A 115,343-nucleotide genomic window follows, 5' to 3' on the forward strand; every position below is an offset into this window, starting at 1 on the left:
CCCCATGCCCTTGCCCTCGGGCCTGGGCCAGGAAGGCGCGGGCGTGGTCGAGGCGGTGGGCGAGGGCGTCACCCACGTGCGGCCGGGCGACCGCGTGGCCTATGCCGGGCGGCCGAACGGCGCCTACAGCGAGGTGCGCACCATGCCGGCCGACATCCTGGTGAAACTGCCGGACGCGATCGATTTCGAGACCGCCGCCGCCATGATGCTGCAGGGCCTGACGGTCCAGTATCTGTTCAACAGCACCTACAAATTGCAACCCGGCCAGACCATCCTTTTCCATGCCGCGGCCGGCGGCGTCGGCCTGATCGCCTGCCAATGGGCGCGCGCGCTCGGCGTGAACCTGATCGGCACGGTCGGATCGAAAGAGAAGGGCGAGCTGGCCCTGGCGCACGGCGCTGCCCATGTCATCAACTACAACGACGAGGACATCGTGGCGCGCGTGCTGGAGATCACCGGCGGCAAGAAGGTGCCGGTCGTCTACGACTCCGTCGGCAAGGACACCTTCATCCGCTCGCTCGACTGCCTGCAGCCGCGCGGCCTGATGGTCAGCTTCGGCAATTCCTCGGGCGCGGTACCGCCGTTCTCGCTGAACGAACTGGCCTCGCGCGGTTCGCTCTACATCACCCGGCCTTCGCTGGGCGCCTATGCCGCCACCCGTCCCGAGCTGGAGGCGATGGCCGCCGACCTGTTCGGGATGGTCGCCAACGGCAAGGTCAGGATCGGCATCAACCAGCGCTTCCCGCTGGCCGAGGCCGCCCAGGCGCACATCGCGCTCGAGGCGCGGCGCACGACCGGCTCGACCATCCTGCTGCCATGAGGGAGTTTTCCGACGACCGCGAACCGCAGGAGCCCGAAGCCGGGCCGCCGAAGTTCGGGCGCCTGCTGCTGGTGCTGGTGGCGGCGGTGCTGCTCATTATCGTCATCACCTTCGCCTCGGAAGCGTATTTCTCGTAGGGTGGGCACTCCGTGCCCACGCGGTACGTGCGTCAACCGTTGGCCACGTGCCGTGACATGTCGCTCGCATCGTAACCGCGAGCCACGCATTCATCGAGGCACGGAGATATCGTGCGAGCGACAAGTTGAGGTACGTGTCCGAAAGATGTGCCCGTAACGCGTGGGCACGGGGTGCCCACCCTACGGTCGAGTGTCGTGGCAAGATCAAGCGTAGCGGCCAATAAAAAAGGTTCTTCACGGATTAGCGGGAGCAATGCTAAAAACAAGAAAGCGGTGAAGAAGAGCTAGACTTGTTGTGCGACCAACAAAGCTGACTCAACTCACCGCTTTCATGACGAATCATAATCTTGACCTCCCGTTCTGGGAAGGGTTCATTGCATCTAAATTGGAACGCGGACCTGACGCAGTGTGGATCAACCTGCGACGCGATCCTGGGGCGCCGATGGTATGCGGCGGCTGCGGCCATCACTGTCATCAGATACACGAAACAGGCCTACGCACTATCCGCGAGCTGCCCATGTTCGGTTTGCCGGTGTGGCTGCGTGTGCCTCTCAGACGGCTTCGGTGTGGTCAATGCGGCACCCGTACTGAGCGCGTGAGCTGGCTCGACCGGCACGCCCGAGTGACCCGCGCCTTGGCTGAATTTGTAGGCTTGTGGTGCGAGAAGCTGCCGGTAGCCCATGTGTGCAAGCTGGCGCAGCTGCACTGGGAGACGGTGCGCAATATCGAGCGTGCCAAGCTGGAACGTGAATTGGCTACCTTGCCTGCAGCACAGCCAACCCGGCTTGTCATGGACGAGTTTGCGCTGTTCAAAGGCCATCGCTATGCCACGGTCGTGCTCGATGCCGACAGCCGGCAGGTGCTCTGGGTCGGCGAAGGCCGCAGCCGCGAGGCCATCCGGCCGTTCTTCGAATGGCTCGGCCCTGAACGCTGCGCCAGGATCGAAGCCGTAGCGATGGACATGAATACCGCGTTCGACCTGGAAGTGCGGCGGCAATGTCCGAAAGCGCGCGTGGTCTACGACCTGTTTCACGTCATCGCCAAGTATGGCCGTGAAGTCATCGACCGGGTACGCGTCGACGAGGCCAATCGTCTGCGAGACGATCGTCCACAGCGTAAAGTCGTCAAGCGCTCCCGCTGGCTGTTGCTGCGCAACCGGGAAAACGTCCCGCCGACGCAGCAGGCGAATCTGGATGAGCTGCTAGCCGCCAACCAGGCTTTGATGACGGTGTACGTGATGAAGACGACACTTAAGGAACTCTGGCAGACATCAGGCGGATGGCAATGGCTTCTCGCCTGGCGGAACTGGCTCAGGATGGCGCGCGACAGCGGAATCGAGCCGCTCAGGAGATTCGCTGCCAAGCTCAAGCCTTACTGGCGGGGCATTGCAGCACGGCTGCGCTGGCCGATGCATACCGGCCAGCTCGAAGGCATCAATAACCGCATCAAGGTCATGAAGCGGATGGCCTACGGCTACCGCGATAGCGACTTCTTCTTCCTGAAGATCAAAGCCGCATTTCCCGGAAATCCGTGATGAACCATAAAAAAGCCGGGGCACGCCCCGGCTTCTCATTTCCTGCCACCGGCTTTCATGCCGGCCCTGTCATCTCAACCATTCTTCTGCTGCAACTCGATGCGCCGCACGCCCCCGCTCGGTCCTGGGAAGCCTGCAAAGGCACTCTGCACCAGCGCCGGCATCACCGCCGGGGTCGACAGTTCACGGCTCATGTTGTGCACGGTGACGTCGAACAGGCGCTTGTCGCTGGCGTCCTTGATCGACACCTGCAGTTCGCGGCGGTACTGGTTCTGGATCGACACTTCGTACGCCGGGAAGGGGTTCCAGAACGGATCGTAGAACGGGTGGTGCCAGCCAGCCCAGCGGCCGCGCACGCCGAAGCGCGGACCGAAGCGCGGGCCATGGCGGTAGTAAGGATAGCCAGGGTAGAAGGGGTAGCCAGCGTACATCGAGATCGCCGGTTCGACCACGCGCACCGGCACCTCGGTCGTGGTGAAGCGCATCGCCACCTTCAGTGCGGCCGGAGCGGCTGGCGATTCATGAAAGCCCAGTTGCGCCAGTTGCCCGCGCACGAGGTTCTGGTAGCTCTGGTATTCCAGGGTATTGTCCATTGCCGGCGGCGCCTCGAAGACATAGCTCTTGTCCGCGATCTGCGCTGGCCATTGGTGGAAGGTGGTGACATCGCTGCGGATGGTGGTCGCGCACCCGCCCAGCAGCAGGGCCATGGCGGCCGCGGCCGTCATCATGATCAAGCGTTTCATTCTTTCTCTCCAGTTTTTAGACGGTCTTTGCCGATCCTTAGCTTGCGCCTATCACCGCATTTTCGCAGATAAATTTACAGACGGTTACCAGTGCCACAGTCCGACACACGGCGAGGGGGAGGAATTCAGGCGCGCCCCGGCAAACCTTGTTGGTAGAATAAGACCTTCTTCGACTGTATTTTTCGGAACCATCCCATGCGCACAGATACGCCCCAGACGATCTACCGGAAAGACTACACTCCGCCCAGCTACCTCGTCGACACCGTCGAACTCGGTTTCGACCTCGATCCCGCCCGCACCATCGTCGCCAACCGGATGACGATGCGCCGCAATCCCGACAGCGCCCAGCGCGAAATCGAGCTGTACGGGGAGAACCTGGAACTGGTGGCGCTGCGCATGAACGGCAACACCCTCGGCGAGAACGACTACCGCATCGAGGGCAGCCTGCTGACCATCCCGAACACGCCGGAAGAGGTGACGCTCGAGATCGAGACGATCTGCGCGCCGGAACTGAACACCACCCTGAACGGCCTGTACACTTCGAACGGCAGCTTCTACACCCAGTGCGAGGCCGAGGGCTTCCGCGCCATCACGTATTTCCCGGACCGTCCGGACGTGATGGCCAAGTACACGGTGATGCTGCGCGCCGACAAGGAAAAATACCCGGTGCTGCTGTCGAACGGTAACCTGGTGGAAGAAGGCGACCTGGGCGACGGCCGCCACTACGCCAAGTGGGAAGACCCGTTCAAGAAACCTTCCTACCTGTTCGCCCTGGTTGCCGCGCGCCTGGTGTGCCAGGAAGAGAAGTTCCGCCTGGCCGACGGCCGCGAGGTCCTGCTCCAGGTCTGGGTCGAAGAAGGTAACCTCGACAAGACCGACTACGCCATGCAGTCGCTCAAGAACAGCATCCGCTGGGACGAGGAACGCTGGGGCCTGGAACTGGACCTGGACCGCTTCATGATCGTCGCCGTGAGCGACTTCAACATGGGCGCGATGGAAAACAAGGGCCTGAACATCTTCAACACCAAGTTCGTGCTGGCCAACCCGCGCGTGGCGACCGACATCGACTTCCAGGGCATCGAAGCGGTGGTCGGCCACGAATACTTCCACAACTGGACCGGCAACCGCGTGACCTGCCGCGACTGGTTCCAGCTGTCGCTGAAGGAAGGCCTGACCGTGTTCCGCGACCAGGAATTCTCGGCCGACATGGTCGGCACCGAGACCGGGCGCGCCGTCGGCCGCATCGACCAGGTGCGCACCCTGCGCCAGGCCCAGTTCCCGGAAGATGCCGGTCCCATGGCCCACCCGGTGCGCCCCGACTCGTTTGTCGAGATTAATAACTTCTACACCGTGACCGTGTACGAGAAGGGCGCCGAAGTGGTGCGCATGTACCAGACCCTGCTGGGCCGCGAGGGCTTCCGCAAGGGCATGGACCTCTACTTCCAGCGCCACGACGAGCAGGCGGTCACCTGCGACGATTTCCGCCGCGCCATGGCTGACGCCAACGGCCGCGACCTGAGCCAGTTCGAATACTGGTACAGCCAGGCCGGCACTCCGGTGGTGCGCGCCGAGACCCGCTACGACGAGATTGCCAGGACCTACACTCTGACCCTGTTCCAGTCCTGCCCGCCCACGCCCGGACAGGCGAGCAAGTTCCCCTTCCACATTCCGGTGGCCGTGGGCCTGCTGGGCGCGGACGGGCGCGACATGCCGCTCACCATCGATGGCAAGGAGGTGGGCACCACCGCCATCCTGGAACTGACGCAGGCCGAGCAGAACTTCGTGTTCGAGAACGTGCAGGAGCAGCCGACGCCTTCGATCCTGCGCGACTTCTCGGCGCCGGTCATCCTCGACTACAACTACGGCGACGCCGACCTGCTGCACCTGTTCAGTCACGACAGCGATCCGGTGAACCGCTGGGAAGCCGGCCAGCGCCTGGCCATGGGCCGCCTGCTGAAACTCACCGGCGAAGTCGGCGTCGGCGCGCCCCTGAACCTGGACGACACCTTCCTGCTGGCGCTGGGCAGGATGCTGGGCGACGACAGCCTCGACCCCGCCTTCCGCGAGCAATGCCTGCTGCTGCCGTCGGAAACCATGGTGGCCGAGCAGATCGAGGTGGTCAATCCGCTGTCCATCCACCTGGCGCGCCAGTTCATGCGCGCCAACATCGGCACCCGCCTGCGCGAGGAGCTGCTGGCGCAATACCACGCCAATCAGACGCCGGGCGAATACAGCCCGGACGCGCTCTCGATCGGCAAGCGCGCCCTGAAGAACCTGTGCCTGGCGTATCTCACCGCGGCCCAGGACGAGGAGGGCCTGCGCCTGGCCCAGGAGCAGTTCGACAACGCCGGCAACATGACCGACCGCGTGGCCGCCCTGAGCGCACTGCTGCACGCCCGCTCGCCGAACGTCGACCAGGCCCTGCAGCGCTTCTACGACGAGTTCGAGGACGAAGCCCTGGTCATCGACAAGTGGTTCGCGATGCAGGCATCGAGCGCCACCACGGATGTGTCGGGCGTACGCGGGCTGATGCGCCATCCGGCCTTCAACCTGCGCAACCCGAACCGCGCGCGCAGCCTGGTCTCGAGCTTCTGCGCGAACAACCCGGTGCAGTTTCACGCCCCGGACGGCAGCGGCTACGCCTTCTGGGCCGAACAGGTGATCGCGCTCGACGCCCTGAACCCGCAGGTGGCCAGCCGCCTGGCGCGCGCCATGGACCGCTGGCGCCGCTACACCCCCGAGCTGCAGGAGCACATGAAGAAGGCGTTGCAGCAGGTGGCCGGCCAGCAGCGCCTGTCGAATGACGTGCGTGAGGTCGTCGGCAAGGCCCTGGCAAACTAAAAGCATTCAATACCAAGTAAAGGAAGTCCATGAAACGCGTCAGTCTCACGCAACACCTGGTGGAGGAGCAGCGCCTCCACAATACGATTCCGGCCGAGCTGCGCCTCCTGATCGAGGTCGTGGCCCGCGCCTGCAAGCGCATCAGCTACGAAGTCAGCAAGGGCGCGCTGGGCGACATCCTCGGCAGCGCCGACACCGAGAACATCCAGGGCGAAGTGCAGAAGAAGCTCGACGTGATCTCGAACGAGATCCTGCTCGAAGCGAACGAATGGGGTGGCCACCTGGCGGCCATGGCGTCGGAAGAGATGGAAAGCATCCACCCGATCCCGAACCGCTACCCGAAGGGCGAATACATGCTGCTCTTCGATCCGCTCGACGGCTCCTCGAACATCGACGTCAACGTCTCGATCGGCACCATCTTCTCGGTGCTGAAGGCGCCGGAAGGCATGGGCGAGCCGACCGAGGAAGCCTTCCTGCAGCCTGGCACGGCGCAGGTGGCCGCCGGCTACGCCGTGTATGGCCCGCAGACCATGCTGGTGCTGACCACCGGCGACGGCGTGGACTGCTTCACGCTCGACCGCGAAATGGGTTCCTGGGTCCGCACCCAGACCAATATGCAGATCCCGGCCTCGACCAAGGAGTTCGCAATCAACATGTCCAATAAACGCCACTGGCACCCGCCGGTGCAGCGCTATGTCGACGAGATGCTGGCCGGTAAGACCGGTGCGCGCGGCAAGGATTTCAACATGCGCTGGATCGCCTCGATGGTGGCCGACGTGCACCGCATCCTGAACCGCGGCGGCGTTTTCATGTACCCGGCCGACATGCGCGACCCCTCGCAGCCGGGCAAGCTGCGCCTGATGTACGAAGCGAACCCGATGGCGATGATCGTCGAGCAGGCCGGCGGCGCCGCCACCGATGGCCGCGGCCGCATCATGGAAATCCCGCCGACCAAACTGCACCAGCGCGTGCCGGTCTTCCTCGGCTCGAAGGAGGAGGTCGAGCTGGTGACCCGTTATCACAGCGAGCACGCCGGCGAGCAGTAATTTTTTGGCAAATCCCGCGCGAAATTGCCGAGTCGGACTAGCACGTTTGCCACGTTGTTGCTAGAATACGGCTCTTCGTCGGGATTGCCTGGCGTAGAGCCGCTGTAGCTCAGTCGGTAGAGCAGCGCATTCGTAATGCGAAGGTCACCAGTTCGATTCCGGTCAGCGGCACCAAGAATTCAGAAGTATCGACGTATTCGACAAAAAGCCCAGCTTTGTAGCTGGGCTTTTTGTTTTCCGCTTTCGGTTTTCGCAGGGTGGGCACCTGTGCCCACGCGGTGGTGCTCATGAATACCGCACATCCTCCGCGAGGCGTTTGGTCGCGCATCGACTCCAGCTCTCCTGCAAACCCAGACGCCGCAACCTCGTGGGTTCGAGAACCTACCCTACGCCCATCATTGCTTGTGCACAGGAAATCGATTTTTCCTGTACGCCGCTCTTTTCCCGCTTTCCCCCTCTCATCTTCACGCAAACTGCATTGATCCTACAGCTCTGTTAGCCAGCGCACTGTCCGGCCCTCCCATCCGTTATATTTTTTGTATCGCGACGCGGTTTTCCCGACGGCCGCAATCGTGCAGTACGCCAGATCGGCGTACGCTTGCAGACGGGATGCGAAATCGACGTGCTATGAACGGAACTTTTGAGTTCTCCTGAGGTCATCGATATGAATCCTTGACCGAAGGCAAAATCCGAATGATCCATTGATGTAGCGCAGTTCATTCTCGCGCCTCCGTTTTGTTTCGAGCGGAATCGAGGAAGAATGTGGTGATGGTCGAGTATCGGTCTACTCCGCGTTGGTCTAATTTTTAAGAGGACAAAGTCATGGATAATCAAAAGTCGAGCGAGGGAAAAGGCGTTGATGCCGGCCGTCAAGGTACCGGCAACAGCATGGGTAAAGACCAGCAATCGAGCCTGGGCAAGGACCAGCAATCCGGCGCCAGCAGCCAGAAGGGCGCTTCGGGTTCGTCGGGTAGCACCGGCACCTCGTCGGGCAGCCTGAGCGGCACCTCGTCGTCGAGCGCCAGCCCGGCAACGAGCACCAGCACCGGCGCCGTCGGCGGCACCAGCAACGCCGGCACCGCCAGCAGCGCAGCCGGCTCCTCGGGCGGCATGGGTTCGTCGTCGAGCGGCATGGGTTCGTCCACCGGCTCGGGCTCGTCCAGCAACATGGGTTCCTCCAGCGGCATGGGTTCGTCCACGTCGGGTTCGGGCACCTCGGGTGCGATGGGCAGCTCGTCCACGTCGGGTTCGGGCACCTCGGGCACCTCTGGCGCCATGGGCAGCTCGTCGACCTCGGGTTCGGGCAGCTCCTCGGGCGCCATGGGCGGCTCAAGCAGCATGAGCACCGGCAGCGATTCGTCGTCGAAGGATTCGAGCATGATGGCTTCGATGAAGCCGGAAGAAATGCACAAGTCGATCGACAAGGCTGCCCAGGCAGCCCAGCCAATGGTCGAGCGCGTCGTCAGCAGCGCCCACGCCGGCGTCGACAAGCTGAGCGGCATGCTGAGCAGCGCCTCCGAAACCCTCGGCAGCCGCAAGGTGCAGGTGAACGACACCTACCAGCAACTGGCTGACTCCGGCCGCGAATACATCCGCAACAAGCCGGGCACCGCCGTCGCCATCGCGCTGGGCGCAGGCTACATCCTGGCCAAGCTGCTGGGCAGCAACCGCCGCGACTACTGATCCGGCGTTCGCCTGACCGACATCCCGGCCGAGCCCAGTTCGGCCGGGATGCGGTGCTTCATCAAAAAAAGAATTCATCGGGGAGGCCATGCAAGCTCATTCAGCGAGCGGGGCAACGCACGCCCCTGCGAGTGTTCCCGCTGCGGGTAATTCCGCTGCAGGCGCTCCCGCTGCAGGTGCTCCCATCATCGCGGCCGAGAGCCTGCCCGACGCTGCCTCCGTGCTTGCCCCCGACGCTTTGCGATCCGGCGTCTCCTGGGACGCGGTCTTCGCCGGCGCAACAAGCGCCGCAGCATTCTCCCTCGTCTTCATCCTGCTTGGTTCCGGCCTGGGCTTTGCCGCCGTCTCGCCCTGGACAGACAACAAGGGCGTCGCCCTCGGCGTGTCCGCCATCCTCTGGCTCGTCTTCACCCAGCTTGCCGCCGCGGCGCTTGGTGGCTTCCTGGCAGGCCGCCTGCGCATGAAGTGGGCGCGCATCCATGACGGCGATGTCTATTTTCGCGATACCGCCCATGGCCTCCTGAGCTGGGCGGTGTCCACGCTCGTCATGGCCGTCTTCTCCGGCGGCGTCATCGGCACCATGGCCGGCGGCGCGGCCGATACCGGCGCCGTTACCGCCGCGGCGGCGCACAAGGCCGCAGCCACGGCGATGGCGCCGAATGGCGACGCCGCCCATTCGCCCGACTACCTGATCGACGTCATGCTGCGCAGCGAGCGGACAGGTCCCGCGGACGCCGCCCTGCGTCAGGAAGCCATGCGCGTCCTCGCCAGCGGCGTGGCCAGGGGCCGCCTGGCCGTCTCCGACCGCGCCTGGTTGACCCGGCGCATTGCCGACCGCACCGGCCTGGACCGGGAAGATGCAGGGAAGCGCGTGGACGACGCCTTTGCCGGCTTTGCCGCGGCCGCGGAGAAGGCCAAGGTGGCGACGCGCGAGGCGCTCGAGAATACGCGCAAGGCGGCCGCAAGCACGGCGCTGTGGCTGACTGCGGCGCTGCTGCTGGGGGCGTTTGTCGCCAGCTGGTGCGCGACGATCGGGGGCAGGCTGCGCGACGGGCTCGCTGCCACAGGCGGCCGTTAGCGCAAGGAGGGCATGCGCGTGCGTTCGATACTGCTGTGGCTGCTGGATGTGCCGATTCCGATCATCATCCTGATCGCGGTGCTGACCTGAGGCGCCGCTTGTGGGCTGACTTCAGGTCAAACTAGCGCAATTTGCATGCCTGGACCGGGTTCCGTTATCGACTCCGCGTACAACTACTGCCCCGTTCCTACGTATTTTTCCGGAGGCCAACTTTGTTATGGAAATTTTACATAATCGATATAATTCGTGCCCCCAATTTCATGAAGGACAGTTAAATGTCTTCGTCAGCAACACCCAGCCTGGCATATCGAAGCCAGCCTGGCCCTCTTCATACGATCCTGCTTGCCGGGACCGTTCCTCTGTTCCTGGGCGCACTACTGGCTGATATCGCCTACTTCAATTCTTACCAGATTCAGTGGAGTAACTTCGCGTCCTGGCTGAATGCCGGTGGCGAATTATTCTGCGGGCTCGCTCTCGTGTGTGCGCTGGTCAACCTGGTTCGGGCAAAACAGAAAGCAGGGCAGCCCCTGGTGTACTTCGTGTTGCTGCTGGCGACCTGGGTGCTTGGACTGGTGACTGCCTTCCAGCATGCAAAGGACGCCTTTGCCGTCATGCCGGCGGGTCTTGTCTTGTCGGCCATCGTTTTCGTTCTTGGTCTCGTCACCGTCCGGGTCGGACTGAACGCAGGTGCGGGAGGTGCAAAATGAAACGTTCGAGCGCACTGACATTGATGAGCGTGGCGCTGCTGTTGAGCGCATGCAGTAACGAGGGCGCGAGCACGCAGGCACACGGACCGGATCCCAAGCTGCCGGAGCCGCACCGTGGTTTGCTGCCCAACATGAAAATTGCCGAGCCGGTAGCATGGGGCAATAAAAAGCCGATCGTACCCGAGGGTTACACCATCGATGCGATCGCAACCGACCTGAAAATCCCGCGCCAGACCCTGGTTCTGCCGAATGGCGATATCCTGGTGGCCGAAGGTCGCGGCGGCAACGCGGCGAAACTCAAGCCGAAGGACGTCATCGCCGGCTACATCAAGGCCAAGGGCACCACCCCGGTCAAGGGTGGCAATCGCCTGACCCTGCTGCGCGACGCCGACGGCGACGGCCGCTACGAGGTGCAAACGGTCTTCGCGGAAAACCTGAATGCTCCGTATGGCCTGGCCTTTGCCAATAACAAGGTATACGTCGCCAACCAGGATGAGCTGGTCAGCTTCGACTACCAGGAAGGTCAGACCAAGGCCAGCGGCGCGCCGACCAGCATCGCGCGACTGCCTTCGGAGATCAACCACCACTGGACCAAGTCGATGGCCATCAGCTCCGATGGACGCTTCGCCTATGTCGGTATCGGCTCGAACAGCAATATCACCGAGCGCGGCATGGAAGCTGAACTCGACCGGGCCCAGGTGTGGCAGATCGACGTGAATACGGGGGCGCACAAGCCTTACGCGACCGGCGTGCGCAATCCGACGGCCTTGGCCATTCACCCGGAAACCAAGCAGCTGTGGGCAGTCTCCAACGAGCGCGATGAGCTGGGCCCGGATCTGGTACCGGACTACCTGACTTCGCTGCGCGAAGGCGGCTTCTACGGATGGCCATACAGCTACTGGGGCCAGAACGTCGATACGCGCGTGCAGCCGCAGAACCCGCAAAAGGTTGCTGCCGCCATCAAGCCCGACTACAGCCTGGGCTCGCACGTCGCCGCGCTGGGCGTGGACTTTTCCGTGCCGGCAATGGGCGACAAGTTTGGCCAGGGCGCTTTCGTCGGTGAGCATGGCAGCTGGAACCGTGCCAATCCTGTTGGCTACAAAGTGGTCTTTGTACCGTTCAGCAACGGGCGTCCCGCCGGCGAGCCGGTCGACTTCGTGACCGGCTTCCGTGATCCCGATGGCAAGACGCGTGGGCGCCCAGTGGGCGTCACCGTCGACCCGCGCGGCGCACTGATCGTTGCGGACGATCTGTCGAACACCGTCTGGAGAGTGGCCCCGAAGCGGTGAATCCAGGTTCACCGCGACATTCAACCAGGCTCATTGAGCAAGCCTGACTGAACCGGCGGCAAGCAATAGCGCTGCCGGATGCATCAAGCAAAAACGCCGGCCTGGGAGCCGGCGTTTTTGTTGGCCTGTCGCATAAGCTGCACAAGCTGGGGGCACACAAGCTGGGGTCACACAAGCTGGGGTCAGGTCTGACATTCAGACACGACCTCGACAAGAACCTGACTGACATGGCTGATGTCGTGTCCGAATGTCAGACCTGACCCCATGCCGGGTTTTGACCCCATGCCGGGTTTCTGTCGAGGTCGTGTCCAGATGTCAGACCTGACCCCATGCCGAGATGTCAGACCTGACCCCATGTCGCATGTCTGGCTGACATGCTGTGGCTGGCCGTGGTGCTGCTGCTTGGCGCTTTCGTCGCCAGCTGGTACGCGAGCATTGAGGCAGGATGCGCGACGGTCGCACAGGCGCCGAACGAAGCGCGTCTCGCCCGCCTGCGGCGACAATATCGGAAACGAAGACCTGAGCGATGAAAACATAGAATGTACGAAGCGTCCTACGCTAGCGCTAGCGCCCATCTTATGTTCGTCGCTTGACTACCCCATCATGATCATGATGGTTGCAGCGACCCACAAGGAGATGATCATGAAAAGATTTCACGGCATTCTCATCGGTAGCATGACAGCACTGTTCCTGTCGGCATGTAATACGACGGGCATGGGCAGCAGTGACATGGGCGGCAGCTCAGCGACGGGGGCGGGCGCCGGCGGTTCCAGCGTGAGCGGCACGACCAACGGCAGCTCGATGGGTACCAGCGGCAGCGGCCAGAGCGGTACCGGTAGCCCGGGTACGACAGGCGCATCGGGACAGGGCGCAGGAGCGACCTCGACGACTCCTCCGACGACCTCGGGCATGCCCCCGACAGGTCAGCGTTAATTTTTTTCGGGCTGAAGCCTGGCTGTTGTTGCCGGGCGGCGTAGCAGTGCCGTTCTTATTGCAAGAACGCAACAGGGCAGCACAACACTGCAGCGTCGACTGACAAGCGAACGCGACCTCAGCCTGCGTGCGACCCACGGCAGAAAGCCCGCATATCGAGGGGCAAGGACAGTTTCTGCATGTCAGCCTTACCCTCGCCGCCGGGCTCCGCACCGGCGTTTTGTCGTTTTCCCTGCCTGCGCTTCACTTCATCGCACTCGGCTCTTCCCGCTTCGCCGCCACCTCCTTCGGATGCCGCTGCATCCTGCGTACCCCGCGCCACATCAGGTTCTTGAAGTCGTCCACATAGGTAAACACCGCCGGCACCACCAGCAAGCTGAGCAGCGTCGAGGTGATCAGGCCGCCGATCACGGCAATCGCCATCGGCGAGCGGAAGCTCGGGTCGCCCGACAGGCCCAGGGCCAGCGGCAGCATGCCGGCGCCCATGGCGATGGTGGTCATGACGATCGGGCGCGAACGCTTGTGGCAAGCGTCGACCAGGGCGTCGAAGCGCGTCATGCCGGCCTTGCGCGCCAGGATGGCGTAGTCGACCAGCAGGATCGAGTTCTTGGTCACGATCCCCATCAGCATGATCAGGCCGATCATGGACGGCATCGACAGCCCGCTGCTGGTGACGAGCAGGGCGACGAAGGCGCCGCCGATCGACAGCGGCAGCGCGGCCAGGATGGTCAGCGGCTGCATGAAGTCGGCGAACAGCAGCACCAGCACGCCGTAGATGCAGAGCACGCCGATGGTCATCGCAATGCCGAAGCTCGCGAACAGCGCCTGCATCTCCTGGGCGTCGCCCAACTCGGCGATGGTGACCGAAGCCGGCAGGTTCCGGAAGGCAGGCAGGGCGCGCGCCTCGGCGTTCACTTCGCCCAGCGAGCGGCCCGACAACTCCACCGCCAGCGTCACGTTGCGGCTGCGGTTCAGGCGGTCGATCTGGGCCGGGCCGCTCTCCATCCTGATGTCGGCGACGCTGGCGAGCAGCACCGGCCCGTTCTTGCCCGGCACGGTCAGGCGGCCGATGGCGTCGAGGTCGGCGCGCACGGCGTCGGGCAGCTTGACGCGGATCGGGACCTGGCGCTCGGACAGGTTCATTTTCGGCAGCGCCTGGTCGTAGTCGCCGGCGGTGGCCACGCGCACCGTCTCGCCGATCGCCGCGGCGGTGACGCCCAGGTCCGCGGCGCGCGCAAAATCGGGCCGCACGATGATCTCGGGGCGCACCAGCGAGGCGCTCGAGCTCACATTCCCGATGCCCTGCAGCGTGCGCAAATCGCGCTCGGCGCGCTGGGCGGCGGCGGTAAGGGCGGCCGGGTCGTCGCTCCTGAGCACGAGCTGCAGCTTGCTGCCGGTGTCGGGCTGGCCGACGGTGAAGCGCGCACCGGGGATGTTCGCCAGTTGCGTGCGCATCTTGCGCTCCAGCCCGGCCAGGGTCTCGTCGCGGTCGCTGCGGTGCACGGTGGTGACGGTCAGCACGGCGCGGCGCGCCTCGGCCGCGGCGCCGGGAGCGAAGGCGTCGCCACTGGAGCCGCCGCCGATCGAGGAGAAGACGCCGGTGACGCCGGGAATGCGCATCGCCGCCTGGCGCGCCTGCTCGGCCACCGCATGGGTCTGCGCGAGCGTCGCGCCGGGCGGCAGTTCGACGTTGATCAGGGTCTGGCCGCGGTCGGCCGCCGGCACGAAGCCGGTCGGCAGCAGCGGCACCAGCGCGATCGAACCGGCGAAGAACACGCCCGCCGCGATCGCGGTGGGCAAACGGTGGCGCAGGCACCACTGCATCACGCCCATGTAGCGGCGCATGAGCGGACCGTCCTTTTGCTCGTGCGGCTTGGCCGGTTTCAGGAGGTAGGCGGCCATCATCGGCGTCAGCAGGCGCGCCACGATCAGCGAGGCGAGGATCGCCAGCACCGCCGTCCAGCCGAACTGCTTGAAGAAGCGTCCCGGAATGCCGCCCATGAAGGCGGTCGGCAGGAACACCGCCACCAGCGAGAAGGTGGTGGCGATCACCGCCATGCCGATCTCGTCGGCCGCTTCCAGTGCGGCCTGCATCGGCGTCTTCCCCATCTGCAGGTGGCGCGCGATGTTCTCGATCTCGACGATGGCGTCGTCCACCAGCACGCCGACCACCAGCGCCAGCGACAGCAGCGTGACCATGTTCAGCGTGTAGCCGAACAGGTACTGGCCGAGGAAGGCCGGGATCACCGACAGCGGCAGCGCCGCGGCGGCGACAAAGGTGGCGCGCCAGTCACGCAGGAAGAACCACACCACTACCACGGCCAGCACCGCGCCTTCGTACAGCATCTCCATCGAGGCATCGAAGTTTTCCTGCACCGGCGCGGCGTTGTCGACCACTTCGCGCAGCACCACGTTCGGGTGCTCCTTCTGCAGCTGGGCCACCGCGGCGCGGGCGCCTGCGGCGACTTCGGTTTCGCTGGCGCCGCGGGTGCGGAAGATCTCGAAGCCGACCACGCGGCGCCCGTCCTGCTCGGCCAGGGCGCGCGGCTCGGCCACGGTGTCGATCACTTTCGCCACTTCGTCCAGGCGCACGCGGCGCCCGTCCGGCAGGGGGATGTCCATGCGCGCCAGCTCCTGGGCGCTGGCGACGGTGGCGAGGGTACGCACCGACTGCTCGGCGCCGCTCACGTCTCCGCGTCCGCCCGGACTCTCCCGCTGCACGTTGCGCAGCTGGCGCGACACGTCCAGCGCCGACACGCGCAGCGCCGCCATGCGCGCATCGTCGAGTTCGACGCGGATCTCGCGGTTGACGCCGCCGACGCGCTTGACCGCGCCCATGCCGGGCACGCTCAGCAGGCGTTTCGACACGGCGTTGTCGACGAACCAGCTCAGTTCCTGGTCGTCCAGGCCGGCCGCGCCCGCTGCGTTGGGTTTGGCCGTGGCGGTGAAGGTCAGCACCGCGCGGCCGGCGGTGGCGGTCTTGGTCACGCTCGGCTCGCGCATCTCGGCCGGCATGTCGGAGCGCACCTGGGAGACGGCATCGCGCACGTCGTTCACCGCATCCGACAGGTTCTTGTCGAGGATGAATTCGACGGTGACGGTGGCCACGCCGTCGAGCACGCGCGTATAGATGTTCTTCACGCCCTGCAGGGTGGCGACCGAGTCCTCGATCTTGCGCGCGACCTCGGTCTCGAGCTGGGCCGGCGCCGCGCCCTCGAGCGTGGCGGTGACGGTCACGATCGGCAGTTCGATGTCGGGGAAGAACTGGACCTTGTTGGCCTTGAAGGCCAGGATGCCCGCGAAGGTGAGCAGGGCGAACAGCAGGATCGCCGGAATCGGGTTGCGGATCGAGAGGGCGGAGAAGTTCATCGATGGCCCCTCAGCGCGCCGCGGGACCGGCCGGCGCGGCAGCGGCGACGTCCGCCTTGCCGGCGGCAGGAACGTTCTTCACCAAGTCGCCATCGTTCAGGAAGCCGGCGCCGCTGACGACGACCTGCGCGTCCGGCGCCAGGCCTTTCACCACCTCGATGCGTTCGCCCAGGCGCCGTCCGGTATCGACCTTCAGCTGGCTGACGCGGTTGTCCGGGTTCAGCCGGAACACGTAATTGAAACCGTCGCGCACGGCGATCGCCTGCTGCGGCACGGTCAGCGCGCTCGATTCGCCGAGCTCGAACTGGCCGCCGGCGAACATGCCCGCCTTCAGGGGCGCGTCGGCGTGCATGGCGGGCGGCAGGTCGACGTAGACGAGGGCGGTACGGGTCTGGGCGTCGACGGTCGGCGCGACCATGCGCACCTTGCCGCTCACCTCGGCGCCGTTGGCCGCCTTCACGATCGCGCGCGTGCCCGGCCTGATGCGGCCGATGTCGGCCGCCGTGACCTCGGCGCGCCACTCCAGGCGGCCCTGGCGGATCAGGCGGAACAGTTCGGTGCCGACGCCGACCACGGCGCCGACGGTGGCGCTGCGCGCCGAGATCACGCCGCTGTCGGGCGCGACCACTTTGGTGTACTTCAGGCGCAGCTGCTGCTGGGTGAGCGTGGCGCGGGCCGCGGCCACGCGCGCCGCGGCGGTATTCGCGGCGGTAACGTACTGCGCCACCTGCTGCTCGCTCATCGCGCCGGACGCGCGCAGGGCTTCGCCGCGTTTCGCGTTGGCGGCGGCCTCCGCCGCGGTGGCCTGGGCTTCGTCCAGCGCCGCGCGCGCCTGGGCCACGTCGGCGTTGACGGTGTCGGCCGAGAACACGGCCAGCACGTCGCCCTTGCTGACCACGTCGCCGACGTTCACCCTGACCTCGAGCAGGCGCAGCCCGCCCGACTCGCTGCCGACGATCGCCTCCTGCCAGGCGGCGACATTGCCGTTGGCCCCCAGGCGCAGCGGCAGGGTGGCCGTGCTCGGCCGCGCCGTGGTGACGGTCAACGCGGGCGTGGCTGGCGCGTTCTTCTTCTCATCGGCGCCGCGGCCGCAGCCGCCCAGTGCAAACAGGATCAGGGCGGCCGCGCCGGCGCGCAGGAGAGGTCGGGTAGTCATCGAGGGCATGTTGGGTTCCGTGGTCTGACGATGCGGTCGCATTCGACGGCATCGGCCAGTTTACCAAAAGGCATAAAAAGTTGACGCGAATTCAAGTTCCTCCTGCATTGCCGGTCCCCGCTACAATGGTTTTTTCTACTGGAGATGAAGATGAAGCGAGCTTTGTTGACTGCCGCGCTGCTTGCCGCGCAGCCTTACTACGCGATGGCGCAGGAACCGTCCAGGGCCGATAAGCCGTGCCGGGCCGACGACAAGGCGGCCGAGCGTGCCTCGGCCGCGCTGCCGGCGCGCGCCGGTACCCATCCGATGCCCGAGCGCGGCACGATCGCGCCGGCCACGCGCGTGCCCTCGACCGTGGACAGCGCGTCGTCGCGCGCGATGGCGGCGGCGCGGGCCCGCGAGCAGCAGGCGGACAGCGAGAAAAAAGAGACGCAGGATGGATGCCAGCCGGCAGCCCGGCAGGCCGCCCCGGCCGAAGGCGCGAAGCAGGGTTGAGCGGTGATCTTGCACCGCAGGGGTGCAATCCTGGCTCCATACGCACCCGGATGATGCACTGCGACATAAAGTGGCGAGCGAGGATGAGGTAGACAGTGGCGCGGGACAGAGTACGTAGGAGAGGGCCGACATGTTTACGGTAGTTTTACCGTATTGCAGCGCACAAAAAAACGCGTTATATTGGAACCGTCTCCTCCAGTTTTTCTCCGAATTACTGGATTGCCGCCCGCTACCGCCAGGTACGCGGGCGTTTTTTTTGCCTGCGAAGGTAACCGTAGGGTGGGCACACCGTGCCCACGCGTTACGCACGGGGCCGCAAGTCGCTGACAGTGAGGTGTCGCCCGCACAGCATCTGGAGGACGGGATCCTTCGCATCGCGCAGGGCTGCGCTCAGCGCTGGCAGGCGATATGTTGTGGCCAACGGTGCAAGGATGCGCACGTAACGCGTGGGCACGGCGTGCCCACCCTACGGTCGCTGCCGATGACTTGCGGTGACGGATGGTTCGATCAGACGTCTTCGCCCTGGAAGGCGCCTGCCCTCCAGGTCAGCACCAGCGTATCGCGGTGCCCGTGCTCCCCGAGCGGCTGGATCGGCGTCGATTCGTGGATGACGGCGGCGTCGTCGAGCAGCAGCATGGTCCAGGGCTCGGTCATGGTGAAGCGCTGGCCGCGCGGGCCGTTCGCTTCGAAGACGCGGGTCTCGCCGCCCTTGATGCCGGCGCGGTCGATCAGGATCACGGCGACGAAGTCGACGCCATCGCGGTGCGCGCCCTCCGGCGTCGGGCGGCCGATGCCGTCGGCGGTGTCGATGCGGAACTGGTGGGCTTCCACGTACCAGGGCTGCGCGCCCTTCACATTCGAGCAGACCGTGCCGAGCGCGCGCAGCAGGCGCTGCCAGGCCGGCTGGGCGATGGTCGCGTCCTCGACCGGCTCGAACAGGCGGTGCATGCCGCCGTGCAGGGCGTTGTACTCGACCGGCTGCCAGTGCGCACGGTGCGGCGTTTGCGCGAGCGTCTCGCCGCTGTCGACGAAGCAGGAATGGCGGCGGCGCCGGTAGCGGCCGCCGTCCTTCAGGTAGTTGTCGAGTTCGAGACGGTCCCAGCTCGGCGCCAGCGCCTGCAGTTCATCCAGCGTGCAGCCGGACAGCGCGGCCACGTCGCTTGGGCGCAGCAGCGCATAACCCTCGCCGCGCAGGGCGTCGACAAGGCGGGAAGGATCGGTATAGGGTGGTTCAGAGGTAATCATCCCGGTAGCGTAGCACTTTTCCCCCGGGGCGGTGGAAGAGGCGGCCCGCCGCCTCTTGCGCTTAGTCAATTTTTACCAGGTCTTCGTGAAGGTCACGCGGAAGGAGCGCGGCTCGATCGGATGGAAGTGGATGTCCTCGCGCGGCGCGGTTTCGCCGGCCAGTTGCGAGGCATAGTAATAGTCGATGGCCGAATCGCGCCGGTTGCCGAGGTTGAAGCCTTCGAGCTCGACCTGCATGTCCTTGCCGATGCGGTAGCCGATCCGTCCGTTGAGGGTGGTGCTGGCCTGCGAGCGCACGCTGTTGTCCTCGATGAGCGGGCGCGGACCGAAGTAGCGCAGGCGCAGCGCCCCCGACCACGGTCCGACCTTGTCGACGGTGAGGGCCAGCTGGCCCACGCCTTCCACGGCTCCCGGAATGCGGTCTCCTTCCGGATTGCCGCCGCGCGAGCGGGCGCGCGCAAAGGCGGCGTCGAAGTCGACCGCCAGCCACTTCAGGGGCCGCCAGTAGTTCGAGAACTCGACACCAATACGGCGGCTGGCGTCGCCCGCTTCGGTCATGCCGGCGTCGCCGATATAGGTCAGTTCGGAGTCGAAGTCGAGCTTGTACAGCGACACGGCGGTCTGCATCTTGGGAATCGCTTCCGTGCGCAGGCCGAGCTCCATGCCGCGCGAACGCACCAGGCCCGGCGTGCGCTCGACGCTTTCCAAGGTCGCCGGGTCGATGCCGGCGACCGTGCCGCGCGCATCGTTGCTGTGGAAGCCGTGGCCGTAGTTCAGGTAGAACTCGGTCGAATCCAGCGGCGCCAGGATCAGGCTCAGCGAAGGGCTGAGCTGGGTGTCGCTGGCGCGCCCGCTGTTTTCCAGGCGGTCGCTGCGCACGTCGAAGCGGTAGCGGTCGGCGCGCACGCCGGCCACCGTGCGCACCACGGCGTTCCAGCGCGTGGCGCTCTCGACGAACAGGCCGCCGCTGGTCTCGACGATGTGGTCCGCGCGCGTGGTCGAGAGCACCTGGCGCGCCCGCGTGTTGTAGAGCCCATTGAAGATGTTGTCGTTCTGCAGGCGCGCGCCGACCGTCAGGTCCGAGGCCATGGTGTCGCTGCGGTGCACGTGCCAGGTCTGGGTGGCGTCCAGGCCGCTGGTCACGCGCCGGTCCGGCTGGGCGAACTGGTCGCCGTTGACCGGGTCGTTGAGAAAGTAGGTGAAGTTCGAGAACAAATCGAGCTGGTTGCGGATCACGTAGGCGCTCAGCCTGGAGGCCGAGTCGGCGTCGGTCTGGCGCCAGATGCCCGACAGGCTGTAGCGGCGTGCGTTGCCGCCGTCGGTCTCGTCGATGGCGTCGAAGCGGCCGATCGAACCGTCCTGCACCGCGCGCAGCGGGATCTGGTCGGTGGCATTCCAACGGCCGCGGTAGGCCATCGCCGTCACGCTCCAGCCGTTGTTGGCGAAGCCGCGGCTGTAGCGCAGCACGGCATTCGTCTTGCGGTAGTCGTCCGGGCGCGTCCACGGACCGTCGTTCTTCATCCCTTCCAAGGCATACAGCAGGACGCCACCGGCCACTTCCGGCGCGCCGGCAACCACGCCGCGCGCGAAGCCGTCCTGGCCCAGCGTGAGGCTGGCGATGTCTTTCACCAGGCGGTTGGCGTAGGTGACTTCGGCGCTGCCGGCCGAGGAAAAGTCGCCGCTGCGCGCCGAGTAGGGGCCCTTGCGGTAGTCGAGGCGGCCGACCAGTTCCGGGATCAGGAAGTTGACGTCGGTCCAGCCCTGGCCGTGGGCGTGGCTGCGCTGGTTGACCGGCATGCCGTCGACCCAGGTCGCCAGGTCCGTGCCGTGGTCGAGGTTGAAACCGCGCAGGTAGAACTGGTTGGCTTTTCCCTCGCCGCTGTGCTGGCTGGCGATCAGGCCCGGCATGGCTTCCAGCATTTCGCCGGGGCGGTAGGCGGTGCGCGCGGCCAGGTCCTTCTGGCCGACGGTGCCGGCGTTGGCGGAATCGGCGATGCCGAGCTGGCTCATGCGCGCGCCTTCGACCAGCACGCGCTGCAGCACGAGGTCGTCCGCCTGCGCGGCGCAGTGGAGGAATAAAGCAGGGAGGGCGCAGAACAGCGCGCAGGGCAGGGGGCGAAGCTGGATCATGGTGTGGGGCGCGTCGGCTGTTCGACGTTGTTGCGGTCAAAGGTGAGGGTGCGCACGGCATTGCCCTCGTTGAGGTTGACGGTGTTGACCTGGTCGGGCAGGAAGTCGGTCAGCACCTCCTGGTGGACGGCGCCGGCCTTCCACAGCGGGGTCTGCTCGACTTCCTGGTAGATCATCACGTAGTCGGCGTTGATCGACATGCCGACCCAGCGCACGTTCAGCCGGGTCCTGTCCTGGCCGTGCAGCCAGAAGCGCTTGTCGATGTACTTGCGCAGCACGTCCTGGTCTTCCGGATCGGACAGGTCGAACTGGCGCCCGTACATGTTGGCCAGCAGGCCCTCGATGTCGTGCGCCATGTAGGTGTGGACGATCTCGGTGCTGCCGGTGCGGGCATTGAAGGAGATGTCCGTGATCCCCGCATGGAAACGATGCGCCCATGCGGCCGTGCTCGCGCACAGCAGCAGGGTGGCAAACAACAGCTTCGCCCAGCGCATCATTGCGCCGCCTTCGGTGCCGCGGCCTCCACAGCCTTCGTTTCAGGCGTCTTCAGTGTCGTATTGAAGTCTTTCATCATGTCGTTCTGCTGCTGGGTCTTGAACAGCTCCAGGCGCGACGGCGTCACCTTCCTCGGCCAGGCATTGTTGCTGGTGTCGATGTCGGCGGTCTCCCAATAGGGGTCCTGGGTGAGCGCGACCATCGGCTCGTCGGTGACGATCAGCTTGGTGATCTTCTTCGGCGAGTAGCGCCACACCTCGGCGGGAATGCGCTCGACATACTTCCTGCCGCTCTTGAGTTCGATTTCCAGTACCAGCGGCGTCACCAGTCCGCCGATGTTCGAAAAATCGACCAGGTACAAATGCTTGCCTTCCTTGAGCAGCGCCTTTTCCCAGTCTTCCAGCTTGGACTGCGACTCCTTGAATTTGTTGCGGTCGGCATTCGTGACGGTGAAGTCGTCGTGCTCGTTGTAGAAGTCCTTCAGCTCGGGGTGCGCATCGACGCGGCGCGGCAGCCCCTTGTTGCGCTGGTCGGTCAGCGAGACCGGCTCGGCCTCCTTCGCCTTGCGGCGCCAGGCCTTCTCGACTTCCGGATCCTGGCTGCTGATGGTGTACTCGCTGATGCCGTCCACGCTCACGTCGACCGCGTCAGTGGTATAGAACCAGCCGCGCCAGAACCAGTCGAGGTCCGTGCCCGAGGCGTCTTCCATGGTGCGGAACAGGTCGGCCGGGGTCGGACGCTTGAACTTCCAGCGGCGGCCGTATTCGCGGAAGGCGAAGTCGAACAGCTCGCGGCCCAGCACCGTTTCGCGCAGCACGTTCAGAGCGGTCGCCGGCTTCGCATAGGCGTTGGCGCCGCGCTGGAGCGTCGACTCCGCATTGGTCATGATCGGCACCTGGTTCTTGCTGCGCATGTAATCGACGATGTTGCGCGGCTCGCCACGCTTGGCCGGGTAACCTTCTTCCCAGGCCTGCTCGGCCAGGAACTGGAGGAAGCTGTTCAGGCCTTCGTCCATCCAGGTCCACTGGCGCTCGTCGGAGTTGACGATCATCGGATAGTAGTTGTGGCCGACCTCGTGGATGATCACGCTGATCAGGCCATACTTGGTCGCCTTCGAATACGTGATCTCGCCGGTCTTCTTGTCCTTCGTCGGACGCGGGCCGTTGAACGAGATCATCGGGTATTCCATGCCGCCCACCGGGCCGTTCACGGAAATGGCGGTCGGGTAGGGGTAGTCGAAGGAGTATTTACTGTACTGCTCGATGGTGTGGATGATGGCCGGCGTGGAGTATTTCTCCCACAGCGGATTACCCTCCTTCGGGTAGTAGGACATTGCCATCACATCGGTAGCGCCGCTCTTGATCGCCTGCGCGTCCCAGATGAACTTGCGGCTCGAGGCAAAGGCGAAATCGCGCACGTTGTCGGCCTTGAAGCGCCAGGTTTTCATCGTCCTGGCGCGGCTCTTTTCCGCAGCCTCGGCCTCGGCCTGGGTGACGATGATGACCGGCTTCTTTGCCTTCTTCGCCTGCGCCAGGCGCTCGCGCTGGGCATCGGTGAGCACCGCGCCCGGGTTCTGCAGCACGCCGGTCGAGGCCACGATGTGATCCGACGGCACCGTGATCTCGACATCGTAGTCGCCGAATTCGAGCGTGAATTCGCCGTCGCCCAGGTACTGCTTGTTCTGCCAGCCGGCGGCATCGTAGTAGGCCGCCATGCGCGGGAACCACTGGGCGATCTCGAAGATGTCGTTGCCGTCTTCCTCGAAGCGCTCGAAGCCCATGCGGCGGCCCAGCACCTTCATCTCGGGGATGTTGAAGCGCCACTCCATCGCGAACGAGAAGCGCGAACCCGGCTTCATCGGCTGCGGCAGGTCGATGCGCATCATGGTCTTGTTGATGACGTGATGCAGCGGGCGGCCGTCCGCCGCCTTCACGCTTTTCACGTTGAAACCACCTTCGAACCGGCGGCTCTCGAAAGCGAAGCGCATGGCGTCGAACTTCACGCCTTCCGCGCCGCCTTTCTGCCAGGCGTCGCGCGACGGGATGGTCGAGATGTTGCGGTTGTCCGAGTCGCCGCGGAACATGTTCTGGTCCAGCTGCACCCACAGGTAGGACAGCGTGTCGGGCGAGTTGTTGGTGTAGGTGACGGTGCCGGAGCCTGTGATGGCGCGCTTGTCCTCGTCCAGCGTGGCGCGCAGCTTGTAGTCGGCGCGCTGCTGCCAGTAGGCGTGGCCCGGGGCGCCGGAAGCGGTGCGGGTGCTGGTCGGCGTGGGCAGCAGCTCGTCGAGCTGGCGGAACTTGTCGTCGAACCTGTCGGCGGCGTGGGCGCCGGCGGACAGGGCGAAGAGGAGGGCGGCGGCGCGCGCCAGGTGCTTCATGTTCATGGGTATGCGAATGGTTTTAAAGCAAAACAACCGGTGGCCGCGCGCGTGCACGGCCACCGGCCTGAACGTAGGGTGGGCACGCCGTGCCCACGCGCTACGTGCGTATGAATTCTTGTTGGCCGCGAGGTATCGCTCGTGACGCTGACCGGAGCCAGGCAGTGCCTAATTGTCGGCCATTACATGCTTCGCGAGCGACACCTCACCGCTGCTGACTGGGGACAGGTACGTAACGCGTGGGCACGGAGTGCCCACCCTACGGTCTCATGCGCCAACAGGCATCACTGCACGACCGGCACCGTCTCCTTCTTCGGCTCCTCCTGCGTCGCCGCCTTTTCTTCCGGCGTCTTCAGCTTGGTATTGAAGTCCTTCATCAGGTCATTGGCCGGCGCCTGCGACTTGAACAGCTCCAGGCGCGACGGCGTCAGCTTGCGCGGCCAGGCGTTGTTCGACTGGTCGATGTCGGCGGTTTCCCAGTACGGGTCCTGGGTCAGCGAGACCATCGGCTCGTCCGTGACGATCAGCTTGGTGATCTTCTTCGGCGAATAGCGCCACACTTCCGCCGGGATGCGCTCGACGTACTTCTTGCCGCTCTTGAGCTGGATCTCCAGCACCAACGGCGTCACCAGCCCGCCGATGTTCGAGAAGTCGACCAGGTAAAGGTGCTTGCCTTCCTTGAGCAGCGCCTTCTCCCAGTCTTCCAGCTTGCCTTGGGCTTCGTTGTACTTGTTGCGGTCGGCATTGGTGACGGTGAAGTCGTCGTGCTCGTTGTAGAAGTCCTTCAGCTCGGGATGCGCGTCGACGCGGCGCGGCATGCCCTTGTTGCGCTGGTCGGTCAGCGAGACCGGCTCGGCTTCCTTCATCTTGCGGCGCCAGGCTTTCTCGGTTTCCGGATTCTGCGAGCTGATCGTGTACTCGCTGATGCCGTCCACGCTCACGTCGACCGCGTCGGTGGTGTAGAACCAGCCGCGCCAGAACCAGTCCAGATCGGTGCCGGACGCGTCCTCCATGGTGCGGAAGAAGTCGGCCGGGGTCGGGCGCTTGAACTTCCAGCGCTGCGCATACTCGCGCAGGGCGAAGTCGAACAGTTCGCGGCCCAGCACCGTCTCGCGCAGCACGGTCAGCGCGGCGGCTGGCTTGGCGTAGGCGTTGTTCCCGAACTGCAGGAGCGACTCCGAGTTGGTCATGATCGGCACCTGGTTGCGGCTCTTCATGTAGTCGGTGATCAGGCGCGGTTCGCCGCGCATCTCCGGCCAGTTCTCTTCCCAGGCTTCCTGGGCCAGGGTCTGCACGAAGGAGTTCAGGCCCTCGTCCATCCAGGTCCACTGGCGCTCGTCGGAGTTGACGATCATCGGGAAGTAGTTGTGGCCCACTTCATGGATGATCACGCCGATCAGGCCATATTTCGTGCGCTTCGAATAGGTGATCTCGCCGGTCTTCTTGTCCCTGGTCGGACGCGGGCCGTTGAAGGTGATCATCGGGTATTCCATGCCGCCCACCGGGCCGTTCACGGAAATCGAGGTCGGGTACGGGTAGTCGAAGGCGTACTTGTTGTACTGCTCGATGGTATGGATGATCGCCTGGGTCGAGTACTTCTCCCACAGCGGATTGCCTTCCTTCGGATAGTAGGACATCGCCATCACGTCGGTATCGCCGCTCTTGATGCCCTGCGCGTCCCAGATGAACTTGCGGCTCGAGGCGAACGCGAAGTCGCGCACGTTCTTCGCCTTGAAATGCCAGGTCTTGGTGGTGGTTGCGCGGCCCTTTTCGGCGGCTTCCGCCTCGGCCTGGGTCACGATGACGACCGGCTTGGTCGCCTTCTTCGCCTGAGCCAGGCGGTCGCGCTGGGTGCTTGTCAGCACCGAGCCCGGGTTCTGTAGCACGCCGGTCGACGCGACGATGTGGTCCGACGGGACCGTGATCTCGACGTCGTAGTCGCCGAATTCGAGCGTGAACTCGCCGGCGCCCAGGAACTGCTTGTGCTGCCAGCCGTAGACGTCGTAGTAGGCCGCCATGCGCGGGAACCACTGGGCAATCTCGAACAGGTCGTTCTTGTCGTCGAATTTCTCGTAGCCCGAACGGCCGCCCAGGACCTTCTGCTCGTTGATTTTATAGTTCCATTCGATGCTGAACGAGAAGCGCTGGCCCGGCTTCAGGGGCTGGGGCAGGTCGATGCGCATCATCGTGCGGTTGATGACATGGGGGAGCTTGCGTCCGTTCGCGTTCACCGCGGTGATGTTGAAGCCGCCCTGGAAGCTCATGGCTTCGAGCGTGGTGCGCATGCTGTCGAACTTCATGCCTTCTTCGGGGCTGCGCGGCTTGGTCCAGGCCTCGCGCGAGACCGCCGTGGCCGACATGCGCGCGTCCGAGTTCGGCTTGTAGATGTTCTGGTCCAGCTGCAGCCACAGGTAATTGAGCGTATCGGGGGAATTGTTGTGGTACGTGATCGTCTCGGCGCCGCGGATCGCGCGGTTGGCTTCATCGAGTGTGGCGCGGATGGTGTAGTCCGCGCGCTGCTGCCAGTAGGCGTGGCCCGGCGCGCCCGACGCCGTGCGGATCGTCGTGGGCGTCGGCAGCAGCTCGTCGAGCTGGCGGAACTTGTCATCAAAAGGTTCGGCCGCAAAAGCAGATGCGCCGAGGCACAGCGCAGCCAGAGCCAATGGCAAACGGATCATGTTTCCCCTGTTTTTATGTTTAGTTTGGAGAAACTATTCTAATGGTATCTTTCGGGCAAGCCTCGGCTGGATTTGTAAAAAAGCTGATACATGAGGCTGGGCGGCCATACGGCAGGCTCCTCCGGAGGCGGCCAGCCCCCGGATGGGAGGCCGCGGGGCTATTGTGCGCGTTCGAGGGCCAGTATTTCGCGGATGGCGGCGCTGACGATCTCCGGGTGCGTCACCTGCATCTGGTGCGAGGCATCGGCCACCACGGTTTTCGCCTTCGGATACAGGCCACGCACGAAGGCGCGCGTGCCCTCGTCAAAATTGAAGGCGCCGAAGTCGACGGCGATCGCGGTCGAGGACAGCGGCCGGTTCACGAGCCGGATGATGGGCTTGTCGTCGATGGGCGGCAGCGCGGCGACCATTTCGCCGGTCTCGTGGATGCGGTCGATCTCGTCCCCCACGGTGCGCGAAAAGAACAGCCATTTGCCGGCGCGGGTGTAGAAGGGGAAGTCCGCGGACTTCTTGACCACGCGCGGATACAGCGCGTCGACCAGCACCAGGCCTTTCACTTCTTCCGGATAGCGCCGCGCGAACAGCTCCATGTACAGGCCGCCCAGCGAATGCCCGACCAGCACGTAGGGCGGCGCCAGTCCCTTGCGTTTCAGGGTAGTGCGCAGCTGCTCGACGATGGTGGCGCCGTCGCGCGGCGCATCGGTCGCCTCGCTGTTGGCGTAGCCGGGCCGGTTATAGGCGAACACGGTGGCATGCGGGCTGACGGCGTCGAGCACCTTGTCCCAGCCGTCCAGGGTGGCGCGCGAGCCGTTCTCGAAGAGGACGGTCGCCCTGGCGGCCGGGTTGCGGATGGTGAGCGATTCAACCTTGCGGCCGTCGATGATGTCGACCGTGGCCGCTTCGGCGGCGGCGTGGGCCGGGCCTGCGAATGCCAGGCAGGTGAGGAGCAGGAGGCGCAGGGCGGCTGCGTGCTTGCGGGTGGTCTCGTGTGGCATGGGAGCATGGATGTCGTTGAAAATGCCATGCTCCCATCCGCAAGCCGGCCTTGCCGGTGGATTGCGACGAAACGCCAGCCGGGGCGACGAATTGCAAGCGCGGGCAAGCGCGGGCAAGCGCAAGCCCATGCCAGGCCGCCCCGGCGCACATGCGCCCGCTTACTTCATCCAGACCGCGTAGTTGTTGCCCGAGGTCTGCAGCGTCCAGCCGGCGCCCGGGCTCCAGCTGTTCGGCCCGATCTTCATGGCCAGCTGGCGCGCACTGCCGGTGACGATCGCCGCGTACAGGCCTTGCGTGGCTTGCTGGATCGCGACCGGCGAAGTCGAATGCACGCCCGCCGCCTTGCGGGCCTTGATCAATGCCGCGATTTCCGTCTTCAGGTTCCAGTTGTAGATGTGCGGGTAGAAGACGGTCGGGATGCCCGGGTGGCTGAGGATGTAGGCGTAACCCTGCATCACCGCGCCGCAGGGCACGGGCCAGTGGTTCTGGCCGCTGCCGCAGGTTTCGGCCGGGCCGGTATCGTGGTTGTCGACGAAGGTGACGGCCATTGCCGGCCACCAGCCGACGGCACCCTGCGGCTTGCCGGACGAATCCTTCAGGCGCCAGTAATTCCCGTTCGCCAGCGCGTCGTTGAGCAGGCCCTTGGTCGTGAAGTCGAAGGCGCCGCAGCTGTTGCCGGTGCCGTTGATCCAGTCCATGATGCCCTGGCGATGGGCGTCGATGTTGTTCAGGTTCAGGTCGTTCCACAGCTCGCCGACGCAGAACTCGGCATTGAAGGCGTTCGCGTACTGGCCGACGTAGCTGGCGCCGAAGCCCTTCACGTAGTCGAAGCGCAGGCCGGAAAAGCCGACCGGCTTGATCGTGTAGTTGAGCCAGTTGATGATGCCGTTCTGGACCTCGCCCACGTTCTTGTGGTCGAGATCGCGGCCGCCGTTAAAGCCCGGGCCCGTGTCGGCATTGCCCAGCCCGCAGTTGCATTCGTCGTTGTTGACGATCGAGTAGGTGGTCCAGTTCGGATTGGTGAAGTCGGACCAGCCGGTGGTGCCAACCCGGTGGTTCACCACCACGTCGGCGATCGCCTTGATGCCGTTGTTGGTGAAGGCGCGCACCACGTTGGTCAGTTCGGCCGAGCTGCCGTAGCGCGAATTGAGGGAGTTGAGCTGGCGCGGCAGGTAGCCTTCGCTCGCCGCCGAATCCGACGGCGGCGGAAACCAGACGTGGGTTACACCCAGCGCTTTCAGGTCGGCGACGTTGTTGAGCACGGTGTTGTACCAGTTCGGGCTGGCGTAGCTGGATGACTTCCAGTGGAAGCCCTGCAACAGGATGGCCTGGCTGTTGCCGGACTGGGCTGCCGGGGTGGCGGCGTAGGCGCTGGACGTTGCGAGAAAGGCGCTTGCGAGCATGCTCGCCAGGATTGTTTTGTTTCTCATGTCTCCTCCTTGGGTGTTACGGGTTGGCTGTCGTTTGTTTCCTTCGGAAAATAGAAGTGCGGCGCCCGAGCGGCAGGCGTTCACGTAACCGTATTAAAACTACGGGTGTAGCCGCTGAGCCGTTCCGATTTTCGGAGCAGCTCAGGAGCATGTCAATCGAATTCGGGTGGTGCAATGTAGTTTTGCTACACGTCTCGATGGGAGATGAGATCAGTCGAACCCGCGCACCGGCAAGCTGGCATCGCGCTGGATCCAGTTACGTGACGAGTAGACGGTCCCCGCATCGGTCGCATGCAGCGTGAAGGCATGGCGCGACACCGGCGAACGGTTCGGCGCACTGAAGTGCGGGAGCAGGCCGGACGATCTTGACAATGTATTCTGCTTCTGCAGATACGCTGTCAGTCATTCAGCGCCAGTTGAGCCCGATACAAGGGTACTCGATGTCCTCATTGACAGACTGCCTTTGAAGGCGGAAGGGCACTCCCGGCGATGACATTACGTCTCGTAGGGAAGCTGAATGCACGCCTGTAGGAGAACTGGCGATTCTGTAATTCTGTCTCTAGCAGGTTGCACAGGACGCCACATAGGACGGCAAGACGCAAATGTTCATAGACGAACAACGAAGGGGCATCGAAAGACGCCTGATCGAACAGGTAGCGAGATTCAACGAAACCATTTCGATTGCGCTCCAGCAGCGCCACCAACGAGCGATCAATCTGTTTTGGCTCAGGTAGCTCTTCAATGGGTTGTCTGGGAGTGTGCGTAAGCTGGAAACGGAGGACGACAGTAGCAAACACAGCAGGATCGTCAGCCAAGCCCCGACGCTCCTCGTACCCGGCTTCAATATCCTTCCTAATGTCTTCTGGAAGAGCCCGGAATAACGCTAATAAGTCATGGTTGGCGGGGAATTGAACGCTAGCTCCTACAAGTAACGCCTTTAGATATAACTCAAGAGCAAGGATACGATTCGTTGCTGATGCCTGCCCCTCGGCCAATGGCGGGAACTGCGGATTCGGATCAGTCACATCCTCTGGCATCCGGTCGGTATAGAAGCAGGACAGCGCATAGAACGCGTTTGCAGATGTCAGCAGTTGCCATGGACTGAACTTTGCACCATCAAATGATCGCTTTGCCATATCGAAATCTCTATGATTGAGAAGCCCACATCATGCGTCACTCCCAAAGCGACGCTTGTACGTTCCGGTTAATTTCCCGATTTGTATAGGCTACTGCTTCAGTCTGATGAAAAGTCAAAGTGCCAGGAACATACGTCACAGGAAATTCGCGAGAATTTAGAAAAGGGTCCTTTCTAGCGAACAAAACAATATTTGTGCCCTTCTTGAATTGAGACGAACTAAATACGATACCGTCGAATCCTGGCTCATAAACATGTGCAAGGTATTCAGCCATAGTTTGTGTTATCAGGTAGTCCGCCTCTTTGCTCGGCATCACGGGCTGTGAAATAAGATAGTGGAGTTGACGTAGGAAATCTCGAGCATCGCACTTCTCTCTATACTTAGGATCGAAGTATGAACTCCATCCATCATCCAACGCACTTTCAAGGCGCTTGAAATCAAGAAGCCGAAGTTCTCTTGAAAAGCGCAAATCAATTACTGCGGAGGTTTGTCCAATGGCAGGGTGAAGTTCTGCAATTGCAGTTTCCTTCTCTGTTGCGCAATACAGTGCAACAACGCCTTCTGGACTCATCCGACCCGCTCTTGCTTTCTCTTTTGGAGTCGGACCAACTTCTTTAAATGGATTACTTTGTACTTTCTCAATCTCATTTGAATCTATGATGCGCCCTCTGTACACGGTAAAGCCTTCAGGTTCATTGCGCACAACTTTTCTGATGCTTACCGGCGACGTTTCAACAGCCATGATGTCATCAACACCATTGAAAATCCCATCGAAGAACTCCCGGACAGATTCACTGAAGAACCGTCTATTGTGCTTCAATTCCTCGACGATGTATTTCCAACGTGGGGTGAAGTAGTCAATGGGGTCGTCTTCAGGAATTTGAGCGTATGCGCCGCCGTGTTCAAAGAAGGGAATTTCCCCATTTCGTATGTCGCAGTCTTCGCCTTCGACAATTGCATCGACAAGCTCATCTCGGAAATCTATGTCGGCGTTCATCAGCCCCATGACTATTTCGCCAAGATCGAAGACCGTCGTAGGCTCCGCCTCCCTCTCGTCTCTGGTAGGTCTGTAAATGTCATCACTTGTCCAGAAATGCTGACTGATGATAGGAGCGATTAAGGCGGCCAATCGTTCAATCTCAAAACCTTTTGGTTTCTGACGATTGCAGTTAGAGCAGTGTCCCTCCGATCCTTCGATATAGACAACTCTGCTCAAATGCTTATTAGGGATGCAGGTACTACATATAAAAATCTTCTTTTTCGCCATGTGGGGCCTACTGAAATAAGTTGAACAGGCCCAGCCATACGGATAGGTTTGTAATCTCAACTGGAGCGCTAGCAAGTATCATCCCGATAACTAGCCAGATAACGCCAAAGTGCAGAGTTGCGAAATTGCCGACCAATGCATCTGTTAGCTTTGCTCCTAGTTGCTGGTTCTCACGACGTAAGTCCTTACCCAACTGTTTCAGATCGGCGGTTTGCTTTCGACCCTGCTCAGCAATGGCACCATGAATATTTCCAAGCTCCTTATCTAGGCTTCGAACGAACTGCTCTAAGTACGCTAAACGCGCCTCGACGGTTTGCGATTGCTGCCAAATGCTGATACGCCCTCCCGATATCGTCATTTCGCACCCCTCAACAATGAGCACATGTGCAGATACGGGAGGGCGGAATCCAAACGCGGATTTGATGCTATCCCAAGCCTTACGAAGGGACGGCCCGGCTCCATGCTCTTTGGCAGTGTGAGTTAAGTCCCACCACACTGTTGCGGTTCCCAGCAATTGAAGCGTCAAGGCCCATAGTCTTACATGGCTATCGTATTCAGGCCCGTTGGTTAGCGGAGGCTGATAGAAGAAAACGATGCCAACAGTAATGAGTGTCAAGGCAAGGTAACCCCATACACGCCAATGAGCGCGTAGGAATCGTGCGAAGCTAAGCATGCGACCTCCAAGAGTTCCAGCGGCACATTATCACATTACTAACACCTGTTGGCAATCCACCATACTGAAGCATCATTGTTGATCTGCCTTTCTTGACTCTGTGACCCCTGCCAACGTCCTCACGTTGGGGGCGAGTAAGAATCGTCCACTTGCTCAACCATTAACGGAGGAGAAATTGGCTATCGACGCATACTTGAGGATCGAGGGTATCAACGGCGAGTCGGAGGACTCGGCCCATAAGCAATGGATCGAGGTCAGTAATGTCCTCTACGCTGTCCACCAGCCGAGAGCGGGAACGGTATCGACTGCGGGCGGCTTAACCAGCGGTCGGGCTGAGCTTCACCCCATCACTTTCCAGAAGCTAGCGGACATCGCTTCCCCCGTTCTGCTCCAAACCTGCGCAGCCGGGAAGACGATTAGCAAGGCCGTCTTCGAGTTTATGCGCGCTGACAGCGACGGCAAGCCCATCCCGTACTTTCGGATTGAGCTCGAAAACCTGATGATTGCGAATGTCACCCCAGACAGCGGCGACGGCGGAATCATCCGTGAACGGGTTCACCTAGCGTATGCAAAGATCAAGTGGAGCTACACACGCCAGAGCATCCGGGGCGGGGCGCAAGGCAATACATCGGGCGGCTGGGATTGCAGCAGCAACAAAGTCTGTTAACAGGGGCCGATCATGTCTGCACCCTATGAAGGCGACGAGATGATTCTATGCCCCCTTGACATAATAGACTTCAAGCACACTTGTGCTGTCATTGTGTCGGGCGATGGCCCCAACTTCTGCGGCCATGCATTGCTCCACGTCGGCTCCTCGTGGTACTTCCACGTAGCAGGACGTAACAGCTTGCCCAAGTTCATGCACGAAGACGGCTACCAGCGGTATTTGAAAGAAACGGGAAAGCGCGAAATTCGACGCTGGATCGTCAAGCTGCCCAATCCTCAAGGCGCTCATCTGAAGTTGCACGAACTGATGAAGAAACAATGGCTGTGGTTGGTGCTTCCGAACAACTGCGCCTCGTTTGTAGAGGAAGTAATGCAGGCAGGCGGTAGCAAGGCAGGCATGTACTTCAACTGCCCTTCAGTGGAGCCTTTCGCATGAAAGCGCTCATCTCGCTTGGTGTCGCCTTCTTTGTGACCGTGCTTAACTTGCTAATAGGGCACCAACTTACCCCCGCCTTGAACGTGGAGATGGCGGGTGGCATTCTCTTCATGACGTTTATTAGCACGGCGTTCATCACATTCCTTGCCCTAAAGTACCGGCGAGGCCACACGGCGATGATTCGATTGATTCCAATCTCACTTGGGGTTGGAATGGTCGAATTCGCCTTTCTGTACGTGACCTGCGTTGTTCCCAGTCCTCGGGGGCTTGGAAGGGATGCGGCCATAGACATGGGTGTTTCCGCATTTCTCGCATCGGTAGTCACATTCTCTCTTCTCTTTTTGCCTACACCCCTCTCGGGTGAATGGCGTCGAGGGATCATATCGCTTAGCGTTGCATTCTTTGCGACCGTGGTGGTTGCGCTATCCGTCTTCGATAACGGAATGGCCTACAGAACATGGATGAGCATATCTGGTGGAGTGTTCGTGGGTGCGGCAGTCGTCACAGCTCTAGCACTAAGGCGATGGGGCCGCAGTCGCTAGTTCAGATACAGCAAGGGGCGCTAGATAGCGCCCTTTGTCTTAAAAAAAATCTTTCTTGAAGAGCCTGTCAAATTTATCCGTTGCCACGGTGACCACTCGATGGTGAGAGGTGAACGACATGGCCCCCATGACCACACCACCTGTTGCTGGGTGCTCAAGTCAGATCAAACCCGCGCACCGGCAGGCTGTCATCCCGCTGAATCCAGTTACGCGGCGAATAGGCGGTCCCCGCATCGGTCGCATGCAACGTGAAGGCATGGCGCGACACCGGCGAGCGGTTCGGCGCGCTGTAGTGTGGCAGCAGGCCGTGGAAGCAGACCAGGGTGCCGGCCGCGGCCTCGAGCGGGACGGCCGTGCTGTTGTCGGGCCAGGGCGTGGCGTCGAGCTTTTCCATCGTAATCCGGTCGCCGTCGCGGAGAAAGCGCTCGCGCAAGGGGCCGCGGTGCCCGCCCGGCTCGGCCCAGAGGCAGCCGTTTTCAATCGTCGCGTCTTCCAGCGCGAACCAGAAGGTGGTCACGCTGATCGGGGTGGAGTCGAAGAAGGTCGCGTCCTGGTGCCAGCGCACTTCGCCGCCGATGCCGGGCTGCTTGAAGATGTACATCGACTGCCAGACCTGCGGTTTCTCCAACCCGAGGTCGCGCGCGACGGCGGCCAGCTTCGGATCACGCGTGAAGCGCTCGAAGGTCGGGTCGAGGTCGTGCATGGCGTGGCCGATCTTGTTGATCGACAGCGCCTTCGCCTGGCGCAGCTGGCCATCGGGGCCGAAGGCTTCCTCTTCGAAGAAGCAGCGGATCGTGTTATCCGAGCCCAGGAACCATTCGTCGCTGGCGCCCGCCTGGTCGCGCGTGGTGAAGATGGCGCGCGATTCGGCCGGGTCGAAGGCGTCGACGATTTCCTCGGCGCGGCGGCGCAGCGCGGCGATCTCGCCCGGCGACTTGAAGTTGGGAAGGACGATGAAACCGTCGCGGTCGTACTGCGCGCGTTGTTCTGGAGTGAGCATATCGGGCCGGGCTGAAGTTGGATGTGCGAATTGTATCTGCGCTCAGACCGTCCAGGCTCCATCCGCATAGACCCGCTCCTCGCCGAGATACACCGCATCGGTCACCGCGAACACGTCGATGTGATACCGCGCATCCTTGCGCTTGAAGCCCGGCTTCGGGTACACGCCATGCTTGGCGCCCAGCGACAGGTGGATGCCGCACATGCGCTCGTAGGTGCCGATGTCGGCCACGCGGCGTTCGCGCGTGAAGGCGCGGTTCATGCCGAAGCCCAGCTCGCGCACCCAGACTTCGCCCTCGTCGGCGCGGATGATGTCGAGCATGTGCTGGAATTCCGGCGTCGCGTGCTCGGTGCCGACCACGCGGCCCTTTTCGACGATGATGGTCACCGGCGTCTCCGGATGGTTCGAGCGGTAGTTGGTGTCGCCGAACACGTGGATGCGCGCGCGGCCGTTCACCGCTTCCAGGTCGAGGGCCTCGGTGAAGACTTCGCCGATCGGGAACTGGCCGCCGACGTTGTGCATCTCGCTGTAATCGCCGATGTTCAGCTTGGCCGGCTCGAAGCCTGATGCGAATACCAGCTCGGCGCCGTCGCCGACCACGCGTCCGTGCGGCGCCGCGTCGATCCTCGCTTTCAATGCCCGGCCCACGCCGCGGAAGTAGCTTGGGTCGTAGGCCAGCGCCTCGATGTAGTGCTCGGCCTGCGCGCCCGGCATGCGCGACAGGTGCACGTGCTCGATCACCTTCAGCCCCAGCTTGAACAGCTCGACGCGGATGCGGAAGGCCTCCAGCCGGAAGTTGGTCGACTGCACCAGCACCACCAGGTCCTTCGCGTGCAAGCCGCGAAAGCGCGCCGGCACCTCCTCGGGGCGCACGCTGTCGAAGTCGACGAAGTCGGCGTCCGGCAGGTTGCGCCGGTAGGCCTCGACCAGGGCGCGCGACAGGCCGGTGCGCTCGTCGTACACCACCAGCGCGCGGTGCGCGGGACCGTGCTCGATGGCGATGCCGAGGATGGCGTGCAGGTGGCTGGTCGCCGCATCGATGGCGTGCGCGGGCAGGTCGGGCAGGGCGGGGGAATTCATGGCGTGCAGCGTGGGGCATGTCGGGCCCGTCATTATACGGTTCTGCGCCGAAGTTCCCTTGAACGGCCCGTATTTTGATGCTTGAGGTGCCACCTGGCGCTACCCGGCGAACGGCGCGCCATCGCGGCAATGGCGGCGTTATGATTTCGACAGCAAGGGCCGCTTTTGGGGCGGGCCGCTTGCGTCCTTTTTCATTCGACGGCGGAGCGCAATGGCATACAGATGGGAAACGCCATCCAGCGTCTGGCTGGAAGACGACAGGAGCGGGCAGTTCGCGCTCGAGACCACCGAAGGTCTCGGCCGCATCGACTGGCAGGCGCATGCGCGCGGCCGGCTGCTCGACGTCGCCCACCTGCTGGGCGCTTCCCTGCCCGCGTCCTGCGCGTGCGCGCCGATCTATCCGGAAGGCTTCGCTTTCTGTCCGACCTGCGGCCAGGCCCTGCACAAGCTGGCCGGGCACAGCCTGCGCCAGCCGGACTGGTGGGGAACGGCCGGCGACCAGGCCCTGCCGCGCCATGTGCCGCACGGCCTGCCTGTCACGTCGCTGCCCTTGGGCGACAGTTTGGAGGAGCGCCCGGCCATGCCCGCCATCGGCCGCGCCGAGCTGGCCATGCCGGTGCCGCCCAACGCGCATTGCGTGTTCGCCGCCTCCACCTGGGGCTTTCCCGAGCCGCGCCTGCTGGCGCTGGCCCCCGCGCGTGGCGTGCTGCAGTACTGGGACCCGCTGTCCCAGCTCTGGCACGTGATGACGGCCGAGGATACGGCCAGCGAGCTGCGCTTCACGCCCGGCCAGTACGGCTGGCTGCCGGCGCTTAATCCGGTGCGCGGCGAGGTCGGCATCGTGCCGACCGACACCGGTCTCGCTCGCCTCTGGATCAATCCGGTCAACGAAAGCTACCGTCTCGAACCGCTGTTCGCCGGCGCGCTGGCGGCGGCGCCGGGCGCGATGCGCCGCCATGTCGGCTGCCCCTTCGTTGCCGACGGTGTGCTCAAGCTGCTTGCCACCAGCGCCGACCTCGACCAGGGTGAGATCCTGGACTACACCGGTGCGCCCACGCGCGGCTGGACGCGCCCGATCGGCTACGACAACCGCCTGTTCTGGCTGCACGAAGAGGGCCAACTGGCCTGGCGCCCGGGCGAGGCGCCACGCTGGATGCCCTGGCCGGCCGGCTGGGCGCCCAGGCTCGACTTCGGCGGCCCGACCCAGAGCCGCGATGGACGCCTGTGGCAGATCGGTCACGATGGCCAGGCCTATTCCTTCCTCGAACTGGGTTCGGACCATCCCCAGCTCGAAGCCATCGACGGCGCGCGCCTCGGCTTTGCCAACCTGCTGTTCCGGCGCGGCCATCCGGTGCTGGACGAACCCTGGTCGGCCGAGCACGTCGAGGACGTGCACGAGGACGACACGCTGGTGCTGCCGCTGCTGCGCAGCTTCAACAACAACCGCAGCCAGCCCAGCGGCCTGGTGCTGCGCTTTCACAAGTACACCGGCCGCGCCGAGGAGGCGCTCGGTACAGGCACCATCGCGCGCACCATCGCGCGCACGACCATCGAGTGGATAGGCAAGCGCAATGTCATCCTCGACGAAGTCGCGCGCCTGACCCGGCCGCTCGAATGCGTGCCCTTCGTGTATGCCGGCGCGCTCTGGCTGCACCACCCGGACTGGAACCAGATGCGCGGCTGGCGCCTGGAAGAGCTGTCGTGAGGGGCGCGTTCAACCGGCTGCTCGCCATGCTGGCGCTGCTGTGCGCGGCCTGGCCGGCATTCGCCACGCCCCACGTCTTCCTGGTCCAGAACTCGGGCTGGATGGAGCCCTTCTACGCCGATCCGCAATCGCGCTTCAAGCCGCTCGTGACGGAACTCGCGCTGGCGGTGGCGCAGCCGGGCGACGCGCTGGTGCTGGCGGCCTTCAACCAGTCGCTGCCGGGCGCGCCCTCGCCGAAGGCGCTCATGTCGGCCAGGGTGGGCGAGGGAACACGCGCCCAGGCGACCAGGGCCCTGGCCGGTCTCGACACGGCGCGCAAGCCCGGCGGCGCCCTGGCCGACACCGACCTCGGCGAAGCCGTGAGTGCGGCGATCAGCCAGGCATTGGGAGGCAAGGACGGCATCGTCTGGCTGGTCACGAACAACCGCAACAGCCCGAACAACGACCAGGCCACGGCCCAGCGCAACCGCGAGTTCTACGAACTGATCCACCGCGGCGGGGCGATCCGCACGGCGCTGGCTTTCCCCTTGCGCATGCAGGTGCAGGGCCAGCATTACCGCGCCAACGGCCTGATGGTCTATGCCTTCGCCATCGGCCCGGCGGGGGCGCAGGCTTTGGACCGCCTGCTGGCCGGCGGCGGCATCGCGAAGATCATCACCGAGCCGCCGGCACGCCTGAAACCCCTGGACCGCGACACCGTGCGCCTGGTGCCGCGCAAGGTCGAGGACGCGCCGGGCGTGTCCTTCTCGATGGGGCCGGGCGGCGTGCTGCGCGCCGACGTGGCGTCCGGCGCCGTGTCGCCCTCGGCGAAGATCCGCTGGAACCTGGAAAACACGATGTACCCCTACACCATCCTCAGCGCCACCCTGAGCGCGCGCTCGAAGCTGGGAGGAGAGAACCGGCCGGTCACGCTGGCCAGCCGCCGCGCCAGCATGCTTGCGCCGGGCAAGCCGCAGCCGCTGGCTTCCACCCTGCAGCTGCCGGTGGCGCAGCTGCCGAGCCAGTGGTCGATGGCAGCGATCCGGTCCGCCGGCTCGGCTTACGTGCTGCCGGGGACCATCGAAGTGCACCTGGCCGACCAGAAGCTGGCGCTCTCGGGCGCTTTCCGCGAGCGCATGGCCGCGCTGTTCCCGGGCGACCCGCTGCCCGACATCTTCATCCCGCCGGCCCAGGTGCAGGCCTCGACCGCCGTGCTGCCGATCGAGGTGCGCGTGCACTACGGGATGGCGCCGCTGCTGGCCGTAGGCGGCGGTTTGCTGGCGCTGCTGGCGGCCGCCGGCGCCGCCGCCTACGCCTGGATGCGCCCGCGCCGCGCCTATGTAACGGTCGAGGACGAGCTGCGCACCATGCACGCGCGCACCGGCACCGATCAACCGATTTACGACAAGGCGGGCAATGAAGTCGCGCGCCTGAAGACCACCCTGTTCGGCCACCAGCTGACCGACCTGCGCGAAGGCGCGCAAGTCCGGCTGGGCCGCTGAATTAGAAAAGGAAAACCCCATGCAAGCCACCACCCCAGCACCAGGCAGCGGCCAGACCGATCCGGGCTTCAAGCTCCCCGAAGACAAGGCCGCGCCCGACGAAGCGCTGCCGAAGACCACGCCCGACACCGCCACCCATCCGGTGGAAGTCGTCCCGGCCGAGCCGGGCAGCCTGGCGCCCGCCACCGACACCTCGAACCGCGATCTCGCCATCGGCGCGGCGGTTTTCGTGGTCCTGCTGGTCGTCTACTTCTTCGTCCGTAACGCCTATGTGCACCACATGGTCGTGCGGCGCGTGTCGCCCTCGACGGCCGGCAGCGCCGGCTGGCTGCTGTTCGTCGGGCTGGCCTTCCTGTCGGCCGCGGCCGTGCTGGCGATCATCAACGCCAGCCGCTATCTCACCTGGGCGGTGACCGGGCCGCTGGTGGCGGTCGGCCTGGTGGCGCTGGTGGCTGCCCTTTTCATTGGCCGCCGCTGATTGACCAAGGACGAGACAATGGCAGACATTCCCACCCCAGCAAGCATCAACCGCAAGGCCGAACTGAAGGTCGACCTGCGCCCGACGCTCTTCATCGGCGCCGGCGGCACCGGCATGGAAGTCATGATGCGCATCCGCCGCCGCATCCTGTCGGCGGTCTGGAACCGCCAGCATCCGACCCGCGTGGAATCGATCGCCGACTTCCCGGTCGCGCGCTTCCTGCACTTCGACCTCGACAACAATGCCGTCATCGACGAGGGCAAGTCCCAGCGCACCGATCCCTGGTACGAACTGGTGCGCCTGACCGACGAGGAACGCCTGGTGGAGCCGCTCGACCTGCCGCAATACCACGAGTCCGACGACAGCCTGGCGCGCTTCCCGTTGATCGAAAGCTGGATGCCGCTGCGTCCGAAAAAACTGCGTTCGCTCGGCATCGACCCCTCGAAAGGGGCGGGCCAGATCCGCGCGGTGGCGCGCCTGTACCTGTTCGACAAATATCCGAAGCTGCGCGGGCGCATCAAGGGCGCGCTGAATTTCCTGAGCAGTAACGCCGGCATCGAGCGCAAGGAGAACTACCAGCGCCTCGGCCTGCAGGTCGATACCTCGAAGTTCCGCATCGTCGTCATCGCCTCGAACGCCGGCGGCACCGGCGCCGGCAGCGCCATCGACCTGGGCTGGATGGCGAAGGCGATCGCGCGCCAGGAAGTCTCGGACAGCCAGGTCGACCTGGTGATGTTCATGCCCTCGGGCTTTGCCAAGGCCAACAAGGAACGCACCGAGGCGAACGCCTACGCCACCATGATGGAGCTGGAAACGACCATGCGCGACATGAACGCGCGCGTGTCGTGGATGGAGCCGGACAGCATCCAGGGCCGCGGCGCGCCCTTCGACGACGTGTATTTCGTCGACACGGCGAACCTGGCGAACAAGGCGACCCAGGACGTGAAGGACGTCTACCAGATGGTGGCCGACACCCTGTTCGAGGATTTTGCATCGGCCGACTTCGCCAACCGCAAGCGCTCGGTCGCGGTCAACCAGCAGCAACACAAGCTCGGGCCCTACAACCCGCGCGTGCCGGAATCGCGCTTCGGCGACATGCGCCTGTCGTATTCGAAGGTCTATTCGGCCTTCGGACAGGCCGTGCTCGACACCCAGCAAAGCCTGCGCGAGGACATCCGCGCCTACGAGCTGGCGGCGCTGATGGTCAAGGAATTCTTCGGCCTGGTCGGACGCGACGGCGCCTTGGCGCGGCGCGCCGGCGACGCCGAGCGCGACAGCTTCATGCGCGAGCAGATGGAAATGCGCGAACGTCCCTTCAACGAATTCCCCGACTTCAAAAAGGGGACCGTGGACGTCACGCCCTTCCAGGAATACGCACTGACCGAGCAGCTCCTGATGGACAAGGACGGCCGCTCGCTGCTCGAGCGCGTGGAAAGCAAGGTGCAGCTCGAGGTCGACCGCATCATGGCCGGCTACGACATCAAGCTCTGGCGCGAAAAAGTGGCCGAGCTGCTGCCGCATCTCGAGCGCGACGCGATCCGCGAAGCCGGCGCCACCGCCGAGACCAGCGAGGACCGCATCAAGCGCCATACGGGCGAGTTGAGCGCACGCCTGAAGGCGCGCGTGCGCGAGCGCCTGTATGCGCTGCTCGACGACCGCAAGCAGGGCGGGCTGGAATTCGTGCTCTCTCTGCTGGAACAGGTCAAGGCGCGCCTGCTGCAGCGCGACCTCATCAACGCCGAGCGCAACGGCCGGCGCTACCGCGACATCCGCGACGCCCTGCGCACGCGCCAGGTCGAGGAGTCGCTGAACAACCTGGGCCAGGCGGCCGGCCGCCTGTTCGGCAAGGATGCCCAGGCGCGCGAAGTGATGGCCCACCTCAAGCGCGACATCGCCGACTACCTGCGCTTCCACCTGCTGGCCGTGGCCGCCGGCCAGTCGATCGAGGTCATGCGCACGATGTCGGCCTGGCTGGGCGATCCGCAATCGACGGACGAAGAGGGCAATGCGCAGTGGAGCGGGATCGCCGGCGAATTCCAGGAAGGGCGGCGCCACGTGCAGGAAATCCTGCGTGCGGTCGACCAGCGCATCAGCCAGTTGCGCGCCGATGCGCGCCACGAGCACGCCACCTACATCAAGCTGGCGAGCGAGGTGGCGCCAGCGCCGGTGCGGCTGACAAGCGACGTGAGCACGTGGAGCGAGGAAGTGCTGCTGGAATTCGGCGGCTCGGGCAAGCTGTTCCCGCAACTGGGCGACGAGCGCATGCGGGCCGATTTGCTGCTGAAACTGTTCCGTCGCGCCCAGACCCAGCTTTCCAGCACCGAGCTGGGCGCCGAGCCGGCCGATCCGCTGCTGGAACGCCTGAACGCCATGAGTCCGCAGGAACGCCAGCGTGTCTTCGCCGAATGGATCAGGAGCGCCATGCCCTGGGTGAACGCGCGTTTCTCGGCCGAGTTCACTCCGAATTCGGACCAATTCAAGTGTTTTATCGGAGTGGGTGATGTGGCCGCCTGGCGGCGCATGGAGCTTGAAATCCGCGCCGCCGTGCCGACCGGTTTCTTCCATGGCGACCTGGTCTCGATCGTCAACACCGGCATCCCGGGCCGCGCGGTCTGCTACATCGAATTGTCCGGCATCCCGATGACGGTGCTGCGCGGCTTGCCGACCTGGCGCGCTTCCTACCAGATCGAAAACCCGAAGATCCCGACCCATTTGCACTTCGATTCGACGCGCTTCCGGCATCCGATCTCGCCCTCGATGGACGAACTGAACCGCCTGGCCGACGACTACGAGTGGTTCCTGCAGGCGATCGCGCTGGGCGTCATCCGCCGGAAAGCCGACCTGGGCGACCGCGAGGCCAGCTTCCAGCCGCGCGGCCAGTACCTGTTCGAGGTCGAGCCGGGTTCCGGGGAGTGGCTGCAGATCGGCAACGAGTACGCGATCCGCTCGAATGGCCTGCCGCCTTACTACCGCGAGCAGGTGATCGCCGCCGTGCGCAGCCGCCAGGCGCAGCTGGGTCCCCACCAGTTGCTGCTGCTGGCCGCGCTGATGCGCCACTACCAGCTGCGGGTCTACGAGCCGCGCCTGGAAACCGACGAGACCGGCGCCCAGTTGCCGTCGCCGTCGCTGCCGAACATCACGGCGCGCCGGCTGTACGACGCCTGGTTCCGCCGCGCGGTGGCGCTCGATCCCTCGCTGTCGAACGCCTCGGTCGACGCCGCCCTGGCCATGCTGCCAGACTGGACCGAGACCGTGCCGGATTCCGCCTCGGACGCCTACAGCTGGGAAGTCGAGCGGCCGGTCGACAAGCGCGTGATCAAGCCCGAATTCCTGGCCAGCGACGCGCGCGCCGCCCAGGCGATCGAGCGCCGTGTCCAGCCCGCGGCGCCGGCGGCGACCAGCGGACCGCGTTATAAACTCTTCGTGCAGGGCGCCCAGCGCGGGCCTTTCGCCGTGGAGGAGATCGCGCGCCAGCTCACGCAGGGCGAGATCGACCTGGCCACGCGCGCCTGGAACATGGCGCAGGACCCGAAGTTCGGCAAGTGGCAAACCGTGGCCGACATCCCCGGACTCGACGCGCTGCGCGGACCGGCCATTCCCGATCCGGACGATGGCATTCCGGATCCGCAGTAGGAGTCGAGGGCTGTGCAGAACGAGACGCTCCACCGCTGTATCCAGCCGGCTTGCGCCCGCACCTGGCCGCGCCGCGTGAATTTCTGTCCCTACTGCGGCACGCAGCAGGGTGCGGGCGTGGAACGCGGCGACGCGGCGGCGCATCGCGTGCCGCCGGCGGTGCAGGATGCGGCGGTCCCAGCGGCTCCGGTAGCGCCGGCGGCGCCGGGCGCATCCGGCATCCCGCTCGGAAAGGCCGGACGCGAGGATGCCGCCGCGCCGCCGCGCGAGTCGGCGGCCACGGCGGCCGCTCCTGCCGCCGCCGCTGCGCTCGCCCAGGCGCAAGGCGCTGTGGGCGGGGCGGCTGCGGCGATGGGCAGGCCGTCCGGTCCGCCGGCCCCGGCCGCCGGGGCTCCTTCGGCGCCGCCGGCGAAGCCGCCGGTAATGCCGCCAGTAGCGCCGCCGGTAACGTCTGCTTCGTCGCCGCGCCCTGGCGTACGCGCCGGCATCGGTCCGCGCGCCACACCCGCCCCGGACGCGCCGCCGAAGCGCCAGCCGGTGCGCCTGCGCTGGTGGCTGCTCGCGCTGGCGCTGCTGTGGGTGGTCTGGCTGGTGGCGAACCCGGCCAAGCGGCGCATCGAGAAGCAGATGGACAAGGCGATCGCGCTGGCTACAGCCTGCAAGCCGCGCGAAGCACAGAGCGAACTGATTGCGCTGCGCTCGACCAAGGCCACGCCCGAGCAGTTGCAGAAAGTGCAGCAGGCGCTCAACGATGCGGCCGGCGCGTGCACGCGCAAGCGCCAGCGTGACAAGGCCTGGCGCGAGGCAAAGGCCGCGGTCGAGTCGGCGCTGGCCTCCTCATCCTTCGAGCGGGCGCGCACGCGGCTGCGCGCGTTCACCAGACGCTGGGGCGAGGACGCGGCGTCGCGCGACCTGAAGGCGAAGATCGACGCCCGCCAGCCCGAGCATCCGCGCGCCGACGAGGTGCGCTGATCCGGTTCCACCGGTGAGCCACGCAAATCTTCCACGGTGTATGCTGGCGGAAACAGGAGTTGACAGGGAGCGAACATGAAGACGACCAGGATGTTCGGTGCGCCGCTGCTGGTGGCAGTGCTGGCGGTGCTTGCCGCCTGCTCGCCGCGCGACGACGACGAATCCATGGGCCCGGCGCAAAAGGCCGGCAAGGCGATGGACGAGGCCGGCGACAAGGTGGCGCGCGAACTGCGCGCGCCGCTCGAAAAAGCCGACGAGGCCGCCAAGCGCGCGGTCGAACGCGCCGACGAGGCCAGGGACCGCCTGGTCGAGCGCACCGAGGAAGCGCGCGAGAAGATCAGGGATGCGACTGCCGAAGCCGAGCGCGGGCTGGAGAAGGCCAGCGCGAAGGTGGGCGAGAAGGTCGAGCGCGCGGGCGAGAAGATGCAGGAGGCGGCGAAGTAGGGTCTCGTAGGGTGGACACCTGTGTCCACGCGGTCTTACCGGTTGATCGGACGAGACCTTCGAGAAAACCCGGGTGTCAAGCGGACCGGGCGCTAGCGCGCGGTGGCACGATAGCGCACGCGCCGTACCGCGTGGACACAGGTGTCCACCCTACGACCCAAAAAACCAAAAAACCGAATCCCAAAACCCATCAGACAGGCTGCAATCACCCCGCCGCCCTTAACTCCTGCCACCCCGCCGTCACGATCGACATGTCGACAAACCCGGCGCGCCAGGCCTGCTCGAGGTTCTGCTCGATTTCTTCCATCGAGGTCTGGGCGAAGCCGGCGAAACCGCGCACGCCGTAGGCGCGGTTGCGGCCGTGGCCCTTGGCCATGTAGAGCGCCATGTCGACCAGGTTGACCGCGCGTTCCCAGGGCAGGGTCTGGCCGGCCGGCGCCAGCGGGTAGGGGGCGAAGCCGATCGACACCTGGGCGCCGAGCGTCATGTCCTGGTAGTCGATGCGGGTCTCGGCGATGCCGTTCAGGAGGCGGCGCGCCACCTCGTCCAGGCCGCTGCGCGGGATCGCCGGCAGGAAGGCCAGGAATTCCTCGCCGCCCCAGCGCACGATCATGTCGGTCTCGCGCAGGATCTCGCGCAGGCTTGCGGCGATCTTGATCAGGACCGCGTCGCCGGCGCCGTGGCCGTAGGTGTCGTTGATGTGCTTGAAGTGGTCGACGTCCATCAGGAACAGCGCGCTGACCATCTCGTCGCCCGAGGTGCCGGCGCCGCGCTTTTCGGTCTGCTGGTGGGTGCGCATGAAGTCCTGGAAGTGGCGCCGGTTGTACAGGCCCGTCAGCGGGTCGCGCACGCTCTGCTGCTTCAGTTCCTGGTTCTTCTCGTGCAGCTGGGCGTTTGCGTGGCGCACCTTGCGGTACAGGAGGCCGACGATCACCGAGACCAGCGCGAACACCACGATCAGGAGCGCCCAGATGCGCTGCTGCAGGCGGCGGTTGTCGATCTCGGCCGACTTGATCTGGTTCTCGCGCTCCAGCAGTTCGATCTGGCGCTGCTTCTTGTCGGCGTCGTACTTTTCCTGCAGCTCGAGCATCGCCTTCTGGCGGCGCTTCTCGAACAGCTCGTTCGACAGCGTGCGCTCGCGGTGGTAGGCCTTGACGGCAGCCGCGTAGTCGCCGGCGTGTTCGAGGGCCTGGCCGTATTCCTGCAGCACGGCCTGCAGCTCCGGCTTGTTCCCGTTCTGTTCGTATTGCGCCAGGCCGGCCTCGAAACTGGCCTTGCCTTCAGCCAGGCGACCGGTTGCCAGGTAGGCCTGGCCGAGATTGACGCGCGCGGTCGCCAGGGCCGCCCCGTCGTTCAGCGCCTCGGCGGCCGCGATCGCCTGCAGCGCGTAGGTCGTCGCGTTGCGGAAGTCGCGCATCTTCAGGTAGCAGTCGGCCAGGTTGATCAGGGAATAGGTCACCAGCGAGTGCGCGCCGATCTTGCGCTGCAGTTCGAGCGCGGCGAGCTGCGCCTTCAGGGCGCGCTGCATCTGGCCGGTGCTCACCGCCAGCGCGTATTCGGTCGACTTCAGCTGGGCCATGCGGCCCGGCGAATCGGCCTTGCCGGCGACGTCGGTCGCCTCGGCCAGGGCCTCGAAGCCCTTGTCGAACTCGCGCATCAGGGCATACAGGTTGGCCAGCGCATTGAGGACGATGACCTGCTGGATCGAACTGCCGCGCTCTTTCGCGAAGGCCAGCGTCGCCTGCATCTTTTCGAGCGCGCGCGGGAAGTTGCCGTCCTCGGAATAGGCCTCGGCCGCATTCACGCCCACGCGCACGCGCAACTCGATGTCGTCCGTCGTATTGGCCAGGCGTTCGGCTTCCCAGATCAGGCTGTGCGACAGCGCCAGCTCGTTCTGTGCGTACTTGATGTAGGCCTTGCGCACCAGGCCCTTGGCCAGCGCGGCATTGTTGCTGCTGGCGCGCCCAAAAGCGATCAGCTCGTCGCAGGTCGCCAGCGCCTTGTCCGTCTGGCCCAGGGCATAGTAGGCCCCGCACAGCTGGCCCAGCAGTTCGCCCTTGTCCTCGACCGACCCGGCACGCGCTTCCTTCTCGATCTGGAGCAGCATCGGCAGCGCGCGCTCGGGAATGAAGCGGTTGACCTCGCGGATCTCGGCCAGCCGCGCCGTCAATGGCGCCGGGCCCTGGGCGGTGGCAAACGAGGAGACCAGCACCATCGATGCCAGCAGTACAGCGTGACGCTGTCGTGGTGTTCTCGTCGTTTTCACTACCGGCCCAGCCTTCCCGATGTCGTTATGCGTTCCATATTTTTGCGGACGCCATCGAGCATTATATGCGTGTTGCCTAATAGAAATTTCGCTTTTTTTGCATGGATAAGCAAAAAAGCGACGCCAAAACGGCACTATTGGCAACTGCTTATGCCCCTCGCGCGAGGGGGATGGGAAAGGCAGGCGCGGCCCGGTGCTTATACCGCCAGTTGTTGCAGCATATATAACCGGTGGTACAAGCCGTTCTCGATGCGCATCAGTTCCTCGTGCGGACCCGATTCGGTGATGCGGCCGTGGTTCAGCACCACGATGCGGTCGGCGTCGCGGATGGTCGAGAGCCGGTGCGCGATCGCGATGATCGTCACCTTGCCGCGCAGCTCGACCAGCGCCTGCTGCACGACCTGCTCGGTGGCCGAGTCGATACGCGAGGTCGCTTCGTCCAGCAGCAGGATGCGCGGCTCGCCCGCCAGGGCGCGCGCGATTGCGATCAGCTGTTTCTGGCCCGAGGACAGGCGCGAGCCGCCTTCTCCCAGCGAGGTGTCGTAGCCCTGCTCGAGCGCGGCGATGAAGCCGTGCGCGTGCGCGGCGCGCGCCGCGGCCTCGATCCGCTCGCTGGACAAACCGCGTCCCATGTCGATGTTCTCGCGCGCCGACGCCGCCAGGATGAAGGGATCCTGCGGCACCAGGCCAACCTCGTTGCGGAAGCGCTCGTTGTCGATGCCGGCGATCGGCTCGCCGCAGATCTCGATCTGGCCCTCGCCCTTGTCCGCACTGGCGCTGTAGTAGCGCAGCAGCAGCGAGAGCAGGGTCGACTTGCCGCTGCCGGTGTGGCCGACGATGCCGTAGAAGGCGCCCTGGGGAATGTCGAGCGAAATATCGTGCAGCACGTTCTGGCCCGGCACGTAGGCGAAATTCAGGCGCCGCACGCGCACCGCCGGCGCGTCCGGCGAAGCGTTCATGCGGGTGCCTCCGCTGCGGCCGGCCGCGTGCTCGGCCGCTCCCGCTTCGCTCAGCAGGGTATCGACGCGCGCGCTGGCCACCACCGCCTGCTGCAGGCCGCTGAACTGCATGGTGATCTGGATGAGGGGCTCGACCACGCGCGCGATGTAGCTGATGAAGGCGTACAGGATGCCGACTTCCACCGCGCCGATCTCGCGCCGTCCGAAAGCGAAGATGACGACCGCCAGCAAGACCACGTTGAGCAGGTCGAGGGCCGGGCGCAGCAGCAGGGCGTTGACGCGGATCTCGGCGATGCGCGCCTCGTAGTGACCGTTGTTGGTGTTGGCGAAGCGCTCGCCGAAGCGGCTGGCGGCATTGCTGGCCTGGAGCACCGTCATGCCGCCGATCGACTCCGCCATCTGCGCGTTGATGTCGCTGCGCAGGGCGCGCGCACGCGTGACCGCCGGCGCCGACAGGCGCTGGTAGAGCCAGACGATGACCAGCACCGCCGGCAGCAGCGCCAGCACGATCGTCATCAGGCGCCAGTCGAGCCAGGCCATGGCGATCGTCGTGCCGAGCAGGACGATGGTGCTGTCGAGGATGGAGAACAGCACCTGGATATAGAGCTTTTTCACCGCTTCGGTGTCGTTGGTGACGCGGCTGACCAGCTGCCCGGTGATGGCGCGATCAAAAAAGGCCATCGGCAGGCGCAGCACGTGGCCGTAGACCCACTCGCGCAGGCGCTGCACCGAACGCATCGCCAGGCCCGACAGGCGCACCAGTTGCAGGTAGCGCAGCCAGGTCGAGATCCAGCCGGTAATCAGGGCGCCGCCCAGCAGCAGGGCCATGCGCGTCCAGTCGGCCTTGCGCGGCACCAGGTGGTCGTCGATCAGGGCCTTGCCGAGGATGGGACCGATGACTTCCAGCGCGGCGGCGATGACCAGCCAGAAGGTGGCCCATTTCAGGTGTCTGATGTCGGGCCAGGCGGCGCGGCGCAGCAGTGCGGCGGCCCGCTTCGCCTCGGCGCGCCCGGCCTTTTCCACTTTTTCAGCTTGCATCGATGCTGGCCTCCAGTTGTTGGTAACGCCACTGGCTGGCGTACCAGCCATCGAGCAGCAGCAGGGATTCGTGGTCGCCCGATTCGACGATGCGGCCGTCCTTCAGCACCACGATCAGGTCGGCGTTCACCACGGCCGAGAGACGGTGGCTGGCGATGATCGCGGTCAGCTCCGGACGCGAGGCGCGCAGCTCGGACAGGTGTTCGAGGATGCGCGTCTCGGTGCCGGTGTCGACCGCGGACAAGGCGTCGTCGAGCAGCAGCAGCGAGCTGTCGGCCAGCAGCGAACGCGCGATCGCGACGCGCTGGCGCTGGCCGCCCGAGAGCGTGATGCCCTTTTCGCCGACCGGGGTGTCGTAGCCGTGCGGGAAGCGCAGGATGTCGTCGTGGATGGCCGCCATCTTGGCCGCTTCCTCGATCTCGGTGCGGCTGGCGCCGGGACGCGCCAGGGCGATGTTCTCGGCGATGCTGGCCGAGAACAGGAAGGATTCCTGCGGCACCCAGCTGGTTGCCGCGCGCAGGGCCGCCAGCTTGTAGGCGTCGAGCCGGTGGCCGCCCCAGGTGACTTCGCCCTTCTGCGGCTCGGCCTGGCGCAGCAGCACGCGCAGCAGGGTCGACTTGCCGGCGCCGGTGGGGCCGACCAGGCCCAGGGTCATGCCCGGGCGCAGCGCCACCGAGACCTTGTCGAGCGCCGGTTGGGTGGCGCTGGAATACGTGAAGCTGACATCGCGCAGCACCAGGGGACCGTCCTCGATCGCTTCGATGCGGCCTTCGTCGACCACGGTAAGCGGCGCGTCGAGCATCGGCTGCAGGCGCGCGAGACCGGCGCGGCCGCGCTCGATCAGGGAGAGCACCCAGCCGGCCGCGAACATCGGCCAGATCAGCTGGCCGAGGTACATGGTGAAGCTGGTCAGGGCGCCGATGGTGAGCTGGTTCTGCCAGACCAGGTAGCCGCCCAGGCCGAGCGTGAGCGTGCTGGCGGCGGTGAGGGTCAGGCCGACGGCCGGTTCGTAGGCCGCCTCCCATTTCTGGGCGGCGAGGCTCGCTTCCGAAGCCTTGCCGGCCAGCTCGGCGAACTGGCCGGCGCTGCGCGCTTCCAGGCCCAGGGCGCGCAGGGTGCGCACGCCCGAGAGCGATTCCTGCACGTGGTCGTTCAGGTCCGAAAAACGCTTCAGGGAATCGGTTTCGGCGGTGTGGATGTGGCGCGAGATGTACCAGAAGGCCAGGCCCATCAGAGGGAAGGGCAGGAGCGCGACCAGCGCCAGCCGGTAGTCGACGCCGAGCAGCATCACGCCCAGCACCATCACCAGGGTGAGCGTGCCGTCGAAGCCGGCCAGCATCGCTTCGCCGGCGGCCATCTCGATGGCGTCGATGTCGTTGGTGCCCAGCGCCATCAGGTCGCCGGTACGCTGCTTCTGGTAGAAGGCAGGGCCCTGGCTGGACAGGCGCTTGTACAGGCGCATGCGCAGCTCGACCCCGAGGCGGTAGGCGGCCGAATACAGGCGCACGCGCCAGCACACCCGCAGCACGTAGATCACCAGGCCCAGCGCCAGCAGTTGCGCGATCCCGACCATCAGGTCGTGGCTCGACAAACGGTGCGCCGCCAGGCCGTCGATCATGGCGCCCACCTTGCGCGGCACCCACACGCTGCATACCGCGACCGCGACCAGCATGACCGCGGACGACGCGTATGCTTTCCAGTGGCGCAGCACGAAGCTGCCCACCAAGCTCGCTAAACTCATCGGTATTCCTTGCTATTGCGCCCGCGAAAAAGAAAGCGGGCCGAAGCCCGCTAGTTTACTTTCTTTGTCCGCGCGGCGCAGCGCGCGTGCCTGCAGGAATCAGTCCTGCATCAGACCTGCATCAGACCTGCATCAGTTCTGCTTCTTGCGGCCACGTCCGCCGCGGATTTCCGTGAGCTTTGGCGCAGCCGCGGGGACGGCGACAGGTGGCGTGGCGTCAATCGGCTCGACCTTCGGGATTTCGATCTCGACGGCCACCTCGACCGGCACGCTGGCGGCGACCGGGTGCGGCGGAGCAATCGGCAGGTCCAGCACTTCGCTGGTGGCCCTGGCGATCGGCGTCGGCGCCACCGGCGGGGCGATATCGGAGGTCACCACCGGCGTGGTGTCGGGCACGATGTCGGCCGCGGAGACGGAAACCTGGGCCGCTTCCGGGGCCGCTGCCGGGGCCGATTCGGCAGCCGGCGCGGTCTCGGCCAGCACCTGCGCGACGCTGGCGCTGACGGCCGCGGTCGCGTCGGCGACGATTTCCGCTTCCTTCAACGGTGCGGTCTCGGCGGCGGCCGGGGCGGCCAGCGCCGGCGCCGGCGCCGTGGCTTCCACCTGGTAGGTCTGCATGCCGAAGCCGCGCAGGCCGGTAGCGATGCTGAACAGCTCGCGGCTATAGTCGAACATCGTGCGCAGCTGGCGCTGGCTCTGGGCGCCGATGTCCAGGAGGTCGCGCGGATCGCGCATGGCCAGCAGCTGGCGCATGGTGTTCGAAGAATGCTCGACCGCTGCGCGCGAGGCGTCGAGGTTGAGGGCGAAGAGGCGGCTGGTACGGTCCAGCGCCCCGTCGCCCAGTTGGCGCAGGAGCTGGAATTGCTTGTCGAGCTGGGTCTGGCGTGCTGCTTGGAACTGTTCTGGAAGTGAAGTCATCGGAATTCCCTATCGTTCGGTTATGGCGCACTGCAACAAATCCTAGTGTAGCCCTGATGCAGAGTGTTGAAAAGAACAATTTGACGTTGTCGCGTACGCGCAATCTTGCGCTGCAGCATTGTTACAAAGTGACACGCGATTAGGCTAGGCAGGTGACAGGAAATCGCTACAATGATTTGGAACAAATTCAGGAGTTGCCATGGATCTTGTTGTTCGCAATGCCAGCCTGCCGGACGGACGGACCGGTATCGATATCGCCGTGCGGGAAGGGCGCATTGCGGAGCTCGGCCCGGCGCTGGCCTTGCAGGGCGCGCAGGAGGTCGACGCCGGCGGCGACCTCGTCACGCCGCCCTTTGTCGACGCCCATTTCCACATGGATTCCACGCTCAGCTACGGCATGCCGCGCGTCAACGCGTCCGGCACCTTGCTGGAGGGTATCGCGCTGTGGGGCGAGCTCAAGCCGCAGCTGGCGCAGGAGGCGCTGGTCGAACGCGCGTTGCAGTATTGCGACTGGGCGGTGGCGCGCGGCCTGCTGGCGGTCCGCACCCACGTCGACGTCTGCGACGAGCGCCTGCTGGCGGTCGAGGCCCTGCTCGAGGTGCGCCGCCGCGTCGCCCCCTACCTCGACCTGCAACTGGTGGCCTTTCCGCAGGATGGCCTGCTGCGCAGCCCCGGCGCCTTCGACAACCTGAAGCGCGCCATCGCGATGGGCGTGGACGTGGTCGGCGGCATCCCGCACTTCGAACGCACGATGGCGCAAGGCGCCGAGTCGGTGCGCCTGCTGTGCGAGTTCGCGGCCGACCAGGGCCTGCGGGTGGACATGCATTGCGACGAGACCGACGACCCGCTCTCGCGCCACATCGAGACCCTGGCCTGCGAGACCTGGCGCCTGGGCCTGCAGGGCAGGGTGGCCGGTTCGCACCTGACCTCGATGCATTCGATGGACAATTATTACGTGAGCAAGCTCCTGCCCCTGATGCGCGAATCCGGCGTGGCGGCGATCGCCAATCCCCTGATCAACATCACCCTGCAGGGCCGCCACGACACGTATCCGAAGCGGCGCGGCATGACCCGCGTGCCCGAGTTGCTGGCCGCCGGCATCGAGGTCGCCTTCGGCCACGACTGCGTGATGGACCCGTGGTACGGCCTGGGTTCGGGCGACATGCTGGAGGTGGCGCACATGGGCCTGCACGTGGCGCAGATGACCGGGCAAGAGGCCATGCGCCAGTGCTTCCTGGCAGTGACCGAGACGCCGGCGCGCATCCTCGGCCTGGAAGGCTATGGCCTGGCGCCGGGCTGCCACGCCGACTTCGTGCTGCTCGACGCCGCCACGCCGGTCGAGGCGATCCGCCTGCGCGCGGCGCGCCGGCTGGTGGTGCGGCGCGGCGCCATCGTGGCCGAAGCGCCGCCCGGCCGCGCGACCCTGCGCCTGCCCGGCCGCCCGGCTGCGGTCGACTTTCGTATCGGACGCTGAAGCCTGGCGGGCCGATGCTAGAATCGCCAGCCCCTGTGTTGTAAGCCTATCCAGTTTTCCACAAGCATTATCCGTGCCGTGAAAGATATCCAGATCCGCCCCGCCACCAGCGCCGATTTCGACGCGATGTGGACCATCTTCAGCGCCCATGTCGCCACCGGGGAGACCTATCCCTTCGGTCCCGACACCACGCGCGAGGCTGCGCACGCCTACTGGCTGGGGCCGAACGTCACCGCGCGGGTGGCGGTCCTCGGCGAACGCGTGCTCGGGATGTACCGGGTGGTGCCGAACCAGCTCGGACGCGGGCACCACGTGGCCAACGCCTCCTACATGGTCAGCCCGAACGCCCAGGGCGTCGGCGTGGGCCGCATCCTCGGCGAGCACAGCCTGGAAGAGGCGCGCCGCCAGGGCTACCTGGCCATGCAGTTCAACTATGTGGTGAGCACCAACAGCGCCGCCGTCATGCTGTGGAAGAAACTCGGCTTCTCCATCGTCGGCACCCTGCCCAAGGCCTTCCGCCACAAGCGCCTCGGCTATGTCGACGCCTACGTCATGTATCAGTTGCTGCAGGATCCCGACCACTGGCCGACCGCCGACGAATAGAGGCTCATCCTCGGGCCCAGGCCGGACGCCGCCTTGCCAGGGTGGACACCTGTGTCCACGCGGTACGAAGCGGGCAAGCCGAGACGCCGGCCGCTGAGCGAAGGCGCACGTTCCGAGCGCTCCGTCTCTGTGCGGTGCAGCACGGAAGGCCGGCCATGCGGTGGTAGGATGAGGAAGACCTTCCGACCCATTTCGAAAGCTTCGCCGCGATGCCTAACATCGAGCCAGATCCGAACGCTGCCTTCTACGTGGTGCTCAACGCCGGTTCCGGCCATGCGGAAACCGAGCTGCGATGCTCGACCATCCGCGACGTGCTGGCCGAGGCCGGCCGCACCTGCCATCTCGAAATCGTCAAGGACGCCGCCCAGCTCGGCGAGATCGCGCGCCGCATGGCGCAGGAAGCCAAGCGCAGCAACGGCGTGCTGGTGGCCGCAGGCGGCGACGGCACCATCAATACCGTCGCCCACCAGGCCGTGCTGCAGGGCTGCGTGTTCGGCGTGCTGCCCCAGGGCACCTTCAATTATTTCGGCCGCACCCACGGCATCCCGGAAGACCTGGCCGAAGCGGTGCGTTCGCTCCTCACCTCGACTGTGCAGCCGGTGCAGGTCGGGATGGTCAACGACCGCATTTTCCTGGTGAACGCCAGCGTCGGCCTGTATCCGGCCCTGCTGGAGGCGCGCGAGCAGGACAAGCGCCAGTACGGGCGCAGCCGCGTCGTCGCGATCCTCTCGGCCCTGAAGACCGCACTGGGCCGGCACCGGCCCCTGCGCATCGCGCTCGAGACCGAGGGCGTCGTGCGCAAGCTCCGCACCGCCACGCTGTTCGTCGGCAACAACCGCTTGCAGATGGAGCAGGTCGGCATGGAGCCGCTGACCGAGGCGGTCGAGGATGGGGAACTGGCGGCGATCGCGCCGCGCCGGGTCGGCAAGCTGGGCATGCTCGGCCTGCTGCTGCGCGGCGCCCTGGGACGCCTGGGCGAAGCGCCGAACGTGGTTGCCTTCTCGTTCAAGCGGCTGACCGTCAAGCATGCGCGCCTGTCGCCGCGGCGCACCGTGAAGGTCGCTACCGACGGCGAGGTGACGCGCATGCCGATGCCGCTGGAATTCCGGGTGCTCGAAGGCCGGCTGGCGCTGCTGAAACCGGCCGGGGCGAGGGGCGCCAGCGAGCGCGCCGCCGCTTAGAGCGCCTCTAGTTCACCCGCTGCACCCGCACGCCATAGATATCGAAGCGGTTCCATGGCCCCGTGGTGCCGCCCGCGCCGCTGAAGCTCGCGTTGCTCTCCAGGTAGCTCATGTTGGTGAAGTCGCCCATGCGCAGGCTGTAGCTTCCCGGCTGCAGGCGCGCCGACAGCGGCGTCGACAGCACGGTCGGCGTACTGGTCTTGTCGAACTTCGCATGCGGCAGCTGGATCACGCCCTGCGCCACGGTCTTGCCCTGGGCGTCCAGCACCGCTAGCCACTTGACGCCGCCGCTGATGCCCAGGTTGATCTGGTTCGCCCCGTTGTGGTAACGGACCTGGACGCGGTAGTCGCCGGCCTGGCCGACCTTCAGGTCCCTGATCTCGAAACGGTCCGCCGGCTGGCCCCAGTCGGCCAGGCGCGGCGCACCGAAGCGGCCCTGCGCCGGCGTGACCTTCAGGTTCGTCGCCACCCTCGCATCCGTCACCGCGATCTCGCTGGCGGGCGCCAGGCAGCGCGGCACGCTGTGGTGGCTGCGGTTGCCGGACGAGACGAACTGGGCTTCCAGGGCATAGCAGGCGAAAGGCGCCGTCTCGCGGTCGGCCCAGGCGCCGGCCGGCACTTTGGTGGCCACCAGCTTGCCGTCGCGGTAGACGTTGTAGACGACGCCAACATCGTTCCCGGCGGCGCCAATGTCCAGGCGGGCACGCCCGTCCTTGCCGGGGGCCAGCGCTTCGATGACCGGCTCGCGCGGCGCGAACACGGCGGGCGATTCGACATAGGGATCGGCGTTCACGCGGTGGATCGCCGTGTCGCTGGCCACCAGCGCGCCCAGCTTCACCTCGATCACATCGCCGTCGCGCAGCGCGGTCCAGGGGATGAGGGCGCCGCTCGGCGCGCCGTTGTGCAGGACCGCCGCGACCTGGTAATGCCCGTTACCTTCGCTCGCGGCGGGCAGCAACAGGCGCACGGCGACGCGCTGGCCGCGCAGGCGCAGCTTGTGCAGCGTGACCTGGCTTGTCTCGCCGAAGGTCTCGCGGCGCAGCTTGGCCGTCACGAAAGGCCGCAGGACGATGCCCTCGTCCTGCGCCGCGACGCCGAACACGTTCTCGACCACCATGCCGAGGTAGGCGCCGACCGACCACAGCTGGCGGCGCGAATTGATCACCGGGCCGATCAGCTCGGGATGCTCCTCGTCCAGCAAGAGTGGCTGGCCCGACAGCCATTCGAGGTTCTCCATGTTCGAGATGTTCAGCGCCGCGCCGCGCATCAGCGAGTCGTAGGCCGCGTCGGCCACGCCGGCATTGCCGCCAAGCGCCGCGGCTTTCAAGCCGTAGCCGGTGACGAAAGGCCACATGGCGCGGTTGTGGTAGACCGGCGCGCCCTGCTGCTGGGGCCAGATCACGGGCGGACCCATGGGGCCGTGCGGATAGCGCGCCAGGATGCTGCGCGCCTGGGCCTCGTCGGCGATGCCGGTGACGATCGCCAGCGACTGGCCCAGCCAGTCGAACTTGTGCATCGGCGCGCCGTCGAAGTGGGCGGCGGTGAGGCTGCTGTACATGCCGGCATCCGGCAGCCACAGTTTTTTGTTGATCGCACGCTTCAGTTCCAGCGCCCAGGCCTCGTAGCGCGCGGCACGCGCCGTGTCCTTTTGTTCGCGCGCCAGTTTCGCCGCAAGCGTGAGCGCCTTGTAGTGGGTGGCGTTGGTCGACACCGCCTTGGCGCTGGCCATCGAGGCCAGGTCGTCGACGATCCAGCTCGCATAGCTCTGGTCGCGCCAGTCGAGGAAGCTCTGCTCGCCCGTGTACAGGCCGTCGCGCGGATCGAAGGCCGCGACGCGGTCGATCTCGATGGTGTTCGACAGCGCCTGCAGCGCCCGCGAGGCAAAGGCCTGGCGCTCGGCCGGGGGCAGGGTGCGCAGCACTTCCTCGGCCGCGAAGGCCCAGGTCACGCGGTCGGTGCTGACCGGCCAGCTGCCGCCGCTGCCGGTGTCCTGCACGATCTGCAGACCGTCCCGGGTGCCGGGCACCTGCGGCGCTTTCGCCACCTCCTTGCGGTAGACGGCCAGCTTGAAGGCCAGCGAGTTGCGCACCCGCGCCGGGTCGAGCAGGGCCAGGCCGAGGTCGGCCGCGTAGGACAGGTCGCGCGTCCACACGTAATGCCACTTCTCGCCGGTCTCGAAGCACTCGCAGGGGATCGCGGCGCCGCCGTTATAGTTGCCATCCTTGATTTCGCTGACGGCATCCTGCGCCATCTCGTTGCCGGCCAGCGCGAACAGCGCGTCGAAGGCCAGGTTGCCGCTGCGGGTGTAGGGGCGGTCGGCCGACTCGCTGTAGGTGGCGTGCCGGGGCACCGGATCGCGCAGCGCCAGCGTGGTCGAGTGCGTGTAGCTGCGCAACTCGGCTTCGGGATCGACCAGCGAGAAGCGCGCCTGCTCGACCTTGCCGTCCCAGGTGGGCCAGGCGAGGGTGGCGACACGTGCGTGGCCGGCGTGCGGGTCCGCGCCCGCGGCCGCCGCGGCGTCGCCCAGCCTGGTCACGCGCAGCAGGGGCGCGGCCTGGTTGCGCGCGTCGAGCGTGAAGCGGTAGGTGCCGGTGCTGCGTACGAACAGGTAATCCTCGGGGCCGGCCTGGGTGTCGAGGGGCAGCGCCTGGTCCTGCTTGATCCTCACGCTCTTGCCCGCGTCCAGCACCCATTCCTGGCTCCAGTCGCGGCTGCCGATCTTGAAGCCGTGCTTGCCGGGGCCGACCAGCGCCTCGGCTACATAGATGCCGCCGCCCTTGTGCACCAGCGGATGGTCGATGCCCCAGCCGTTGAAACCGCCGCGGACAAAGAGTTCCTGGCGCAGCGGGCCGGGATCGGCCGCCACGGCGGCGGCAGTGTTGGCAAAGAGCGCTGCGCCCAGCAGCCAGCGGGATGAAAACATGGATGCTCCTGTCAGCGGTATTCGTTGCGTTCGACGATGCCGCGCAGGACGTCCTGCCCCTTGAGCATCGGGAAGTCCTGGCTGCGGTAGACCTTCGGCTGCACGAAGTCCAGCCTGCCGATGGCCGCGGCATGGGAGGGACGTGCAGCCTGCACCTGCAGGGCGCGCCCGTCCAGCACGGCGCGCCCGCCTTCGAGCGAGAGCGTCGCCGCCTTGCCCGGGCCGAGGGTGAAGGCGATCTGCGAGCGGCTCTTGTCCGGGTTCAGGTAGACCATGCGCAGCGTGCGCGGCGTCGTGCCACGCAGGGTGAAGGTCCAGCGCTCGCCGCCCCTGGCGCGCTCGACCCGCTTGTAGTCGACGTCGACCGTCTCGCCGGCGCCGAAGGGCAGGACCGCGCCGAAGCTGCTCCAGCCTGTCGGGATTGCCGGCTCGAACACCAGGGTATTGGCCAGCAGGTCGGGCCGGAAGCCGACGTAGTCCTGGTAGGCGTTGCGTGCATACTCGGCCACGCTCCACGACTGCGCGAAGGTGCCCGTCGGTTTGAGGCTGCCATCGTCCTGCGGCAGCGCATCGAGGTTCTCGCTCATGCTGCCCAGCGTGCCCAGCCCCAGGATCTGGCGGCCCAGGTTCTGCGTGAGCGGCCAGCTCAGGTCCTGGTAGCCGAAGCGGTTCAGGGCCGTCACCGTGAAGCCCGCGTTCCAGCCCCAGATCGTGCCGTTGTGGTAGGCGGCGTCCTTGTGGTGGAAGGCCGGGTTCTCGTGGCGCGGGTGGAAATAGATGTCGTCCTGGGAGAGCGAGGCGATACCGTAGGGGTAGAGCAGGCTTGACACGGCATTCCTCGTCACCTTCGCCTGCACCTCGCCCGGCACGAAATCGTCGAAGGGGATGGAGGCGAGCATCAGCTGGTTCGGGCGCAGCTTGGTGTCGCGGCTGCCGTCCGCGCGCAGGCGGTCGGCCATGGTGCGGCCATCCCAGAAGCGGCGCAGGAAGCTGGCCTGCACCTTGCGCGCCAACTCGCTCCACTCTCGTGCGCGGGTCCCGTCGCCGGCCTGGCTGGCCAGCATGGCCCCGGACTGCAGCGCGGTGTACCACAGCGCCTGGATCTCGACCGCGTGCGGTCCGCGGTCCGACCAGGGCTGGTGCGTCGGGTTCTCGATGCGCGCATCCATCCAGGTGTCGGAAGCCGCATGGCGCAAGAGGCCATCCGGGCCCATGTAGTTGGCGATGGCGCCCTCGAAATAGGGCACGGCGAGCCGGTACATCTGCGCCGCGAAGGCGCGGTCGCCCGTGTAGCGGATGGTTTCGACCGCCTCTCGCAGCATCCAGGGCGTACCGTCCACCGTGTTGTAGATGATCTCGTCGGGCGAGACGCGGTTCGGGATGCGGCCGTAGTCCTTGTCGCGCGGCGTGCGCAGGTTCTGGTAGCGCGCGAAGTTGGCCAGCACGGCTTTCGCGTCCGCGAACTCGCCCGCGACCAGCAGGGTGCCGGGCAGGGCGATGAAGGTGTCGCGCCCCCAGTTCTCGCGGAACCAGGGCAGGCCGGCCCAGATGCCGGCGCCGTATTCCTCGACCACGAACATGCGCGCCGACGCCTTGGCCCAGTTCAGCGCCTTGTTGTATTCGGCGTCGCTGGTGGCGAGGTAGCTGCGCGTCAGCGCCTCGTACATCGCGCGCTGTTCAAGAGCGATCGCATCGCCCCGCACCAGCGTGCGGGCGCGCTCCTGCGCTTCGGCGGCGGTGGCGCCGAAGGCGGCGATCACGGTGAAGGACTTCGCCGGCGCCTGCGTTTCCAGGGTCAGGTTCTCGCCCAGCGTGAACGGCCGGTCGGCCGCGAGCGCCATGAACATGGCCGCGCCCTTGCCGGGCGCCACGGTGACGATGCCGTCGGCCTGCGTGACGGCGCCGGCGGTCTTCGTCAGCGCGCGCAATGCCAGCACGGCCTGCTTCGGGCTGCTCACGCGCAGCGCCAGCGCATGCCGTTTCGAGAGCAGGGCCAGCTCCTCGCGCGCGCCGTTCGCGTAGCGCACGCGGTGCCCCCAGGGCAGCACTTCCTCGCTCGCGCTCGTGCGGTCGTTCTGTACGCCGCCGGCGAAGCTCATGTAGTTGTGGAAGACCGTGCCGCTCTTGAAGACATAGCCTTCGCCCTTGTCGTAGCTGTGGGTAAAGGCGTCGAAATAGCCGGCCAGATTGTCGCCGGCCACGAAGCGCGCCTGCTGGCCGGGTTGCGCATGGATGGCCATGGCGTCGAAAAAGGCGTCGATGCCGGGCTTTTCGACGGCTTGCGCGGCGCCGAAGGCAAGAGCGAGCGCGAGTGCGAGTGCGGATGCTTTCATCATGCCCCCGGCAATTCGATGATGACCACCGACTTCGGCGCCAGGCGCAGTTCGCGGCTCAGGTCGAAGGTCTTCCCGATCAGGAAATCGACGCCGGAAGCGGCGCCCTTGAGCATCTCCTGGAAGCGCGCGGTCGGCAGCGTCATCGGCTTGTCGTTGAGGTTCATGGCGACCATGATGCGTTTGTTGTCGTTATATCTGAAGTAGACCCAGGTGTTCTGTTCGGGCCCGAAGTGCACCAGGCGCCCGCTGTGGATGACCGGCTCGTTCTTGCGCCAGTTGGCGAGCTTGCGCACCAGTTCCTGCGCCGCGCGCTGCTTCTCGCTCAGCCCCGCACCGGTGAAGGCATTCACCTTGTCGCCCGCCCAGCCGCCGGGGAAGTCGCGCCGGTAGCTGGCGTCATCGCGGCCCTTGACCGTGCTGGTCATCAGGATCTCGTCGCCGGTATAGAACTGCGGGATGCGCGGCATCGTCATCAGGAACACCAGGTTCATGCGCCAGCGCTCGAAGTCTTCGCCGGCCGCGCTGAACATGCGCGCCATGTCGTGGTTGCCGCCGAAGAGCACCAGATTCTGCGGTTCCGGGTACAGGTAGTCGAGCGAGAGCGTCTCGTATACCTCGTTCAGGCCGTTCTCTTCGCCGATCTTCGAGAGCGCACTGCGCATCGCCTCGACCAGCGGGAAGTCCATCAGGCTGGGCAGGTGGCTGGTGTAGCCGTCGAAGTTGGTCTTCCCGCGCTGCCAGCGGGCCACGACTGGAACGCGCGTGCTCCACTCCTCGCCCACCATGTTCAGGCGCGGGTACTCGGCCATCACGCGCTGCGTGTACTCGGCGAGGAAGGCGCCGTCGGAATAGCCGTAGGTGTCGATGCGCAGGCCGGACAGGCCCCCGTACTCGATCCACCAGATGTTGTTCTGGATGAGGTAGTTCGCCACCAGCGGGTTGGTCTGGTTCAGGTCGGGCATGCTCTCGACGAACCAGCCTTTCGTGAAGTTGTCGCTGTCGGCCTTCGAGGCGTACCTGTCCTGCACGGCCACGCGATGGTGCCGGGTCGGCACGAACTTGCCGCCGTAGTTGATCCAGTCCGGGGTCGGCAGGTCCTTCATCCACCAGTGGTTGATGCCGATGTGGGACAGCACCACGTCCTGGATCAGGCCGATGCCGCGCTTCTTCGCTTCCTGCGACAGGCGCACGAAGTCCTCGTTGCTGCCGTAGCGCGGATCGATTTTGTAATGGTCGGTCGCGCCATAGCCGTGATACGAGTAGGCGGGCGCGTCGTTCTCGACCAGGGGCGTGGGCCAGAGCTGGGTGAAGCCGAGCTTCGCGATGTAGTCGAGATGGTCGATGGCGCCCTGGATGTCGCCGCCATGGCGCCCGCCGCCGTTCCTGCGGTCGGCTTTTTCGTGCATGCCGGCGACGTTGTCGTTGGCGGGATCTCCGTTGGCGAAGCGGTCGGGCATGACCTGGTAGATCGCATCCCGCGGTCCGAAGCCCTGGCGCTGCGCGGAACCCTGGTCGCGCGCGAGCAGCCTGTAGGGGAAGCGCTCGCTGCGCCCGGCGCCGCTGAACACGATGTCGAACTGGCCCGGCTTGGCGTCGGGCGCGATCTCGAGGTCGACGAACAGGTAGTTCGTGTTCGCCACCCGGGTGGTCGAGACCAGGCGCACGCCGGGATGGTCGATCGCCGCCTGCATCTGGCCGATGTCCTTTCCATGAACCATCAGTTGCAGGCCCTTGTGCTGCATGCCGGTCCACCAGAAGGGCGGCTCCATGTGGTCGATGGCGGCGCAGGCGCCGCCGGCGCTGCTGGCAAGACTGGCGGCGAGGAAAAGTGTTGCAAAAGAACGTCTCATGGCGAACTCGGCGGAAAAGGAGGGGCTGCGCAAGGGCAGATGCGTCAGAGAGGTAGTTTCGCTACATATTATTTAGCCGGATACGCGGGGAGCGACCGGTTGTCTCTCTATTATTGAAGAAAGCATACTATATGACTGGGTCCGCGACAACGCAGATGAATTGCTAGTTTAAGTACATACGGCCAGGCTCGCGGTTGGCGGCAATTTCACGCTGAACAGCGCGCTGCGTTTCGGCGTCCGCGTCGCCAGATGCCTGGTGTTGTTTTTCAGCTCACATCCCGACGCCAAAAAATGCATCAGGCTGGTGCATGGACGCACCCTCTTGGTGAAAAGCAAAGGGTTTGTAGTCCGACTACACTCGTGCATACCGTGTTCTGTAGCCGGAATACAACGCCTCCAGGTTTTCATTCTATACAATGACCAGATAAGCCACGGTCTGGCGTAGTGTCAAGCAACTCCCGTTGACAGTGCATCTAGTTTTAGTACAGAATCGTTGACAGAACGTCTAAAAAAAGACGTTGGTTTTGGATCCCGTGCCGTGGCTCTCCAGCTGATTTCGGGAAATTACACAGTTCTACTGAGGGGACAAATGAATATTTTCGCAAACAAGCGCGCCGCAAACACGGCAAGCCTTGTATTCCAGCTGAGCCCGGTTGCAACCGGTTGCGCCATCTTCGTCACCGCGCTGGCCGGGAGCGCTCACGCGCAGACCGCCGTTACCGAGCCGGCCGCCGAAGCGCCGATCCAGACCGTGCAGGTCACCGGTATCCGCCGCGCAATCGAAGACGCGATCACCGTCAAGCGCGATGCTACCGGCATCGTCGAAGCCATTTCCGCCGAAGACATGGGCAAGCTGCCCGACATCTCGATCGCTGAATCGCTGGCCCGCCTGCCGGGCCTGTCGTCGCAGCGCGTGAATGGCCAGGCACAGCAGATCAGCATCCGCGGCACTTCGGGCGACCTGTCGACGGCGCTCCTGAATGGCCGCGAGCAGGTCAGCACCAGCGCCAACCGTACCGTCGAATACGACCAGTACCCATCGGAGCTGATCAACGGCGTCACCGTGTACAAGACCAGCGACGCCGGCGTCGTCGGACAGGGCCTGTCGGGCACCGTCGACATGCAAACCATCAAGCCGCTGTCGCTGCGCGAGCGCGCCGTCAGCATCAACGTGCGCGGCGAGAAGAACTCGAAGGGTTCGGTCAGCGCCGGCTCGCCGGATACCGGCAGCCGCATCAGCGCCTCCTACGTCGACCAGTTCGCCAACCGCACCATCGGCGTCGCGATCGGCTATGCACGCCAGGACAAGCCGAATGTCTCCGAGCAGTTCGAAACCTGGGACTGGGTTGACGCCACCGTGAACGGCCAGACCGTCAAGGTACCGAAAGGCATCAAGGCACTGGCCGTCACCGGCGACCAGGTGCGCGACGGCCTGATGGGCGTGCTGGAATACCGCCCGAACCGCAACTTCACCTCGACCATCGACGCCTACCACTCGCGCTTCGACCAGGAAGAGATCCGCCGCGGCATGGAAATCCCGATGAAGGATGACGGCACCGTCAGCTTCGCCAACCCGACCATCGTCAATGGCGTGATGCGCGCCGGCGTCGCCAACGACGTCAACCCGGTCGTGCGCAACAACCGCATGACCCGCGAAGACAAGCTGACCGCGATCGGCTGGAACAACCGCTTCACCGCGGGCGAATGGGTCGGCATCATCGACCTGAGCCACTCGAAGGCCGACCACAAGGAAGAGCTGGTCGAGATCAACGCCGGCCGCCAGTTCCGCCAGACCCTGGGCTTCGACTACTCGGGCGGCGCCATTCCCGCGCTGAACCTGTCGGGCGCCTATGACAATCCGAACGACATCCGCATCGGCGGCCAGTTCGGCGAAGGCTACGTCAACGCTCCGAACCTGACCGACAAGCTGAACTCGGCCCGCGCCAGCGTCGAGTACAAGTTCGCCGACGGTCCGTTCAACAGCGTCGAAGTGGGCTTCAATGTGTCCAAGCGCTCGAAGGAAAAAGAGCACCTGGAAACCGGCTTCAACAAGATCGGCGACGGTAGCTTCTCGTCCAGCGTGATCAACGGCTCGCAGAACCTGTACGCGCTGCCGAATACCCTGAGCTGGGACATCAACAGCGTGCTGGCCCAGAACTTCGGCCCCTACACCCCGGCGATCCTGGTGCCATGGGGCGCGACCAAGAACTGGAGCATCGACGAGAAGGTCAAGACCGGCTATGTCAAGCTGAACATCGACACCGAGCTGATGGCCATGCCGCTGCGCGGTAACGTCGGCGTGCAAGTCGTCAAGACCGACCAGAGCTCGACCGCGAACACGCTGCGCGCCTGGCCGTTCGCCGACCTGGTCCCGTTGACCGACGGCAAGTCGTACACGGACTACCTGCCGAGCCTGAACCTGGCGTGGAGCCTGCCGAGCGAGCAGGTCGTGCGCCTGGGCCTGGGCAAGACCCTGGCACGCGCCAAGCTCAACGAACTCAATGCCGCGCTGGAAGTCGGCCTGACCCAGCAAAGCACCGGCACTCCATGGGGCAATGGCGGCAACGCCCAGCTCGATCCGTGGCGCGCTTCGCAGATCGACCTGTCGTACGAAAAGTACTTCGGCAACAAGGGCTATGTGTCGGCCGCAGGTTTCTACAAGGACCTGAAGTCGTACATCTACAACATCACCATGCCGCGTGACTTCTCCGAGTACCGACTGGTCGGCGCCACCAGCGACATCGGCACCATGAGCCAGCCGCGCAATGGCGAAGGCGGCCGCCTGTCCGGTCTGGAATTCGCGGTGTCGACCCCGCTGGACATGATCCACCCGATGTTCGACGGCTTCGGCATCACCGCCAACGCCTCGTTCACCAGCAGCCAGATCACCATCGAAGACCAGCGCTTCGGCGGCATGGACATCCCGCTGCCGGGCCTGTCCAAGCGTGTCTTCAACGTGACCGGTTACTATGAAAAGAACGGTTTCTCGGCCCGCGTCAGCCAGCGTTATCGCAGCGACTTCGTCGGCGAGATCGGCGGCATCGGCGGCGCCAACGAGCTGACGTTCGTGAAGGCCGACAAGGTCGTCGACCTGCAGCTGGGCTACGACTTCCCGCAAGTCAAGGGCCTGTCGGTGCTGTTCCAGGTGAACAACCTGACCGACACCAGCTTCGAGACCTATGCCGGCACCAAGGACCGTCCGCGCGGCTACACCAAGTATGGCCGCCAGATGCTGTTGGGCCTGAACTACAAGCTCTAAGATTCACACGCCGCCCCTCGGCGGAAAGCCAGCCCTTGCAGGCCGCAATGCCTGCGAGGGCTTTTTTCTTTTTTTCTGCAACAACGTGCAATATCCGGGGCGCCGCGCCAATCGGCCTACGTCCCCGGGGGCGACAGTGTAAACTGTCGCTTTCGTATCAACTTAATGAGCAACTCATCCATGTCTGACACCCCCATCCCATCGTTTTCCGACCTGAACCTCCCGGCGCCCATCCTGAAGGCGCTGAAGGAGGTCGGCTACGAAACGCCGTCGCCGATCCAGGCCGCTACCATTCCCCTGCTGATGGAAGGCCGCGACGTGCTGGGACAGGCGCAGACCGGCACCGGCAAGACCGCCGCCTTCGCGCTGCCGGTCCTGTCGCGTATCGACACCAAACAGAGCGCGCCGCAGGCGCTGGTGCTGGCGCCCACGCGCGAACTGGCGATCCAGGTCGCCGAAGCCTTCCAGAGCTATGCCGCGCACCTGAAGAACTTCCACGTGCTGCCGATCTACGGCGGCCAGAGCTACGGTCCGCAATTATCGGCCCTGCGCCGCGGCGTGCAGATCGTCGTCGGCACCCCGGGCCGCGTGATCGACCATATCGAAAAGGGCTCGCTCGACCTGTCGCAGCTGACCACCCTGGTGCTGGACGAAGCCGACGAGATGCTGCGCATGGGCTTCATCGACGATGTCGAGCACATCCTGCAGCAGACCCCCGAAGAGCGCCAGATCGCGCTGTTCTCGGCCACCATGCCGCCGGCGATCAAGCGCATCGCCAAGACCTACCTGCGCGACCCGGCCGAAGTGACGGTCGCCGCCAAGACTGGCACCGCCGAGAACATCACCCAGCGCTACTGGCTGGTGGCGGGCATGCAGAAGCTCGATGCGCTGACGCGCATCCTCGAGGCGGAGCCGTTCGACGGCATGATCATCTTCGCCCGCACCAAGCTGGGCACCGAGGAACTGGCGACCAAGCTGCAGGCGCGCGGCTTCGCGGCCACCGCCATCAACGGCGACATGGCGCAGCAGCAGCGTGAGCGCACCATCGAGCAGCTCAAGAACGGCAAGATCGACATCCTGGTCGCCACCGACGTCGCCGCGCGCGGCCTGGACGTGGACCGCATCAGCCATGTCATCAACTACGACGTGCCGTCGGACCCGGAAAGCTACACCCACCGCATTGGCCGCACCGGCCGGGCAGGGCGCAGCGGCGAGGCCATCCTCTTCATCACCCCGCGCGAGCGCGGCCTGCTGAAAGCCATCGAGCGCGCCACGCGCCAGCCGGTGTCGCCGCTGACGCTGCCGACCGTGAAGGCGGTGAACGACGTGCGCATCGCGAAGTTCAAGGACCAGATCACCGAGACCCTGGCCGCCGGCGGCCTGGAGCAGTTCCGTTCGCTGATCGAGGAATACGAGCGCGAGCAGAACGTGCCGGCGGTCGACATTGCCGCCGCGCTGGCTAAGCTGGGCCGCGGCGACGTGCCGCTGCTGCTGGAAAAACCGGACCGCGAAGCGCGTCCGGCGCCAGCCTGGGAAGACCGTCCGGCACGCACCGACTTCGTCGAGCGCCTGCCGCGTGCGCCGCGCGATGCGGCCGGCGGCTGGGACGACCGCCCGGCCCGCGCGCCGCGCGAGCCCGGCTTCAAGAAGGAACGCGTGATGCGCGATCCGGAACCGGGCATGGCGACCTACCGCATCGAAGTCGGCCACGCGAACGGCGTCAAGCCGGGCAACATCGTCGGCGCCATTGCCAACGAGGGCGGCATCGAGTCGAAGTACATCGGCCGCATCGAGATCTACGACGACTTCACCACGCTCGACCTGCCGGACGACCTGCCGAAGGACCTGGTCGACCACCTGAAGACCGTGTGGGTCGCCGGCCAGCAGCTCAACATCACGCGCGACGGCGAGGAAGCGCCGCCGCCGAAGAAGGCCGGCGCGCCGAAGAAGTCCTTCGGCGCCGAGCGCCGCATGTCCGAGAAGCCGGGCTTCAAGAAGCCGCGCAAGGGCTGATGGGATTGCGGCTCGCGCCTTAGAACCGTAGGGTGGACGGGTTCCCCGTCCACGCGTTCAACGTGCGCTTGGACCCATGGACTCGTAGGGTGGGCACTCCGTGCCCACGCGTTACGTGTTCGTCCGAAAGTCCGCTGCAGGGATGATTCGCTCCGAGACGGTGGCGATTATTGTCTGGCTAACGATATGCATTTGGATGCGCGGCCACAGGCTTGTTCCCTCGATTAACGACGAGCCGCATCCGCGCACCGGTTCGCGTGGGCAGTGGGGCCGGCTAAATGCCGGCACCACAAAGTGCCCACCCTACGATTCTGCGGCTGAGGTGCAACGTAGGGTGGGCGCTCCCGTGCCCACCATGCGTTACTGCGCAGCCTTTCCATCCGCAAACATCCACAGCAGCGCCCCGCGCAGCTCGTCGCTCCAGAACGCCTCGTTGTGCTCCGCTTCCGGCACGATCTTCAGCACCGCATTCGCCGCCGGATGCCCGCTTGTCCGCACCACCGTCGCCATGCGCTCCACGTCCGGCACCATCCGGCCGCCTTCCTTTTCTCCCATCAGCATGAACAGCCTTGCATCCTTCGGCACCGGGTGTTGCGCCATGAAGTCGAACGCCGGCTGCGCCGTCCAGTAGGCCGGCGAAAACACGCCGGCCTTGCTGAACACCTGCGGGTACTGCGCGATCGCATAGTGCGAGGCCAGTCCACCCATCGAGCTGCCCATGATCGCCGTGTGTTCGCGGCCGGGCAGGGTGCGGTACCTGGCGTCGATGAGGGGCTTGAGCACCTTGACGATGAAGTCCGTGTATTCACGCCCCTCGGCTGCGCCGAACTGCTGGTTGGTCCAGGCGTTCAGTTCCGTCATGCGCTTTTCCTGGCCGTTGTCGATGCCGACCACGATCAGTTCCAGCTTGCCTTCCTTCGCCAGCGCGTCGAGCGTTTCGTCGACCTTCCATTCGCCGGCATAGGCGGTGGCCTCGTCGAACAGGTTCTGGCCGTCGTGCATGTAGAGCACCGGGTAGCGCTTGTTCGACGTGGCATAGCCTGGCGGCAGGTAGAGGCGCACCTGGCGTTTGCGGTCAAGACCCGGCATCTCGAGCAGCTCGGGCAGGAGGCTCACGCCGGGCAGGGCGGTCGAGGCCTTGGCGGGCGCCGGCGCAGCGTCGGCGGCGGTGGCGAGGACGGGGGCGGCCAGCAGCATGCTCATGAAAAGCGGGGACGCGAATCGGCGGAACGTGGACATGCCTTGTTTCTCCTTGTCGGGATGGCGGAACGTGGAAAGGGAAGGGCGGCGCGCGGCCGCCCCGGGTCATTGCAGCTCAGTGTGGCTCAGTGTGGCTCAGTGCAGCTCAATGCGAAGCGGCGAGCACCGGCGCGGCGGCCTGCGCGGCACGCTTCTCGCGCACCAGCAGCCACAGTACGCTCGACACGGCCAGGCAGCCGCCGCAGATCAGGAACAGCACGTTCTTGTCGGCCGCGTCCTTCAGCACGTAGCCGACGCCGGTCGTCGCCAGTTGCGGCAGCACCACCGACAGGTTGAACAGGCCCATGAAGAAGCCCATGCGGCGCTTGTCGACCAGCTCGCTCATGATGGCGAACGGCAGGCTGACCACGGCCGCCCAGCCGATGCCCACCACCGCCATCAGCACGTACAGCGTGGCCGGGGAACGCGCGAACAGGGCGATCGCAAAAAAGGCCAGGGCCATGATGCCGATGCAGATGGCCTGGGTGCGCACGCGTCCGATGCGCGCACCCAGGGGCGCCAGCACCAGGGCCGGCAGCAGGAAGCCGACCACGTTCATCACGGCGAACGAGATTGCGATCACGTGGCCTGACTGCGCCGCCGCTTCTTCCGCCGTGACGCCGCCGGCGACCACGTGCTGCTGGATGAAGGCGATGATGTAGACGAACATGGCCTGCACGCCGAACCAGCTGAAGGCGTGCGCCGCCCACAGGCGCCAGAGCTGGCCCCAGTCGGTGCTGGTCGACACCTCGGTGGACGCCGCCGTTTCCTTCTGCGTTGCCTGCTTCGGCGGCGCGAGCTCGCGCGGCTCCTTGACCAGGAACACCGGCAGCACCGAGAAGGCCAGCACGATGATCACGCCCACCGAAATGAGGGCGTAGTTGTCGATGAAGGCGCCGATCAGGTAGGCCATCACGCCCCAGAAGCCGGAAATCGTCTGCATCCAGGTGTAGCCGCGCGTGCGCGCCTCGCCTTCCGGGGTCACGTCGGCGATGAGCGAACGGGTCGGATTGAAGCTGATGTTGATCGACAGGTCGAGCGTCAGCGCGACGATCACCGCGATCACCAGCAGGTTCGTCACGCCCAGCAGGTCGGCCACCAGCTCGATGCGCGGCAGCAGGAAGACGGAGAGGGCGGCCAGCGTGCCGCCGATCAGGATGAAGGGCCGGCGCCGGCCGCCCCAGAACCAGGTCTTGTCGCTGATGAAGCCGATGATCACCTGGCCCAGGATGCCGGCGAGTGGGCCGGCGGCCCAGACGATGCCGATCTCGTGGATGTCGAGATGGTATTTGGTGCTCAGCAGCCAGCTGAGGGCCGAAATCTGGATGCACAGCGCGAAGCCCATGGCCGTTGCCGGCAGACTGGTCAACGCGTAGAAGGAATTGCTCAGCCGACGCTGCATGTCGAGCATGGTGTCTCCGTGTCGTTATGTTATTTGACTACAAAACTCGTTCACAAGCCTGTAGACATGGCGATTCTACTATGTCGCTGTCGGATTGACACTCGGAAAACGCCATGTTATTTTGCTACAAATTACCCTGCAACCAGCCCGTCCTCCTGGCCTTCCGGACGGGGACGCTCCCAACCGTACTTCCCGCACCGCATCGCCGGCAGGAGGGATCGTGCATCGGGCGTTTGCCATATACAGAGAGTCCGGCCGCATGCCGGGCCGCTTGGGGACACAGATGGAAATGCATACCAACGCGCTCAAGCCACGCCTGTCGTTCTGGCAGTTGTGGAACATGAGCTTCGGCTTCTTCGGCATCCAGTTCGGCTTCGCGCTGCAAAATGCCAACACCAGCCGCATCTTCTCGACCCTCGGCGCCAACCCGGACGACCTCGCGCTGTTCTGGCTCGCCGCGCCCGTCACGGGCCTCCTGGTGCAGCCGGTCATCGGCTACATGAGCGACAACACCTGGCACCCGAAGTGGGGCCGCCGCCGTCCCTTCTTCTTCATCGGCGCGCTGCTGGCCGCGATCGCGCTGTTCCTGATGCCCAATTCCTCGGCGCTGTGGATGGCCGTGGCCGTGCTGTGGATGATGGACGCCGCGATCAACGTCTCGATGGAGCCCTTCCGCGCTTTTGTCGGCGACAAGCTCGATCCCTCGCAGCAGACCGCGGGTTACGCGATGCAGACCTTCTTCATCGGCTGCGGCGCCGTGATCGCCTCGCTGCTGCCGACCATCTTCACGCACCTCGGCGTGTCGAACGTGCCGGTCGACGGCAGCATTCCCGACAGCGTGCGCTACTCCTTCTATGCCGGCGCCCTGGTGTTCATGGTCGCCGTAAGCTGGACCGTCTTCACGGCCGACGAGCTGCCCCCGCCCGACCTCGACAGCTTCCAGCACGAGCGCAAGCACGCGCGCAACGTGGGCGTGGCGCTGGCCGAGATCGTCGGCGGCTTCGGCAAGATGCCCAAGACCATGGTGCAGCTGGCCTTCGTGCAGTTCTTCACCTGGATCGCGCTGTTCGCGATGTGGATCTATACCGGCAGCGCGATTGCCGACGCGGTCTGGGGCACGCGCGACGCCCAGTCGGCGGCCTTCCAGGAAGCCGGCAACCACGTCGGCATCATGTTCGCGGTCTACAGCGGCGTGTCGGCGCTGGCCGCCTTCATCCTGCCGGTATTCGCCCGCGCCACCAGCCGCAAGGTCGTGCACTTCACCTGCCTGGCCATCGGCGGCCTGAGCCTGGCCAGCATCGCCCTGATCGACAGCCAGGACATGCTGATGCTGCCGATGGTCGGCGTCGGCATCGCCTGGGCCAGCATTCTCACCATGCCTTACGCGATCCTGGCGGGCTCGCTGCCGGCCAAGCGCATGGGCTACTTCATGGGCCTGTTCAACTTCTTTGTCGTGATCCCGCAGATCGTCAGCGGCCTGCTGCTCGGTTTCGTGACCCGCGCATTCTTCGACGGGCACACCGTGCAGACCCTGGTGCTGGGCGGCGCGAGCATGCTGCTGGCGGCGCTGCTGACGCTGGCGGTGACGGACAAGGCGCCGAACCAGGCTTAGACGGGCTGAGGGGCCGCGATGTCTCCCGTAGGGTGGGCACGGAGTGCCCACGCGTTACGAACGCATCCTTCCACCTTGTGCGGTGAAACATCGCTCGAAACATATCCGAAGTTCGTTGCCGCAGGATGCCGTGCGAGCGAACATTCGGCGCCACGTATGCCAGAGACGACCGTATCGCGTGGGCACGGAGTGCCCACCCTACGAAAGCCTGCGCCATCATTTCCGCTCCTGTCGTATCGTAACGTTTTGTTAACAAACGAATTCATACACAGGAGCGGAGCATGACGATCAACACCGTGGCGACCACGCCGTTCGCCGGGCAGCGTCCCGGCACCTCGGGCCTGCGCAAGAAGGTCACCGAATTCCAGCAGCCGGGTTACCTCGAGAACTTTGTCGAAGCCATCTTCCTGACCCTGGGCGACCTCACCACGCAGACCCTGGTGCTGGGCGGCGACGGACGCTACTTCAACCGCAGCGCGATCCAGACCATCCTGCACATGGCCGCCGCCCACGGCGTGGCGCGCATCCTGGTCGGGCGCGGCGGCATCCTGTCGACGCCGGCGGTGAGCTGCGTGATTCGCAAGCACGCCGCCTTTGGGGGCATCGTGCTCTCGGCCAGCCACAACCCGGGCGGCCCGGACGGCGATTTCGGCATCAAGTACAACATTGCCAATGGCGGCCCGGCGCCGGAAAAGATCACCGAGGCGATCTACGCCCAGACGCAAGGCCTGTCGTCTTACCGCATCAGCGATGCGCCGCCCGTGAACCTCGACGAGATCGGCACCACCCAGCTCGAAGGCATGCAGGTCGAGGTGATCGACCCGGTCGCCGACTACGCCGAGCTGATGGGGCGCCTGTTCGACTTCGACGCAATTCGCGCCCTGTTCGCGCGCGGCTTCACGATGCGCTTCGACGGCATGAGCGCGGTCTCCGGTCCCTACGCGAAGGCGATCATCGAGGGCATCCTCGGCGCGCCCGCCGGCACCGTCATCAACGCCGAGCCGCTGGAAGATTTCGGTGGCCACCATCCCGACCCGAATCCGGTCAACGCGGCCGAATTGATCGCCCTGATGAATGGTCACGATGCGCCCGAGTTCGGCGCCGCCTCCGACGGCGACGGCGACCGCAACATGATCGTCGGGCGCGGCATCGCGGTCACGCCCTCGGACAGCCTGGCCATCATCGCGGCGAACGCGAAGCTGGCGCCGGGCTATGCCGCCGGCATCAAGGGCATCGCGCGCTCGATGCCGACCTCGACCGCGGCCGACCGCGTGGCCGAGGCGCTGGGCGTGTCCTGTTTCGAGACCCCGACCGGCTGGAAGTATTTCGGCAACCTGATGGACGCCGGCATGGCCACCCTGTGCGGCGAGGAGAGCTACGGCACCGGCTCCGATCACGTGCGCGAGAAGGATGGCCTCTGGGCCGTGCTGTTCTGGCTGAACATCATCGCCGCCAGCGGCAGGTCGGTCGGCGAGCTGGTGACCGGGCACTGGGCCCGTTTCGGGCGCAACTACTATTCGCGCCACGACTACGAAGCCGTGGACGCCACCGCCGCCGACGGCATGATGGCCGCGCTGCGCGAAAAGCTGCCGACGCTGGCGGGCCAGACGCTGGGCGACTACCGCGTCTCGCTGGCCGACGACTTCGTCTACACCGACCCGGTGGATAATTCCATCGCCTCGCGCCAGGGCGTGCGCATCGTCATGACCGACGGTTCGCGCATCGTGTTCCGCCTGTCCGGCACCGGCACCGAAGGCGCCACCATCCGCGTCTACCTCGAGCGCTACGAGGCCGACCCCAACCGCCACGACCTGGAAACGCAGCAGGCCTTGTCAGGCCTGATCGCGATTGCCGACAGTGTCTCGGAACTGCGCCAGCGCACCGGCCGCGCGCAGCCGAGCGTGATTACCTGATTTCGACCAACCACTACAGGAACCCTGCATGAAACTACCCGCACTTGCCGCTTCCCTGATGTTCGCGTTTGCCGCATTGGGCCAGACCTCGGCACAAGCCCAGATTGCTGCACCCTGGGCGGCGCCAGGCAAGCCCTTCGTTTGGGAAAACGCGACCGTCTACTTCCTGCTGACGGACCGTTTCAACAACGGCAACCCCAGCAACGACCTGGCCTACGGCCGGGCCAAGGATGCGGCCAAGCTGCGCGGTTACATGGGCGGGGACCTGGCGGGCATCACGGCCAAGATCAAGGAGGGCTACTTCAACGAGCTGGGCGTGACCGCGATCTGGATCACGCCCCCGGTCGAGCAGATCCACGCCGGCACCGACGAGGGCACCGGCAAGAGCTATGGTTTCCATGGCTACTGGGCGCGCGACTTCACGGCGGTCGACGCCAATCTCGGCACCGAGGAAGACATGCGGACCCTGGTCGACACCGCCCACGCCCACGGCCTGCGCGTGCTGCTCGACGTGGTCATGAACCACACCGGTCCGGTGACGGACAAGGACCCGGTATGGCCGTCGGACTGGGTGCGGACCGGCCCGACCTGCAACTTCAAGGACGCGCGCGGCACCATCGATTGCACGCTGGTGAAGAACCTGCCGGACATCCGCACCGACAGCAACAAGGCCGTGGCTTTGCCGCCGATGCTGGTCGAGAAGTGGAAGAAGGAAGGGCGCTACGAGCGCGAGGTGAAGGAGCTGGACGACTTCTTCAAGCGCACCGGCTATCCGCGCGCGCCGCGCTACTACCTGATGAAATGGCACGCCGACTGGGTCCGCAAGTACGGCTTCGACGGCTTCCGCGCCGACACCGTCAAGCACACCGAGCCGGGCGTGTGGAAGGAGCTCAAGAAGGTCGCGAGCGCAGCCTACGAGGACTGGAAGCGCGCCAATCCGTCGAAGAAGCTGGGCGATACGCCGTTCTACATGACGGCCGAAGTCTATAACTATGCGATCCAGCACGGCCACGCCTTCGACCTGGGCGACATGAAGGTCGATTACCTGAAGCAGGGCTTCGACAGCATGATCAACTTCGCGATGAAGACCGACGCCGTCAACAGCTACGAGCAGCTGTTCAGCGAATATTCGAAGGCGCTGCATGGCCCGATGAAGGGTTCCTCGGTGCTGAACTACCTCAGCTCGCACGACGACGGCGCGCCCTATGACGCGATGCGCGAGCGCCCCTACGAGAGCGCCACCAAGCTGCTGTTGGCGCCGGGCGCCGCCCAGATCTACTACGGCGACGAGACCGCGCGCCTGTTGAAAGTGGAGGGGGCCGAGGGCGACGCCACGCTGCGCTCCTTCATGAACTGGGACGAACTGGCCTCGAACGCCCAGCGCGGCCTGAACCGCGTGCGCGACGTGCGCGAGCACTGGCTGAAACTGGGCCGCTTCCGCCAGGCCCACCCGGCCGTCGGCGCCGGCGTGCACCAGATGATCCAGCACTATCCCTACACCTTCAAGCGCACCTGGGAGACCAAGGATGCGAACGACCGCGTGGTGGTCGCGCTCGACCTGCCGCTTGATAAACCGACCGCCGTGCCGGTGGCGGGCGTGTTCATGGACGGCCAGACCGTGCGTGACTGGTACACGGGGACCACTGCCGTTGTTAAGAATGGCAAGGTGCAGTTCCCGGTCACGGCCAAGCTGGCGCTGATCGGGCTGAACTGACCGTAGGGTGGGCGCCCCGTGCCCACGCGTGAACGATAAACATTGTTGCCCGGTTCGATACGCCAACACCATGCAAACATCACGCGTGGGCACAGGGGCGCCCACCCTACGTTTCTCTGGCAGCGGCTGGGTGCATCACGTTGTCGGGCAATCAGCTAGACTTTGTGCTTCCGATAACCCGACCGCCACTGCCATGACGCTCAATCGCACCTCCCGAACCGCTTCGGCCATCGCCTTCGCGCTGTCCGCCGTCACGACCGTCCACGCCGCCGACGAGCCGGCCTACGGCCCCGAACTCGAAGGCTTCGATTACCCCGCGCCGGTCAAGCACTTCAACTTCAGCTCCCAGGGCGTGAAGCTGCACATGGCCTACATGGACATCGCCCCGCAGGGCAAGGCCAACGGCCGCACCGTCGTCCTCATGCACGGCAAGAACTTCTGCGGCGCGACCTGGGAAGGCAGCATGAAGGCGCTGAGCAGCGCCGGCTACCGCGTCGTGGTGCCGGACCAGGTCGGCTTCTGCAAGTCGAGCAAGCCCCAGCACTACCAGTACACCTTCCAGCAACTGGCCGAGAACACGCGCGCGCTCCTCGACTCGATCGGCGTGAAGAACGCGACCATCATGGGCCACTCGACCGGCGGCATGCTGGCCGTGCGCTATGGCCTGATGTTCCCTCAGCAGACCGAGCAGCTGGTGCTGGTCAACCCGATCGGCCTGGAGGACTGGAAGGCGCTGGGCGTGCCTTCGCTGGGCGTCGACAAGTGGTACCAGCGCGAGCTGCAGACCACGGCCGACAGGATCCGCAACTACGAGAAGGCGACTTATTACGTCAACCAGTGGAAGCCGGAATACGAGCCGCCAGTGCAGATGCTGGCCGGGATGTACCGTGGCCCCGGCAAGGAAATCGTCGCCTGGAATTCTGCCCTGCTGTACGACATGATCTATACCCAGCCCGTGGTGTACGAGTTCCCGTTGCTGAAGATGCCGACCCTGCTGCTGATCGGCCTGAAGGACACGACGGCCATCGGCAAGGACGCCGCGCCGGAAGCGCTGCGGCCCAAGCTCGGGAATTATCCGGAACTGGCGCAGAAGACGGCGAAGGCGATCCCGAAGGCTACCCTGGTGACTTTCCCGGACATGGGCCATGCGCCGCAGATGCAGGATCCACAGGCCTTCCATGCGGCGCTGCTGAAGGGGCTGGCCACGCCGAAGTAAGCGCGCGCTCCCGGGCAAAGGCAGGAAACAGCGCAGGAGCGGGGCGGCTTGCTGTATCATCCCGTCCCTGAAAACGAAAGCCGCACATGCTCATCATCACCATCAAACAGGGCAAGGAAAAGTCCATCCTTGCCGGCGACCCCTGGATCTACCTGTCCGCGATCGAGAAAGTCGAAGGCAAGCCGCAGGAGCGCAACAAGCCGGGCGCCACCGCCATCGTGCAGTCGTCCTCGCGCCGCTTCCTGGCGCGCGCCGCCTACAACGCCAGGTCGCAGATCGCCGCCCGCGTCTGGACCCTGCGCGAAGACGAACCGGTCGACCACGCCATGATCAAGCGGCGTGTCCAGGCTGCCGTGGAGCGTCGCGCGGATGTGCTGCGCGATGCCGATCCGCAGGCGCTGGTGCAGCTGATCGATGGCGAAAAGGACGGCTTGCCTGGCCTGCTGGTGCACGGCTATGGCGGCGCCGCGGGCTACCTGGTCTGCCAGTTCAATTCCGGCGGCGCCGACCTGTGGAAGGTGGCGATCGTGCAGGCGCTGATCAAGGCCACGGGCTGCAACAACGTGTTCGAGCGCACCGATGAGTTGCTGCGCAAGGGCGAAGGCCTGCCCGTCATCTGGCGCGCGCTGGCGGGCGAAGAGCCGCCGCAGCGCCTGATGGTGCGCGAGGGCGGCAAGCTGGTGCCGATGGATATTCGCACCGGTTTCACTTACCCGCGCTGAAGAGTTCAATAGCCGGCGTTCGGCGCTGGCAAGCGCCGGATGACATCGCCTTCTCAGGTCCGCGGAGTGCGTATCTCGGACATCTTCATATCGACCAGTTCCCCTGCCAGGTTGTATGCATACACGGTCGTGATATGCACGAATTCGGTCGTCGTCGTGTAGGTGTCGGTATCGGTCTGTACGCTGCCTTCGGCATGCCTGGTGAGCTGGCTGTTGCGCCTGACGGCCATGGTGGGCGCACCTGACGCGGCTCGTGCGGGAACGCCAATGTCCTTGCTCGCGCTTGTGGCAGGCGCCGCGCTGGCGCCCTGTGGGGCCGTGGCGCTGTCGTGCGCCGAAGCCGCGCTGGAGATCAGGCCGATTGCAACCAGTTGAATAAGTCGGTTCATCACATTCCTTTTCTGAGCGGTCGACAAGAAAGCAGGGCGTGTGGCAAATTGATAATAGTCGATCGATGGCGGCTGCTCAAGCGCCGTCCGCCCGTTATAAGTACTAGCTTGACCACGACGTGAGCGCCATACGGAATTTGCCGGCCAAGGCCTGGCATGCGATGTGGGCATTTGGGGCAGATACCCATCTGGTAGCAATCAAACAATGCTATCCTACAAGGCTCCAGAGGTATCCCAGCCGTACTGCGGCTGAATAGCGTGATGAGCACCGTACCAGACAACGAACACAAGAACAGCCGTGCTTCCTACGCCGACGGTCCGCGCCTGCTGGCCGACATCGGCGCCACCCATGCCCGCTTTGCGCTCGAGACGGCGCCCGGCGTGCTGCGCCAGACCGCGGTCCTGCGCTGCGACGACTACGGCGGCATCGTCCCGCTGCTGAACGCCTATCTCCACGAGCACGGCGGCGAGCGCATCGCGCACGCGGCCTTTGCGATGGCGAATCCGATCAGCGGCGACCTGGTCCGCATGACCAACCGCGACTGGCAGTTCTCCACCGACGAGGTGCGCAGGACCATGGGCTGGTCGACCCTCCTGATCGTCAACGACTTCACCGCACTGGCGATGGCGCTGCCCAGCCTGCAGGCCGGCGACCTGCTGCAGGTCGGCGGCGGCAAGCCGGCGCCGCACGCGGTGGCGGGCGTGCTCGGCGCCGGCACGGGTCTCGGCGTCTCGGGCGTGATCCCGACCGCCGACGGCTTCATCACCCTGGGCAGCGAAGGCGGCCACGTGAACTTCGCCCCGGCCGACGAGCGCGAGTTCGCGATCCTGCAGTACGCCTGGCGCGAGTGGCCGCACGTGTCGAACGAACGCATCCTGTCCGGCCCCGGCATGGAGCTGGTCTACCGCGCGCTGGCCGAACGCAACGGCGTAAAGGCGCCGGCCCGTACTGCGGCGGAGATCGTCAGCTGCGCGCTCGAAGACCACGACGCGCTCTGCCTGGAGGTGCTCGAATGCTTCGCCGGCATGCTCGGCGGTGCCGCGGCCAACCTGGCGGTGACGCTGGGCGCGTTTGGCGGCATCTTCATCGGCGGCGGCATCGTGCCGCGCATCGCGAAGTGGTTCGCCACCTCGCCGTTCCGCGCGCGTTTTGAAGCGAAAGGGCGCTTCAGCGACTATCTGGCCCAGATCCCGACCTACGTCATCATGACGCCCAATCCTGCCTTGCGTGGCGTGTCGACCATCCTGTCCGAACACCTGCGCGGGCGCAGCGGCGCCAACACCCTGATGGAGCGCGTCCAGCACCTGCAGCACGAGCTGTCGCCGGCCGAGCAGCGCGTGGCCGCCCTGGTGCTGGAGCATCCGAGGAAAGTCTTGTCCGAACCGATCGCCGAGATCGCGCGCCTGGCGGATGTGAGCCAGCCGACCGTGATCCGCTTCTGTCGCTCGCTCGGCTTCCAGGGCCTGGCCGAATTCAAGCTGAAGTTCGCCGGCAGCCTGACCGGTTCGATTCCCGTGCGCCACAGTCAGGTGCGCATGAGCGACAGCACCCACGATTTGTCGGCCAAGGTGATCGACAACACGGTCTCCGCCATCCTGAAGTTCCGCGACGGGCTCGACGTGCATGCGATCGACCGGGCCATCGAACTGCTGCGCCGCGCGAACAAGGTCGAGTTCTACGCGATGGGGAACGCGCGCGTGGTGGCGCTGGATGGCCAGCATAAATTCTTCCGCTTCCGCATCCCGACCACCGCCCATGGCGACGCCCACCTGTTCCAGCTGGCGGCCGAACTGCTGAAACCGAACGACGTCGTGGTCGCCATCTCGACCGCAGGGCAGGCGCCCGAACTGCTCTCGGCGGTGGACGCCGCGCGCAACGCGGGCGCCAGCGTGATCGCCATCACCAGCAGCAAGTCGGCGTTGGCGAAGAAGGCGAATGTCTGCCTCGCGGTCGACCACACCGAGGACAGCACGACCTTCCTGTCGATGATCTCGCGCATCCTGCAGCTGCTGCTGATCGACATCATGGCGGTCGGTATCTCGCTGGGTGCCCAGGCCGAGCAGGATGGCGATATCGAGAAGCGCAAGCTGCTCATTTCGCACCTGGATGTCTGAAGCGATGACGATCACCCTGCGCGACGTCACCGAAGAAAACTTCGAGTCGCTGATGGACATGGCGCTGCCCGCGCACCAGCGCGACCTGCTGCACACGAATGCCTATTCGATCGCGCAGGCGAAGTTTTATGACTGCCTGGTGCCGCGCGCGATCTACCAGGGCGAGCGCCCGGTGGGCTTCGCGATGTACAACCGCGAAGACGATGGTCGGCCCGGCCATTACGGCATCTACCGTTTCATGGTGGACTTCCCGCTGCAGTCGCAGGGCATCGGGCGGCGCGCGATGGAGCTGCTGATCGAGGAAATCAAGGCGGCGCCGGATGTGGAGGTCATCAATATCTGCTACCACCCGACCAACGAGCGGGCCAGCGCCTTCTACAGGAGCTTCGGTTTCGTGGAGATCGGGATCGATTGCAACCACGAGATGGTGGCGGAGATTCGTTTGCGCTAGCCGCAGCTTGCATTCACGGCTCCAGCAGCACCTTCAGCATGCGCTGCGGGTTGGCGATGAAGTCGTGCATGACGCGGTAGTGCTCGGTGTCCTCGTACTGCACCTTGCCGATGCCTTGCGCGCCGCATTCATAGATGAGCGCGTTCGGGTAGGCCATCAGGATCGGCGAGTGGGTCGCGATCAGGAACTGGCTGCCGTCCTGCACCAGGTCGTGCAGGCGGCTGAGCATGGCGAGCTGGCGCTGCGGGGAGAGGGCGGCTTCGGGTTCGTCGAGCACATAAAAACTCTTGCCGCCGAAGCGCTCCATGAACAGGGACAGGAAGGCTTCGCCGTGCGACTGCTCGTGCAGGGCCTTGCCGCCGTAGGAAGCGAGGAGGCCGCCTCCGTCGCGGTCGAGCCGCTCGATTTCGGTGCTGACGTTGAAGAAGCTTTCCGCCCTCAGGAAGAAACCATCGCGGGGCAGCGCGATGCCGCGCGCCAGGCGCAGGTGCGCGTGCAGCGGAGAGTGCGATTCGCGGGTGGCGAAGCGGAAGTTGCGGCTGCCGCCTTCCGCATTGAAGCCCATGGCCACCGCGATCGCTTCCAGCAGGGTGGACTTGCCCGAGCCGTTCTCGCCGACGAAGAAGGTGACCTGCGGATGCAGGGGCAACCGGCCCAGCGAGCGCACCACCGGCAGGGAAAACGGGAAGCTGTCCGCATGCGCCTCGGCCGAGGGCTTGAGGCTGACTTCGGACAGGTAGGCTCGGTTTTTCATCGTGTGTCCTCGCAGCGTTGGCGGCTGTCCGGCAGGGCCGGCATGAGGACACATTGTAGAGGTAGTTCAGCCCTCGATGCTCAATCCTCGACGAACACCACCGCCGTGCGCGCCGGCACGCTGTAGGTGCCGCTGGCGCTGTTATAGCCGGCCGTCGCGGCGCGCCTGTCGCCGGCCGTCTTTGCCGTGTGCACCGGGTGCAGGCGCATGCGGCGGCCTGCCGCCTTCGGGTCGACCACCAGGTGCGACACCTTGTCCACGTTGATCAGGTAGGTCAGGCCGGCGAAGCCCGCGCCGGGGTAGCCGCGGCCGTCGATGTGCGCCGCGATCACGGTCGGCTCCTGCTGCGGGCCGGTGTTGAAGAAGCGCAGGCGCTGGATCACGTCGTCGGCGCTGCGCATGCGCAGCAGCGTCGAGCTGGCGCGGATTGCCAGCAGGTCGCGGAAGGCGTCGCGCGTGAAGGCGATGTCGCTCGGTGCCGGACGCAGGGCGGGATTGGCCAGCAGCGGCTTGAACAGCGGCCAGTCCTTGCCGTTGTCGTCCTTCGGCGGCAGGCCGGTGCCGAAGTGGTTCGTCTGGTAGGTCCAGTCGAGGCGGTTGAACCAGTCGCCCGAGTTGAAGCTGTTGCGGTCCAGGGATTTCGAACGCAGGATGTCGGAGCCGGCGTGGAAATAGGCGATGCCCTGGCTGAAGGCGGTCAGGGCCAGGCCCAGCACCTGCACGCGGGCGCGGTCGGCCGTGCTGGTGGCGAGCGGGAGCTTCAGGGCGTTGTTGTCGTAGAGCGTCTGGTTGTCGTGGTTCTCGACGTAGTTGACGGTCTCGTCCGGCTGGCTGGCATAGCCGGCCGGCTGGCCGCCGTAGGGGATGTCTTCCAGCTTGCGCGTGGTGCCGTAGTAGGTCGTGAGCGGATAGCCGCGCAGGGTGCCGGCCAGGCCGATGCGGATCATGTCGGCGGTGCGCAGCAGGTCGCTCGCCGGGCGCTCGCCGGCCTTGGCATTGGCGTCGTAGACCAGCCCGTTGATCCAGCCCTGCTGCCTGACGATGGCGTCGCCCGAGTCGCCGGCGCCGCCGCCGCGCGCGGCGTCGCGCCCGCGATCGCTGAAGGTGCCGATGCCGCTGCCGTTCAGGGACAGCTGGGAGGCCTGCACGAAGCGCGCGCGGTTCGCCACTTCGCCGAAGTTCCAGCCTTCGCCGATCAGCTGCACCTTGCGGCCGGTGGCCTTGTTCACGGCCGCTTCCAGGCGCTCCATCGCCGCGCGTGGCTGGTGGCCCATCAGGTCGAAGCGGAAGGAATCGATCTTGTACTGCTTCGCCCACAGCACGCTCGAGTCGATCATGAGCTTGCCCATCATGCGGTTCTCGGTGGCGGTGTTCTCGCAGCAGGTCGAGCGCTCGATGCGGCCTTTTGCATCCAGACGGTGGTAGTAGCCGGGCACGATGCGGTCCAGCACCGACTTTTCGTCCTGGCCGGCGACGAAGGTGTGGTTGTAGACCACGTCCAGCCCGACGCGCAGGCCCGCGCGGTGCAGGTTCATCACCATCTCGCGGAATTCGAGAATGCGGCGGGCGCCGTCAAGCGGGTCGCTCGCGTAGCTGCCCTCGGGCGCGTTGTAGTGCCAGGGGTCGTAGCCCCAGTTGTAGCAGTCGGTGTGCGCGGTCTTGCGGATCAGGGCCTGCTGGGTTTCGCCGTCCGGCTTGCCCGCCGGTTGCGGCAGCGCGCAGTTGCGCTCTGGGACGCTGGCAAGGTCGTACACCGGCAGCAGGTGGATGTCGGTCATGCCGGCCTTCGCCAGCGCCTTCAGGTGGCGCATGCCGTGCGAATCGGCTTCGCCGAAGGCCGTGTACTTGCCGCGCTTTTCAGGCGGCACGCTCGGGTCGTCGCGCGAGAAGTCGCGCACGTGCAGTTCGTAGACGGCCATGTCGGTGGACGCCTTCACGGTCTGCGGTGCGCTTTCCTTGTCCCAGCCCTTCGGTTTCAGGTCGGGCGCGTCGAGGTCGGCGATGTAGCTGCGTTTCGAATCAAGGGTGAGGCTGACCGAATAGGGATCGGTGACGAGGTTGCGCACCAGGCCAGCGCCGTCGGCCACCACGTCGACGGCGTACTTGTAGTAGCGGCCCGAGAGGTCCGCCGGCGCTTGCGCGCTCCAGACGCCGGTGGCGGCGTCGAGCTCCATCTGGTGCACGGCGCTGGCGCGGCTGTTGCCGGAGTCGAACACGCACACGGCCGCCTGGCGGGCGGTCGGCGCCCACAGCTTGAAGCCGGTGCGCTTCTTCGTGGGCGTGGCGCCCAGGTCAGTCACCTGCTCGGCGGCGGCATACAGGTCGTCGAGCGCGCCGGCGGCCTGCAGGCGGGTCGCGGCGAGGACCGTCCCGTCCGCCGCCTCGCGCACCAGCACCAGTTGTTCGCGGTGCAGGGCGGGCAGGCGTGCGAGGTCGGCCTCGCGCACGGCGAGCACCGCGCCCTCGGGCAGGTACTTGAAGCGTTCTGCGGCATCGGGCGGGACGGCGCCCTTGACGACGTCGAGCGCAATTGCGCCGGCCGCGCCATGGACCTTGCCGCCGACTTTGGCGACGACGCCGGCCACCGGCGAGTGGTAGAGCCTGTAGCTGCGGTCCGTGGGCGCGGCGGGCCACTTCGCCAGCCGGCGGTCGAGCCAGACGGCGCGCGCCTCGAAGGTTTGCGGCGCCGCGGCGAGCGTCTGCGCGAAGGCGGGGCTGTCGCAGGTTTCCAGTGGAATGGCGGCGTGGGCGGAGGCGCTGAAGGCGGCGGCTACGAGTACGGCGGGGCGGGCGTATCGGATCATGTTCAACTGTGAGCTAGGGCTGACGTAATTTTGCTACAGCTTTGCTCAGTTTGCCCAATCGTGCGGGCGAAATCAGCCAAGCCGGCGTGACTGCTGATGTAATTTTACTAGGGTTTGGTGGGCGTTCTGCTGGGTTCGTGTATCGGGCGTGATCGGAATGGTGGGCTTTGGCTACTAGCGTGGACGGGTAGGGTGGGCACTCCGTGCCCACGCGTTACGGGCGTTTCCTTGCACCGGCTGCGGCCGAATGTCGCTCGTGAACGCTGACCGTGGCCCGCGACTGGCGGACATGTTGCGAGCGATGTCTCTCCGCCAACAACGATGGATACGTGCGTAGCGCGTGGGCACGGAGTGCCCACCCTACGAAAACCGCGGCAGGGCAACGCCCGCCGCGGTGCCAGCACTCACACCTTCGCCGCGGCCGGCGCCTTGGCGCCTTCGATGCTGCGGTAGTGGTCCACCATCTTGTAGCGCTTGGCGTAGAGCCCGAACGCGATCGCGGCCAGCGCCGCGAAGCCGGCGAAGAAGAACATCTGGAAGGCAATGACGGAGAGCCCGGAGCCGGCGATCGAGTTGATCACGGCGTCGTTCTTCACGGCCGCGTTCACCACCAGCACCCACAGGTTGCCGACCGTGACGGCCAGGCTCCACAGGGCCATGATCGCGCCCTTCATCGAGGCCGGCGCCTGGCTGTAGGCGAATTCCAGGCCGGTGGCCGAGACCAGCACCTCGCCCATGGTCAACAGGGCGTAGGGCAGGATCTGCCAGGCCATCGAGGTCGGCGTGCCGGCGTCCATCGACACCTGGATCGCGCCGATCACCAGCCACGAGAGGGCCGAGAAGGCGATGCCGGCCGTCATGCGGCGCAGCGGGGTCGGCGTGATGCCGATTTTTTGCAGCAGCGGGAACAGCACCAGGTTGTTGAAGGGGATGAGCAGCATCACCAGCAGCGGATTGAGCGCCTGCATCTGGGCCGGCAGCAGGGTGAACTCGTTGCCGAACACGGAGAAGTGCGTGGTCATCGAATTGGCCTGGACGATCCAGGTCGAGGCCTTCTGGTCGAACAGCGACCAGAACGGCGTGACCAGCGCGAACACGACCAGGATGCGCAGCACCGCGCGCACGCCGTCGACCGCTTCGTCCGGATGGTGGCCGCGCGCGCGTTCGAGCTGCATCGAGATGCCGGCGCCGACAAAGGCCAGCAGCAGGACCAGGGCCGTGCAGGCCGCGATCACGAAGCCCCATTGGGGCGACATCAGCAGCGAAGCAATGGCGCCGAACAGGCCGACCATGGCCACCGTGCGGCCGGGGCCATTGGTCGACAGGGCGGTGCGCGCGACGCGCGAGAACGAATGCGGATTCGGCGCGGCCGGCGGCACGTGCACGTATTTCTTCTTCCCGCTCCAGAACACCATGGTCGCGATGAACATCATGATGCCCGGGATGCCGAAGGCGACCGAGGGACCGTAGTTCTTCAGGAACAGCGGCATCAGGAGCGAGGCGAAGAAGGAGCCGAAGTTGATGATCCAGTAGAAGGCGTCGAACACGATCTTCGCCTTGTCCTTGTTGGTCTGGTCGAACTGGTCGCCGACAAAAGAAGACACCAGCGGCTTGATGCCGCCCGAGCCGAGCGCGATCAGGCCCAGGCCGAGATAGAAGCCCTTGACGTTGTCCTCGAAGATCGCGAGGCAGGCGTGGCCCGCGCAGTACACGAGGCTGAGCCAGAACACGGTGTTGTACTTGCCGAAGTAGCGGTCGGCCAGCCAGCCGCCCAGCAGCGGGAAGAAGTAGACGCCGATGACGAAGGTGTGGAAGACGTGCTTGGCTTCGCTGGTGCGCTCGGACTCCGGCAGGAACAGCAGCAGGGTCGAGATCAGGAAGGGCGTCAGGATGTTGCGCATCCCGTAGAAGCTGAAGCGCTCGCAACCTTCGTTGGCGATGATGTAGGGAATCTGGCGGGGCATGCGCCCGCTGGATGAGGGCGTGGTCGGCTGGTTCATGGACTCGTCCTGGAAGTGGTGTAACCCGGGATGCTATGACGCCAGCAGGGTCTTTGCAACAGGAAAATAATGTCCTTATAAGGAGACCGTAGTTTAGCTACTTTTGTTACAAGGGCTGCAAATTCTATTTGCATATAAGGTCTTGAATGCAAAGGAAATTTGCATAAATACGGGGTGCCGGGTCAGATTGTAAAGTTGAAAAACCTGCTGTATATTGCGTAAAAACCACCAACCAGGACCCTCGTCATGACCCAGACTTCCACGCAAAAGAACGACTGGTGGCGCGAAGCCATCATCTACCAGGTCTACCCGCGCAGCTACCTCGACACGAATGGCGATGGCGTCGGCGACATTCCCGGCATCACCGCCAAGCTCGACTACATTGCCAGCCTGGGCGTGAACATCGTCTGGCTCTCGCCTTACTTCAAGTCGCCGATGAAGGACTTCGGCTACGACATCTCGGACTACTGCGACGTCGATCCGCTGTTCGGCACCCTGGCCGACTTCGACGCCATGGTCGCCAAGGCGCACAGCCTGGGCCTGAAGATCATGATCGACCAGGTGATGGCCCACACGGCCGACGCCCACCCCTGGTTCGCCCTTAGCCGCTCCAGCCGCGACAACCCGAAGGCCGACTGGTACGTCTGGGCCGACGCGGCGCCGGACGGCAACCCGCCGAACAACTGGATGTCGGTCTTCGGTGGTTCCGCCTGGCAGTGGGACACCCGCCGCAAGCAGTACTACATGCACAACTTCCTGGTCAGCCAGCCGCAACTGAACTTCCATAACCCGGACGTACAGAAGGCCCACCTGGAAGCGCTGCGTTTCTGGCTCGAGCGCGGCGTCGACGGCGTGCGCATGGACGCCTGCAACTACCACTTCCACGACACCGAACTGCGCAGCAATCCGCCGGCGACCAAGCGCGACACCGCCTCCGTCACGGACGTGAATCCCTACGGCATGCAGTCGCACATCTACGACAAGACCCGTCCGGAGAACATCGCCTTCCTGCAGAAGATCCGCGCGCTGCTCAACGAATACGGCGCGGTCTCGATCGGCGAAGTCGGCGCCGACGACGCCCTGGCCTGCATGGCCGAGTACACGGCCGACGGCGACAAGCTGCACATGGCCTACAGCTTCAACCTGCTGACCCCGGAATTCACGGCGAAACACATCCGCACCCAGGTGGAGGAATTCGAAGCGCGCGTAAAAGGCGGCTGGGCCTCCTGGTCGGTCGGCAACCACGACGCCATCCGCGTCGTGACGCGCTGGAAGGGCGAGGACGCACCAAGCGCGTTCGCGGCCATGGTGCTGGCGATGCAGCTGTCCCTGAAAGGCACGCCTTGCCTGTACCAGGGCGACGAACTGGCGCTGCCGGAAGCGGACGTGCCCTTCGAGCTGCTGCAGGACCCGTACGGCATCACCTTCTGGCCTGAGTTCAAGGGCCGCGACGGCTGCCGCACGCCGATGCCATGGACCAACGAAACCCCGAACGCCGGCTTCACCACGGGCAAACCCTGGCTGCCAGTGGCCGAACCGCACATCGCCGCCGCTGTCTCGGTCCAGGAAAACGATCCGGCGTCAAGCCTGAACGCCGCGCGCCGCATCATTCACTGGCGCCAGGCCCTGCCGCAGCTGACCCGCGGCGGCATCGGCTTCTTCGAGGCGCCGGAGCCGGTGCTGGCGCTGCGCCGCACCCTCGAGGGCGAAGCGACTGTGCTGGCGGCCTTCAACCTGTCGAACGAGCCGGTCTCGTTCGACTGGCCGGAAACCGCGCAGGCCCAGCTTCTGGAAGGCCACGGCCTGCCGGGCGACGCCGCCAACGGCCGCGTGACCCTGCCGCCTTACGGCGCCTGGTTCGGCAAGGTCGAGCAGGGCGCTGTCGCCTGATGGGGAGCGGGCAGGAGCCTGAGAAGTTCGCGCGCACCGCTTTCGTCGATGGGCCGCGCCTGCTGGCCGACATCGGCGCCACGCATGCGCGCTTCGCGCTGCAGACGGCGCCGGATGTGTTCCAGGCGGTCCGTGTGCTCGAGTGCGAGCATTTTGACGGCATCGTGCCGCTGTTGCGGCACTACCTGGCGGACCACGCCGAGCTGACGCTGCACCACGCCGCCTTCGCGGTGGCGAACCCGGTCAACGGCGACCAGGTGCGCATGACCAACCGCGCCTGGGAGTTCTCGACCGAAGCGGTGCGGCGCCAGCTTGGCCTGTCGACCCTGCTGGTGGTGAACGACTTCACGGCGCTGGCCATGGCCATTCCGGTGCTGCAGCCGCATGACCTGCTGAAGGTTGGCGAGGGCAAGCCGGCTGCCGGCTCGGTGATCGGCGTGCTCGGTCCGGGCACCGGTCTCGGTGTGTCGGGCCTGATCCCGACCGCCGACGGCTTCGTCACCCTCGGCAGCGAGGGCGGGCACGTGAACTTCGCGCCGAGCGACGAGCGCGAGTTCGCGATCCTGCAGTACGCCTGGCGCGAGTGGCAGCACGTCTCGAACGAGCGCCTGATCTCGGGACCGGGCATGGAGCTGATGTACCTGGCCCTGGCCCAACGCAAGGGCTTGTCCAATACAGCGCCGCGCACGGCGGCGCAGATCGTCGCCGGCGCGCTCGACGACGCCGACCCGCTGTGCCTGGAGGTACTGGAAGTCTTCTGCGGCATGCTGGGCGGCGCCGCCGCCAACCTGGCGGTGACCCTGGGCGCCTTTGGCGGCGTCTACATCGGCGGCGGCATCGTGCCGCGCATGCGGGAGTATTTCGCGCGCTCGCCATTCCGCGCCCGCTTCGAGGCGAAGGGGCGGTTTTCCAGCTACCTGTCGAGCATTCCCACCTACATCATCACCACGCCCAACCCGGCATTCCACGGCGTGGCGACCATCCTGTCCGAGCACCTGCGCGGACGCAGCGGCGCCAACACGCTGATGGAAAGGATCAAGCACCTGCAACCGGAGCTGACACCGGCCGAACAGCGCGTGGCCAGCCTGGTGCTGGAACAGCCGCGCCTGGTGCTGAACGAGCCGATCGCCGAGATCGCGCGCCTGGCGGAGGTGAGCCAGCCGACCGTGATCCGTTTCTGCCGCTCGCTCGGCTTCCTGGGCCTGGCCGACTTCAAGCTGAAGTTCGCGAGCAGCCTGACGGGCGCGATTCCCGTGCGCCACAGCCAGGTGCGTAACAGCGACAGCACCCATGACCTGTCGGCCAAGGTGATCGACAACACCGTGTCGGCGATATTGACATTCCGCGACGGCCTGGACGTGCGCGCCCTCGACCGCGCGATCGAACTGGTGAGCCGCGCGCGGCGCGTCGAGTTCTACGCCATGGGCAATGCGCGCGTGGTGGCGCTCGACGGCCAGCACAAGCTGTTCCGCTTCCGGATCCCGACGGCGCTGTACGGCGATTCGCACCTGTTCGCGCTGGCGGCCGACCTGCTGGGACCGGGCGACGTGGTGATCGCCATTTCGAATTCAGGCCGTTTGCCCGAGCTGTTGCAGGCGGTCGACATCGCGCGGGCCAAGGGCGCCGACGTGATCGCCATCGGCAACAGCCAGTCGCCGCTGGCGCGCAAGGCCAGCGTCTGCCTGGCGGTCGACCATGCCGAGGACAGCACCAGCTTCCTGTCGATGATCTCGCGGATCCTGCAGCTGCTGCTCATCGACATCATGGCGGTGGGATTGTCGGTGGATGCGCACAACGGGCGCGAGCAGGAGACGGGTGAGCTCGCGCAGCGCAGGATGCTGATTTCGCATCTGGGGAGTTGATTGTCAGGACGCTCGTGCGCTGTGTGGGGGGGGCACCGGTACGGCACATGCAAACCCGAGAAAACGCCGCGAGTCCGCAGACGCGACATCATCCTGAGAAAGGTGCCGCCAACCGAGGGAGGAGTGGGCCACGCGTCTACCGCGAAACGGTGGCGATCGGTCAGCGGCTTCATCAAGATACCCGGCGGCTGATGGCCGCGCTTGATAGCGCTCAATCGTGCCCGGCGGGCGTCGTCAATCCGCCGATTTCAGGCGGATGCGGTGAATCTCGCGCCGCCAATCGTCCAGCGACAGCACCGAATCGTTCTCGACGTCTTCCACCAGGATCTGGCTGCCCGTCTGCGCCACCAGGAAGCTCTCGCGCCGCTGCACCTTGTCGGCGCGGTTCTCGACGAAGCTGAGCTGCCAGTAGGGGCGGCCGTTGATCGTGCGCGTCTGCGGGTTGTCCTCGATGATCGCGCCATGCGCCTTGCCGCGCGAGCGTTTCTCGATCTCCGCCGACCAGGCCTTCACTTCCGGCAGCGCCAGCAGCGTTGCCATCGCCTCTTCCCTGGTCACGACCGGCTCGGCCTTCTGCTGCACCACCGGCTTGGGCAGCGGCGCCGGTTTCGGCTCGTCCTTGCAGCCTGCAAGGCTTGCGGCCAGCAGGGCGGAAACAGTCAGCAGGCGGATAAAGACGGTCGGTGCGCCGCTTGGTCTCATGGCTAAACCTCATGGGAAACGAGCGGCCATACTAAACGAAGCCTAGCCTTGCGGCAAATCGGAGGCTGCTGGCGGGTAAAGACATCGGCCTGCGCACAGCTGTATTTTCGTCAAATTTTGTTGCCGTATGCCAACAAAATTATTTATAAGTAGAATGAATGCAAATTAGCTCCGCTATATACATCTTCTATTGCCGGCAATCTTGCCATTTTGCTTCCTTGCAGCGCCGGCCTGTCCCTATCCAACGTAAGCCAACCTCCACATGAATTTGTTATCGAACATGAAGATCGGGCAGCGTCTCGCGCTCGGCTTCACCGTTGTCCTCGCTCTCTCCATTGTCATCACCCTGATCAGCATCTTCAAGCTGGGCGCCGTCGCCACGGCCGCCGAGCAGATGCTCGACGAGCCCATCAAGAAAGAACGCCTGATCAATGACTGGAGCCACAATATCGGCATCGCCGTCATCCGCACCTCGGCCATCATCAAGAGCAGCGACACCTCGCTGACCGAGTTCTTCGCCAAGAATACGGCGGAAACGAACAGCAAGGCGACGATGTACATGAAGGAAGTCGAGCCGCTCCTGAGCAGCGACGAGGAAAAGGCAGCCTTCGCCAAGATGATGTCGCTGCGCGGCGCCTACGTGAACGGCCGCAGCGAAGCCATCCGCCTGAAGAACGAAGGCCGGGTGGACGAATCGATGGAGGCGCACGACAGGATTTATATTCCGGCGGCCAAAGCTTACCAGGCCAACATCCAGCACCTGGTGTCGCTGCAGCGCAAGCGGGTCGACGCCCTGCGCGGCGAGATCCAGCAGATCAAGCACGACAGCAGCCTCACCATGATCCTGCTCGGCGTGCTGAGCGTGGCCTTCGGCGCCGTCTGCGCCTGGTGGCTGACGCGCGGCATCACCCGTCCCGTGGCCGCCGCCGCCGCGCTGGCCCGCCGCGTCGCCGCGGGCGACCTGAGCTTTCGCCGCCAGGCCACCTCGAAGGACGAGATCGGCGCGCTGCAGGATGCGCTGGCCGACATGAACGACCAGCTGCTCGGCCTGGTCACGGAGATCCGCAGCGGCTCGCATGCGATTGCCACCGCTTCGTCGGAAATCGCGGCGGGCAGTCTCGACCTGTCGGCGCGCACGGAACAGCAGGCCGGCTCGCTCGAAGAAACCGCCAGCTCGATGGAAGAGCTGACCTCGACCGTTGCGCAGAACGCGAGCAATGCGCGCCAGGCCAGCGTGCTGGCAAGCTCGGCCAGCGACGTGGCCGGCCGCGGCGGCGAGGTCGTGGCGCAGGTGGTGCAGACCATGGCGTCGATCAACGAGGCCTCGAAGAAGATCGCCGAGATCATCGGCGTGATCGACGGGATCGCCTTCCAGACCAATATCCTGGCGCTGAACGCGGCGGTGGAAGCAGCCCGCGCCGGCGAGCAGGGCCGCGGTTTCGCGGTGGTGGCGAGCGAAGTGCGCAACCTGGCGCAACGCTCGGCCGCCGCGGCGAAAGAAATCAAGCTGCTGATCGGCGACTCGGTCAGCAGGGTCGACGACGGCGCGAGGCTGGTCGACCAGGCCGGCGCGACGATGAACGAGATCGTCGGCAGCGTCCGGCGCGTGAGCGACATCATCGGCGAGATCGCGGCGGCGACCGCGGAACAGACCGCGGGCATCGGCCAGATCAACGGCGCCATCACCCAGATGGACCAGGCGACCCAGGAGAATGCCGCGCTGGTCGAACAGTCGGCGGCGGCCTCGAACGCCATGCACGAGCAGGCCGGCCAGCTGCTGCAGGCGGTCAGCGTGTTCAAGCTGGCCGAGGCAGGGGAAATGCGTGGGGAAGTGCGTGCGGCGGGCGCCGCTCGGGGCGCCCTGGCGCTGCCAGGCCTGCGCGCGGCCTGAGCCCGGCAGGCGCACATGCCTGCGCTTACGGCGGCGAAGGGGGAAGACCCGGAGCGTCGCGCCGTCGTCCGCCCCACGCGGAACAACCATTGAGCGAATACCGGTGCGACATGACCAGGTAGATGACATAGAGCAGGGAACGGCCGATCGCATATCCCAGCACGCTCTGGTGCAGCGACAGGGGCGCGACGAACACGGCGACCGTCATCAGGAACAGCGCCACCTGCCACAGCAGTTCGATCTTCTGCTTGCCTGCAACAAAGAACACATAGCTGAGCGGGCTCGCGATGAAGCTCAGGAAGCATAGCGGGGCAAGGATGCGCGCCATGTCGCCGGCCGGACGCCAGGCCGGACCGAACACCCAGCTGAACAGCTGGGGCGAGAACAGGAACAGGATCAGCGAGGGCGCCACGGCAAGCAGCGCCAGGGCCTTGAAGGTGGCGTGATAGGCGTCGCGGCAATTGCCGGTGGATTGGAACTGCTGCACCGCCTCGCGCTTGAACACATCGCGTACCGAAGCGGCGATCAGGGTGATGGGCGCGGCGAGCACGCGCTGGGTCAACGCGAACAGGCCGGCCGCCAGCGCGCCGTGATGGTAGCCGATCATGAACAGCGGCAGGTAGCCGACCACGCTGTTGAGCAGGCTCGAGGGCAGGGCGTAGCGCCAGAACGCCTGGTGCCTGAAAAAATAGGCGCGCTGTTCGCCGTCGAGCTTCAGCCCCAGGCGCACCGCGGGCGGCGACAGCAGGCGCCGCGCGGCCCAGAGGCCGGCGCCGAGGCCGATCAGCTGGCCCGTCAGCAGGGCGGTGCTGTCCAGGCCGATACACAGCAGCAGCACCTGGCTCACGGCAATCGTTGCCGATTGCAGGACCTTGGCTTTCGCCGCCTTGACGAACAGCTTGTGCGAGGCGGCATACGCCAGCGTGGTCTGCATGGTGGCGGTCAGCCAGGTGGCGGCGCCGATGGTGAGCAGTTCGAACCAGGACATGTCGCACAGGGCGGGCAGGCCGAGCATGCACCCGAGCAGCATGCATGCCGTGATGGCCAGGGCCACGAGGGTCGCGCAGTAGGCCACCACGCTGAAGCAGGTGCCTTGCTGGGCGTTGTCGTGGTCGAGGACCATGGCGGCCTCGAAACGCAGGGTGGCGGCGATCGAAGTCACCGTGATGATGCCCAGCCAGACGCTGAAGGCGCCCATCTCGGCCGGCGTGCACAGGCGGGTCAGCAGGGGCGCCGCCAGGATCGGCAAGGCCTGCGCACCGGTCGCTCCGGTGAGCACGGTGAGGACGTTCTTCCAGAAGTCGGGCCGCGGCATGTTCATGAGGGCACCCTTGCATTTGCCTGCCCGCCACAACTGTCGGCGTGGATCGTGGCCATAATCTGCTCAGTTTGCTAAACGTTGAGCAGATGGTACGTGACCCCGCCATGCGGCCTTTCGCCGGCATCGCGTGCGCCACGTAAATCCAGGTAAAACGATGTAAAGAAGCGTGCCCGTCTTGGCGCTGTGCCTGCGCGGGAGGGGCAGGCGGGGCGGCGCTATCTGTGCAGGCGCAGCCCGTTGTCGCCGCACCACCCGGCCAGCGCGGCGTCGACGGCGGTGCCCTTGAAGCGGTACCACTCCTCGAGCACGCCGCGCTCGTCCAGCAATTCGCGCAGCGCGCGGTAGGCGCCTTTTCTGGTGAACATGGCGCGTACCAGGCGCTCGTCGGCCGGCAGGTGCCGGGCAACGAAATCGAAGGCCAGTTCGCGCTCGACGTACAGGTCGCGCGACGGGGGCAGGGCGAGAAAATGCTCCGGGTCGCCGAGGTCTTCCGGCAGGGCCAGTTCATCGGGGTCGAGTCCCTCGGCCACGATGTGCACGGCGCCAGTGCGAAGGTCGACCCAGGCCTCGGCGCCGCCGTACACGTCGTCGATGAAGAGCAGGGCGTCGCGCAGTGCGTCCAGGCGCACGGAGGGGAGGGCTTTCTTGGTCACGTCTGTCACCATCAAAAAACGGTTTAATAATGGTTCAGAAAAGAAAAAGCCCGCAGGCTCGCGCCTGTGGGCTTTTTTTGTGGGGCTGGCAGTCCGGGACCGAATGGCGCCGGACTGTCGGCCGGCAAATTACATCATGCCGTCCATGCCACCCATGCCGCCCATGCCACCCATGCCGCCCATGCCGCCGGCTGGCTTGTCCTCGACGATTTCCGAGACCATGCAGTCGGTGGTCAGCATCAGGCCGGCGATCGACGCTGCGTTCTGCAGAGCCGAACGGGTGACCTTGGCCGGATCCAGCACGCCCATTTCGACCATGTCGCCGTAGGTGCCGTTGGCGGCGTTGTAGCCGTAGTTGCCCTGGCCAGCCAGCACGCCCGAGACCACGACCGACGACTCTTCGCCGGCGTTCTGGACGATCATGCGCAGCGGCTCTTCCATGGCGCGCAGGACGATCTTGATGCCTGCGTCCTGGTCCGGGTTGTCGCCCTGGATGTTCAGGTTGGCGCGAGCGCGCAGCAGGGCCACGCCGCCGCCCGGAACGATGCCTTCTTCAACGGCAGCGCGGGTTGCGTGCAGGGCGTCTTCGACGCGTGCTTTCTTTTCCTTCATTTCGACTTCGGTGGCAGCGCCAACCTTGATCACTGCAACGCCGCCGGCCAGCTTGGCCACGCGTTCCTGCAGCTTCTCGCGGTCGTAGTCCGAGGTCGCTTCTTCGATCTGGACGCGCACCTGCTTGACGCGTGCCTCGATCGCTTCAGCCGAGCCGGCGCCGTCGATGATGATGGTGTTTTCCTTGCCGACTTCGATGCGCTTGGCCTGGCCCAGTTCTGCCAGCGTGACCTTTTCCAGGGTCAGGCCGACTTCTTCGGCGATCACCTGGCCGCCGGTCAGGATGGCGATGTCTTCCAGCATGGCCTTGCGACGGTCGCCGAAGCCAGGGGCTTTCACTGCAACGGTCTTCAGGATGCCGCGGATGTTGTTGACGACCAGGGTCGCCAGTGCTTCGCCTTCGATGTCTTCGGCGATGATCATCAGCGGACGGCCGGCTTTTGCCACTTGCTCCAGCACCGGCAGCAGGTCACGGATGTTCGAGATCTTCTTGTCGCACAGCAGGACGAACGGGTTCTCGTGGATGGCGACTTGCTTGTCCGGGTTGTTGATGAAGTAAGGCGACAGGTAGCCGCGGTCGAACTGCATGCCCTCGACGATGTCCAGCTCGTCGTTCAGCGACTTGCCGTCTTCGACGGTGATGACGCCTTCCTTGCCGACTTTTTCCATCGCTTCAGCGATGCGCTCGCCGATCGATGCGTCCGAGTTGGCCGAGATCGCGCCGACCTGTGCGATTTCCTTCGAGGTGGTGCACGGCTTGGCGATCTTCTTCAGTTCTTCGACGGTAGCGGCGACGGCCTTGTCGATGCCGCGCTTCAGGTCCATCGGGTTCATGCCGGCGGCAACGAACTTCATGCCTTCGCGCACGATGGCTTGTGCCAGCACGGTCGCGGTGGTGGTGCCGTCACCGGCGTTGTCGCTGGTCTTCGAAGCGACTTCCTTGACCATCTGCGCGCCCATGTTCATGAGCTTGTCTTTCAGTTCGATCTCTTTCGCGACCGAGACGCCGTCCTTGGTGACGGTCGGGGCGCCGAATGCGCGGTCCAGCACGACGTTGCGGCCTTTCGGGCCCAGGGTGACCTTGACTGCGTTGGCGAGGATGTTGACGCCTTCGACCATCTTGGCGCGCGCTGCGTCGCCGAACACTACTTCTTTAGCTGCCATTTTGTATTTCTCCAGTTATTCGTGAACTGTTTTATTCAGGGAGGATTACGAGACCAGAACGGCCATGATGTCTTCTTCGCGCATCACCAGCAGCTCCTGGCCATCGACCTTGACGGCCTGGCCCGAGTACTTGCCGAACAGGACGCGGTCGCCGACCTTGACTTCCAGCGCGCGCACCTGGCCGTTGTCCTGCACCTTGCCGTTGCCGACTGCCAGGACTTCACCCTGGTCTGGCTTTTCCGCCGCTGCATCAGGGATGATCAGGCCCGAGGCAGTCTTGGTTTCCTGGTCGAGACGCTTCACGATAACGCGATCGTGCAGAGGGCGAAGGTTCATGCAAAACTCCTTTATTCAGTGGTTTGGACTAGCTATTTATCTGCGTTGTTGCCGCATCGTGTAATGACGCTGCGGCTCGAAAGAGTTGTTAGCACTCTCTACTAACGAGTGCTAATTATAGGGACGATAATTAGGCATTTCAAGCGCGCCTGTTGCTAAATTCACTTTGCGGCTTGTGCGGGCTCAAACCGCTGGGGTCACGCGGCTGTTGTTACACAAGCAATCCGCGCAGGCACAAAGCGGCAAGGTTAGCACCGAAGCATTCCGCGCTGACGCACTGTTGCCGGGGTACTTGAGTGAGGTCAAGGGAGTGTCAGAACGCACTTGTAGGGTGGACACCTGTGTCCACGCGGTCTCATCGATCGAGCAGCGGCGCCTTGACCAGCGTTGCGTGCGGCATCGGCTCCGGGCACCGCAGGGCACGGCAGCCATGCCCGTGGTTCAATCCGCGTGGACACAGGTGTCCACCCAGCAAAGGCACCGCCCCGCACAACACGCTATCCTGTTGACTGTCAAACCTTATCAGACCTATAGTTACGAATGATTTCCGAATTCCAAGACCTATCCGACAAGATCGAACGGCTCGCCGCACTGGTCGGGACGCTGCGCAGCGAGAATGCGCAACTACAGCAGACCAATGTGCTGCTCAACGAAGTGAACACGGCGCTCCTCGAGCGGCTGGTCGAGGCCCAGCGCCGGCTGGAAGCCGTGATCGAGCAATTGCCTGCACCGGCAGAGGAAGAAGCAGACGAATCCACGAACGCCGAGGCCAAGCAATGATTTATCTTGATGTCACGATCATGGGCCAGCCCTACCGCCTGGCCTGCAAGGAAGGGGAGCAGGCGACGCTGCGCGACGCCGTGCGTTACCTCGACGGCAAGATGATCGCGCTGCGCGACTCGGGCAAGGTGAAGGGCACCGATCGCATTGCCGTGATGGCCGCGCTGAGCGTGGCTGCCGAATTCCTCTCGGTCAAGTCGCCGCAGGGTCCGTTGTCGGACATGACGATGCTGGAAGTGAAACAAAAGCTCGCCGTCATGCACAGCGTCCTCGACCAGGCCCTGACGCCGCAAGAAAATTTGCCCTGAAGGTCCAAATTCGTTTGACATGCCCGTTCAAGCGAGTAAACTGCGAGGCACCCTGCGGTGTTCGAGATTGCCATATATTCCTTGAACCATTTGTATGCATCGGTTGCGGGATTATGTTCGATGGGCGTGAGCGTCGCTAGTCCGACGAACCCGAAATTGAGCTAACTGCGACCACCTTGAACCGTCAGGTTCTGGGATGCCGGCATAAACGGCACAGGCGGGGCTATATTCCAAAAGACGGTTGCGCGCATCGGCACGCAACCGTTTTTTTATGCCCGTTTCATTTGCGGGCAGGGACGTTTTTTATCGTGCAGGAGAAGCGATGCGCTATTGGTTGATGAAATCCGAACCGGATGAAGTCAGTTTCGACGACGTGCTGGCCGCGCCGGGCCAGACGGTGGCCTGGTTCGGCGTGCGCAATTACCAGGCAAGGAATTTCATGCGCGATGCGATGCAGCCCGGCGACGGCGTCCTGTTTTATCACTCCAGTTGCGCGGTTCCCGGTGTCGCCGGTATTGCGCAGGTGGCGAGCGGCCCTTATCCCGACGCATCGCAATTCGACAGCGCCGGCAAATATTTCGACCCGACAGCCACGCGCGAACAACCGCGCTGGATCTCCGTCGACGTGAAGGCGGTGGAGCAGGGCCGTTACCTGCCGCTGTCCGAGATGCGCGCGATTCCCGAACTGGAGGACATGGTATTGCTGCAGAAAGGCAGCCGCCTGTCCATTTCGCCGGTCACCACCAGCCAGTGGAACAGGATTCTCGAATGGATCCGCAAATAAATGCAGTCTGCACCCAGGGCGGGTACACCCGTTAAATTGCTTGCAATAGTTCGATGATTAGCTAATAATCGACTCATGAGCACCGTCTTCAAAGCCCTGGCCGACCCGACCCGCCGCAAAGTCCTGCAACTGCTGCAGGAGCGCGGACCGATCGGCGCGGGCGAACTGGCGGAGATGTTTGACGTCTCGAAGCCGACCATGTCGGCGCACTTCGCGGTGCTCGTGTCGGCAGGTCTCATCGAAGCCGAGAAGCAGGGGCGCCACGTCACCTATCGCCTCAAGCTGTCGGTACTCGAGGAGGCGCTGCTGGCGTTTGCCCAGACGTTTGGTTTGCAGGTCACGCGGCCGGAAGACGGCCATCCCGAAAAGTTGTGAAAAAGCGCCAGGGCAAGGCGCATCGTCGAAGACAGTGCACTCATACGGCAAGACGATGCAACGCTGCCATGGCGAGTTTTTGCACAACTTGAAGCTGGATCGAAACAGGAGAAATCATGACTGCTGTTCTGCCATACCGCCGTGCGCTGCTGGGCGCGGGACTCATCCTTGCCATCTCCGGCGCGCTGCGCTGGGCCACGCCCGAGTACATCGATGCCGGCCTGGCGCCGCGTTTCATGGGCCTGCTGCTTGGCGCCATCGTCGTTTTCTACGCCAACGTGATTCCGAAGTCCCTGACGAAGCTGGCCAGCCTGCGCTGCGCGCCCGAACGGGAACAGGCCGCGCGCCGCTTTGCCGGCTGGAGCCTGGTGCTGGGCGGCCTCGGCTACATGCTGGCCGCGCTGTTTGCGCCGCTGGCCTCGATGCACCTGGTCGGCGGCACGCTGCTGGCGTTGTCGCTGGCGGCGGCCATCCTGCGCTGCTTCGGCGCAGCCCGCACTTGAGGAGGCATCATGTTTGCGATGCTGATGGGGCTGAAATCGATCGCGCCGCGTGAACTGCACGGATGCATGGTGCAGGGCGGTGTGACAGTGGTCGACGTGAATGCGCGCCAATCCTGGCTGAAGGCGCGCGTGCCGGGGGCGCTCAATCTGGCCCCCGATTTTGACGCAGGCATGCTGCCGGCGGACCTGGGCACGCCGCTGGTGTTCTACTGCTCGAATCCCCTGTGCCGCAAGGCGCCGCAGGCGGCGCGCAGGGCGGAACGGCTCGGCTACGCGGACGTGCGCGTCATGTCGGCCGGCATTGCCGGCTGGCTCGGCGCCAGCCTGCCGGTCGACAGCGGACACTGAAGGGAAGGGCCGGCCTTATCCGACCAGCACCTCGCTGATCTGGATCACCGGCTTCTGGTTGGTGTAGTTGGGGATGTCGGCCATGATTTCCTTCGTATGTGGGCCGAATCCGGCCTGGAAGGCATCGACCGACTCGCAGAACAGGTGGCCCATGGCGATGTAAGGCGCATTCGAGGTGGGTGAACCATCCGGCATTGCCCGGTCGACCGCATAGTACTTGCAATGCTCACCCATCAGGTTCTTCACCATGGGCATATGCTTGTCCCGGTAATAGACCTCGTCGAAATGCGCGTCCGGGCCGTTTGGATACATCACGCTTATCTTGATCATCGTCCGTCTCCTGGTTACGGGTTACTCAAGTATATGAATGCATCGTGCACCGATGGCGGGCGCTTTGCAAGCGGTACGTTGAGCCCGGTGTCCACGCGGCACAGGCGGGGGCAGCGAACGAATGGACCGTACAATGGATGCATGACAGACAACCATGCATCCTTCCGCTGGATGGGACCGAGCGCGCTCGACGCCGCACTGCGCGATGCCCGCCAGCGTACGCTAGCCCTGTTCGACGCCCTGGCGGCGGCCGGCTACGACCGCGCCGCACAGGTGCCGCGTCTTGCCATCCTGAACCCGCCGCTCTGGGAACTGGGACATGTCGCCTGGTTCGCGGAATGGTTCGTCCTGCGCGAGGCTGCGAGCAGCAGGCCGGGCGACGCCATCGGCCGTTCGCTGCTCGCGCACGGCGACGACTGGTTCGATTCGGGCGCGGTGGCCCACGACACGCGCTGGGAACTCGACCTGCCCGCGCCAGGCGCGATCAAGGCGTATTGCCGCGACGTGCTGGACAGGATACTGGACCGGCTGGCGCGCACCCACGACGACGACGCTGCGCTCTATCCCTATCGCCTGGTGCTGGCGCACGAGGACATGCATGGCGAAGCCCTGCTGTACACCTTGCAGACGCTCGGCGCGGCAGCGCCCGCAGGCGGCATCGATACGGCCGCGCGCAGCGCGGAAGTCCGGGCGGCGGGCGACATTGTCTTCGGCGAAGCGAGTTTCCTCCTCGGCGGGGAGCAGTCGCGGGGCTTCGTGTTCGACAACGAGCGGCAGGCGGCGCCTTGCCGCGTCGCTCCGTTCGCGATCGACGCGGACCTGGTGTCGAATGCGGCCTACCTCGCATTCGTGCGCGACGGCGGCTACCGGCGGGCGCAATACTGGAGCGAGGCCGGGCGCGCATGGCTGGCGGGGCAGCAACGCACGGCGCCACGCTACTGGGAGCGGGAAGGGAAGCGGGAAGGGGCAGGCTGGAGCACCGTGCGCTTCGGCACCCGGGTGGCGCTGGACCCGGCCGAACCGGTGCGTCACGTGAGCCTGTACGAGGCGGAGGCGTACTGCAGCTGGGCCGGACGGCGCCTGCCGCTGGAGCAGGAGTGGGAATATGCGGCGCAGGCGCAGCAGCCCGGCTTCAGCTGGGGCCGGTTGTGGGAATGGACGGCATCGCGCTTCCAGCCCTATGCCGGATTTGCCCCGGACCGCTACCGCGAATACGCGGCGCCGTATTTCGGCAGTTGCCAGGCCGTGCGCGGCGCTTCGTTCGCGACGCCGGCGCGCCTGCGCTCTGCGCACTTCCGCAACTTCTACATGCCCGGGCGCGACGACCTCTTCGTGGGCTTTCGTACCTGTGCTCCTTGAGCCGACCGCGCCGCCGGCCATTTCGACAATTCGCGAGCCATCGACTAGTATGCATTCCTTGTATGTTCGAAAGGTAATGATGTTGTCGATGGCTGTCTTCACTTCGCCGTGCCCTGGCGCGTCCTGCGCGCACCCGCACCCGTTCACCCGCACCGGCAGGGAGGCGCCATGGACCCGCTGCTGATCCTCGCCCTGCTCGCCATGGGCTGCTTCGGCGGTTTCGCCGCCGGCCTGCTCGGCATCGGCGGCGGCATGATCCTGGTGCCCTTCATCACGATGATCCTCACGGCGCGCCAGGTGCCATACGAGCTGGTGGTGCACATGGCGATCGCGACCTCGCTCGGCACCATCATGTTCACCTCGCTGTCCTCGGTGCGCGCCCACCACAAGCATGGGGCGGTGCGCTGGGACATCGTCAAGCTGCTGGCGCCGGGCATCCTGGTCGGCTCCATGATCGGGCCCTGGATCGGCAAGCAGATGAATACGGCGGTGCTGTCCCTGTTCTTCGGCGCCTTCGTCACCTTCTCTGCCACGCAGATGCTGGTCAACAAGAAGCCTGCCGCCGCCCGCGATTTGCCCAGGGCGCCGGGCATGTTCGCCGCCGGCGGCGTCATCGGCATCCTGGCGGGGCTGGTGGGAGCGGGCGGCGGCTTCGTCTCGGTGCCTTTCATGACCTGGTGTAACGTGCGCATCCACAATGCGGTCGCCACCAGCGCCGCGCTCGGTTTCCCGATCGCCTTCGCGGGCACGCTGGCGAATATCGTGTATGGCTGGGGCGAGCCGGGCTTGCCGGACTATTCGCTGGGCTTCATCTACCTGCCCGCGCTGCTGATCATCGTCGCGGCCAGCGTGGTCATGGCGCCGGTCGGCGCACGCACGGCGCACCGGATGCCGGTGCGGCAGTTGCAGAAGGTGTTTGCGGTGATCCTGTACGCGCTGGCGGCGTACATGTTCTGGAAGGCGGCGCAATAAACGCACGACGGGCGCGAGGCACTTCTTGCGTGACGAAGTGCGTAAGGTATTGGATGACAGGAAACCGGTGATGTACGAAAGGACGTATGGATAAATTCCTGAAAATATTCGCTCATTCGCAAGAGAGGGCGAACGCAGACACTTTTCCATTCGAGTGTACCGAGATTTCCCTGCAGGCGACCCCTGAGGCGTTGCGGCAGATTGCGGAGTTTATCTTGTCTGCCGCTGCAAGGCTGGAGGCTTTACCCGTATCCCAGGACGCGCATTTTCATCTTCAGGATGAGTGGGAAGACTGGCAATTCGGTGACCCGGACGTCGTCGTGGTCAGCGCACCAAGCTGATCGATGCCAACCCAGGGCCACGCGAACAAAAAGTGACGTAGGGTGGGCACTCCGTGCCCACGCGTTACGCACCTATCCTTTCACCTGCGGCTTGTAAACTTCGCTCGCTAACAATGAGCGTAGTGGGGTATGCCGGTTTCTCGTCCATCGCATATTTTGCGAGCGACGCGTTACCGCCAAAGGTGCAAGGAGGCGCGCGTAACGCGTGGGCACGGAGTGCCCACCCTACGGGTAGCGCATCCGAATGAAAATCGGCGCCCGAGAGCGCCGATTCTTGTTTTATGCCCGCACCGCTTGCTTGCCATCCTTCGACGAATACGCCCAGGCCAGCATGATCAGCGCCGCGACGATCATCGGCAGCGACAGCACCTGGCCGGAAGTGATCGGCAGGCCGGCGATGGTCGTCTCCCAGTCCGGCACGCGGAACCATTCGGTGAAGAAGCGCGCGCAGCCGTAGAGCAGGGTGAACATCGCGCCCACCGCAAGGCGCGGGCGCGCCTTGCGCGCGAACGGCCACAGGATCAGGAACACAAGGATGCCGTCGATCAGCATCTGGTAGAGCGGCGAAGGATGGCGCAGGGTGTCGAGATAACCGATGCCGTCGGGATTCGGCCAGCGCATCGCCCACGGCAGGCTGGCGTCCGCGACGCGGCCTGGCAGTTCGTGGTTGATGAAGTTGCCCAGGCGGCCGGCGGCATAGCCGAGCGGGACCATCGGGGCGATGAAGTCGTAGACGTCGAGGATGTTGCGCTTCGATTTGCGCGCCCACAGGGCCATCGCGATCAGCACGCCCAGGAAGCCGCCGTGGAAGGACATGCCGCCTTTCCAGACCTTGAAGATTTCCAGCGGGTTGGCGAAGAAGTAGCCCGGCTGGTAGAACAGCACTTCCCCCAGGCGCCCGCCGAGCACGACCCCGAGCATGCCGTAGAACAGCATGTCGTCCAGGTCCTCGTTCTTCCAGCCCTGGGCGGCGATGTGCGGCTGCTTGATGCGCACGCGTCCCAGGATGATGAACATCGCGAACGCGAGCACGTACATCAGGCCGTACCAGTGGATGTCCACGGGGCCGATCGAAAACGCGATCGGGTCCGGATTCGGGTGTACCAGCATATTATTTATTCCTCAGTAATTCCAAAAAGCCCCGCAGCACCGGGGAGGCGTTGTCGCGCCGCCAGGCCAGGCCGAGTTCGACCAGCGGTGTCGGGTTGGCAAGGGCACGGTATTCTACGCCGGGGCGCAGCAGGTTCGACACGGATTGTGGCACAAGTGCCAAGCCCATGCCCGCGGACACGAGGCTGACGATGGTCTGCATCTGGATCGCTTCCTGGCCGATCGTCGGCGTGATGCCGGCATCGTGGAAGCAGCGCAGGATGGCGTCGTAGAGGCTGGGCGCGCTCTTGCGCGGGAAAATGATTAAAGGAAGCGGAGGAAGCGAGCGCAGCTCGACCGGCTTGCCGTCCGCGGGCAGCAGGCCGCCTGGTGCGCACAGCACCAGCGGTTCTTCGAGTACGCTGGTGTAGTCGAGCAGGGCCTGCACTTTTTCCGCCAGCGGCGGGATCAGGAGGCCGCAATCGATGCGCCCATGCAGCAGCTCGTCGACCTGCACGTCCGTCGTCGCTTCCTGCAGCACCAGTTCGACCTTCGGGAAGGCCGCGCTGTAGTCGCGCAGCAGGGGCGGCAGCACGCTGTAGTCGGCCGGGGTAACAAACGACAGGGCCAGGCGCCCGGATTCGCCGGCGGCGGCGCGGCGCACCAGCTCGGGCAGGGCGGCGCTGTGCTCGAGCAGGCGCCGCGCCTCGGGCAGCAGGGCGGCGCCGGCCGGGGTGAGTTCGACCTGGCGCCGGGTGCGCAGGAACAGGGGCGCGCCCAGGATGTCCTCGAGCGCCGCGATGGCCTGCGACAGCGGCGGCTGGGTCATGTGCAGGCGCGCGGCGGCACGGCCGAAATGCAGCTCTTCGGCGACGGTGACAAAGTAGCGCAACTGGCGCAGTTCAAGGTTCATCGATATGCGTTTCCATAGTTTGTGCAAGGATTGATATGTTTTGCATATCAGAGCGGCACAATCTTATATTTGACGCACCCCGGCGCGCAAGGCATGCTCACAAGACCGTTCTTCGAGGAGGCCAGCATGCCTGATAAGCCGCGCTACAACCGCCGATCCCGCAACGTCACCGAAGGCGTTGCCCGCGCCCCGAACCGCTCGATGTATTACGCGATGGGCTACCAGAAGGAAGATTTCGAGAAGCCGATGATCGGCGTGGCCAACGCCCACTCGACGATCACGCCTTGCAACTCCGGCCTGCAGAAACTGGCCGACGTCGCCATCGCCGCGGTGAAGGAAGCCGGCGCCAACCCGCAGGTCTTCGGCACCCCGACCATTTCCGACGGCATGTCGATGGGCACCGAGGGCATGAAGTTCTCGCTGATCTCGCGCGAAGTCATCGCCGACTGCATCGAGACCTGCGTCAACGGCCAGTGGATGGACGGCGTGGTCGTCATCGGCGGCTGCGACAAGAACATGCCGGGCGGGATGATCGCCCTGGCGCGCGTCAACGTCCCGGGCATCTACGTCTATGGCGGCACGATCAAGCCGGGCCACTGGAAAGGGAAGGATCTCACCATCGTCTCGGCCTTCGAGGCGGTCGGCGAATTCACGGCCGGGCGCATGAGCCAGGAAGACTTCGACGGTATCGAGAAGAACGCCTGTCCCTCGTCGGGCTCCTGCGGCGGCATGTACACGGCCAACACCATGTCGTCCTCCTTCGAGGCGCTCGGCATGTCGCTGCTGTACTCGTCGACCATGGCCAATCCCGACGACGAAAAGGTCGGCTCGGCGGCCGAATCGGCGCGCGTGCTGGTCGAAGCCGTGAAGCGCGACCTGAAGCCGCGCGACATCATCACCCGCCAATCGATCGAGAACGCGGTGTCCCTGATCATGGCCACCGGCGGCTCGACCAACGCCGTGCTGCACTACCTGGCCATCGCCCACGCGGCCGAGGTCGAATGGACGCTCGACGACTTCGAGCGCGTGCGCCGCAAGGTGCCCGTCATCTGCAACCTGAAGCCATCCGGCCAATACGTGGCGACCGACCTGCACAAGGCCGGCGGCGTGCCGCAGGTGATGAAGATCCTGCTCGATGCCGGCCTGATGCACGGCGACTGCGTCACCATCACCGGCCGCACCCTGGCCGAGGAGCTGGCCGACGTGCCGTCGACGCCGCGCGCCGGCCAGGACGTGATCCGCAGCATCGACAAGGCCTTGTATGCCCAGGGCCACCTGGCGATTTTGAAGGGCAACCTGTCGCCGGAAGGGGCCGTGGCCAAGATCACCGGCCTGAAGAACCCGGCCATCACCGGCCCGGCGCGCGTGTTCGACGACGAATACACGGCCATGGACGCGATCCTCGGCAACCGCATCAACCCGGGCGACGTGCTGGTGCTGCGCTACCTGGGGCCGAAGGGCGGACCGGGCATGCCGGAAATGCTGGCGCCGACCGGCGCGCTGATCGGCAAGGGCCTGGGCGAATCGGTGGGATTGATTACCGACGGCCGCTTCTCGGGCGGCACCTGGGGCATGGTGGTCGGCCACGTGGCGCCGGAAGCCTTCGAGGGCGGCGTCATCGCGCTGGTGCAGGAAGGCGATTCGGTGACGATCGACGCCAACCAGTTGCTGATCCAGCTGAACGTGCCGGACGAGGAAATCGCCCGCCGCCGCGCCGCCTGGACCCGTCCGGCGCCGCGCTACACGCGCGGGGTGCTGGCCAAGTTCGCGGCACTGGCCTCGAGCGCGAGCAAGGGCGCGGTCACCGGTTAAATAATAGGGAGGGGCTACAAACTCGCCGGGGCCATGCCCCGGTTGTCATTTGCGCTGGTCGAAGGATTTCTTCACCCGCGCCTGGCGCCGCTTCTCGTCCTCGTCGTGGGCTTTCTTCTTGTCCCAGCCGAGCATCTTCTCGATGTATTCGAACCAGACGAAGGCGAATACCATCAGGCCGACGATCCACCACCACGACAGCGCGGCGAAGCGCCAGACTTCGAAGAAGCGCAAGCCCACCAGGGCGGCAATCAACAGGATCAGGGGCATGTCATTTCTCCAGAATCCGGTCATCTTACAAAGATTTTGATGCCGTGTGGCAAAATATCCGGGTGTGGCGGAAATGCCTCGGCGTCAAAACGTAAGCCTCGTTACAGAGTGTGACCACGGCATATCCTTGCTGGGAAACGCGGTAGAATGGAAATAGTTAACCATGGAGAGTGTTAAATGAAACGGTCCCTGATGTTGTGCGTAGTGTTGTCGGCTCTGGCATCCTCGAGCGCATTCGCGCAAGCCGACCTGGCGAAAGCGAAGAACTGCATGGCTTGCCACGCTGTCGCGAACAAGCTGGTGGGCCCGGCCTACAAGGACGTTGCCGCCAAATACGCGGGCCAGAAAGGCGCCGAAGACAAGCTGGTCCAGAAGGTCCTGAAGGGCGGCGCCGGCGCCTGGGGTCCCGTGCCGATGCCGGCCAATCCGCAGGTGAGCGAAGCGGAAGCGCGCAGCCTGGTGAAGTGGGTGCTGGCGACCAAGTAATTCGAGTCGATTTTGAAGAGAAAATAAAAAGCGCGACGGCGGTAGCCGGCGCGCTTTTTTGTTGGCCGGGAACCGTAGGGTGGGCACTCCGTGCCCACGCGTGACGGACGTATGCTTGCACCATTCACGGTGATGCAGCGCCCGCTAGCACCGAGCGGAGCCCGACCTCGTGCTGGTTTTTGCCGTCCGTCGCAGACGGTGCGAGCGATATTTCACTGTCCCGGACTGCGGATATGCACGTAACGCGTGGGCACGGAGTGCCCACCCTACGATTTGGGCCAACAGACAAGCAATCAACGAATCACATCCAGCTTCGCCTTCTTCCCATCCTTGTAGGTGAACAGCGTCAGCGCGCCGTTCTCGATGTCGCCCTTGGCGTCGAAGCGGATGTCGCCGGTGACGCCCTTGTACTGGATCTTCTTCAGCTCGGGCAGGTATTTCGACGGCTCGGCCGAGCCGGCCTTCTGCATCGCCGTGGCCATCACCATCACCGCATCGTAGACATAGGGCGCGTAGAGCTGCACGTCCTGGCCGGTCTTCTGCCTGAAGCGGGCGCGGAAGTCGGCCATGGTTTTTTCCTGCGCGGCGCCGGTCACGCCGCCGGCCTCGGCGCAGATCACCTTGCCCTCGGTGCCGACCGCGTCCCCGGCGAGCCGGCCCAGCGCATCGGTGCAGACGCCGTCGCCGCCCATGAAGCGGGCCGTGATGCCCAGGTTCTTCATCTGCTTGAGCATCGGGCCGCCGACCGCGTCCATGCCGCCGAAGAAGATCAGGTCGGGCTTTTTCGCGCGGATCGAGGTGAGGATGGCGGTGTAGTCGGTCGCGGTGGCGCTGGTGAACTCCTTGCCGACGATTTTCACGCCCGGGCCCTTGGCGCCCTTGACGAACTCGGTTGCCACGCCCTGGCCGTAGGTGGTGCGGTCGTCGATGACGGCGATGTTCTTGACCTTCAGGGTGTCGACCGCGTACTTCGCCAGCGTGCCGCCAAGCTTGCTGTCGTCGGCGACCACGCGGAAGGTGCCGGGGAAGCGCTGGCGGGTGTACTGCGGCGCGGTGGTGGCCGGCGAGATCTGCGGGATGCCGGCGTCGTTGTAGATCTTCGAAGCCGGGATCGAGGTGCCCGAGTTCAGGTGGCCGATCACGCCCTTGACCCTGGCGTCGACCAGTTTCTGGGCCACGGCCGTGCCCTGTTTCGGATCGGAGGCGTCGTCCTCGGCGACGAGCTGGAAGCTGACTTTCTGGCCGCCGATGACGATGCCTTTTGCGTTGAGCTCCTCGACCGCCATGCGCGCGGCGTTTTCCATGTCCTTGCCGAGGTGGGCAACCGGGCCCGAGGTCGGGCTGACGTGGCCGATCTTCACGACTTGCTGGGCGCTGGCGCTCCCGGCGACGGCCAGCGCGATGGCCAGCGGGATGAGCTTGGTGGTCATGTCGTTCTCCAAAGTGTGGGATGGCGCCATCGCGCTAGACCGCCAGCGTGCGCCGGTTACGAGTTAATGCAGAGCAAAAGGTACAACAAAAAAGAGCCGTGGAAAAGCAGTAAATACGGAGGGGCGATGGTGGTGCGTGGATGGAATGCGACGCCCTAGGGGAGAGCGTGGCGGAGGGGATGCTTGCCCTGTGGTGGAACGGGTTTGGGGGCGTAGGGTGGACACCTGTGTCCATGCTGTCGTACTGGTGAGACATCGGAACGTAGGTCAGAAAGCTTGGGCGTGAAGTGCCGGGAGGTTCCTGACGCGCACGAGTACGCATCGGCCCTATACCGCGTGGACACAGGTGTCCACCCTACGAAACCTGAAGGCCGCGCTTACTTCTGGCCGAACTGGACCGCGGCGACCTGCTGCGCCACGAGCTGCTCGACCGCCTGGCGTACGCCCATCTGGATCTGCTCGTTGGCCGCGGCCAGCGCGCCGCGCACGACGGCGTCGATCTGCGACTGGAGCTGCTGCACGACGCGCTCGGCGATCCGGCGCTCGAGCGCGTCCCAGTCGGGATCGGCGGCCGGCGCGGGTGTGTCAATCGGCTCTGCCTGCGTCACCGGCTCCAGCGCGGGAATCGGCTTGGCCTCCACGGCCGGTTCGGCCGGCGCCGGCGGGGGCGCGGCAGGTGGCACCGGCTCCAGCACCAGGGGCTCCAGCACGACTTCGGTCAACACGGGGATGCTGCTATCGAAGGCCGGGTTCTGGCTCATGATTGTCCTGCGACGAAGTGGGTCAGGGGATAGGACTGCTTCTTGTACGCGACGTAGCGCTGGCGGCCGGCGGCGGCGTCCTGCTCGTCGATGGAAATGATCTCGAACACGCGGGCGAACCGGGCGAAGGTGGCAGGGGTGCGGCGCGTCAGGTTCACCAGCATCTCGTAATGCGGCAGCGCCACGTCCTCGCGGTCGGTGACGATGATCGGCGTCTGGTCCGCCAGCGGATCGCCGGCCAGTACGTGGGGGATGAAATCCGTCTCCGACAGCGTCCACAGGGCGTCGTTCAGGGCGGCGGCCTGGGCCGCGTCTTCGGCCAGCAGCACGACTTTCGCGCGCGTCGACCACGCCTTGCGCGCCAGGCGGCAGGCGTAAGTCAATTTGTCGGGAATGTTGGTATGGAAGTCGATCCGGGTCATGGTTCAGGATTGTAATGCGAACGGCCCGCCAGCGGTGTTCAACCGTGGGCGGGCCGTTGCTTGTTGCTGAGTTGCTGCAAGATTCGTAGGGTGGGCACTCTGTGCCCACGCGTTACGGGCGCATGCTTGCTTCGTTGGCGCTGACGTTTCGCTCGTACCGCATGCCAAGGCCAATGGCTCCGCTCCAGGTTTGCGAGCGGCGTGTCACCGCCAGCGGTGCAAGGTCGAACACGTAACGCGTGGGCACGGCGTGCCCACCCTACGTCCCCTGATCAGGCATTACGGTAATGAGTGGGCACGCAGCGCCCACTCAGCGATGTCGCTCAGGCGTTCATGCCATTGTGGCGCAGCAGGGCGTCGATCGAGGGTTCGCGGCCGCGGAAGGCCTTGAACGACTCGAGCGCCGGGCGCGAGCCGCCCACGGCCAGGATCTCGCGCTGGAAGCGGCGCCCGGTCTCGACCGAGATCTCGCCGCCGCCGGCTTCGACGGCTTCCTCGAAGGCCGCATAGGCGTCGGCCGACAGCACCTCGGCCCACTTGTAGCTGTAGTAGCCGGCCGCATAGCCGCCGGCGAAGATGTGGCCAAAGGAGTGCTGGAAGCGGTTGAAGGACGGCGGGATCAGCACCGCGAATTTGCTGCGCACGTCGTCGATCAGTTCCTGCACGGTCTGCTGGCTGTTCGGGTCGAAGTCGTAGTGCAGGTGCATGTCGATCAAGGAAAACTCGACCTGGCGCAGGGTCTGCATGCCCGACTGGAAGTTCTTCGCTGCCAGCATCTTGTCGTAGAGCGCGCGCGGCAGCGGTTCGCCGGTCTTCACGTGGGCGGTCATGCCTTGCAGCACATCCCACTCCCAGCAGAAGTTTTCCATGAACTGGGACGGCAGTTCGACCGCATCCCATTCGACGCCCGAGATGCCCGACACCGACAGTTCCTCGACCTCGGTCAGCATGTGGTGCAGGCCGTGGCCGAATTCGTGGAACAGGGTGGTCACCTCGTCGTGGGTGAACAGCGAGGGCTGCAGCTTGCCATCCACCGTAGCGGGCGGCGTGAAGTTGCAGGTGAGGTAGGCGACCGGGGTCTGGATGATGCCGCCAGTCGTGGTGCGGCGGCCGCGGGCGTCGTCCATCCACGCGCCCTGGCCCTTGCCGGCGCGCGCGTACAGGTCGAAATAGAACTGGCCGACCAGCTCGCCGTCACGCTCGATGCGGTAGAAACGGACGTCCGGATGCCAGACGGGCGCCGTGTCCGGCTTGATCTGCACCGAGAACAAATTCTGCACGACCTTGAACAGGCCTTCGATGACCTTGTGCTCGGGGAAGTATTCCTTCACTTCCTGGGCCGAGAAGGCATAGCGCTTCTCGCGCAGCTTTTCCGAGGCATAGGCCACGTCCCAGGCCTGCATGTCCTCGATTCCCAGCTCGTCTTTCGCGAAGGCGCGCAGCTCGGCCAGGTCCTTCTCGGCGAACGGGCGGGCGCGGCGCGCCAGGTCTTCGAGGAAGCTGATCACGTGCTCGGGGCTCTCGGCCATCTTCGGCACCAGCGACACTTCCGCGAAGTTGCGGTAGTCGAGCAGCTTGGCTTCCTCGTCGCGCAGCTTGAGCAGGGTCGCGATGTTCTCGGTGTTATCCCACTTTTCCAGCTCGCTGAACACGGTGCCGGCATCCGAGGCCTTGGTGGCGCTGGCGCGGTAGATGGTTTCGCGCAGGGAGCGGTTGTCGGCGAACTGCAGGACCGGGAAATAGGACGGGAAATGCAGGGTGAATTGCCAGCCGGCCTTGCCTTCGCGTTCGGCGGCGGCGCGTGCGGCCGCCTTCACGTCCTCGGGAATGCCGGCCAGCTCAGCTTCGTTCTCGACCACCAGCTTGTAGTCGTTGGTTGCGTCGAGCACGTTTTCCGAGAAGCGGGTGGAAATGGCGGCGTGCTGTTCCTGGATTTCGGCGAAGCGCTGCTTCTTGTCGGCAGGCAGCTCGGCGCCGCCCAGGCGGAAGTCGCGCAGGGCGTTCTCGACGATGCGCTTGCGGGCCGGCGACAGCTTCACGAAGTCCGGGTTGGCGCGGATCGCCTTGTACTTGTCGAACAAGGCCTCGTTCTGGCCCAGGGTGGTCCAGAATTCCGTGACCTTCGGCTGGTTCTCGTTGTAGGCGGCGCGCAGCTCGGGCGTGTCGGCCACGTGGTTCAGGTGGTTGACGATGCCCCAGGCGCGGCCCAGGCGTTCGGTCGCTTCCTCGAGCGGCACCACGAAATTGTCCCAGGTCACGTTGTCGCTCGGCGCTTCGAGCCTGGCCACCACCTCGGCGGCCTCCTTGATCAGTTGCTCGATGGCTGGCGTGACATGTTCTGGACGGAACAGGTCGAAGCGCGGCAGGCCCGAGAAATCGAGAAGGGGATTACTGGTGTCAATGCTCATGGTGTTCCTTCCAAGGGTTCCGGCATCGCTCCAGCGAGCGATGCCGTTCGTTCACGCTTAATTGAAATTATGCGACGCCCGGCTTCGGATCCATTCCCGTGGCCTGGTCGAGCCGTTCCTGCCGTTTGCCGAGCACGCGCTCCGCGGACTCGACGGTGTTCATCAACAGCATGGTAATCGTCATCGGGCCAACGCCGCCCGGTACGGGCGTAATGTGCGAGGCCACCTCGGCCACGCCGGCGAAATCGACGTCGCCGCACAGCTTGCCGGCGTCGTCGCGGTTCATGCCGACGTCGATCACGACCGCACCCGGCTTGACCATGTCGGCGGTGACGGTATTGCGGCGGCCGACGGCGGCGACGATCACGTCGGCCTGGCGGGTGTGGTAGCCCAGGTCCGGCGTCGCGCTATGGCAGATGGTGACGGTGGCGTTGGCTTGCAAGAGCAGCAGGGCCATTGGTTTACCGACGGTGTTCGAGCGGCCGATGACGACGGCATGCTTGCCGCGCAGGTCGTAGCCGGTCGACTCGATCAGCTTCATGCAGCCGTAGGGCGTGCAGGGGCGGAAGCCTGGCAGGTTGGCGACCAGTTCGCCGGCCGACAGCACCGAGTAGCCGTCGACGTCCTTGGCTGTCGCGATGGCCTCGATGACCTTGCTCGGATCGATGTGGCGCGGCAGGGGCATCTGCACCAGGATGCCGTGGATGGCCGGGTCCTCGTTCAGGGCCGCGATGCGGGCCAGCAGGGCGGCTTCGGTCAGGTCGGCGTCGTACTTTTCCAGCACCGAATGGAAACCGACGTCGCCGCAGGCCTTGACCTTGTTGCGTACGTAGACCTGGCTGGCCGGGTCTTCGCCGACGAGGATCACGGCCAGGCCCGGCTGTTGGCCGGCGGCAGTGAGTTTGGCCGCGCGCTCGGCGATTTCGGCGCGCAGTTGTTGGGAAAGTTGGACTCCGTCGATCAGTTGGGCTGGCATGGTGTGGCTCATCACTGGACAAAGATGAAATTATAAGGCCGGCACGGGTATCGCGCGCCGCGCTCCGCGCTTCATTGTCATATTTACCGGGTGATCGATGATGAGGAATCGCGGCGGGGTGGAAGCATGCTCGGGGCCGTTCGAGACGGTCACGTCACGATGCGAGGGAGTAGGGTGGACACCTGTGTCCACGCGGTAGGACCGTTGCGAATCGAAACGCATGATGAAAACCCGCTGCGTGCGCGGACGTGCGGTCGCGTTCCGGTTACGCATGGGTTCCATACAGCGTGGACACAGGTGTCCACCCGACCAAACCATGCCGTTCGCATTGCGAATTCCGCATTATGAAATGATATATCGTAATTTGAAAAAGGCTAAGTCCACTGGTAGAATCTGACAGTTAATTTCCGATTGTATGTTCATCAAATCCGCCGCCGGCGATCTGGGGATCGGGGTGGGGCATAAACCAAGGAGACGCACTGATATGTCAGCTCAACTCGACCAATTGACGGCCCAGGCCGCCAATGACCCGGACGCCCTCGAAACCAAGGAATGGCTCGAGGCGCTTGAGGCGGTCATCGAAAACGAAGGCACCGAACGCGCCCACTACCTGATGGAGCGCCTGGTGGACCTGGCGCGCCGCCGCGGCGCCCACATCCCGTTCTCCAGCAACACGGCCTACGTCAACACCATCCCGGCCCACCTGAACGTGAACTGCCCGGGCAACCTGGAATACGAAGAGCGCCTGCGCTCGTGGATGCGCTGGAACGCGATGGCGATGGTGGTCAAGGCCAACCGCGCCGACGGCGACCTGGGCGGCCACATCTCGTCCTTCGCCTCGCTTGCGAACATGCTGGGCATCGGCTTCAACCACTTCTGGCACGCCCCGACCGAAGAGCACGGCGGCGACCTGCTGTACATCCAGGGCCACTCCTCGCCGGGCATCTATGCGCGCGCCTACCTCGAAGGCCGCATCTCGGAAGAGCAGCTGCTGAACTTCCGCCGCGAAGTCGACGGCAAGGGCCTGTCGTCCTACCCGCACCCGAAGCTGATGCCGGACTTCTGGCAGTTCCCGACCGTCTCGATGGGCCTGGGCCCGCTGATGGCGATCTACCAGGCGCGCTTCCTGAAGTACCTGCACGCACGCGGCATCGCCAACACCGAGAACCGCAAGGTCTGGGTCTTCTGCGGCGACGGCGAGATGGACGAGCCGGAATCGATGGGCGCGATCGGCATGGCCGCGCGCGAGCGCCTCGACAACCTGGTCATGGTCGTCAACTGCAACCTGCAGCGCCTGGACGGTCCGGTGCGCGGCAACGGCAAGATCATCCAGGAACTGGAAGCGGACTTCCGCGGCGCCGGCTGGAACGTCGTCAAGGTCATCTGGGGCTCGCAGTGGGATGCGCTCCTGTCGAAGGACAAGGACGGCATCCTGCAGCGCGTGATGATGGAAACCGTCGACGGCGAATACCAGAACTACAAGGCCAAGGATGGCGCCTACGTGCGCAAGCACTTCTTCGGCAAGCACCCGGAGCTGCTGAAGATGGTCGCCAACATGAGCGACGACGACATCTGGCGCCTGACCCGCGGCGGCCACGACCCGCACAAGATCTACGCTGCCTTCAAGAACGCGCAGGAGAACAAGGGCACCCCGACCGTGCTGCTGGTGAAGACCGTCAAGGGCTTCGGCATGGGCAAGTCGGGCGAGGCGCGCAATACCGCGCACCAGACCAAGAAGCTGGACGACGAGGCGATCCGCGAGATGCGCGACCGCTTCAACATCCCTATCCCGGACGACAAGCTGGGCGATATCCCGTTCTTCAAGCCGTCCGACGACGCGCCTGAAATGAAGTACCTGCACGAGCGCCGCAAGGCCCTGGGCGGCTACCTGCCGCAGCGCCGCCAGAAGGCGGACGAAGCCCTGGTCGTGCCGCCGCTGGAAACCTTCAAGGCCGTGCTCGAGCCGACCGCGCCGGGCCGCGAGATCTCGACCACCCAGTCCTACGTCCGCGTGCTGACCAACCTGCTGAAGGACCCGAGCCTGGGCCAGCGCATCGTGCCGATCCTGGTCGACGAATCGCGTACCTTCGGCATGGAAGGCCTGTTCCGCCAGATCGGCATCTTCAACCAGCAGGGTCAGCTGTACGAGCCGGTCGACAAGGACCAGGTGATGTACTACCGCGAAGACAAGGCCGGCCAGATCCTGCAGGAAGGCATCAACGAAGCGGGCGGCATGAGCTCGTGGATCGCCGCGGCGACGTCGTACTCGACGAACAACCGCACCATGATCCCGTTCTACACGTTCTACTCGATGTTCGGCATGCAGCGCGTGGGCGACCTGGTCTGGCTGGCGGGCGACATCCGTGCGCGTGGCTTCCTGATGGGCGGCACCGCGGGCCGCACGACGCTGAACGGCGAAGGCCTGCAGCACGAGGACGGCCACAGCCACATCATCGCGGCCACCGTCCCGAACTGCGTGCCGTACGACCCGACCTTCGGCCATGAAGTGGCGGTGATCATCCGTGACGGCCTGCGCCGCATGGTGGAAGAACAGGAAGACGTGTTCTACTACATCACCATCATGAACGAGAACTACGAGCAGCCGGGCCTGAAGCCGGGCCAGGAAGAGGGCATCCTGAAGGGCATGTACCTGTTCCA

The 115,343-nt window shown here is 65.1% G+C and carries 89 protein-coding genes, 1 tRNA gene, 1 other RNA gene and 1 pseudogene (2 of these 92 running past the window's edge); 49 read left to right on the forward strand and 43 right to left on the reverse strand.

Annotated features, from left to right (window positions below; translation table 11 throughout):
* The 3 genes from ACSUZJ_RS05120 to ACSUZJ_RS05130 form a co-directional block, all read left to right on the forward strand.
* Positions 1 to 820: the 3' portion of a quinone oxidoreductase family protein gene (locus ACSUZJ_RS05120; RefSeq protein WP_499416447.1), read on the forward strand. 155 nt of this gene lie to the left of the window's left edge; only the last 820 of its 975 coding nucleotides appear in the window; its start codon lies beyond the left edge, outside the window; its stop codon occupies positions 818 to 820.
* Complete coding sequence (locus ACSUZJ_RS05125) at positions 817 to 957, forward strand: hypothetical protein (RefSeq protein ID WP_499413916.1); 141 nt, start codon at positions 817 to 819, stop codon at positions 955 to 957. The genes ACSUZJ_RS05120 and ACSUZJ_RS05125 overlap by 4 nt, the downstream gene beginning before the upstream one ends.
* A gap of 331 nt (positions 958 to 1,288) precedes the next feature.
* Positions 1,289 to 2,491: an ISL3 family transposase gene (locus ACSUZJ_RS05130; RefSeq protein ID WP_499409742.1), complete on the forward strand. Its 1,203-nt coding sequence runs from the start codon at positions 1,289 to 1,291 to the stop codon at positions 2,489 to 2,491.
* A 74-nt stretch (positions 2,492 to 2,565) separates the two neighbouring features.
* On the opposite strand, the gene ACSUZJ_RS05135 is transcribed toward ACSUZJ_RS05130, so the two are convergent.
* Entirely contained in the window at positions 2,566 to 3,234 is a 669-nt protein-coding gene (locus tag ACSUZJ_RS05135) for a DUF4136 domain-containing protein (RefSeq protein ID WP_499413918.1), read from the reverse strand.
* Positions 3,235 to 3,429: 195 nt separating this feature from the next.
* Between ACSUZJ_RS05135 and pepN the strand changes: the two genes are divergently transcribed.
* The 8 genes from pepN to ACSUZJ_RS05175 all read left to right on the forward strand — a co-directional run bounded on the left by pepN (position 3,430) and on the right by ACSUZJ_RS05175 (position 12,811).
* Complete coding sequence (gene pepN / locus ACSUZJ_RS05140) at positions 3,430 to 6,075, forward strand: aminopeptidase N (protein WP_499413920.1); 2,646 nt, start codon at positions 3,430 to 3,432, stop codon at positions 6,073 to 6,075.
* Positions 6,076 to 6,104: 29 nt separating this feature from the next.
* Complete coding sequence (locus ACSUZJ_RS05145) at positions 6,105 to 7,121, forward strand: class 1 fructose-bisphosphatase (protein WP_499413922.1); 1,017 nt, start codon at positions 6,105 to 6,107, stop codon at positions 7,119 to 7,121.
* Between the two features lie 98 nt (positions 7,122 to 7,219).
* Positions 7,220 to 7,295, forward strand: a tRNA-Thr gene (locus ACSUZJ_RS05150).
* A 648-nt stretch (positions 7,296 to 7,943) separates the two neighbouring features.
* On the forward strand, positions 7,944 to 8,804 hold the full coding sequence (locus ACSUZJ_RS05155) for an ElaB/YgaM/YqjD family protein (RefSeq protein ID WP_499413924.1): 861 nt from the start codon (positions 7,944 to 7,946) through the stop codon (positions 8,802 to 8,804).
* 88 nt (positions 8,805 to 8,892) lie between these two features.
* The gene (locus ACSUZJ_RS05160; protein WP_499413926.1) at positions 8,893 to 9,882 is read left to right on the forward strand and encodes a hypothetical protein; all 990 of its coding nucleotides are present in this window, start codon (positions 8,893 to 8,895) and stop codon (positions 9,880 to 9,882) included.
* 275 nt (positions 9,883 to 10,157) lie between these two features.
* Entirely contained in the window at positions 10,158 to 10,589 is a 432-nt protein-coding gene (locus tag ACSUZJ_RS05165) for a DUF2231 domain-containing protein (protein WP_499413928.1), read from the forward strand.
* On the forward strand, positions 10,586 to 11,878 hold the full coding sequence (locus ACSUZJ_RS05170) for a PQQ-dependent sugar dehydrogenase (RefSeq protein WP_499413930.1): 1,293 nt from the start codon (positions 10,586 to 10,588) through the stop codon (positions 11,876 to 11,878). Before ACSUZJ_RS05165 ends, ACSUZJ_RS05170 begins: the two co-directional genes overlap by 4 nt.
* Positions 11,879 to 12,520: 642 nt before the next feature.
* Positions 12,521 to 12,811, forward strand: a complete 291-nt coding sequence (locus ACSUZJ_RS05175; protein ID WP_499413932.1) for a hypothetical protein — start codon at positions 12,521 to 12,523, stop codon at positions 12,809 to 12,811.
* A gap of 243 nt (positions 12,812 to 13,054) precedes the next feature.
* On the opposite strand, the gene ACSUZJ_RS05180 is transcribed toward ACSUZJ_RS05175, so the two are convergent.
* Positions 13,055 to 16,135, reverse strand: coding sequence for an efflux RND transporter permease subunit (locus ACSUZJ_RS05180; protein WP_499416449.1), 3,081 nt, complete (start codon positions 16,133 to 16,135; stop codon positions 13,055 to 13,057).
* 181 nt (positions 16,136 to 16,316) lie between these two features.
* Positions 16,317 to 17,378 (reverse strand): annotated as a pseudogene (locus tag ACSUZJ_RS05185) (efflux RND transporter periplasmic adaptor subunit); the annotation flags it as partial.
* A gap of 108 nt (positions 17,379 to 17,486) precedes the next feature.
* Here ACSUZJ_RS05185 and ACSUZJ_RS05190 point away from each other — a divergent pair.
* Positions 17,487 to 17,831 (forward strand): hypothetical protein, encoded by a 345-nt coding sequence (locus tag ACSUZJ_RS05190; RefSeq protein WP_499413934.1) that lies wholly within the window; start codon positions 17,487 to 17,489, stop codon positions 17,829 to 17,831.
* 507 nt (positions 17,832 to 18,338) lie between these two features.
* Here the strand turns inward: ACSUZJ_RS05190 and ACSUZJ_RS05195 are convergent.
* From ACSUZJ_RS05195 to ACSUZJ_RS05245, 11 genes are all read right to left on the reverse strand, one after another.
* The gene (locus tag ACSUZJ_RS05195) at positions 18,339 to 19,076 is read right to left on the reverse strand and encodes a 2OG-Fe dioxygenase family protein (RefSeq protein ID WP_499413936.1); all 738 of its coding nucleotides are present in this window, start codon (positions 19,074 to 19,076) and stop codon (positions 18,339 to 18,341) included.
* 72 nt (positions 19,077 to 19,148) lie between these two features.
* A complete protein-coding gene (locus tag ACSUZJ_RS05200) occupies positions 19,149 to 21,206 on the reverse strand; it encodes a TonB-dependent receptor (protein WP_499413938.1) in 2,058 nt (685 codons plus the stop codon).
* Positions 21,203 to 21,703 (reverse strand): DUF6702 family protein, encoded by a 501-nt coding sequence (locus ACSUZJ_RS05205; protein ID WP_499413940.1) that lies wholly within the window; start codon positions 21,701 to 21,703, stop codon positions 21,203 to 21,205. The genes ACSUZJ_RS05200 and ACSUZJ_RS05205 overlap by 4 nt, the downstream gene beginning before the upstream one ends.
* A complete protein-coding gene (locus tag ACSUZJ_RS05210) occupies positions 21,700 to 24,084 on the reverse strand; it encodes a M1 family metallopeptidase (protein ID WP_499413942.1) in 2,385 nt (794 codons plus the stop codon). Before ACSUZJ_RS05210 ends, ACSUZJ_RS05205 begins: the two co-directional genes overlap by 4 nt.
* A gap of 278 nt (positions 24,085 to 24,362) precedes the next feature.
* Positions 24,363 to 26,756, reverse strand: coding sequence for a M1 family metallopeptidase (locus tag ACSUZJ_RS05215; protein WP_499413944.1), 2,394 nt, complete (start codon positions 26,754 to 26,756; stop codon positions 24,363 to 24,365).
* A gap of 158 nt (positions 26,757 to 26,914) precedes the next feature.
* The gene (locus tag ACSUZJ_RS05220) at positions 26,915 to 27,751 is read right to left on the reverse strand and encodes an alpha/beta fold hydrolase (RefSeq protein WP_499413946.1); all 837 of its coding nucleotides are present in this window, start codon (positions 27,749 to 27,751) and stop codon (positions 26,915 to 26,917) included.
* 159 nt (positions 27,752 to 27,910) lie between these two features.
* Entirely contained in the window at positions 27,911 to 29,182 is a 1,272-nt protein-coding gene (locus tag ACSUZJ_RS05225) for a glucan 1,4-alpha-maltotetraohydrolase domain-containing protein (RefSeq protein ID WP_499413948.1), read from the reverse strand.
* A gap of 210 nt (positions 29,183 to 29,392) precedes the next feature.
* A complete protein-coding gene (locus ACSUZJ_RS05230) occupies positions 29,393 to 29,554 on the reverse strand; it encodes a hypothetical protein (protein WP_499413950.1) in 162 nt (53 codons plus the stop codon).
* Positions 29,555 to 29,628: 74 nt separating this feature from the next.
* Positions 29,629 to 30,318, reverse strand: coding sequence for a hypothetical protein (locus ACSUZJ_RS05235; protein WP_499413952.1), 690 nt, complete (start codon positions 30,316 to 30,318; stop codon positions 29,629 to 29,631).
* A 37-nt stretch (positions 30,319 to 30,355) separates the two neighbouring features.
* Entirely contained in the window at positions 30,356 to 31,585 is a 1,230-nt protein-coding gene (locus ACSUZJ_RS05240) for an RES family NAD+ phosphorylase (protein WP_499413954.1), read from the reverse strand.
* A 7-nt stretch (positions 31,586 to 31,592) separates the two neighbouring features.
* Positions 31,593 to 32,258: a hypothetical protein gene (locus ACSUZJ_RS05245; RefSeq protein ID WP_499413956.1), complete on the reverse strand. Its 666-nt coding sequence runs from the start codon at positions 32,256 to 32,258 to the stop codon at positions 31,593 to 31,595.
* Between the two features lie 175 nt (positions 32,259 to 32,433).
* On the opposite strand from ACSUZJ_RS05245, the gene ACSUZJ_RS05250 reads away from it, so the two are divergent.
* Genes ACSUZJ_RS05250 through ACSUZJ_RS05260 form a run of 3 tightly spaced genes read left to right on the forward strand, consistent with a single transcriptional unit; the run spans position 32,434 to position 33,902 of the window.
* A complete protein-coding gene (locus ACSUZJ_RS05250) occupies positions 32,434 to 32,925 on the forward strand; it encodes an Hcp family type VI secretion system effector (RefSeq protein WP_499413958.1) in 492 nt (163 codons plus the stop codon).
* 12 nt (positions 32,926 to 32,937) lie between these two features.
* Positions 32,938 to 33,360, forward strand: coding sequence for a hypothetical protein (locus ACSUZJ_RS05255; RefSeq protein WP_499413960.1), 423 nt, complete (start codon positions 32,938 to 32,940; stop codon positions 33,358 to 33,360).
* Positions 33,357 to 33,902 carry a hypothetical protein gene (locus tag ACSUZJ_RS05260; RefSeq protein WP_499413962.1) on the forward strand — a complete coding sequence of 182 codons (546 nt, stop codon included), beginning with the start codon at positions 33,357 to 33,359 and terminating at the stop codon, positions 33,900 to 33,902. The genes ACSUZJ_RS05255 and ACSUZJ_RS05260 overlap by 4 nt, the downstream gene beginning before the upstream one ends.
* 154 nt (positions 33,903 to 34,056) lie before the next feature.
* Here ACSUZJ_RS05260 and ACSUZJ_RS05265 read toward each other — a convergent pair whose 3' ends face one another.
* Both ACSUZJ_RS05265 and ACSUZJ_RS05270 read right to left on the reverse strand, forming a co-directional pair.
* A complete protein-coding gene (locus tag ACSUZJ_RS05265) occupies positions 34,057 to 34,902 on the reverse strand; it encodes a phytanoyl-CoA dioxygenase family protein (RefSeq protein WP_499413964.1) in 846 nt (281 codons plus the stop codon).
* 42 nt (positions 34,903 to 34,944) lie between these two features.
* The gene (locus tag ACSUZJ_RS05270) at positions 34,945 to 35,982 is read right to left on the reverse strand and encodes a M29 family metallopeptidase (RefSeq protein ID WP_499413966.1); all 1,038 of its coding nucleotides are present in this window, start codon (positions 35,980 to 35,982) and stop codon (positions 34,945 to 34,947) included.
* Positions 35,983 to 36,193: 211 nt separating this feature from the next.
* Here ACSUZJ_RS05270 and ACSUZJ_RS05275 point away from each other — a divergent pair, with 211 nt between their 5' ends.
* The 6 genes from ACSUZJ_RS05275 to ACSUZJ_RS05300 all read left to right on the forward strand — a co-directional run bounded on the left by ACSUZJ_RS05275 (position 36,194) and on the right by ACSUZJ_RS05300 (position 44,695).
* Entirely contained in the window at positions 36,194 to 37,687 is a 1,494-nt protein-coding gene (locus tag ACSUZJ_RS05275) for a hypothetical protein (protein WP_499413968.1), read from the forward strand.
* The gene (locus tag ACSUZJ_RS05280) at positions 37,684 to 39,168 is read left to right on the forward strand and encodes a hypothetical protein (protein ID WP_499413970.1); all 1,485 of its coding nucleotides are present in this window, start codon (positions 37,684 to 37,686) and stop codon (positions 39,166 to 39,168) included. The genes ACSUZJ_RS05275 and ACSUZJ_RS05280 overlap by 4 nt, the downstream gene beginning before the upstream one ends.
* Before the next feature lie 19 nt (positions 39,169 to 39,187).
* The gene (locus ACSUZJ_RS05285; RefSeq protein ID WP_499413972.1) at positions 39,188 to 39,646 is read left to right on the forward strand and encodes a hypothetical protein; all 459 of its coding nucleotides are present in this window, start codon (positions 39,188 to 39,190) and stop codon (positions 39,644 to 39,646) included.
* A gap of 18 nt (positions 39,647 to 39,664) precedes the next feature.
* A complete protein-coding gene (locus ACSUZJ_RS05290; RefSeq protein ID WP_499413974.1) occupies positions 39,665 to 43,279 on the forward strand; it encodes a tubulin-like doman-containing protein in 3,615 nt (1,204 codons plus the stop codon).
* A 75-nt stretch (positions 43,280 to 43,354) separates the two neighbouring features.
* Positions 43,355 to 44,251 (forward strand): hypothetical protein, encoded by an 897-nt coding sequence (locus ACSUZJ_RS05295; RefSeq protein ID WP_499413976.1) that lies wholly within the window; start codon positions 43,355 to 43,357, stop codon positions 44,249 to 44,251.
* 75 nt (positions 44,252 to 44,326) lie between these two features.
* Positions 44,327 to 44,695, forward strand: coding sequence for a hypothetical protein (locus tag ACSUZJ_RS05300; protein WP_499413978.1), 369 nt, complete (start codon positions 44,327 to 44,329; stop codon positions 44,693 to 44,695).
* Positions 44,696 to 44,900: 205 nt separating this feature from the next.
* Here the strand turns inward: ACSUZJ_RS05300 and ACSUZJ_RS05305 are convergent, their stop codons facing one another.
* The 4 genes from ACSUZJ_RS05305 to ACSUZJ_RS05320 form a co-directional block, all read right to left on the reverse strand.
* Positions 44,901 to 46,961, reverse strand: coding sequence for a tetratricopeptide repeat-containing diguanylate cyclase (locus ACSUZJ_RS05305; RefSeq protein ID WP_499413980.1), 2,061 nt, complete (start codon positions 46,959 to 46,961; stop codon positions 44,901 to 44,903).
* Positions 46,962 to 47,158: 197 nt separating this feature from the next.
* Positions 47,159 to 48,958, reverse strand: a complete 1,800-nt coding sequence (locus ACSUZJ_RS05310; protein ID WP_499413982.1) for an ABC transporter ATP-binding protein — start codon at positions 48,956 to 48,958, stop codon at positions 47,159 to 47,161.
* Positions 48,948 to 50,699 (reverse strand): ABC transporter ATP-binding protein, encoded by a 1,752-nt coding sequence (locus ACSUZJ_RS05315; RefSeq protein WP_499413984.1) that lies wholly within the window; start codon positions 50,697 to 50,699, stop codon positions 48,948 to 48,950. Before ACSUZJ_RS05315 ends, ACSUZJ_RS05310 begins: the two co-directional genes overlap by 11 nt.
* Positions 50,700 to 50,831: 132 nt before the next feature.
* On the reverse strand, positions 50,832 to 51,617 hold the full coding sequence (locus ACSUZJ_RS05320) for a phasin family protein (protein WP_499413986.1): 786 nt from the start codon (positions 51,615 to 51,617) through the stop codon (positions 50,832 to 50,834).
* Between the two features lie 199 nt (positions 51,618 to 51,816).
* On the opposite strand from ACSUZJ_RS05320, the gene ACSUZJ_RS05325 reads away from it, so the two are divergent.
* The 3 genes from ACSUZJ_RS05325 to ACSUZJ_RS05335 all read left to right on the forward strand — a co-directional run bounded on the left by ACSUZJ_RS05325 (position 51,817) and on the right by ACSUZJ_RS05335 (position 54,875).
* On the forward strand, positions 51,817 to 53,091 hold the full coding sequence (locus ACSUZJ_RS05325) for an amidohydrolase family protein (protein ID WP_499413988.1): 1,275 nt from the start codon (positions 51,817 to 51,819) through the stop codon (positions 53,089 to 53,091).
* Between the two features lie 78 nt (positions 53,092 to 53,169).
* Complete coding sequence (locus ACSUZJ_RS05330; protein WP_499413990.1) at positions 53,170 to 53,694, forward strand: GNAT family N-acetyltransferase; 525 nt, start codon at positions 53,170 to 53,172, stop codon at positions 53,692 to 53,694.
* A gap of 209 nt (positions 53,695 to 53,903) precedes the next feature.
* Complete coding sequence (locus tag ACSUZJ_RS05335) at positions 53,904 to 54,875, forward strand: diacylglycerol/lipid kinase family protein (protein ID WP_499413992.1); 972 nt, start codon at positions 53,904 to 53,906, stop codon at positions 54,873 to 54,875.
* Between the two features lie 7 nt (positions 54,876 to 54,882).
* Here ACSUZJ_RS05335 and ACSUZJ_RS05340 read toward each other — a convergent pair whose 3' ends face one another.
* Genes ACSUZJ_RS05340 through ACSUZJ_RS05350 form a run of 3 tightly spaced genes read right to left on the reverse strand, consistent with a single transcriptional unit; the run spans position 54,883 to position 61,984 of the window.
* A complete protein-coding gene (locus ACSUZJ_RS05340) occupies positions 54,883 to 57,798 on the reverse strand; it encodes an alpha-L-rhamnosidase-related protein (RefSeq protein WP_499413994.1) in 2,916 nt (971 codons plus the stop codon).
* 11 nt (positions 57,799 to 57,809) lie between these two features.
* Positions 57,810 to 60,134: an amylo-alpha-1,6-glucosidase gene (locus ACSUZJ_RS05345; protein WP_499413996.1), complete on the reverse strand. Its 2,325-nt coding sequence runs from the start codon at positions 60,132 to 60,134 to the stop codon at positions 57,810 to 57,812.
* The gene (locus ACSUZJ_RS05350) at positions 60,131 to 61,984 is read right to left on the reverse strand and encodes a glycoside hydrolase family 13 protein (RefSeq protein WP_499413998.1); all 1,854 of its coding nucleotides are present in this window, start codon (positions 61,982 to 61,984) and stop codon (positions 60,131 to 60,133) included. The genes ACSUZJ_RS05345 and ACSUZJ_RS05350 overlap by 4 nt, the downstream gene beginning before the upstream one ends.
* A 589-nt stretch (positions 61,985 to 62,573) precedes the next feature.
* Here ACSUZJ_RS05350 and ACSUZJ_RS05355 point away from each other — a divergent pair.
* Together ACSUZJ_RS05355 and ACSUZJ_RS05360 are read left to right on the forward strand one after the other, a co-directional pair.
* Positions 62,574 to 65,243, forward strand: coding sequence for a TonB-dependent receptor (locus tag ACSUZJ_RS05355; protein WP_499414000.1), 2,670 nt, complete (start codon positions 62,574 to 62,576; stop codon positions 65,241 to 65,243).
* A gap of 180 nt (positions 65,244 to 65,423) precedes the next feature.
* Entirely contained in the window at positions 65,424 to 67,256 is a 1,833-nt protein-coding gene (locus tag ACSUZJ_RS05360) for a DEAD/DEAH box helicase (RefSeq protein WP_499414002.1), read from the forward strand.
* A 360-nt stretch (positions 67,257 to 67,616) separates the two neighbouring features.
* Here ACSUZJ_RS05360 and ACSUZJ_RS05365 read toward each other — a convergent pair whose 3' ends face one another.
* Both ACSUZJ_RS05365 and ACSUZJ_RS05370 read right to left on the reverse strand, forming a co-directional pair.
* Positions 67,617 to 68,495: an alpha/beta hydrolase gene (locus ACSUZJ_RS05365; protein WP_499414004.1), complete on the reverse strand. Its 879-nt coding sequence runs from the start codon at positions 68,493 to 68,495 to the stop codon at positions 67,617 to 67,619.
* A 106-nt stretch (positions 68,496 to 68,601) separates the two neighbouring features.
* Positions 68,602 to 69,906, reverse strand: coding sequence for an MFS transporter (locus ACSUZJ_RS05370; protein ID WP_499414006.1), 1,305 nt, complete (start codon positions 69,904 to 69,906; stop codon positions 68,602 to 68,604).
* Between the two features lie 274 nt (positions 69,907 to 70,180).
* Between ACSUZJ_RS05370 and ACSUZJ_RS05375 the strand changes: the two genes are divergently transcribed.
* The 5 genes from ACSUZJ_RS05375 to ACSUZJ_RS05395 all read left to right on the forward strand — a co-directional run bounded on the left by ACSUZJ_RS05375 (position 70,181) and on the right by ACSUZJ_RS05395 (position 77,074).
* On the forward strand, positions 70,181 to 71,509 hold the full coding sequence (locus ACSUZJ_RS05375) for an MFS transporter (RefSeq protein WP_499414008.1): 1,329 nt from the start codon (positions 70,181 to 70,183) through the stop codon (positions 71,507 to 71,509).
* A gap of 281 nt (positions 71,510 to 71,790) precedes the next feature.
* Positions 71,791 to 73,422, forward strand: a complete 1,632-nt coding sequence (locus tag ACSUZJ_RS05380; protein WP_499414010.1) for an alpha-D-glucose phosphate-specific phosphoglucomutase — start codon at positions 71,791 to 71,793, stop codon at positions 73,420 to 73,422.
* Positions 73,423 to 73,450: 28 nt separating this feature from the next.
* The gene (locus tag ACSUZJ_RS05385) at positions 73,451 to 75,136 is read left to right on the forward strand and encodes an alpha-amylase family glycosyl hydrolase (RefSeq protein WP_499414012.1); all 1,686 of its coding nucleotides are present in this window, start codon (positions 73,451 to 73,453) and stop codon (positions 75,134 to 75,136) included.
* 193 nt (positions 75,137 to 75,329) lie between these two features.
* A complete protein-coding gene (locus ACSUZJ_RS05390) occupies positions 75,330 to 76,352 on the forward strand; it encodes an alpha/beta fold hydrolase (RefSeq protein WP_499414014.1) in 1,023 nt (340 codons plus the stop codon).
* An 86-nt stretch (positions 76,353 to 76,438) separates the two neighbouring features.
* Positions 76,439 to 77,074, forward strand: coding sequence for a class I SAM-dependent rRNA methyltransferase (locus tag ACSUZJ_RS05395; protein WP_499414016.1), 636 nt, complete (start codon positions 76,439 to 76,441; stop codon positions 77,072 to 77,074).
* 53 nt (positions 77,075 to 77,127) lie between these two features.
* Here the strand turns inward: ACSUZJ_RS05395 and ACSUZJ_RS05400 are convergent, their stop codons facing one another.
* Positions 77,128 to 77,463 (reverse strand): hypothetical protein, encoded by a 336-nt coding sequence (locus ACSUZJ_RS05400; RefSeq protein ID WP_499414018.1) that lies wholly within the window; start codon positions 77,461 to 77,463, stop codon positions 77,128 to 77,130.
* A 261-nt stretch (positions 77,464 to 77,724) separates the two neighbouring features.
* On the opposite strand from ACSUZJ_RS05400, the gene ACSUZJ_RS05405 reads away from it, so the two are divergent.
* Both ACSUZJ_RS05405 and ACSUZJ_RS05410 read left to right on the forward strand, forming a co-directional pair.
* Complete coding sequence (locus tag ACSUZJ_RS05405; RefSeq protein WP_499414020.1) at positions 77,725 to 79,578, forward strand: glucokinase; 1,854 nt, start codon at positions 77,725 to 77,727, stop codon at positions 79,576 to 79,578.
* Between the two features lie 4 nt (positions 79,579 to 79,582).
* Positions 79,583 to 80,029, forward strand: a complete 447-nt coding sequence (locus tag ACSUZJ_RS05410; protein ID WP_499414022.1) for a GNAT family N-acetyltransferase — start codon at positions 79,583 to 79,585, stop codon at positions 80,027 to 80,029.
* A gap of 13 nt (positions 80,030 to 80,042) precedes the next feature.
* On the opposite strand, the gene ACSUZJ_RS05415 is transcribed toward ACSUZJ_RS05410, so the two are convergent.
* The 3 genes from ACSUZJ_RS05415 to ACSUZJ_RS05425 form a co-directional block, all read right to left on the reverse strand.
* A complete protein-coding gene (locus ACSUZJ_RS05415; protein WP_499414024.1) occupies positions 80,043 to 80,783 on the reverse strand; it encodes an AAA family ATPase in 741 nt (246 codons plus the stop codon).
* 80 nt (positions 80,784 to 80,863) lie between these two features.
* Positions 80,864 to 83,587, reverse strand: a complete 2,724-nt coding sequence (locus ACSUZJ_RS05420; RefSeq protein WP_499414026.1) for an alpha-1,6-glucosidase domain-containing protein — start codon at positions 83,585 to 83,587, stop codon at positions 80,864 to 80,866.
* Positions 83,588 to 83,991: 404 nt separating this feature from the next.
* Positions 83,992 to 85,587, reverse strand: coding sequence for a POT-type proton-dependent oligopeptide transporter (locus tag ACSUZJ_RS05425; protein ID WP_499414028.1), 1,596 nt, complete (start codon positions 85,585 to 85,587; stop codon positions 83,992 to 83,994).
* Positions 85,588 to 85,833: 246 nt separating this feature from the next.
* Here ACSUZJ_RS05425 and ACSUZJ_RS05430 point away from each other — a divergent pair, with 246 nt between their 5' ends.
* Positions 85,834 to 87,477: an alpha-glucosidase family protein gene (locus ACSUZJ_RS05430; RefSeq protein ID WP_499414030.1), complete on the forward strand. Its 1,644-nt coding sequence runs from the start codon at positions 85,834 to 85,836 to the stop codon at positions 87,475 to 87,477.
* Positions 87,477 to 89,339: a glucokinase gene (locus ACSUZJ_RS05435; RefSeq protein ID WP_499414032.1), complete on the forward strand. Its 1,863-nt coding sequence runs from the start codon at positions 87,477 to 87,479 to the stop codon at positions 89,337 to 89,339. Before ACSUZJ_RS05430 ends, ACSUZJ_RS05435 begins: the two co-directional genes overlap by 1 nt.
* 234 nt (positions 89,340 to 89,573) lie before the next feature.
* On the opposite strand, the gene ACSUZJ_RS05440 is transcribed toward ACSUZJ_RS05435, so the two are convergent.
* Entirely contained in the window at positions 89,574 to 90,041 is a 468-nt protein-coding gene (locus ACSUZJ_RS05440) for a hypothetical protein (protein WP_499414034.1), read from the reverse strand.
* Positions 90,042 to 90,303: 262 nt separating this feature from the next.
* On the opposite strand from ACSUZJ_RS05440, the gene ACSUZJ_RS05445 reads away from it, so the two are divergent.
* On the forward strand, positions 90,304 to 91,932 hold the full coding sequence (locus ACSUZJ_RS05445; RefSeq protein WP_499414036.1) for a methyl-accepting chemotaxis protein: 1,629 nt from the start codon (positions 90,304 to 90,306) through the stop codon (positions 91,930 to 91,932).
* Positions 91,933 to 91,957: 25 nt separating this feature from the next.
* Here ACSUZJ_RS05445 and ACSUZJ_RS05450 read toward each other — a convergent pair whose 3' ends face one another.
* The 4 genes from ACSUZJ_RS05450 to groES form a co-directional block, all read right to left on the reverse strand.
* Entirely contained in the window at positions 91,958 to 93,253 is a 1,296-nt protein-coding gene (locus ACSUZJ_RS05450) for a lipopolysaccharide biosynthesis protein (RefSeq protein ID WP_499414038.1), read from the reverse strand.
* 215 nt (positions 93,254 to 93,468) lie between these two features.
* On the reverse strand, positions 93,469 to 93,906 hold the full coding sequence (locus ACSUZJ_RS05455; protein ID WP_499414039.1) for a hypothetical protein: 438 nt from the start codon (positions 93,904 to 93,906) through the stop codon (positions 93,469 to 93,471).
* 129 nt (positions 93,907 to 94,035) lie between these two features.
* Complete coding sequence (groL, locus tag ACSUZJ_RS05460) at positions 94,036 to 95,682, reverse strand: chaperonin GroEL (protein WP_499414041.1); 1,647 nt, start codon at positions 95,680 to 95,682, stop codon at positions 94,036 to 94,038.
* Positions 95,683 to 95,727: 45 nt separating this feature from the next.
* A complete protein-coding gene (groES, locus tag ACSUZJ_RS05465) occupies positions 95,728 to 96,018 on the reverse strand; it encodes a co-chaperone GroES (protein ID WP_499414042.1) in 291 nt (96 codons plus the stop codon).
* Positions 96,019 to 96,558: 540 nt separating this feature from the next.
* Between groES and ACSUZJ_RS05470 the strand changes: the two genes are divergently transcribed.
* The 7 genes from ACSUZJ_RS05470 (at position 96,559) to ACSUZJ_RS05500 (ending at position 99,116) form a co-directional block, all read left to right on the forward strand.
* On the forward strand, positions 96,559 to 96,798 hold the full coding sequence (locus tag ACSUZJ_RS05470) for a hypothetical protein (protein WP_499414043.1): 240 nt from the start codon (positions 96,559 to 96,561) through the stop codon (positions 96,796 to 96,798).
* Entirely contained in the window at positions 96,795 to 97,106 is a 312-nt protein-coding gene (locus ACSUZJ_RS05475; protein WP_499414045.1) for a cell division protein ZapA, read from the forward strand. Before ACSUZJ_RS05470 ends, ACSUZJ_RS05475 begins: the two co-directional genes overlap by 4 nt.
* Before the next feature lie 46 nt (positions 97,107 to 97,152).
* Positions 97,153 to 97,334, forward strand: a non-coding RNA gene (ssrS, locus tag ACSUZJ_RS05480) — 6S RNA.
* Positions 97,335 to 97,428: 94 nt separating this feature from the next.
* Positions 97,429 to 97,890: an EVE domain-containing protein gene (locus tag ACSUZJ_RS05485; RefSeq protein ID WP_499416451.1), complete on the forward strand. Its 462-nt coding sequence runs from the start codon at positions 97,429 to 97,431 to the stop codon at positions 97,888 to 97,890.
* A 75-nt stretch (positions 97,891 to 97,965) separates the two neighbouring features.
* Positions 97,966 to 98,265, forward strand: a complete 300-nt coding sequence (locus ACSUZJ_RS05490) for a metalloregulator ArsR/SmtB family transcription factor (RefSeq protein ID WP_499414047.1) — start codon at positions 97,966 to 97,968, stop codon at positions 98,263 to 98,265.
* 116 nt (positions 98,266 to 98,381) lie between these two features.
* A complete protein-coding gene (locus tag ACSUZJ_RS05495; protein ID WP_499414049.1) occupies positions 98,382 to 98,768 on the forward strand; it encodes a hypothetical protein in 387 nt (128 codons plus the stop codon).
* A gap of 9 nt (positions 98,769 to 98,777) precedes the next feature.
* Positions 98,778 to 99,116: a rhodanese-like domain-containing protein gene (locus tag ACSUZJ_RS05500; protein ID WP_499414051.1), complete on the forward strand. Its 339-nt coding sequence runs from the start codon at positions 98,778 to 98,780 to the stop codon at positions 99,114 to 99,116.
* A 15-nt stretch (positions 99,117 to 99,131) separates the two neighbouring features.
* Here ACSUZJ_RS05500 and ACSUZJ_RS05505 read toward each other — a convergent pair whose 3' ends face one another.
* Positions 99,132 to 99,446 (reverse strand): EthD family reductase, encoded by a 315-nt coding sequence (locus tag ACSUZJ_RS05505; RefSeq protein ID WP_499414053.1) that lies wholly within the window; start codon positions 99,444 to 99,446, stop codon positions 99,132 to 99,134.
* A 141-nt stretch (positions 99,447 to 99,587) separates the two neighbouring features.
* On the opposite strand from ACSUZJ_RS05505, the gene senA reads away from it, so the two are divergent.
* The 3 genes from senA to ACSUZJ_RS05520 all read left to right on the forward strand — a co-directional run bounded on the left by senA (position 99,588) and on the right by ACSUZJ_RS05520 (position 102,118).
* The gene (gene senA, locus ACSUZJ_RS05510; protein WP_499414055.1) at positions 99,588 to 100,805 is read left to right on the forward strand and encodes a selenoneine synthase SenA; all 1,218 of its coding nucleotides are present in this window, start codon (positions 99,588 to 99,590) and stop codon (positions 100,803 to 100,805) included.
* 168 nt (positions 100,806 to 100,973) lie between these two features.
* Complete coding sequence (locus tag ACSUZJ_RS05515; protein ID WP_499414057.1) at positions 100,974 to 101,777, forward strand: sulfite exporter TauE/SafE family protein; 804 nt, start codon at positions 100,974 to 100,976, stop codon at positions 101,775 to 101,777.
* Between the two features lie 86 nt (positions 101,778 to 101,863).
* A complete protein-coding gene (locus ACSUZJ_RS05520) occupies positions 101,864 to 102,118 on the forward strand; it encodes an Imm32 family immunity protein (RefSeq protein ID WP_499414059.1) in 255 nt (84 codons plus the stop codon).
* Between the two features lie 279 nt (positions 102,119 to 102,397).
* Here the strand turns inward: ACSUZJ_RS05520 and lgt are convergent, their stop codons facing one another.
* Together lgt and ACSUZJ_RS05530 are read right to left on the reverse strand one after the other, a co-directional pair.
* Positions 102,398 to 103,228 (reverse strand): prolipoprotein diacylglyceryl transferase, encoded by an 831-nt coding sequence (lgt, locus tag ACSUZJ_RS05525; protein WP_499414061.1) that lies wholly within the window; start codon positions 103,226 to 103,228, stop codon positions 102,398 to 102,400.
* A gap of 1 nt (position 103,229) precedes the next feature.
* The gene (locus ACSUZJ_RS05530) at positions 103,230 to 104,120 is read right to left on the reverse strand and encodes a LysR family transcriptional regulator (protein ID WP_499414063.1); all 891 of its coding nucleotides are present in this window, start codon (positions 104,118 to 104,120) and stop codon (positions 103,230 to 103,232) included.
* Positions 104,121 to 104,246: 126 nt separating this feature from the next.
* Here ACSUZJ_RS05530 and ilvD point away from each other — a divergent pair, with 126 nt between their 5' ends.
* Positions 104,247 to 105,932 carry a dihydroxy-acid dehydratase gene (gene ilvD / locus ACSUZJ_RS05535; RefSeq protein WP_499414065.1) on the forward strand — a complete coding sequence of 562 codons (1,686 nt, stop codon included), beginning with the start codon at positions 104,247 to 104,249 and terminating at the stop codon, positions 105,930 to 105,932.
* A gap of 45 nt (positions 105,933 to 105,977) precedes the next feature.
* Here ilvD and ACSUZJ_RS05540 read toward each other — a convergent pair whose 3' ends face one another.
* The gene (locus ACSUZJ_RS05540; RefSeq protein WP_499414067.1) at positions 105,978 to 106,202 is read right to left on the reverse strand and encodes a TIGR04438 family Trp-rich protein; all 225 of its coding nucleotides are present in this window, start codon (positions 106,200 to 106,202) and stop codon (positions 105,978 to 105,980) included.
* A gap of 177 nt (positions 106,203 to 106,379) precedes the next feature.
* Between ACSUZJ_RS05540 and ACSUZJ_RS05545 the strand changes: the two genes are divergently transcribed.
* Positions 106,380 to 106,688: a c-type cytochrome gene (locus ACSUZJ_RS05545; RefSeq protein WP_499414069.1), complete on the forward strand. Its 309-nt coding sequence runs from the start codon at positions 106,380 to 106,382 to the stop codon at positions 106,686 to 106,688.
* A gap of 293 nt (positions 106,689 to 106,981) precedes the next feature.
* Here ACSUZJ_RS05545 and ACSUZJ_RS05550 read toward each other — a convergent pair whose 3' ends face one another.
* The 5 genes from ACSUZJ_RS05550 to folD all read right to left on the reverse strand — a co-directional run bounded on the left by ACSUZJ_RS05550 (position 106,982) and on the right by folD (position 112,685).
* A complete protein-coding gene (locus ACSUZJ_RS05550) occupies positions 106,982 to 108,118 on the reverse strand; it encodes a branched-chain amino acid ABC transporter substrate-binding protein (protein ID WP_499414071.1) in 1,137 nt (378 codons plus the stop codon).
* A 377-nt stretch (positions 108,119 to 108,495) separates the two neighbouring features.
* Positions 108,496 to 108,879 (reverse strand): hypothetical protein, encoded by a 384-nt coding sequence (locus ACSUZJ_RS05555; RefSeq protein ID WP_499414073.1) that lies wholly within the window; start codon positions 108,877 to 108,879, stop codon positions 108,496 to 108,498.
* Positions 108,876 to 109,301: a DNA polymerase III subunit chi gene (locus ACSUZJ_RS05560; RefSeq protein ID WP_499414075.1), complete on the reverse strand. Its 426-nt coding sequence runs from the start codon at positions 109,299 to 109,301 to the stop codon at positions 108,876 to 108,878. The genes ACSUZJ_RS05555 and ACSUZJ_RS05560 overlap by 4 nt, the downstream gene beginning before the upstream one ends.
* Before the next feature lie 323 nt (positions 109,302 to 109,624).
* On the reverse strand, positions 109,625 to 111,709 hold the full coding sequence (locus ACSUZJ_RS05565) for a M3 family metallopeptidase (RefSeq protein WP_499414077.1): 2,085 nt from the start codon (positions 111,707 to 111,709) through the stop codon (positions 109,625 to 109,627).
* 67 nt (positions 111,710 to 111,776) lie between these two features.
* Entirely contained in the window at positions 111,777 to 112,685 is a 909-nt protein-coding gene (gene folD, locus ACSUZJ_RS05570; RefSeq protein WP_499414079.1) for a bifunctional methylenetetrahydrofolate dehydrogenase/methenyltetrahydrofolate cyclohydrolase FolD, read from the reverse strand.
* Positions 112,686 to 113,169: 484 nt separating this feature from the next.
* Here folD and aceE point away from each other — a divergent pair, with 484 nt between their 5' ends.
* Positions 113,170 to 115,343, forward strand: partial view of a pyruvate dehydrogenase (acetyl-transferring), homodimeric type gene (aceE, locus tag ACSUZJ_RS05575; RefSeq protein WP_499414081.1) — the 5' portion only. Its footprint extends 523 nt past the window's final position; only the first 2,174 of its 2,697 coding nucleotides appear in the window; its start codon is at positions 113,170 to 113,172; its stop codon lies off the right edge, out of view.

Origin of the sequence: Telluria sp. B2 (assembly GCF_051789535.1) — a bacterium.
In the GTDB taxonomy this organism is placed as follows: domain Bacteria; phylum Pseudomonadota; class Gammaproteobacteria; order Burkholderiales; family Burkholderiaceae_D; genus Telluria.

Bases quoted from the DNA above. Each gene is read 5' to 3' on its own strand.
- ACSUZJ_RS05125 (WP_499413916.1), top strand. From the start codon at position 817: ATGAGGGAGTTTTCCGACGACCGCGAACCGCAGGAGCCCGAAGCCGGG.
- ACSUZJ_RS05130 (WP_499409742.1), top strand. From the start codon at position 1,289: ATGACGAATCATAATCTTGACCTCCCGTTCTGGGAAGGGTTCATTGCA.
- ACSUZJ_RS05135 (WP_499413918.1), bottom strand. From the start codon at position 3,234: ATGAAACGCTTGATCATGATGACGGCCGCGGCCGCCATGGCCCTGCTG.
- pepN (WP_499413920.1), top strand. From the start codon at position 3,430: ATGCGCACAGATACGCCCCAGACGATCTACCGGAAAGACTACACTCCG.
- ACSUZJ_RS05145 (WP_499413922.1), top strand. From the start codon at position 6,105: ATGAAACGCGTCAGTCTCACGCAACACCTGGTGGAGGAGCAGCGCCTC.
- ACSUZJ_RS05155 (WP_499413924.1), top strand. From the start codon at position 7,944: ATGGATAATCAAAAGTCGAGCGAGGGAAAAGGCGTTGATGCCGGCCGT.
- ACSUZJ_RS05160 (WP_499413926.1), top strand. From the start codon at position 8,893: ATGCAAGCTCATTCAGCGAGCGGGGCAACGCACGCCCCTGCGAGTGTT.
- ACSUZJ_RS05165 (WP_499413928.1), top strand. From the start codon at position 10,158: ATGTCTTCGTCAGCAACACCCAGCCTGGCATATCGAAGCCAGCCTGGC.
- ACSUZJ_RS05170 (WP_499413930.1), top strand. From the start codon at position 10,586: ATGAAACGTTCGAGCGCACTGACATTGATGAGCGTGGCGCTGCTGTTG.
- ACSUZJ_RS05175 (WP_499413932.1), top strand. From the start codon at position 12,521: ATGAAAAGATTTCACGGCATTCTCATCGGTAGCATGACAGCACTGTTC.
- ACSUZJ_RS05190 (WP_499413934.1), top strand. From the start codon at position 17,487: ATGAAGCGAGCTTTGTTGACTGCCGCGCTGCTTGCCGCGCAGCCTTAC.
- ACSUZJ_RS05195 (WP_499413936.1), bottom strand. From the start codon at position 19,076: ATGATTACCTCTGAACCACCCTATACCGATCCTTCCCGCCTTGTCGAC.
- ACSUZJ_RS05200 (WP_499413938.1), bottom strand. From the start codon at position 21,206: ATGATCCAGCTTCGCCCCCTGCCCTGCGCGCTGTTCTGCGCCCTCCCT.
- ACSUZJ_RS05205 (WP_499413940.1), bottom strand. From the start codon at position 21,703: ATGATGCGCTGGGCGAAGCTGTTGTTTGCCACCCTGCTGCTGTGCGCG.
- ACSUZJ_RS05210 (WP_499413942.1), bottom strand. From the start codon at position 24,084: ATGAACATGAAGCACCTGGCGCGCGCCGCCGCCCTCCTCTTCGCCCTG.
- ACSUZJ_RS05215 (WP_499413944.1), bottom strand. From the start codon at position 26,756: ATGATCCGTTTGCCATTGGCTCTGGCTGCGCTGTGCCTCGGCGCATCT.
- ACSUZJ_RS05220 (WP_499413946.1), bottom strand. From the start codon at position 27,751: ATGCCACACGAGACCACCCGCAAGCACGCAGCCGCCCTGCGCCTCCTG.
- ACSUZJ_RS05225 (WP_499413948.1), bottom strand. From the start codon at position 29,182: ATGAGAAACAAAACAATCCTGGCGAGCATGCTCGCAAGCGCCTTTCTC.
- ACSUZJ_RS05235 (WP_499413952.1), bottom strand. From the start codon at position 30,318: ATGGCAAAGCGATCATTTGATGGTGCAAAGTTCAGTCCATGGCAACTG.
- ACSUZJ_RS05240 (WP_499413954.1), bottom strand. From the start codon at position 31,585: ATGGCGAAAAAGAAGATTTTTATATGTAGTACCTGCATCCCTAATAAG.
- ACSUZJ_RS05245 (WP_499413956.1), bottom strand. From the start codon at position 32,258: ATGCTTAGCTTCGCACGATTCCTACGCGCTCATTGGCGTGTATGGGGT.
- ACSUZJ_RS05255 (WP_499413960.1), top strand. From the start codon at position 32,938: ATGTCTGCACCCTATGAAGGCGACGAGATGATTCTATGCCCCCTTGAC.
- ACSUZJ_RS05260 (WP_499413962.1), top strand. From the start codon at position 33,357: ATGAAAGCGCTCATCTCGCTTGGTGTCGCCTTCTTTGTGACCGTGCTT.
- ACSUZJ_RS05265 (WP_499413964.1), bottom strand. From the start codon at position 34,902: ATGCTCACTCCAGAACAACGCGCGCAGTACGACCGCGACGGTTTCATC.
- ACSUZJ_RS05270 (WP_499413966.1), bottom strand. From the start codon at position 35,982: ATGAATTCCCCCGCCCTGCCCGACCTGCCCGCGCACGCCATCGATGCG.
- ACSUZJ_RS05275 (WP_499413968.1), top strand. From the start codon at position 36,194: ATGGCATACAGATGGGAAACGCCATCCAGCGTCTGGCTGGAAGACGAC.
- ACSUZJ_RS05285 (WP_499413972.1), top strand. From the start codon at position 39,188: ATGCAAGCCACCACCCCAGCACCAGGCAGCGGCCAGACCGATCCGGGC.
- ACSUZJ_RS05290 (WP_499413974.1), top strand. From the start codon at position 39,665: ATGGCAGACATTCCCACCCCAGCAAGCATCAACCGCAAGGCCGAACTG.
- ACSUZJ_RS05300 (WP_499413978.1), top strand. From the start codon at position 44,327: ATGAAGACGACCAGGATGTTCGGTGCGCCGCTGCTGGTGGCAGTGCTG.
- ACSUZJ_RS05310 (WP_499413982.1), bottom strand. From the start codon at position 48,958: ATGCAAGCTGAAAAAGTGGAAAAGGCCGGGCGCGCCGAGGCGAAGCGG.
- ACSUZJ_RS05315 (WP_499413984.1), bottom strand. From the start codon at position 50,699: ATGAGTTTAGCGAGCTTGGTGGGCAGCTTCGTGCTGCGCCACTGGAAA.
- ACSUZJ_RS05320 (WP_499413986.1), bottom strand. From the start codon at position 51,617: ATGACTTCACTTCCAGAACAGTTCCAAGCAGCACGCCAGACCCAGCTC.
- ACSUZJ_RS05325 (WP_499413988.1), top strand. From the start codon at position 51,817: ATGGATCTTGTTGTTCGCAATGCCAGCCTGCCGGACGGACGGACCGGT.
- ACSUZJ_RS05335 (WP_499413992.1), top strand. From the start codon at position 53,904: ATGCCTAACATCGAGCCAGATCCGAACGCTGCCTTCTACGTGGTGCTC.
- ACSUZJ_RS05340 (WP_499413994.1), bottom strand. From the start codon at position 57,798: ATGTTTTCATCCCGCTGGCTGCTGGGCGCAGCGCTCTTTGCCAACACT.
- ACSUZJ_RS05345 (WP_499413996.1), bottom strand. From the start codon at position 60,134: ATGATGAAAGCATCCGCACTCGCACTCGCGCTCGCTCTTGCCTTCGGC.
- ACSUZJ_RS05350 (WP_499413998.1), bottom strand. From the start codon at position 61,984: ATGAGACGTTCTTTTGCAACACTTTTCCTCGCCGCCAGTCTTGCCAGC.
- ACSUZJ_RS05355 (WP_499414000.1), top strand. From the start codon at position 62,574: ATGAATATTTTCGCAAACAAGCGCGCCGCAAACACGGCAAGCCTTGTA.
- ACSUZJ_RS05360 (WP_499414002.1), top strand. From the start codon at position 65,424: ATGTCTGACACCCCCATCCCATCGTTTTCCGACCTGAACCTCCCGGCG.
- ACSUZJ_RS05365 (WP_499414004.1), bottom strand. From the start codon at position 68,495: ATGTCCACGTTCCGCCGATTCGCGTCCCCGCTTTTCATGAGCATGCTG.
- ACSUZJ_RS05370 (WP_499414006.1), bottom strand. From the start codon at position 69,906: ATGCTCGACATGCAGCGTCGGCTGAGCAATTCCTTCTACGCGTTGACC.
- ACSUZJ_RS05375 (WP_499414008.1), top strand. From the start codon at position 70,181: ATGGAAATGCATACCAACGCGCTCAAGCCACGCCTGTCGTTCTGGCAG.
- ACSUZJ_RS05380 (WP_499414010.1), top strand. From the start codon at position 71,791: ATGACGATCAACACCGTGGCGACCACGCCGTTCGCCGGGCAGCGTCCC.
- ACSUZJ_RS05385 (WP_499414012.1), top strand. From the start codon at position 73,451: ATGAAACTACCCGCACTTGCCGCTTCCCTGATGTTCGCGTTTGCCGCA.
- ACSUZJ_RS05390 (WP_499414014.1), top strand. From the start codon at position 75,330: ATGACGCTCAATCGCACCTCCCGAACCGCTTCGGCCATCGCCTTCGCG.
- ACSUZJ_RS05395 (WP_499414016.1), top strand. From the start codon at position 76,439: ATGCTCATCATCACCATCAAACAGGGCAAGGAAAAGTCCATCCTTGCC.
- ACSUZJ_RS05400 (WP_499414018.1), bottom strand. From the start codon at position 77,463: ATGAACCGACTTATTCAACTGGTTGCAATCGGCCTGATCTCCAGCGCG.
- ACSUZJ_RS05405 (WP_499414020.1), top strand. From the start codon at position 77,725: ATGAGCACCGTACCAGACAACGAACACAAGAACAGCCGTGCTTCCTAC.
- ACSUZJ_RS05410 (WP_499414022.1), top strand. From the start codon at position 79,583: ATGACGATCACCCTGCGCGACGTCACCGAAGAAAACTTCGAGTCGCTG.
- ACSUZJ_RS05415 (WP_499414024.1), bottom strand. From the start codon at position 80,783: ATGAAAAACCGAGCCTACCTGTCCGAAGTCAGCCTCAAGCCCTCGGCC.
- ACSUZJ_RS05420 (WP_499414026.1), bottom strand. From the start codon at position 83,587: ATGATCCGATACGCCCGCCCCGCCGTACTCGTAGCCGCCGCCTTCAGC.
- ACSUZJ_RS05425 (WP_499414028.1), bottom strand. From the start codon at position 85,587: ATGAACCAGCCGACCACGCCCTCATCCAGCGGGCGCATGCCCCGCCAG.
- ACSUZJ_RS05430 (WP_499414030.1), top strand. From the start codon at position 85,834: ATGACCCAGACTTCCACGCAAAAGAACGACTGGTGGCGCGAAGCCATC.
- ACSUZJ_RS05435 (WP_499414032.1), top strand. From the start codon at position 87,477: ATGGGGAGCGGGCAGGAGCCTGAGAAGTTCGCGCGCACCGCTTTCGTC.
- ACSUZJ_RS05440 (WP_499414034.1), bottom strand. From the start codon at position 90,041: ATGAGACCAAGCGGCGCACCGACCGTCTTTATCCGCCTGCTGACTGTT.
- ACSUZJ_RS05445 (WP_499414036.1), top strand. From the start codon at position 90,304: ATGAATTTGTTATCGAACATGAAGATCGGGCAGCGTCTCGCGCTCGGC.
- ACSUZJ_RS05450 (WP_499414038.1), bottom strand. From the start codon at position 93,253: ATGAACATGCCGCGGCCCGACTTCTGGAAGAACGTCCTCACCGTGCTC.
- groL (WP_499414041.1), bottom strand. From the start codon at position 95,682: ATGGCAGCTAAAGAAGTAGTGTTCGGCGACGCAGCGCGCGCCAAGATG.
- groES (WP_499414042.1), bottom strand. From the start codon at position 96,018: ATGAACCTTCGCCCTCTGCACGATCGCGTTATCGTGAAGCGTCTCGAC.
- ACSUZJ_RS05470 (WP_499414043.1), top strand. From the start codon at position 96,559: ATGATTTCCGAATTCCAAGACCTATCCGACAAGATCGAACGGCTCGCC.
- ACSUZJ_RS05475 (WP_499414045.1), top strand. From the start codon at position 96,795: ATGATTTATCTTGATGTCACGATCATGGGCCAGCCCTACCGCCTGGCC.
- ACSUZJ_RS05485 (WP_499416451.1), top strand. From the start codon at position 97,429: ATGCGCTATTGGTTGATGAAATCCGAACCGGATGAAGTCAGTTTCGAC.
- ACSUZJ_RS05490 (WP_499414047.1), top strand. From the start codon at position 97,966: ATGAGCACCGTCTTCAAAGCCCTGGCCGACCCGACCCGCCGCAAAGTC.
- ACSUZJ_RS05495 (WP_499414049.1), top strand. From the start codon at position 98,382: ATGACTGCTGTTCTGCCATACCGCCGTGCGCTGCTGGGCGCGGGACTC.
- ACSUZJ_RS05500 (WP_499414051.1), top strand. From the start codon at position 98,778: ATGTTTGCGATGCTGATGGGGCTGAAATCGATCGCGCCGCGTGAACTG.
- ACSUZJ_RS05505 (WP_499414053.1), bottom strand. From the start codon at position 99,446: ATGATCAAGATAAGCGTGATGTATCCAAACGGCCCGGACGCGCATTTC.
- senA (WP_499414055.1), top strand. From the start codon at position 99,588: ATGACAGACAACCATGCATCCTTCCGCTGGATGGGACCGAGCGCGCTC.
- ACSUZJ_RS05515 (WP_499414057.1), top strand. From the start codon at position 100,974: ATGGACCCGCTGCTGATCCTCGCCCTGCTCGCCATGGGCTGCTTCGGC.
- ACSUZJ_RS05520 (WP_499414059.1), top strand. From the start codon at position 101,864: ATGGATAAATTCCTGAAAATATTCGCTCATTCGCAAGAGAGGGCGAAC.
- lgt (WP_499414061.1), bottom strand. From the start codon at position 103,228: ATGCTGGTACACCCGAATCCGGACCCGATCGCGTTTTCGATCGGCCCC.
- ACSUZJ_RS05530 (WP_499414063.1), bottom strand. From the start codon at position 104,120: ATGAACCTTGAACTGCGCCAGTTGCGCTACTTTGTCACCGTCGCCGAA.
- ilvD (WP_499414065.1), top strand. From the start codon at position 104,247: ATGCCTGATAAGCCGCGCTACAACCGCCGATCCCGCAACGTCACCGAA.
- ACSUZJ_RS05540 (WP_499414067.1), bottom strand. From the start codon at position 106,202: ATGCCCCTGATCCTGTTGATTGCCGCCCTGGTGGGCTTGCGCTTCTTC.
- ACSUZJ_RS05545 (WP_499414069.1), top strand. From the start codon at position 106,380: ATGAAACGGTCCCTGATGTTGTGCGTAGTGTTGTCGGCTCTGGCATCC.
- ACSUZJ_RS05550 (WP_499414071.1), bottom strand. From the start codon at position 108,118: ATGACCACCAAGCTCATCCCGCTGGCCATCGCGCTGGCCGTCGCCGGG.
- ACSUZJ_RS05555 (WP_499414073.1), bottom strand. From the start codon at position 108,879: ATGAGCCAGAACCCGGCCTTCGATAGCAGCATCCCCGTGTTGACCGAA.
- ACSUZJ_RS05560 (WP_499414075.1), bottom strand. From the start codon at position 109,301: ATGACCCGGATCGACTTCCATACCAACATTCCCGACAAATTGACTTAC.
- ACSUZJ_RS05565 (WP_499414077.1), bottom strand. From the start codon at position 111,709: ATGAGCATTGACACCAGTAATCCCCTTCTCGATTTCTCGGGCCTGCCG.
- folD (WP_499414079.1), bottom strand. From the start codon at position 112,685: ATGCCAGCCCAACTGATCGACGGAGTCCAACTTTCCCAACAACTGCGC.